106 protein-coding genes, 1 pseudogene and 1 riboswitch (1 of these 108 cut by a window edge) are annotated in these 112,429 nt (G+C 71.5%); of the genes and pseudogenes, 38 read left to right on the top strand and 69 right to left on the bottom strand.

Going from position 1 to position 112,429, the window contains the following annotated elements; all coding sequences use genetic code 11:
- The first annotated feature begins 137 nt into the window (after nt 1-137).
- A complete protein-coding gene (locus ACFYP0_RS01560; RefSeq protein WP_356976477.1) occupies nt 138-1,154 on the top strand; it encodes an SMP-30/gluconolactonase/LRE family protein in 1,017 nt (338 codons plus the stop codon).
- Between the two features lie 69 nt (nt 1,155-1,223).
- On the opposite strand, the gene ACFYP0_RS01555 is transcribed toward ACFYP0_RS01560, so the two are convergent.
- Entirely contained in the window at nt 1,224-2,492 is a 1,269-nt protein-coding gene (locus ACFYP0_RS01555; RefSeq protein ID WP_356976479.1) for a L,D-transpeptidase, read from the bottom strand.
- A gap of 689 nt (nt 2,493-3,181) precedes the next feature.
- Between ACFYP0_RS01555 and ACFYP0_RS01550 the strand changes: the two genes are divergently transcribed.
- Nucleotides 3,182-4,147: a sugar phosphate isomerase/epimerase family protein gene (locus ACFYP0_RS01550; protein WP_356976481.1), complete on the top strand. Its 966-nt coding sequence runs from the start codon at nt 3,182-3,184 to the stop codon at nt 4,145-4,147.
- Between the two features lie 23 nt (nt 4,148-4,170).
- Nucleotides 4,171-6,270 carry a PQQ-dependent sugar dehydrogenase gene (locus ACFYP0_RS01545; RefSeq protein WP_356976483.1) on the top strand — a complete coding sequence of 700 codons (2,100 nt, stop codon included), beginning with the start codon at nt 4,171-4,173 and terminating at the stop codon, nt 6,268-6,270.
- 118 nt (nt 6,271-6,388) lie between these two features.
- Here ACFYP0_RS01545 and ACFYP0_RS01540 read toward each other — a convergent pair whose 3' ends face one another.
- The 4 genes from ACFYP0_RS01540 to pdhA form a co-directional block, all read right to left on the bottom strand.
- Nucleotides 6,389-8,068 carry a right-handed parallel beta-helix repeat-containing protein gene (locus tag ACFYP0_RS01540; RefSeq protein ID WP_355496604.1) on the bottom strand — a complete coding sequence of 560 codons (1,680 nt, stop codon included), beginning with the start codon at nt 8,066-8,068 and terminating at the stop codon, nt 6,389-6,391.
- Between the two features lie 216 nt (nt 8,069-8,284).
- Entirely contained in the window at nt 8,285-9,628 is a 1,344-nt protein-coding gene (locus tag ACFYP0_RS01535; protein ID WP_386993927.1) for a dihydrolipoamide acetyltransferase family protein, read from the bottom strand.
- Nucleotides 9,625-10,629, bottom strand: coding sequence for an alpha-ketoacid dehydrogenase subunit beta (locus tag ACFYP0_RS01530; RefSeq protein ID WP_181539337.1), 1,005 nt, complete (start codon nt 10,627-10,629; stop codon nt 9,625-9,627). Before ACFYP0_RS01530 ends, ACFYP0_RS01535 begins: the two co-directional genes overlap by 4 nt.
- Nucleotides 10,626-11,792 carry a pyruvate dehydrogenase (acetyl-transferring) E1 component subunit alpha gene (pdhA, locus tag ACFYP0_RS01525; protein ID WP_386993925.1) on the bottom strand — a complete coding sequence of 389 codons (1,167 nt, stop codon included), beginning with the start codon at nt 11,790-11,792 and terminating at the stop codon, nt 10,626-10,628. Before pdhA ends, ACFYP0_RS01530 begins: the two co-directional genes overlap by 4 nt.
- 105 nt (nt 11,793-11,897) lie before the next feature.
- Between pdhA and ACFYP0_RS01520 the strand changes: the two genes are divergently transcribed.
- Nucleotides 11,898-12,404: an Lrp/AsnC family transcriptional regulator gene (locus ACFYP0_RS01520; protein WP_124854498.1), complete on the top strand. Its 507-nt coding sequence runs from the start codon at nt 11,898-11,900 to the stop codon at nt 12,402-12,404.
- 9 nt (nt 12,405-12,413) lie between these two features.
- Here ACFYP0_RS01520 and ACFYP0_RS01515 read toward each other — a convergent pair whose 3' ends face one another.
- Both ACFYP0_RS01515 and ACFYP0_RS01510 read right to left on the bottom strand, forming a co-directional pair.
- Nucleotides 12,414-13,385: a DNA polymerase domain-containing protein gene (locus tag ACFYP0_RS01515; RefSeq protein ID WP_356976485.1), complete on the bottom strand. Its 972-nt coding sequence runs from the start codon at nt 13,383-13,385 to the stop codon at nt 12,414-12,416.
- Between the two features lie 101 nt (nt 13,386-13,486).
- Entirely contained in the window at nt 13,487-13,813 is a 327-nt protein-coding gene (locus ACFYP0_RS01510; RefSeq protein WP_124854500.1) for a hypothetical protein, read from the bottom strand.
- Nucleotides 13,814-13,937: 124 nt separating this feature from the next.
- Between ACFYP0_RS01510 and ACFYP0_RS01505 the strand changes: the two genes are divergently transcribed.
- The 3 genes from ACFYP0_RS01505 (at nt 13,938) to ACFYP0_RS01495 (ending at nt 17,534) form a co-directional block, all read left to right on the top strand.
- Nucleotides 13,938-14,669, top strand: coding sequence for a histidine phosphatase family protein (locus tag ACFYP0_RS01505; protein WP_356976487.1), 732 nt, complete (start codon nt 13,938-13,940; stop codon nt 14,667-14,669).
- Nucleotides 14,653-15,522, top strand: coding sequence for an NAD(P)H-hydrate dehydratase (locus ACFYP0_RS01500; protein WP_356976489.1), 870 nt, complete (start codon nt 14,653-14,655; stop codon nt 15,520-15,522). The genes ACFYP0_RS01505 and ACFYP0_RS01500 overlap by 17 nt, the downstream gene beginning before the upstream one ends.
- A gap of 466 nt (nt 15,523-15,988) precedes the next feature.
- Nucleotides 15,989-16,078, top strand: a riboswitch (ZMP/ZTP riboswitch).
- 19 nt (nt 16,079-16,097) lie between these two features.
- A complete protein-coding gene (locus tag ACFYP0_RS01495; RefSeq protein WP_124858885.1) occupies nt 16,098-17,534 on the top strand; it encodes a glycine hydroxymethyltransferase in 1,437 nt (478 codons plus the stop codon).
- 142 nt (nt 17,535-17,676) lie between these two features.
- On the opposite strand, the gene ACFYP0_RS01490 is transcribed toward ACFYP0_RS01495, so the two are convergent.
- The 6 genes from ACFYP0_RS01490 to ACFYP0_RS01465 all read right to left on the bottom strand — a co-directional run bounded on the left by ACFYP0_RS01490 (nt 17,677) and on the right by ACFYP0_RS01465 (nt 23,999).
- The gene (locus ACFYP0_RS01490) at nt 17,677-17,937 is read right to left on the bottom strand and encodes a hypothetical protein (protein WP_091397680.1); all 261 of its coding nucleotides are present in this window, start codon (nt 17,935-17,937) and stop codon (nt 17,677-17,679) included.
- A 67-nt stretch (nt 17,938-18,004) separates the two neighbouring features.
- Nucleotides 18,005-19,339, bottom strand: a complete 1,335-nt coding sequence (locus ACFYP0_RS01485) for an aminotransferase-like domain-containing protein (protein WP_356976492.1) — start codon at nt 19,337-19,339, stop codon at nt 18,005-18,007.
- Between the two features lie 3 nt (nt 19,340-19,342).
- Entirely contained in the window at nt 19,343-20,446 is a 1,104-nt protein-coding gene (locus ACFYP0_RS01480) for an alpha-hydroxy acid oxidase (RefSeq protein ID WP_356976494.1), read from the bottom strand.
- A complete protein-coding gene (locus ACFYP0_RS01475) occupies nt 20,439-21,434 on the bottom strand; it encodes an alpha/beta hydrolase (protein ID WP_356976496.1) in 996 nt (331 codons plus the stop codon). The genes ACFYP0_RS01480 and ACFYP0_RS01475 overlap by 8 nt, the downstream gene beginning before the upstream one ends.
- A 7-nt stretch (nt 21,435-21,441) precedes the next feature.
- Nucleotides 21,442-22,653 (bottom strand): cytochrome P450, encoded by a 1,212-nt coding sequence (locus ACFYP0_RS01470; protein ID WP_356976498.1) that lies wholly within the window; start codon nt 22,651-22,653, stop codon nt 21,442-21,444.
- A 68-nt stretch (nt 22,654-22,721) separates the two neighbouring features.
- Nucleotides 22,722-23,999 carry an SGNH/GDSL hydrolase family protein gene (locus tag ACFYP0_RS01465; RefSeq protein ID WP_356976608.1) on the bottom strand — a complete coding sequence of 426 codons (1,278 nt, stop codon included), beginning with the start codon at nt 23,997-23,999 and terminating at the stop codon, nt 22,722-22,724.
- Between the two features lie 314 nt (nt 24,000-24,313).
- Here ACFYP0_RS01465 and ACFYP0_RS01460 point away from each other — a divergent pair, with 314 nt between their 5' ends.
- The gene (locus ACFYP0_RS01460) at nt 24,314-25,873 is read left to right on the top strand and encodes an AMP-binding protein (RefSeq protein ID WP_356976500.1); all 1,560 of its coding nucleotides are present in this window, start codon (nt 24,314-24,316) and stop codon (nt 25,871-25,873) included.
- Nucleotides 25,870-27,087 carry an MFS transporter gene (locus tag ACFYP0_RS01455; RefSeq protein WP_356976502.1) on the top strand — a complete coding sequence of 406 codons (1,218 nt, stop codon included), beginning with the start codon at nt 25,870-25,872 and terminating at the stop codon, nt 27,085-27,087. Before ACFYP0_RS01460 ends, ACFYP0_RS01455 begins: the two co-directional genes overlap by 4 nt.
- 49 nt (nt 27,088-27,136) lie before the next feature.
- Here ACFYP0_RS01455 and ACFYP0_RS01450 read toward each other — a convergent pair whose 3' ends face one another.
- Nucleotides 27,137-27,712: a hypothetical protein gene (locus ACFYP0_RS01450; RefSeq protein WP_356976504.1), complete on the bottom strand. Its 576-nt coding sequence runs from the start codon at nt 27,710-27,712 to the stop codon at nt 27,137-27,139.
- A 211-nt stretch (nt 27,713-27,923) separates the two neighbouring features.
- On the opposite strand from ACFYP0_RS01450, the gene ACFYP0_RS01445 reads away from it, so the two are divergent.
- Nucleotides 27,924-28,607, top strand: coding sequence for an SGNH/GDSL hydrolase family protein (locus ACFYP0_RS01445; protein WP_356976506.1), 684 nt, complete (start codon nt 27,924-27,926; stop codon nt 28,605-28,607).
- An 80-nt stretch (nt 28,608-28,687) separates the two neighbouring features.
- Here the strand turns inward: ACFYP0_RS01445 and ACFYP0_RS01440 are convergent, their stop codons facing one another.
- From ACFYP0_RS01440 to ACFYP0_RS01385, 12 genes are all read right to left on the bottom strand, one after another.
- Nucleotides 28,688-30,046, bottom strand: coding sequence for a hypothetical protein (locus ACFYP0_RS01440; RefSeq protein WP_356976508.1), 1,359 nt, complete (start codon nt 30,044-30,046; stop codon nt 28,688-28,690).
- Complete coding sequence (locus ACFYP0_RS01435; protein WP_356976510.1) at nt 30,043-31,011, bottom strand: alpha-ketoacid dehydrogenase subunit beta; 969 nt, start codon at nt 31,009-31,011, stop codon at nt 30,043-30,045. Before ACFYP0_RS01435 ends, ACFYP0_RS01440 begins: the two co-directional genes overlap by 4 nt.
- A 1-nt stretch (nt 31,012) precedes the next feature.
- On the bottom strand, nt 31,013-31,987 hold the full coding sequence (locus ACFYP0_RS01430; RefSeq protein ID WP_124858875.1) for a thiamine pyrophosphate-dependent dehydrogenase E1 component subunit alpha: 975 nt from the start codon (nt 31,985-31,987) through the stop codon (nt 31,013-31,015).
- Entirely contained in the window at nt 31,984-32,775 is a 792-nt protein-coding gene (locus ACFYP0_RS01425) for a DUF3050 domain-containing protein (RefSeq protein ID WP_124858874.1), read from the bottom strand. The genes ACFYP0_RS01430 and ACFYP0_RS01425 overlap by 4 nt, the downstream gene beginning before the upstream one ends.
- 1 nt (nt 32,776) lies before the next feature.
- Nucleotides 32,777-33,706 carry a phytanoyl-CoA dioxygenase family protein gene (locus ACFYP0_RS01420; RefSeq protein WP_356976513.1) on the bottom strand — a complete coding sequence of 310 codons (930 nt, stop codon included), beginning with the start codon at nt 33,704-33,706 and terminating at the stop codon, nt 32,777-32,779.
- Nucleotides 33,703-34,794, bottom strand: coding sequence for a 4-hydroxyphenylpyruvate dioxygenase (gene hppD, locus ACFYP0_RS01415; protein WP_124858872.1), 1,092 nt, complete (start codon nt 34,792-34,794; stop codon nt 33,703-33,705). The genes ACFYP0_RS01420 and hppD overlap by 4 nt, the downstream gene beginning before the upstream one ends.
- 75 nt (nt 34,795-34,869) lie before the next feature.
- Complete coding sequence (locus ACFYP0_RS01410; RefSeq protein ID WP_356976515.1) at nt 34,870-36,108, bottom strand: beta-ketoacyl-[acyl-carrier-protein] synthase family protein; 1,239 nt, start codon at nt 36,106-36,108, stop codon at nt 34,870-34,872.
- Entirely contained in the window at nt 36,105-37,721 is a 1,617-nt protein-coding gene (locus ACFYP0_RS01405; protein ID WP_124858870.1) for a class I adenylate-forming enzyme family protein, read from the bottom strand. The genes ACFYP0_RS01410 and ACFYP0_RS01405 overlap by 4 nt, the downstream gene beginning before the upstream one ends.
- On the bottom strand, nt 37,718-38,275 hold the full coding sequence (locus tag ACFYP0_RS01400; protein ID WP_386994831.1) for a beta-ketoacyl synthase chain length factor: 558 nt from the start codon (nt 38,273-38,275) through the stop codon (nt 37,718-37,720). Before ACFYP0_RS01400 ends, ACFYP0_RS01405 begins: the two co-directional genes overlap by 4 nt.
- Nucleotides 38,276-38,304: 29 nt before the next feature.
- Entirely contained in the window at nt 38,305-39,411 is a 1,107-nt protein-coding gene (locus ACFYP0_RS01395) for a beta-ketoacyl-[acyl-carrier-protein] synthase family protein (protein WP_124858868.1), read from the bottom strand.
- On the bottom strand, nt 39,404-39,649 hold the full coding sequence (locus ACFYP0_RS01390; RefSeq protein ID WP_112587240.1) for an acyl carrier protein: 246 nt from the start codon (nt 39,647-39,649) through the stop codon (nt 39,404-39,406). Before ACFYP0_RS01390 ends, ACFYP0_RS01395 begins: the two co-directional genes overlap by 8 nt.
- Entirely contained in the window at nt 39,649-39,915 is a 267-nt protein-coding gene (locus ACFYP0_RS01385; RefSeq protein WP_091397621.1) for an acyl carrier protein, read from the bottom strand. Before ACFYP0_RS01385 ends, ACFYP0_RS01390 begins: the two co-directional genes overlap by 1 nt.
- 15 nt (nt 39,916-39,930) lie before the next feature.
- Here ACFYP0_RS01385 and ACFYP0_RS01380 point away from each other — a divergent pair, with 15 nt between their 5' ends.
- Nucleotides 39,931-40,617, top strand: a complete 687-nt coding sequence (locus ACFYP0_RS01380; RefSeq protein WP_244219076.1) for a 4'-phosphopantetheinyl transferase family protein — start codon at nt 39,931-39,933, stop codon at nt 40,615-40,617.
- On the opposite strand, the gene ACFYP0_RS01375 is transcribed toward ACFYP0_RS01380, so the two are convergent.
- From ACFYP0_RS01375 to ACFYP0_RS01325, 11 genes are all read right to left on the bottom strand, one after another.
- Nucleotides 40,545-41,894 (bottom strand): class I adenylate-forming enzyme family protein, encoded by a 1,350-nt coding sequence (locus ACFYP0_RS01375; RefSeq protein WP_356976519.1) that lies wholly within the window; start codon nt 41,892-41,894, stop codon nt 40,545-40,547. The genes ACFYP0_RS01380 and ACFYP0_RS01375 overlap by 73 nt on opposite strands.
- Nucleotides 41,895-42,307: 413 nt before the next feature.
- A complete protein-coding gene (locus tag ACFYP0_RS01370) occupies nt 42,308-43,135 on the bottom strand; it encodes a M55 family metallopeptidase (RefSeq protein WP_124858866.1) in 828 nt (275 codons plus the stop codon).
- 153 nt (nt 43,136-43,288) lie between these two features.
- On the bottom strand, nt 43,289-43,606 hold the full coding sequence (locus ACFYP0_RS01365; RefSeq protein WP_124858865.1) for an antibiotic biosynthesis monooxygenase family protein: 318 nt from the start codon (nt 43,604-43,606) through the stop codon (nt 43,289-43,291).
- Complete coding sequence (locus ACFYP0_RS01360; protein ID WP_124858864.1) at nt 43,603-44,859, bottom strand: beta-ketoacyl synthase N-terminal-like domain-containing protein; 1,257 nt, start codon at nt 44,857-44,859, stop codon at nt 43,603-43,605. Before ACFYP0_RS01360 ends, ACFYP0_RS01365 begins: the two co-directional genes overlap by 4 nt.
- Nucleotides 44,860-44,935: 76 nt before the next feature.
- Entirely contained in the window at nt 44,936-46,210 is a 1,275-nt protein-coding gene (locus tag ACFYP0_RS01355) for a beta-ketoacyl-[acyl-carrier-protein] synthase family protein (RefSeq protein WP_124858863.1), read from the bottom strand.
- Nucleotides 46,207-46,611 carry a cupin domain-containing protein gene (locus ACFYP0_RS01350; protein ID WP_112587250.1) on the bottom strand — a complete coding sequence of 135 codons (405 nt, stop codon included), beginning with the start codon at nt 46,609-46,611 and terminating at the stop codon, nt 46,207-46,209. Before ACFYP0_RS01350 ends, ACFYP0_RS01355 begins: the two co-directional genes overlap by 4 nt.
- Entirely contained in the window at nt 46,604-47,359 is a 756-nt protein-coding gene (locus ACFYP0_RS01345) for an SRPBCC family protein (protein WP_356976523.1), read from the bottom strand. Before ACFYP0_RS01345 ends, ACFYP0_RS01350 begins: the two co-directional genes overlap by 8 nt.
- Nucleotides 47,356-48,786 (bottom strand): acetyl-CoA carboxylase biotin carboxylase subunit, encoded by a 1,431-nt coding sequence (locus ACFYP0_RS01340; RefSeq protein WP_356976525.1) that lies wholly within the window; start codon nt 48,784-48,786, stop codon nt 47,356-47,358. Before ACFYP0_RS01340 ends, ACFYP0_RS01345 begins: the two co-directional genes overlap by 4 nt.
- Nucleotides 48,787-48,805: 19 nt before the next feature.
- Nucleotides 48,806-49,336: an acetyl-CoA carboxylase biotin carboxyl carrier protein gene (locus tag ACFYP0_RS01335; protein WP_356976527.1), complete on the bottom strand. Its 531-nt coding sequence runs from the start codon at nt 49,334-49,336 to the stop codon at nt 48,806-48,808.
- Nucleotides 49,333-51,081, bottom strand: coding sequence for an acetyl-CoA carboxylase carboxyltransferase subunit alpha (locus ACFYP0_RS01330; protein WP_355496335.1), 1,749 nt, complete (start codon nt 51,079-51,081; stop codon nt 49,333-49,335). Before ACFYP0_RS01330 ends, ACFYP0_RS01335 begins: the two co-directional genes overlap by 4 nt.
- The gene (locus ACFYP0_RS01325) at nt 51,078-51,416 is read right to left on the bottom strand and encodes a TcmI family type II polyketide cyclase (RefSeq protein WP_091408771.1); all 339 of its coding nucleotides are present in this window, start codon (nt 51,414-51,416) and stop codon (nt 51,078-51,080) included. The genes ACFYP0_RS01330 and ACFYP0_RS01325 overlap by 4 nt, the downstream gene beginning before the upstream one ends.
- A gap of 424 nt (nt 51,417-51,840) precedes the next feature.
- Between ACFYP0_RS01325 and ACFYP0_RS01320 the strand changes: the two genes are divergently transcribed.
- The 4 genes and pseudogenes from ACFYP0_RS01320 to ACFYP0_RS01305 all read left to right on the top strand — a co-directional run bounded on the left by ACFYP0_RS01320 (nt 51,841) and on the right by ACFYP0_RS01305 (nt 55,972).
- The gene (locus tag ACFYP0_RS01320; RefSeq protein ID WP_124858858.1) at nt 51,841-52,638 is read left to right on the top strand and encodes an AfsR/SARP family transcriptional regulator; all 798 of its coding nucleotides are present in this window, start codon (nt 51,841-51,843) and stop codon (nt 52,636-52,638) included.
- A 130-nt stretch (nt 52,639-52,768) separates the two neighbouring features.
- A pseudogene (locus ACFYP0_RS01315) lies at nt 52,769-53,101 on the top strand (TcmI family type II polyketide cyclase); the annotation flags it as partial.
- Between the two features lie 109 nt (nt 53,102-53,210).
- Nucleotides 53,211-54,560: an FAD-dependent oxidoreductase gene (locus ACFYP0_RS01310; protein WP_356976530.1), complete on the top strand. Its 1,350-nt coding sequence runs from the start codon at nt 53,211-53,213 to the stop codon at nt 54,558-54,560.
- A gap of 308 nt (nt 54,561-54,868) precedes the next feature.
- A complete protein-coding gene (locus tag ACFYP0_RS01305; protein ID WP_386993909.1) occupies nt 54,869-55,972 on the top strand; it encodes a hypothetical protein in 1,104 nt (367 codons plus the stop codon).
- Nucleotides 55,973-56,337: 365 nt separating this feature from the next.
- Here the strand turns inward: ACFYP0_RS01305 and ACFYP0_RS01300 are convergent, their stop codons facing one another.
- Nucleotides 56,338-57,054: an isocitrate lyase/PEP mutase family protein gene (locus ACFYP0_RS01300; RefSeq protein ID WP_356976532.1), complete on the bottom strand. Its 717-nt coding sequence runs from the start codon at nt 57,052-57,054 to the stop codon at nt 56,338-56,340.
- A 37-nt stretch (nt 57,055-57,091) separates the two neighbouring features.
- On the bottom strand, nt 57,092-57,232 hold the full coding sequence (locus ACFYP0_RS01295) for a hypothetical protein (protein ID WP_208741255.1): 141 nt from the start codon (nt 57,230-57,232) through the stop codon (nt 57,092-57,094).
- Between the two features lie 77 nt (nt 57,233-57,309).
- On the opposite strand from ACFYP0_RS01295, the gene ACFYP0_RS01290 reads away from it, so the two are divergent.
- Nucleotides 57,310-57,900, top strand: a complete 591-nt coding sequence (locus ACFYP0_RS01290) for a TetR/AcrR family transcriptional regulator (RefSeq protein ID WP_124858854.1) — start codon at nt 57,310-57,312, stop codon at nt 57,898-57,900.
- Between the two features lie 22 nt (nt 57,901-57,922).
- Here ACFYP0_RS01290 and ACFYP0_RS01285 read toward each other — a convergent pair whose 3' ends face one another.
- Complete coding sequence (locus ACFYP0_RS01285) at nt 57,923-58,225, bottom strand: GNAT family N-acetyltransferase (RefSeq protein WP_124858853.1); 303 nt, start codon at nt 58,223-58,225, stop codon at nt 57,923-57,925.
- Between the two features lie 132 nt (nt 58,226-58,357).
- On the opposite strand from ACFYP0_RS01285, the gene ACFYP0_RS01280 reads away from it, so the two are divergent.
- The 3 genes from ACFYP0_RS01280 to ACFYP0_RS01270 all read left to right on the top strand — a co-directional run bounded on the left by ACFYP0_RS01280 (nt 58,358) and on the right by ACFYP0_RS01270 (nt 62,517).
- The gene (locus ACFYP0_RS01280) at nt 58,358-59,053 is read left to right on the top strand and encodes a DUF1223 domain-containing protein (RefSeq protein WP_124858852.1); all 696 of its coding nucleotides are present in this window, start codon (nt 58,358-58,360) and stop codon (nt 59,051-59,053) included.
- A gap of 40 nt (nt 59,054-59,093) precedes the next feature.
- Nucleotides 59,094-59,492, top strand: coding sequence for an MmcQ/YjbR family DNA-binding protein (locus ACFYP0_RS01275; protein WP_208741253.1), 399 nt, complete (start codon nt 59,094-59,096; stop codon nt 59,490-59,492).
- 157 nt (nt 59,493-59,649) lie between these two features.
- A complete protein-coding gene (locus tag ACFYP0_RS01270; protein WP_386993905.1) occupies nt 59,650-62,517 on the top strand; it encodes a glycosyl hydrolase in 2,868 nt (955 codons plus the stop codon).
- A gap of 94 nt (nt 62,518-62,611) precedes the next feature.
- Here ACFYP0_RS01270 and ACFYP0_RS01265 read toward each other — a convergent pair whose 3' ends face one another.
- Nucleotides 62,612-63,997 carry an endo-1,4-beta-xylanase gene (locus ACFYP0_RS01265; RefSeq protein WP_386993903.1) on the bottom strand — a complete coding sequence of 462 codons (1,386 nt, stop codon included), beginning with the start codon at nt 63,995-63,997 and terminating at the stop codon, nt 62,612-62,614.
- 340 nt (nt 63,998-64,337) lie between these two features.
- On the bottom strand, nt 64,338-66,185 hold the full coding sequence (locus tag ACFYP0_RS01260; protein ID WP_386993900.1) for a family 43 glycosylhydrolase: 1,848 nt from the start codon (nt 66,183-66,185) through the stop codon (nt 64,338-64,340).
- A gap of 622 nt (nt 66,186-66,807) precedes the next feature.
- Between ACFYP0_RS01260 and ACFYP0_RS01255 the strand changes: the two genes are divergently transcribed.
- From ACFYP0_RS01255 to ACFYP0_RS01245, 3 genes are all read left to right on the top strand, one after another.
- Nucleotides 66,808-69,141 carry a beta-L-arabinofuranosidase domain-containing protein gene (locus tag ACFYP0_RS01255; protein ID WP_386993899.1) on the top strand — a complete coding sequence of 778 codons (2,334 nt, stop codon included), beginning with the start codon at nt 66,808-66,810 and terminating at the stop codon, nt 69,139-69,141.
- A 160-nt stretch (nt 69,142-69,301) separates the two neighbouring features.
- A complete protein-coding gene (locus ACFYP0_RS01250; RefSeq protein WP_386993897.1) occupies nt 69,302-70,240 on the top strand; it encodes an SMP-30/gluconolactonase/LRE family protein in 939 nt (312 codons plus the stop codon).
- Nucleotides 70,241-70,369: 129 nt separating this feature from the next.
- Complete coding sequence (locus ACFYP0_RS01245; protein WP_386993895.1) at nt 70,370-71,242, top strand: endonuclease/exonuclease/phosphatase family protein; 873 nt, start codon at nt 70,370-70,372, stop codon at nt 71,240-71,242.
- A 42-nt stretch (nt 71,243-71,284) separates the two neighbouring features.
- On the opposite strand, the gene ACFYP0_RS01240 is transcribed toward ACFYP0_RS01245, so the two are convergent.
- Together ACFYP0_RS01240 and ACFYP0_RS01235 are read right to left on the bottom strand one after the other, a co-directional pair.
- Nucleotides 71,285-72,169, bottom strand: a complete 885-nt coding sequence (locus tag ACFYP0_RS01240; RefSeq protein ID WP_386993893.1) for an MHYT domain-containing protein — start codon at nt 72,167-72,169, stop codon at nt 71,285-71,287.
- A gap of 165 nt (nt 72,170-72,334) precedes the next feature.
- Nucleotides 72,335-75,136, bottom strand: coding sequence for a DEAD/DEAH box helicase (locus ACFYP0_RS01235; RefSeq protein ID WP_355583861.1), 2,802 nt, complete (start codon nt 75,134-75,136; stop codon nt 72,335-72,337).
- Nucleotides 75,137-75,222: 86 nt separating this feature from the next.
- Here ACFYP0_RS01235 and ACFYP0_RS01230 point away from each other — a divergent pair, with 86 nt between their 5' ends.
- Nucleotides 75,223-75,984: an HAD family hydrolase gene (locus ACFYP0_RS01230; RefSeq protein WP_386993891.1), complete on the top strand. Its 762-nt coding sequence runs from the start codon at nt 75,223-75,225 to the stop codon at nt 75,982-75,984.
- Nucleotides 75,985-76,097: 113 nt separating this feature from the next.
- Complete coding sequence (locus ACFYP0_RS01225) at nt 76,098-76,997, top strand: EamA family transporter (protein ID WP_386994829.1); 900 nt, start codon at nt 76,098-76,100, stop codon at nt 76,995-76,997.
- On the opposite strand, the gene ACFYP0_RS01220 is transcribed toward ACFYP0_RS01225, so the two are convergent.
- The 6 genes from ACFYP0_RS01220 to ACFYP0_RS01195 all read right to left on the bottom strand — a co-directional run bounded on the left by ACFYP0_RS01220 (nt 76,960) and on the right by ACFYP0_RS01195 (nt 81,770).
- Nucleotides 76,960-77,883 (bottom strand): diacylglycerol kinase family protein, encoded by a 924-nt coding sequence (locus ACFYP0_RS01220; RefSeq protein WP_386993889.1) that lies wholly within the window; start codon nt 77,881-77,883, stop codon nt 76,960-76,962. The genes ACFYP0_RS01225 and ACFYP0_RS01220 overlap by 38 nt on opposite strands.
- Before the next feature lie 137 nt (nt 77,884-78,020).
- The gene (gene tatC / locus ACFYP0_RS01215) at nt 78,021-78,971 is read right to left on the bottom strand and encodes a twin-arginine translocase subunit TatC (protein WP_386993887.1); all 951 of its coding nucleotides are present in this window, start codon (nt 78,969-78,971) and stop codon (nt 78,021-78,023) included.
- An 18-nt stretch (nt 78,972-78,989) separates the two neighbouring features.
- Nucleotides 78,990-79,304, bottom strand: a complete 315-nt coding sequence (gene tatA, locus ACFYP0_RS01210; RefSeq protein ID WP_124855346.1) for a Sec-independent protein translocase subunit TatA — start codon at nt 79,302-79,304, stop codon at nt 78,990-78,992.
- A 159-nt stretch (nt 79,305-79,463) separates the two neighbouring features.
- On the bottom strand, nt 79,464-79,709 hold the full coding sequence (locus ACFYP0_RS01205) for a hypothetical protein (RefSeq protein ID WP_124855343.1): 246 nt from the start codon (nt 79,707-79,709) through the stop codon (nt 79,464-79,466).
- A 10-nt stretch (nt 79,710-79,719) separates the two neighbouring features.
- On the bottom strand, nt 79,720-80,775 hold the full coding sequence (locus ACFYP0_RS01200) for a helix-turn-helix transcriptional regulator (protein WP_386993883.1): 1,056 nt from the start codon (nt 80,773-80,775) through the stop codon (nt 79,720-79,722).
- Nucleotides 80,772-81,770 (bottom strand): helix-turn-helix transcriptional regulator, encoded by a 999-nt coding sequence (locus ACFYP0_RS01195; RefSeq protein ID WP_386993881.1) that lies wholly within the window; start codon nt 81,768-81,770, stop codon nt 80,772-80,774. The genes ACFYP0_RS01200 and ACFYP0_RS01195 overlap by 4 nt, the downstream gene beginning before the upstream one ends.
- A gap of 117 nt (nt 81,771-81,887) precedes the next feature.
- Here ACFYP0_RS01195 and ACFYP0_RS01190 point away from each other — a divergent pair, with 117 nt between their 5' ends.
- Complete coding sequence (locus tag ACFYP0_RS01190) at nt 81,888-82,892, top strand: cation diffusion facilitator family transporter (protein ID WP_386993879.1); 1,005 nt, start codon at nt 81,888-81,890, stop codon at nt 82,890-82,892.
- A gap of 49 nt (nt 82,893-82,941) precedes the next feature.
- Nucleotides 82,942-84,027, top strand: a complete 1,086-nt coding sequence (locus tag ACFYP0_RS01185; RefSeq protein WP_355583846.1) for a DUF3866 family protein — start codon at nt 82,942-82,944, stop codon at nt 84,025-84,027.
- A gap of 43 nt (nt 84,028-84,070) precedes the next feature.
- Here ACFYP0_RS01185 and ACFYP0_RS01180 read toward each other — a convergent pair whose 3' ends face one another.
- From ACFYP0_RS01180 to rfbA, 4 genes are all read right to left on the bottom strand, one after another.
- On the bottom strand, nt 84,071-84,274 hold the full coding sequence (locus tag ACFYP0_RS01180) for a hypothetical protein (RefSeq protein ID WP_355496392.1): 204 nt from the start codon (nt 84,272-84,274) through the stop codon (nt 84,071-84,073).
- A 79-nt stretch (nt 84,275-84,353) separates the two neighbouring features.
- Nucleotides 84,354-85,712 carry a Pup--protein ligase gene (pafA, locus tag ACFYP0_RS01175; RefSeq protein ID WP_088989658.1) on the bottom strand — a complete coding sequence of 453 codons (1,359 nt, stop codon included), beginning with the start codon at nt 85,710-85,712 and terminating at the stop codon, nt 84,354-84,356.
- Between the two features lie 68 nt (nt 85,713-85,780).
- Nucleotides 85,781-86,404: a dTDP-4-dehydrorhamnose 3,5-epimerase gene (rfbC, locus tag ACFYP0_RS01170; RefSeq protein WP_091408691.1), complete on the bottom strand. Its 624-nt coding sequence runs from the start codon at nt 86,402-86,404 to the stop codon at nt 85,781-85,783.
- Complete coding sequence (rfbA, locus tag ACFYP0_RS01165) at nt 86,401-87,291, bottom strand: glucose-1-phosphate thymidylyltransferase RfbA (RefSeq protein WP_124855325.1); 891 nt, start codon at nt 87,289-87,291, stop codon at nt 86,401-86,403. The genes rfbC and rfbA overlap by 4 nt, the downstream gene beginning before the upstream one ends.
- A gap of 85 nt (nt 87,292-87,376) precedes the next feature.
- Between rfbA and rfbB the strand changes: the two genes are divergently transcribed.
- From rfbB to ACFYP0_RS01135, 6 genes are read left to right on the top strand one after another with little or no spacing between them, the layout of a single operon-like run.
- Nucleotides 87,377-88,378, top strand: coding sequence for a dTDP-glucose 4,6-dehydratase (rfbB, locus tag ACFYP0_RS01160; RefSeq protein ID WP_386993874.1), 1,002 nt, complete (start codon nt 87,377-87,379; stop codon nt 88,376-88,378).
- Nucleotides 88,375-89,262, top strand: a complete 888-nt coding sequence (gene rfbD, locus ACFYP0_RS01155) for a dTDP-4-dehydrorhamnose reductase (RefSeq protein ID WP_386993872.1) — start codon at nt 88,375-88,377, stop codon at nt 89,260-89,262. Before rfbB ends, rfbD begins: the two co-directional genes overlap by 4 nt.
- A complete protein-coding gene (locus ACFYP0_RS01150) occupies nt 89,259-89,630 on the top strand; it encodes a DUF2304 domain-containing protein (RefSeq protein ID WP_112673548.1) in 372 nt (123 codons plus the stop codon). Before rfbD ends, ACFYP0_RS01150 begins: the two co-directional genes overlap by 4 nt.
- Nucleotides 89,623-90,324, top strand: a complete 702-nt coding sequence (locus ACFYP0_RS01145) for a glycosyltransferase family 2 protein (RefSeq protein ID WP_124855316.1) — start codon at nt 89,623-89,625, stop codon at nt 90,322-90,324. Before ACFYP0_RS01150 ends, ACFYP0_RS01145 begins: the two co-directional genes overlap by 8 nt.
- The gene (locus ACFYP0_RS01140) at nt 90,321-91,634 is read left to right on the top strand and encodes a lipopolysaccharide biosynthesis protein (protein WP_244218878.1); all 1,314 of its coding nucleotides are present in this window, start codon (nt 90,321-90,323) and stop codon (nt 91,632-91,634) included. Before ACFYP0_RS01145 ends, ACFYP0_RS01140 begins: the two co-directional genes overlap by 4 nt.
- A complete protein-coding gene (locus ACFYP0_RS01135) occupies nt 91,631-92,659 on the top strand; it encodes a glycosyltransferase family 2 protein (protein ID WP_124855313.1) in 1,029 nt (342 codons plus the stop codon). Before ACFYP0_RS01140 ends, ACFYP0_RS01135 begins: the two co-directional genes overlap by 4 nt.
- 63 nt (nt 92,660-92,722) lie before the next feature.
- Here ACFYP0_RS01135 and prcA read toward each other — a convergent pair whose 3' ends face one another.
- The 11 genes from prcA to ACFYP0_RS01080 form a co-directional block, all read right to left on the bottom strand.
- The gene (prcA, locus tag ACFYP0_RS01130) at nt 92,723-93,544 is read right to left on the bottom strand and encodes a proteasome subunit alpha (RefSeq protein WP_091408661.1); all 822 of its coding nucleotides are present in this window, start codon (nt 93,542-93,544) and stop codon (nt 92,723-92,725) included.
- A 64-nt stretch (nt 93,545-93,608) separates the two neighbouring features.
- The gene (gene prcB, locus ACFYP0_RS01125; RefSeq protein WP_208741002.1) at nt 93,609-94,448 is read right to left on the bottom strand and encodes a proteasome subunit beta; all 840 of its coding nucleotides are present in this window, start codon (nt 94,446-94,448) and stop codon (nt 93,609-93,611) included.
- Nucleotides 94,367-94,657, bottom strand: coding sequence for an endonuclease VII domain-containing protein (locus ACFYP0_RS01120; RefSeq protein ID WP_355162122.1), 291 nt, complete (start codon nt 94,655-94,657; stop codon nt 94,367-94,369). Before ACFYP0_RS01120 ends, prcB begins: the two co-directional genes overlap by 82 nt.
- A 414-nt stretch (nt 94,658-95,071) precedes the next feature.
- Nucleotides 95,072-95,287: a ubiquitin-like protein Pup gene (locus ACFYP0_RS01115; protein ID WP_088948111.1), complete on the bottom strand. Its 216-nt coding sequence runs from the start codon at nt 95,285-95,287 to the stop codon at nt 95,072-95,074.
- A gap of 108 nt (nt 95,288-95,395) precedes the next feature.
- The gene (locus ACFYP0_RS01110; RefSeq protein WP_386993867.1) at nt 95,396-96,646 is read right to left on the bottom strand and encodes an acyltransferase family protein; all 1,251 of its coding nucleotides are present in this window, start codon (nt 96,644-96,646) and stop codon (nt 95,396-95,398) included.
- 77 nt (nt 96,647-96,723) lie between these two features.
- A complete protein-coding gene (gene dop / locus ACFYP0_RS01105) occupies nt 96,724-98,241 on the bottom strand; it encodes a depupylase/deamidase Dop (protein ID WP_091408647.1) in 1,518 nt (505 codons plus the stop codon).
- Nucleotides 98,242-98,382: 141 nt separating this feature from the next.
- Nucleotides 98,383-99,948, bottom strand: a complete 1,566-nt coding sequence (locus tag ACFYP0_RS01100) for a DUF2142 domain-containing protein (RefSeq protein WP_356976580.1) — start codon at nt 99,946-99,948, stop codon at nt 98,383-98,385.
- Nucleotides 99,949-100,005: 57 nt separating this feature from the next.
- Nucleotides 100,006-100,938, bottom strand: a complete 933-nt coding sequence (locus tag ACFYP0_RS01095; RefSeq protein ID WP_124855302.1) for a glycosyltransferase family 2 protein — start codon at nt 100,936-100,938, stop codon at nt 100,006-100,008.
- Between the two features lie 2 nt (nt 100,939-100,940).
- A complete protein-coding gene (locus ACFYP0_RS01090; protein WP_124855299.1) occupies nt 100,941-101,888 on the bottom strand; it encodes a Gfo/Idh/MocA family protein in 948 nt (315 codons plus the stop codon).
- Nucleotides 101,881-102,981 carry a DegT/DnrJ/EryC1/StrS family aminotransferase gene (locus ACFYP0_RS01085; RefSeq protein ID WP_124855296.1) on the bottom strand — a complete coding sequence of 367 codons (1,101 nt, stop codon included), beginning with the start codon at nt 102,979-102,981 and terminating at the stop codon, nt 101,881-101,883. Before ACFYP0_RS01085 ends, ACFYP0_RS01090 begins: the two co-directional genes overlap by 8 nt.
- Before the next feature lie 22 nt (nt 102,982-103,003).
- Nucleotides 103,004-103,537: an acyltransferase gene (locus ACFYP0_RS01080; RefSeq protein WP_124855293.1), complete on the bottom strand. Its 534-nt coding sequence runs from the start codon at nt 103,535-103,537 to the stop codon at nt 103,004-103,006.
- Between the two features lie 160 nt (nt 103,538-103,697).
- Between ACFYP0_RS01080 and ACFYP0_RS01075 the strand changes: the two genes are divergently transcribed.
- On the top strand, nt 103,698-104,060 hold the full coding sequence (locus tag ACFYP0_RS01075; RefSeq protein WP_158629567.1) for a GtrA family protein: 363 nt from the start codon (nt 103,698-103,700) through the stop codon (nt 104,058-104,060).
- Between the two features lie 83 nt (nt 104,061-104,143).
- On the opposite strand, the gene arc is transcribed toward ACFYP0_RS01075, so the two are convergent.
- Entirely contained in the window at nt 104,144-105,928 is a 1,785-nt protein-coding gene (arc, locus tag ACFYP0_RS01070; protein WP_124855286.1) for a proteasome ATPase, read from the bottom strand.
- 178 nt (nt 105,929-106,106) lie between these two features.
- On the opposite strand from arc, the gene ACFYP0_RS01065 reads away from it, so the two are divergent.
- Nucleotides 106,107-106,400 (top strand): ferredoxin, encoded by a 294-nt coding sequence (locus tag ACFYP0_RS01065; RefSeq protein ID WP_091408893.1) that lies wholly within the window; start codon nt 106,107-106,109, stop codon nt 106,398-106,400.
- A 50-nt stretch (nt 106,401-106,450) separates the two neighbouring features.
- On the opposite strand, the gene ACFYP0_RS01060 is transcribed toward ACFYP0_RS01065, so the two are convergent.
- From ACFYP0_RS01060 to ACFYP0_RS01050, 3 genes are read right to left on the bottom strand one after another with little or no spacing between them, the layout of a single operon-like run.
- Nucleotides 106,451-107,023, bottom strand: a complete 573-nt coding sequence (locus ACFYP0_RS01060; protein ID WP_091408625.1) for a hypothetical protein — start codon at nt 107,021-107,023, stop codon at nt 106,451-106,453.
- A gap of 46 nt (nt 107,024-107,069) precedes the next feature.
- Nucleotides 107,070-108,071 carry a tRNA (adenine-N1)-methyltransferase gene (locus tag ACFYP0_RS01055; protein WP_373861552.1) on the bottom strand — a complete coding sequence of 334 codons (1,002 nt, stop codon included), beginning with the start codon at nt 108,069-108,071 and terminating at the stop codon, nt 107,070-107,072.
- A complete protein-coding gene (locus ACFYP0_RS01050) occupies nt 108,068-109,159 on the bottom strand; it encodes a site-2 protease family protein (RefSeq protein ID WP_386994826.1) in 1,092 nt (363 codons plus the stop codon). The genes ACFYP0_RS01055 and ACFYP0_RS01050 overlap by 4 nt, the downstream gene beginning before the upstream one ends.
- 140 nt (nt 109,160-109,299) lie before the next feature.
- Here ACFYP0_RS01050 and ACFYP0_RS01045 point away from each other — a divergent pair, with 140 nt between their 5' ends.
- From ACFYP0_RS01045 to ACFYP0_RS01030, 4 genes are all read left to right on the top strand, one after another.
- A complete protein-coding gene (locus ACFYP0_RS01045; RefSeq protein ID WP_124855280.1) occupies nt 109,300-110,214 on the top strand; it encodes a RecB family exonuclease in 915 nt (304 codons plus the stop codon).
- 208 nt (nt 110,215-110,422) lie between these two features.
- On the top strand, nt 110,423-111,109 hold the full coding sequence (locus tag ACFYP0_RS01040; RefSeq protein WP_124855277.1) for a response regulator: 687 nt from the start codon (nt 110,423-110,425) through the stop codon (nt 111,107-111,109).
- A gap of 355 nt (nt 111,110-111,464) precedes the next feature.
- Nucleotides 111,465-112,232 carry an ABC transporter ATP-binding protein gene (locus tag ACFYP0_RS01035; protein ID WP_124855274.1) on the top strand — a complete coding sequence of 256 codons (768 nt, stop codon included), beginning with the start codon at nt 111,465-111,467 and terminating at the stop codon, nt 112,230-112,232.
- Nucleotides 112,232-112,429: the start of an ABC transporter permease gene (locus ACFYP0_RS01030; RefSeq protein WP_386993859.1), read on the top strand. Its footprint extends 2,358 nt past the window's final position; the window shows 198 of its 2,556 coding nt (coding positions 1-198); it begins with the start codon at nt 112,232-112,234; the stop codon falls past the right edge of the window. Before ACFYP0_RS01035 ends, ACFYP0_RS01030 begins: the two co-directional genes overlap by 1 nt.

Here is a 112,429-nt window from a genome sequence, read left to right as displayed (position 1 = left end):
GAGTGATTCCGGGTACGCCCAGGGGCATACCCCGAGGCGCCCCACCTCCCTCTCGGGGTGGAGTCAGGGGTCCACCCGGCACGCCGCGCGGGCTCGGAACGCGGGGGTCTGCCGGCATTCGGGTGGAGAATAGGTCGATGCTGATCCCCCGGCCCCGGCCGCCCCGGCTGATCCGCCCCGTCCGCGAGCCGGCGACCAGCCCTCCGCCGCTGGCCGGGCCATGGGCACCCACCGACCACCGGCTCGACGAGGCCGAGTTGCTACCCCTCCCCACGGGTGCCGTCGGCCCCGAGGACGTGCTGGTCGACCGCTCCGGGCGGGTGATCAGTGGCGACGAGGACGGCCGGCTCTGGTGGTGGCCGGTCGACGCGCTGGCCGGCACCCCACCCCAACTGCTGGCCGAGACCGGGGGCCGTCCGCTCGGCATCGAGCTGGACCCGTCCGGCGAGGCCCTGGTGGTCTGCGACGCGTACCGCGGATTGCTGCGGGTCACCCCCGACGGCGCGGTACGCGAACTGACCGGAACGGCACCCCCGGTCCACCTGGCCAACAACGCGACGGTGGGCCGTGACGGCACCATCTACTTCACCGACAGCTCCGACCGGTTTCCGGTCTCGCACTGGAAGCAGGACCTGCTGGAGCACCGTCCCAACGGTCGGGTGCTGGCTCACCATCCGGGCAGCGGCCGCACCGAGGTGGTGACCGACGGGCTGTACTTCCCCAACGGAATCGCGCTGACCCCGGACGAGTCGGCGCTGATGCTGGTGGAGACCAGCACCCACCGCCTGCTCCGGGTCGAGCTCAGCGGCGGGGTGCGGGTCCTCGCCGACCTGCCCGCGTACCCGGACAATCTCGCCTCGGTGGGCGACGGGACGTACTGGATCGCGCTGCCCAGCCCCCGGGTGCCGATCGCCGAACGGCTGCTGCCCCATCCGCGGCTGCGCCAGATCGCCGCCCTGCTGCCCGACGCGATGCAGCCGCAGCCACGCCGCTACGGGCTGGTCGCGCTGGTCGACGACGCGGGAACGGTCCGCCGGACGCTGCACGGTCCGAACGGGCACTACTCGATGATCACCGGGGTACGCCAGCACGGCAACCACCTCTGGCTGGGCAGCCTCACCGGGTCCGGGATAGCCCGCGTACCCCTGGGGTGACGGCCACGTGCGGCGACAGGGCCGGTCGCCGTGGTGGCGGGCCGACCCTGTCCTGCCGTCAGTGGCGTCTCAGCGGCCGCTGACCGAGGGCGCCGGTGCGGGCGATCCGCCGGCCACCGCGCCCGGGTGTGCCGGGGCGACCGGTGCGGGCTTGAGCCCGGGCGGCACCGGCAGGGCGCTGCCCCGGGCGAACTCGTCCCAGCTCACGTTCCACGCGGTCCAGCCGTTGCCCGGCTGTAGCTCCACCTCGGTGCCCTTGACGGTGACCAGGTCACCAACCTGCGTCACCCCCATCAACCAGTCGGCTGCGGTGGCGGAGACGTTCGCGCAACCGTGCGAGACGTTGGTGTTCCCCTGGTCCCCCTCCGACCAGGGGGCGGAGTGGATGAACTCGCCGCCCCAGGTGTAGCGCTGGGCGTCGTCGACGTCGACCACGTAGCCGCCGTCCGGCTCACCCCGGGTGTCGAAGGTGACCCGTTCGTGCTTCTCCATGATCACCATCTTGCCGCTGGAACTCGGCGTGCTCGGCTTACCCAGGCTGACCGGGATCCGGCGGACCTGCTTGCCGTCGCGCAGCACGGTCATCTGCTTGGTGGCGTTGTCGATCTCCAGCGAGACCTGCCGTCCGATCTTGGAGGTCGCGGTCCGCTCGGCGTCGCCGACCAGCTTCTTTCCGATCGGCAGGCCCTCCAGACCGGCCCGGACACTGATGGTGGTCCCCGGCTTCCAGAAATCGGGGGCGCGGTAATAGACCTGACTCCCGTCCTCAAGCCACGACCAGGTGCCCGGTTGGGGTGGATTGGTCTTTACGAACAACCGCCGCTGAACATCCGCCCTGGCCTCTTTCGGAATTCCTGGGTCGAACGCCACCGTTACCGGCATCGCCGTGCCGTACGTCCGATTGCCGTTGAAATAGAGTGTGCTGGTGATCTGCGGCTTGGTCGATTTGGCCATGGTCGTGAAGGTGGTGGTGCGGGTGGTGGTGGCACCGGAGTCACCGGTCGCGGTCACCTCGGCGGTGTAGGTCCGTCGTGGTTGCAGCGGGGCGCTCGGCACCCAGCCGGAGCCGTCCTCGCGCGGCTCGGCGTTGACCTGCTTGCCCTTGTCGTCGGTGAGGCGTACGCCGGTGACCCGCCCGCCCTTGACCACGGCGCCCACCTCGGCACTGACCGGGACGTCCCGGGCCTTGTCCCCCGGCGTCACAGCGAGTTCCGGTGGGGCGGCGTGCTTCTTGGCCGAGCCGGTCGCCGATCCCCGGTCGGCGGTGCACGCACCCAGGACGAGTGGTGCGGCTGCGATGGTTACCGCCAACAGCGTCAATCGCCGCCTAGACGTCATGTTTCAGTCCCCCCGTTTCGACTTCCCTCCGCCATATTCTTGCCCGCTTGCGGGGTCCATTCGCGGCATTCGGAAATAATCGCCGGCGCATTTATCGACGCATTTTCCGACAATGCTCCGCTTGGCCGGAACAGTGGTCCAACGGACCCGTGTCATGCGTTTTGCTCCGCTTGAGCGACGCGACGTCGACTGTCCGAATGGAAGGGTGGCGGCATCTGGGGGTGCCCCCGCTTCATGATCGACTCGGCCTCAAGGGAGTCGCGGCATCCCGGTCGCCCTGATACCGCGACTTCCAGGAGCCCGAGTGGATCAGGCGCCGTGGCGAACCGGGCCGGGCGGCTCACACGGCGTGGAGGTGCGGGAAGTAGAAGGTCAGGTCCGGTGTCGCACCTCGTGGGCAGACTTTTGTCAGCTGAAGCGAAACTTCCGGCGAACGCGACAAAGCTTTGCCTTCGTCCGGAGGCAAGAGTAAGGTCTCGATCTAGATAGAGGGTTGCCCATTCGTCGATCAACTTGCCGCCACCTCTGCCGGGTCGCCGCGTTCCGCTCCCGATGGGTCCGGGCCGCACCCGCGCCGTCCCTCACCGTCCAGCCGGAGCCCGCCTCCGGCCAGTTCGGCGCGCCCGGCGGACGGCAGTCAGGTCGACCGCCGCCGACGGCGTACCAGCCGTCAGGAAGGGACCACCACCATGGATCAACAACTCAACCGACCGGGGCCGACGCCGGCGTCCGAGCCGGTCAGCCGGCGTGGAGTGCTGCGCGCCGCGACCGTCTCCGCGGCCGCTGTCGGTGCCGCCGGTCTGCTCGGCGGCCCGGCCGTCGCCGCGCCCGCCGCTTCCACCGGGCAGGCCCAGGGCCGCCGCCGGGTGCCGGTGGACCGGATCAGCATCCAGCTCTACACGCTGCGTGATCAGCTCGCCGCCGACCTCCCCGGCACCCTGGACGCGCTGCGCCGCATCGGCTACCGGCGAGTGGAGCACGCCGGTTTCGTCGGACGCACCGCCGCACAGTTCCGGGCCGCGCTCGACGAGGCCGGGCTGCGTTCCACCTCCGGGCACGTCGGCATCCCGCAGCCGTTCGACGCCGCCATGTGGGAGCAGGCTCTCGCCGACGCCAACGTGGTGGGCTGTAAGAAGATCGTTCACCCGTACTTCGGTCGGGACGCGAGCGGTCAGCCGATCCGGGACCCCGCCGTCTACCGGGCCCTGGCCCGGGACCTGAACCGCGCGGGTCGGCTCGCCGAACGCGCGGGGCTGGACTTCGGCTACCACAACCACCAGCTCGAGTTCGTGCCGCTGACCGGCGGCTCGACCGGGTTCGACATCCTCAGCTCGCAGACCGATTCCCGGCTGGTCCACTTCGAGCTCGACCTCTACTGGACCTGGCGGGGCGCTCACGACCCGGTCGACGTGATCCGGGCCAACCGCGGTCGGATCCGACAGGTGCACGTCAAGGACCTCGACGTCGAGGGTGGTTTCGCGGACCTCGGCGACGGTGTCATCGATTTCGGCCGCATCTTCGCCCACGAGCGGGAGGCCGGCATCGAGGAGTACATCGTGGAGCGTGACGACGCGGGTACCGCGCCGCGCTCCCCCGCCGACGCCCTGGACACCGCTCGCGTCGGCTTCGACTATCTCGCTTCACTTCGGTACTGAAACAACCCCGGGGGACTCACCTGATGAACAGGACCGCATTCGCGTCCGCCCTGCTGCTGGTGACGGCCGGTCTGGCCGTACCACCGTCGGCAGCGTCCGCAGCGCCGGCCGCGCCGCCGGACAGCAGCTTCCAGAAAGTGACACTGAACGACTTCCCGGGCGAGCCGATGAGCCTCGCCGTCCTGCCCGACCTGCGGGTGCTGCACACCTCCCGCACCGGTGAGGTCCGCATCCACGACCCGCGTACCGGGCTGAACACCCTCGCCGCCGACATTCCGGTGTACGAGCACGACGAGGAGGGGTTGCAGGGCGTCGCCATCGACCCGAACTTCGCCCAGAACAAGTGGGTGTACCTGTACTACTCGCCGCCGATGGACACTCCGGTGGACGACCCGGCGACTCCCGGCGTCAACGAGGGGGACGCGCCGGAGACCGGCACCGAGGCGGACTGGCAGCGGTTCAAGGGCGCGCTGCGGCTGTCCCGGTTCAAGCTGGACGGGATGAGGCTGAACCTCGCCAGCGAGCAGCAGATCATCGACGTGCCCACCGACCGGGGCATCTGCTGCCACGTCGGCGGCCAGATCGACTTCGACAGCAAGGGCAACCTGTACCTGTCGACCGGTGACGACACCAACCCGTTCGCCTCGGACGGCTACATCCCGATCGACGAGCGGGCCGACCGCAACCCGGCGTACGACGCCCAGCGCACCTCGGCCAACACCAACGACCTGCGCGGCAAGCTGCTGCGCATCAAGGTGAAGGCCGGCGGTGGTTACACGGTGCCGGCCGGCAACCTGTTCAAGCCCGGCACGGCGCAGACCCGCCCGGAGATCTACGCGATGGGGCTGCGCAACGCGTTCCGGTTCGCCGTCGACCGGCGTACCGACGACGTGTACCTGGGTGACTACTCCCCGGACGCCTCCAACCCGAACCCGGAGCGCGGGCCGGCCGGGCACGGTCGGTGGATGCGCATCGACAAGCCGGCGAACTACGGCTGGCCGTACTGTGTGACGCCGACGATCGCCTACCGCGACTACGACTTCGCCACCGGCGAGTCCGGCGCCAAGTTCAACTGCAAGCGCCCGGTCAACGACTCGCCGCACAACACCGGCAAGCGGCAGCTGCCGCCGGTCGAGCAGCCGGAGGTCTGGTACCCCTCGGCCGCGTCGGGTGAGTTCCCGCAGCTGGGCAGCGGCGGGATCGGCCCGATGGGTGGCCCGGCGTACGAGTACGACGGGACCAGCACGTCGCGTACCCGCTGGCCGGCCTACTACGACGGGGTGCCGCTGTTCTACGAGTGGACCCGGGACTACATCAAGGAGTTCCGCCTCGACGAGGACGGCGACGTCAACGACATCCGCCCGGTGGTGCCGTCGCTGGTGGTGGACAACCCGATGGACATGGAGTTCGGCCCGGACGGCGCGCTCTACGTCCTGGAGTACGGCGACGGTTACTTCGCCGAGAACCCGGACGCGCAGCTGTCCCGGATCGACTTCGTGCGGGGCAACCGGACGCCGATCCCGAAGATCAGTGGCACCCCGACCGTCGGGCAGGCCCCGCTGACCGTCGCGTTCTCCAGCGCCGGCACGACCGACCCGGACGGTGACAAGCTCAGCTACGCGTGGGACTTCAACGCGGACGGCTCGGTGGACAGCACCGCTCCGAACGCGAGCTGGACGTTCCCGGAGAACGGTTCGTACACGCCGACGCTGAAGGTCACCGACCGCACCGGACGGTCCGCTTCGGCAACCCTGCCGCTGGTGGTCGGGCCGACCGCGCCGATCATCGAGTTCGTCGCCCCGGAGGCCGGGCAGCCGTTCCAGTTCGGGCAGACGGTCGCGTACGAGGTGAAGGTCACCGACGACCTGCCGGTGGACTGCTCCCGGGTGAAGGTCACCTACGTGCTCGGGCACGATGAGCACGGGCACCCGCTCTCCACCTCGACGGGCTGTTCCGGGACCATTCCCACCTTCCTGGACGGTGGGCACAGCGGCGCGGACAACCTGACCGCCGTGTTCGTCGCGGAGTACACCGACGCCCCGACCGACCCGGGCGTACCCCCGCAGTCCGCTTCGGCGACGGTGGTGCTGGACCCGACCCCGGTGGCGGGTCTGGCCGGCTGATCAGTTCAACCACGACAGTGGCGGCGGCCGGATCACTCCGGCCGCCGCCGCACGTCGTTCAGCTCCACGTTCTCGCCGGCACCATCGCCGGGGCGTCCCGACGACGGCCAGTGGCCGGTCAACTCCAGTCGCTGTCCACGTGGTTGTCCCGCCACCGTCCGCCCACCGGCGGGGTGTCCAGTCGCATCCCCTCGTCGGCATTGCCGGCCAGGTCGTTGTCCTCGACCCGGCAGTCCACGCAACTGCCCCGTTCGGTGATCCACAGCCCGTGCGTCTGGGTCGGGTTCTCGTGGTTGTCCCAGAGCCGGTTACCCCGGATGGTGGCCGAGTCGAACGGCGCGTCGATGGTGATGCCGGCCCGCAGCTTCGGTGCGGCGTCCAGTTCGTATCCGCATCCCGGCGGTGGCACGTCCCCACTCCACGCGCTGAACGCGTCCGGGCGGACCGGGGCGAGGGTGAGTTCGTCGCCGGTGTTGGAGGCCACCGTGGCCACGGCCTTCCCGACCCGCAGGACCTTGCCCCGGTGCCCGTCGTGCGGCCAGTTGGCCGACCGGTCCACCAGGCACCGCTCGCTGTAGTGGACGGCGTCGCCGGTACCGCCGGTGCCCTCGCCGTACTGCCGTCCGTTGTTGCGGATCCGGTTGTTGAGCAGCACCGCGTCGGTCATCTGGTGGTCGATGCGGATCGCGTCGAGGCCGTTGCCCCAGAACTCGTTGCTCTCGATCACCACGTCCCGGATCGAGCCCCGGTAGCCGCGCCTGAGGTCGTGCGAGTGGTAACCGTGCCGGCCGTTGCCGCTGATCCGGTTGCCCCGGACGGTGTACGGGCCAGGGCTGTTGCCGATGCTGACCCCGTCGCGCAGGTTGCCGTCGATGACGCAGTCGGTGAGCAGCCCACCCCGGCCGGCCACGGACGAGGTGCCCTGCGACGACACGTCGAAGCCGGCCTCCAGGTTGCCGGTCATCGTGCAGGCCGAGACGATCAGACCGTCGGCACCCCAGTCGGAGATGCCGAACCGGTTGCCCTGACTGTGGCAGCCGACGATGCGGTAACCGCGGGGCGGTTCCCAGTAGTCCTTCTGCAGCTCCAGGAAGATCCCGTTGGTGCCGTTGGCCAGGGCGGTGCAGTTGGCGATGGTCAGCCGCTCCACCGCTCCCCAGCCGCCGATGCCGATCCCGATGCCGGCGCCGCCCATCTGCTCGCCGTTGTCCAGGCGGCCACAGCCGACCACCACCACGCCGTCGATCAGGGAGTCCTGGAGGAAGTCGCAGCCCAGCCCGGTGGCCGCGGTGTGGTGGATGTAGAGGTTGCGGAAGACGCCCCGCACCACGTACTGGAGGCCGAGGCCCTTGGCCAGGTAGTTGTACTCGGCCATGGCGACGCCGGAGCCGTCGATCTGAAAGTCGGAGAAGGTGCAGTCGGCGATGTGCCGGTCCCGGTCGGCGCCGTGCTGCACCGTGGTCCAGAAGGCCAACGGGGTGGGGTCGGCCCGGTTTCCCTCGTTGCTGAGCATGAACCGGGTCGCCGCCGGGCCGGCCCCGATCAGTGACACACCGCTGCGCCACACCGTGCCCGCGTCCCGGATCGAGTAGATGCCCGGCGGGCAGTAGATGACCCGGGCCCGTCCGTCCGAGGCGTACCCGGCGCCGAGGCGGTCCACGAGGGCGGCCAACGCCGGCTGGTCGTTGGTCGCGCCGTCACCGGTCAGCCCGTACTCCAGCGCGTCGCAGTACAGCGGCGCGCCGGCCGAGGCGGGCCGTCGTACCCGGACTGAGTTCAGTAGCAGCTCGTTCGCCACGGCCACGGGCGGGCTCCCTTCAACGCGTTCGGTGCGCTCCGGCGGGGCCGACTTCCCGGTGAGGCCGCCGGGAAACCCCGGCCCGATGACACCGCCGGGAAACCCTGGCCCGATGACACCGCCGGGAAACCCCGGCCCGATGACACCGCCGGGAAGCCCCGGACGTGCGCCGGCCCCGGCGCCGCACGGGCAGCGCCGGGGCCGAGGGGGTACGCGTCAGACGGCGGCGATCAGCAGCGCCGGGCGCTCCACGCAGTCGGCGACGTGCCGCAGGAAGCCGCCGGCCACCCCACCGTCGCAGACCCGGTGGTCGAAGGTGAGGCTGAGCTGGGTCACCTTGCGGACGGCGAGCTGCCCGTCGACCACCCACGGCTTGTCCACGATCCGCCCCACCCCGAGCAGTGCCGCCTCGGGGTGGTTGATGATCGGCGTGGAACCGTCGACGCCGAACACCCCGTAGTTGTTCAGCGTGAAGGTGCCACCGGTCAGCCGGGCCGGGGGCAGGCTGCCGGCCCGCGCGGCGGCGGTGGTCGCCGCCAGTTCGGCGGCCAGCTCGGCGGTGGTGAGCCGCTGGGCGTCGCGCAGCACCGGCACCAGGAGCCCCCGGTCGGTCTGCGCGGCGATGCCGAGGTGCACCCCGGCGGACTGGACGATGCGCTGCGCCTCGGTGTCGACCCGGGCGTTGAGCTGCGGGAACCGGCGCAGCCCGCTGAGGCAGATCCGGGCCAGCAGGGCCAGGATGCTCACCGGCGCGTCGGGCGTCGCGGCGTTGATCGCGGCGCGGGTCTCCAGCAGCCCGGTGGCGTCCACGTCGACCCAGATGGTCACCTCCGGGATCTCCCGCCGGCTGCGGGAGAGCTTGTCGGCGATCACCTTGCGGACGCCGGTCAGCGGGACGATCACGTCACCGTCACCGACCGGGGCCGATCCGACCTGCGGGTCCGGCACGGCGGCGAGCCGGGCGGCGGGCGCGGTCAGCGCGGCCTCCACGTCGGCGCGGCGGATCACGCCCCCGGGTCCGGTGCCCCGCACCGTGTCGAGGTCGACGCCGTGCTCGCGGGCGAGCCGCCGCACGATCGGCGAGATGACCAGGGCGGCGGTCGGCGGTGCCGGGTCGCTGGACGCGGCACCGGCACCCGTGCCGGTCGGGCCGGCGTCGGCCGGTTCGGGGGCCACTGCCAGGCGGGGCCGGCGCCGACGGCGGGTGGCGGTGCCGTGGCCGGTGCCGTACCCGATCAGCACGTTGCCGGAGCCGGCGCGCTCCTCCTCGCGGTAGGTGGCGTGCCCGGCGGGCTCGTCGCCCCCGTCCAGCGGCGCGATGGTGATCAACGGCTGGCCGACCGGGCGTACCTCACCGGCCGCGCCGTGCAGGGTGACCACCCGCCCGGCGTACGGGCAGGGCACGTCGACGACGGCCTTGGCGGTCTCCACCTCGACCACGCTCTGGTCGACGGTGACCACGTCACCCACGGCGACCCGCCACTCGACGATCTCGGCCTCGCTCAGCCCCTCACCCAGGTCGGGCAGGAGGAAGACCTGCGTGCGTTCGACGGTGGTCATGCCGCCGCCCAACGCGCGTCCGGCTGGTCGTCCCACTGGAGGCGGGCCACCGCGTCGAGCACCCGGTCCACGCCGGGCAGGTGGGTGTGCTCCAGCATCGGCGCCGGGTACGGGATGTCCAGTCCGGCGACCCGCAGCACCGGGGCGTGCAGCGCGTGGAAGCAGCGCTCCTGCACCCGGGCGGCGATCTCCGCGCCGACGCCCGCGAACCCGGGCGCCTCCTGGATCACCACGCACCGGCCGGTACGCCGAACCGAGGCGGTGATGGTCTCGTCGTCGAACGGCACGATGGTGCGCACGTCGACGACCTCCAGGTCCCACCCCTCCTCCCGGGCGGCCTCGGCGGCCTCCAACGCGACCGGCACCGCCGGCCCGTACGCCACCAGCGTGGCGTCGCGTCCGGGCCGGCGCACGACGGCCCGACCGAACGGCTCGTTGCGGGTCGGCAGAGACGCCTCGGCGCTGGCGAAGTAGAGCTTCTTGGGCTCCATGAAGACCACCGGGTCGGGGTCCTCGATCGCCTCGCGCAGCAGCGAGTACGCGTCGTCGACGGTCGCCGGGGTGACCACCTTCAGTCCGGGGGTGTGCGCGTAGTACGCCTCGGACGAGTCGCAGTGGTGCTCGACTCCGCCGATCCCGCCCGCGTACGGCACGCGGATGACGATCGGCACGCTCAGCGCGCCCCGGGTGCGGTTGCGCAGCTTCGCCACGTGCGAGGCGATCTGCTCGAACGCCGGGTACGCGAACGCGTCGAACTGCATCTCGACCACCGGGCGCAGGCCGGACATGGCCATGCCTACGGCGAAGCCGACGATGCCGGCCTCGGCGAGGGGGGTGTCGAAGCAGCGGTTCTCGCCGAAGCGGGCCTGGAGGCCGTCGGTGATCCGGAAGACGCCGCCGAGCGCGCCGACGTCCTCACCGAACACGACGACCCGGTCGTCGGCGGCGAGCGCGTCGGCGAGCGCCGTGTTGAGCGCCTTCGCCATGGTGGTGGCCATCAGGCGTCACCCTCCTCGGCGTGGGCGGCGGCCAGCTCGGCGCGGACCTGCTCACGCTGTTCGATCAGTTGCGGGGTGGGCTCGGCGTAGACGTGGTCGAAGAGGCTCAGGGGGTCGACCGTGGGCTGCTCGTTCATCCGGGTCCGCAGCTCTGCCGCGTACGCCTCGGCCTGCTCGGCGATCTCGGCGATCGCCGCGTCGTCGAGCACGCCGCGGGCGCGCAGGTAGGTCTCCAACCGGGCGACCGGGTCCCGGTCGCGCCAGGCGTCGACCTCGGCGCCGTCGCGGTAGCGAGTGGCGTCGTCGGCGTTGGTGTGCGGCTCCATCCGGTAGGTGTGCGCCTCGACCAGGAAGGGCCCCTTGCCGGCCCGGGCGTGGGCGACCGCGCGGGTGAGCACGGCGAGCACCGCGACCGGGTCGTTGCCGTCGACCTGCTCGCTGGGTACGCCGTAGCCGACGCCCTTGTAGGCCAGCGACGGCGCGGCGGTCTGCCGCGACAGCGGGACGCTGATCGCGTACTTGTTGTTCTGGACGAAGTAGACCACCGGCGCCTTGAACACGGCGGCGAAGTTGATCCCCTCGTGGAAGTCGCCCTCGCTGGTGGCGCCGTCGCCGATGAAGGCCAGCGCCACGGTGTCGCGACCCTGGTACGCCTCGCCGTGCGCCAGCCCGGCGGCGTGCACGCACTGGGTGGCGAGGGGGGTGCACTGCGGTGCGGTGCGTACCTCGGTCGGGTCGTAGCCGCAGTGCCAGTCGCCACGCAGCAGGGTGAGCACCTCGACCGGGTCGATGCCTCGGGCAACCAGCGCCATCGACTCGCGGTACGTGGGGAAGACCCAGTCGGTGTCGCGGACCGCGAGGACCGCGCCGACCTGGCACGCCTCCTGGCCCCGCGAGGACGGGTAGACGGCGAGCCGGCCCTGCTTGGTCAGGGCGGTCGCCTGGGTGTCGAAGCGGCGGCCGAGCACCATCCGGCGGTACAGCTCGCGTAGCACCTCGGCGGGTGGTTCGGGGTAGTCGGAGCGGGCGGGCAGCGGCGTGCCGTTCTCGGCGAGCAGGCGGACCGGCTCGGCGTCTGGCAGCAACGAGCGCGCCGGGTCGGGCGGGGTGACCGTTCGACGGGTGCGCGGGGATGCCCTGCGGACCGCCTGGGGAGTGGTCGTCACGGCGGAACCTCCTGGGACGTGTGGTGAGCCTATGCTTCCGCTTGTGGATGATTGACTCAAGATCGACACAGAAGGCGGGACGGTTGGCATGCGGAGGACCCATCAGTGAGCCAGGAGACCGCCGACGAAGCGAGCCGGGGCGCGGGATCGGGACGATCGGCCCGAGCCCTGGACGAGGTCGACCGGCGGATCCTCGACGAGCTGGTCCGCGACGGTCGGACGTCGGTGCGCACCCTCGCCGAACGGATCCACATCTCCCGCACCAACGCGTACGCGCGGGTGGAGCGGTTGCTGCGCGACGGGGTGATCACCGGGTTCCGGGCCCAGGTGGCGCCCGAGGCGGCCGGGCTGGGCACCTCGGCGTACATCGCCCTGACCATCGAGCAGAACACCTGGCGGGAGGTGTCGGCCGAGCTGGCCCGGGTGCGCTACATCGAGCACGCCGCGCTGCTCGGCGGTGACCACGACGTGCTCGCGCTGGTGCGCGCCCCGGACAACGCCGCGCTGCGCGACGTGGTGCTGGGCCGGGTGCAGAGCATTCCCGGGGTGCTGTCCACCCGCACCTGGCTGGTCTTCGAGGAGTTCGACGGGCTTGGCAGCCCCTGGGCGTGACCGCCGGGCTCAGCGCTCCGGCGGGGCCTCCAGCCCGTCGCGGTCGGCCAGCTCCAGCAGTGGTTCCAGCGAGTGCCGGTCACCGTCCAGGCCGGCGTGCGGGTCGCCGCGCTCGGCGAACCGGGCCGGCATGCTGAGCACGTCGAAGTCCTCCGGACGGACCTGGTCCAGCTCCGACCAGTCCAGCGGCGCGGAGACCAGCGCGGCCGGCGTCGGCCGGATCGAGTACGCCGAGGTCACCGTGTGGTCGCGGGCCATCTGGTTGTAGTCGACGAAGACCGGGCGATCCCGTTGCTCGCGCCACCAGGTGGTGGTGACCACGTTCGGCAGGCGGCGCTGCATCTCCCGGCCCAGCGCGAGCACCGCCCGACGGCAGTCACCGAAGCTCCACCGCGGCTCGATCGACAGGTAGACGTGCAGCCCCCGACCGCCAGTGGTCTTCGGGTAGCCGGTCATGCCCAGCTCGGCGAGGAACGCCCGCACCTCGTGCGCCACCGGCACCACCTGCTCGAAGCCCACGCCGGGCATCGGGTCCAGGTCGATGCGCAGCTGGTCGGGGCGTTCCACGTCGGCGGCGGTGACCGGCCACGGGTGGAACCGCAGGGTGCCCAGGTTGGCAGCCCAGATGACGACGGCCAGCTCACTCGGCGCGACCTCGTCGGCGGTACGGCCACTGGGGAAGGTGATGTGCGCGGTCCGCACCCACTCGGGCGCGCCGGCCGGCAGCCGCTTCTGGTAGAACGCGTCGCCCCGGTTGGTCTGCCGGGTGGCGATCGTCGCGCCCTCGAAGACACCGCGCGGCCAGCGTTCCAGCATGGTCGGCCGGTCCCGCAGCGCCCGCAGGATGCCGTCACCCACCGCCAGGAAGTAGCGGACCACGTCCAGCTTGGTCAGCCCACGCTCGGGAAAGTACGGCTTGTCGGGGCTGGAGACGCGGACCAACCGCTCCCCCACCTGGATCTCCTCCGCCACCGTGGCCACGCCCTGAGGGTACGACGCACAAGCGCGCCGTACGGCCACCGAGCGGACACTGGCGCGGCGCCGACGGAGCTGGCCTTCGACGGCAGCGATGACGCGCTCGGTCAGGTGAGCAGCAGCACGCCGACCACGACCAGTGGCAGCCCGACGAAAAGGAAGATGCCGACCCCGGTGAGCACGCGCCCACCGCCGGCCGTCTCCCGCTCCGGAGCGGCACCGAAGATTGCGCGCGGGCCGAGCATCCCGATTCGACTCAGCGTCAGGTCGCCCGTCATGCCGATGAGCCCGCCCACCACAACCAACCCGATGCCCAGCCGACCGGCGTAGTCACCGCCACCGACCGCCACCCAGATCATTGCCGCGACTGCGACCAGCGCCCCGACCACCACGAACAACAGCACCGCTTCCCGCAGACCTCGCAAGACAGTCATTGTCGACCCCCCGTCGGCTGTCCGGCGCACATTGTTTCGCATCACCAGATCGCGGCGCTGCCCTGAAACCGACAGCGACGACCGGACACGGTTACCGTCGGCGGCGCCCGGGTAGGGGGGCCGCATGGCGGAACTGGCAACCCTCTGGATCGTTCGGCACGGCGAGAGCACCGCGAACGTCGCGGCGACGCACGCCGAGGCGTCGGGCGCGGAACTGATCGACCTCACCCACCGCGACGCCGACGTGCCGCTCTCCGCGACCGGCGAGGAGCAGGCTCGGGCGACCGGCCGCTGGCTGGCCGAGCTGCCGGACGCGAAGCGCCCGGACGTGGCCGTGGTCTCGCCGTACCTGCGCGCGGTGCAGACCTCGCGGCTGGCGCTGGACGGCACCGACATTCCCGTCCACCGCGACGAGCGGCTGCGCGACCGGGAGCTGGGCATCCTCGACGGGCTGACCGGGCACGGGGTGCGCCGGCGGTACCCGGACGAGGCCGACCGCCGGGAGCGGTTGGGCAAGTTCTACTACCGGCCGCCGGGTGGGGAGTCCTGGACGGACGTGGCGTTGCGGCTGCGGACGCTGCTGGGCGACCTGCGCCGCGACCACGAGGCTTGCCGGGTGCTGCTCTTCGGCCACGACGCGCTGGTCTTCCTGCTTCGCTATCTGGTGGAGGGATTGACCGAGGACGAGCTGATGGCGCTCACCCGGCAGGACGTCATCGCCAACTGTTCGATCACCGAGTGGTCGGCGGACGGCGAAGACCGTCTGGCCCTCACCGCCTTCAACGATGTCGCGCACCTGCGTCAGCAGGGCGCCCAGCCGACCAGGGAGGACGAGATCCATGCCGAGCCGGTCTGAGGTGAAGGTGATCACCCCGACGTTGCTGCGGGACTGGGCGCTGCCGGTGCCGGTCGGTGGAAAGGAGAGCCGGGGCACCGTGCTGGTGGTCGGCGGTTCGCGCTTCACGCCGGGCGCGGTGCTGCTCGCCGGGGTGGCGGCGTTGCGCGCCGGTGCCGGAGTGCTTCAGCTCGCCGCCGCCGAGTCCACCGCGGCGGCGCTGAGCATCCAGGTGCCCGAGGCGCTGGTGATCGGTCTGCCGGAGACCGCCGACGGCGCGGTGGCCGCCGACCGGGACGGCCAGCTCGGCGACCTGGTCACGCGGGCCGACGTGGTGGCGGTCGGCCCCGGCCTGAAGGCGATCGACGAAACCAACCGCCTGCTGAGCCTGGTCCTGGAGGCGGCCCGACCGGACACCTCGCTGGTGCTCGACGCGTACGCCCTCGGTGCGCTCAGCCACGCACCGGACCTGCTGGTCGGGTCGGGTCGGCCCGTGGTGCTCACCCCCAACGTCACCGAGGCCGGGCACCTGCTCGGGCGGGAGCAGGGCGACGACCTGGACGCCGAGGCGGCCGAGTTGGCCGCGCGGTACGAGGCGGTCGTGTCGCTGTACGGACACGTCGCCGCCCCGGACGGGCGGGGTTGGCGGGAGGAGAGCGGCGACGCCGGGCTGGGCACCTCCGGCAGCGGGGATGTGCTCGCCGGGTTGCTGGCGGGGCTGCTGTCGCGGGGTGCCGACCCTGCGCAGGCGGCCTGCTGGGGCTCGTTCGCGCACTCGGTGAGCGGCCAGCGGCTGATTCCCCGCTACGGCCGGATCGGCTTTCTGGCTCGGGAGTTGCTCGACGAGATCCCCCGCACCCTGGCGATGGTCTGAGGCGGTTTCACCTGTTTCCGCATTCGGCGTCGGGGTACCGGAACCTCACCAGCCGAGACTTTTCAACCCGCCCCGCCCCGCCCCGCCCCACCCCGCCCCACCCCGCCCCGCGATCTTGCACTTTCTGTTGCTGATTAGCGACGTCTCGTGCGGTTTTGTCGCGACAGAAAGTGCAAGATCGCGGGAGGAGGGGTGGCGGGGGGCCAGGGGGTTAGCAGCCTGGTTCGGCTATCCGGCGGTGCTGCTCGGACTTGAGCCGGTCCGGAATGATCTTGCCGGCCGCGGTCTGCACCTTGTTGATCGGTAGGTGTGGTGATGTTCTCGACTCCTTCTGTGCGAACCCTGGCCGCACCCGTGACGGCGCGGTGGTCACCTACCGTGTGCCCCGCGACGCATCGCCCAATCACGTCGGCGGGGTCGCCTCCCGGAGGGCGGCCCGAACGGCCGGTTCCGGCCCGGTAGGATCCTCCCGGGCCGTTACTGGCGCGTGGGGATGGAGAACCATCGGGGAGCGGCCTCGTCACGTGGACGTTTGCCGAGCGCCTGGGCCTTCCCGCACGTCTGTTGGAGGTCACATGTCCCGCAACGCCGAGTCCACCGCATTCCGGAGTGCCCTTGAGGTGATCCGGGCTGTCGAGCCGCGGGTCGCCGACGCCATCGGCGCCGAGCTGACCGACCAGCGGGAGTCGCTCAAGCTGATCGCCAGTGAGAACTACGCCTCCCCGGCGACCCTGCTGGCCATGGGCAACTGGTTCAGTGACAAGTACGCCGAGGGCACCGTCGGCCGTCGCTTCTACGCCGGCTGCCAGAACGTCGACACCGTCGAGGCGCTCGCCGCCGAGCACGCCCGGGAGCTGTTCGGCGCCGCGCACGCGTACGCGCAGCCGCACTCGGGCATCGACGCCAACCTGGTCGCCTTCTGGGCGGTGCTGGCCGACCGGGTGGAGTCCCCCGCCCTGAAGAAGGCCCAGGTCCGCCAGGTCAACGACCTCACCGAGGCCGACTGGTTCGCGCTGCGCCGCGAGCTGGGCAACCAGCGGATGCTCGGCATGTCGCTGGACGCCGGCGGCCACCTCACCCACGGTTTCCGGCCGAACATCTCCGGCAAGATGTTCGACCAGCGCAGCTACGGCACCGACCCGGCGACCGGCCTGATCGACTACGACCGGGTGGCCGAGGCCGCCCGCGAGTTCAAGCCGCTGATCCTGGTGGGCGGCTACTCGGCGTACCCCCGGAAGGTGAACTTCCGGATCCTGCGCGAGATCGCCGACTCGGTCGGCGCGACCTTCATGGTCGACATGGCGCACTTCGCGGGCCTGGTGGCCGGCAAGGTGTTCACCGGCGACTTCGACCCGGTGCCGCACGCGCACATCGTCACGACCACCACGCACAAGTCGCTGCGCGGCCCGCGCGGCGGCATGGTGCTCTGCCAGCCGGAGCTGGCCGACCAGGTGGACCGGGGCTGCCCGATGGTGCTCGGCGGGCCGCTGCCGCACGTGATGGCCGCCAAGGCGGTCGCGCTCGCCGAGGCCCGCCGGCCCGACTTCGCCGACTACGCCCAGCGGATCGTGGACAACTCGCAGGCCCTCGCCGAAGGGCTGTTGCGTCGGGGCGCGAAGCTCGTCACCGGTGGCACCGACAACCACCTGGTGCTGATCGACGTGTCCGGCTACGGGCTCACCGGCCGGCAGGCCGAGCAGGCCCTCCTCGACTCGGGCATCGTGACCAACCGCAACTCGGTCCCGCAGGACCCGAACGGCGCCTGGTACACCTCCGGCATCCGGATCGGCACCCCGGCGCTCACCACGCGGGGCCTGGGCACCGCCGAGATGGACCAGACCGCCGAGCTGATCCACACCGTGCTGACCCAGACCACCGCCGGTGCCAACGCCGACGGCACCCCGTCGAAGGCGAAGTACACGCTGGACGCCGGCCTGGCCGACAAGATCGCCCGCCAGGCCACCGACCTGCTGGCCACGTACCCGCTCTACCCCGGCATCGACCTGAGCTGAGCGGCGCCGCCACTGACGGCAACGTCGCCCGTGGCACTTGCTCCAACCAGCGATGTACCTCTGAGTCATAGTTATGCCCCAGAGGTACATCGCTCACTGAGATGAGTGCCGCGGCGGCGGGGCCGTCGCAGGCCGGTGCCCCTCAGGCCATCGGGCGCTTCAGGTGGTAGCGATGGACTTCGGTGCTGCCCTGGACGTTGTTGACGTCCTCGGCGGCGGAGACCAACTCCCACCCCTCCCGGCCGGCGCGGTTGAGGTGCGCGATGGCGGTGTCGCCGTAGGCGGTGATGTCCTTGCGTGACCCGTCCGGCGCGTACCAGACGAACGAGACGTGAAAATTGCGGCCCTGTCCCTGATAGCGACGGACGAGCAGGGCGTACTCCCAGGCAACCATGCGGCTTATTATGACCGTCCAACCAGGACGGCGGTACGCGGGTCATCGCGCATTGCCATCCGATGAACGCGGTGTGTCAACCCGCCCGGCGAGTCACCTCGTCGGTGATCAGCGCCGCGAGGCGATCCAGCCCGACGTCGATCTGCTCCGGTGTGACCGCGCTGACCGACAACCGCAACGCGCGCACCGGCGCGGTGTCGTCGTAGAAGTGCGCCATCGGCGTCCACAGCACCCCGTAGTCGCGCCCCGAGCGGTCCAGCAGCGCGTCATCGACCGGGAACGGCACGGTCACCACCACGAAGAACCCACCAGCCGGCACCGTCCAACGCACCGCGGGCCGGTCCGGCTGGTCCGGCAGAGCCGGGAAGCGCCGGGCGAGGCCGGCCACCAGGTGGCGCAGATTCCGGGTGTACGCGGACCGCTCCCGGGTGTTCGCGGCCACCAGGCTGCATCCGTGCTCCAGCAGCCGGCCCCCGATCACCGCCTGCGCGATGGGCGACGTGTTCACAGTGACCATGCTCTTGATCATGGCGAGTTGGTCGGCGAGCGGGCCGACCCGACCGCCCGGGCCGGCGACCCGCTGGTCGGCGACGACGTACCCGACCCGCGCGCCGGGGAGCACGGTCTTGGCGAACGAGCCGAGGTAGACGACCCGCCGGCCGGTGTCCAACGCCTTCAGGGTGGGCGGGCGCGGCCCGTCGTCGCTGTGGAACAGACCGTACGGGTTGTCCTCCAGCAGCAGCAGGTCCTCGTGCACGGCCAGGTCCAGCAACCGTTGCCGGTGTGCGGTGTCGATGCTGAGACCGGAGGGGTTGGCGAAATCCGGCATCAGGTAGCAGGCGCGCGGCCGCAGCCCCGCCGCCCGGGCCCGCTGCACCTGGGCTGCCAGGTCGGTGAGGTCGACCCCGGCCGACCCACCGGCGACCGGCCACACCGGCAGGTCCACCAGCCGGGCCGCCCCGGTCAGCCCGACGTAGGTCGGGGCGACCGCGAGCAGCACGTCCGCCGGCCCGGCCCGCAACGCCCGCAGCACCAGGAACATGGCCTCCTGGCAGCCGACGGTCACCACCACGTCCTCCGGGTCGACGGTGATCCCCTCGTCGACCGCGAGGTTTCGGGCGATCAGGTGGTGCACGATGCCCTTGGTCCGGCCGTACTGGAGCAGCAGCCGCCGGGCCTGCTCAGGTCGGTGCCCCAGGTCGTCGACGAGGTGCCGGTGGAAGGTGTCCAGGTGGCGGTGCACCGCCGCGAGGTCGAAGAACTCCTCGTACGGCCGGCCGGCCGCGAGGGACACCGCCGCCGGATAGCGCTCGGACACCTCGTTGAGGAAGTTCATCGAGGTCAGCGCCGGATCGCCCAGCGCGGGGTGCAGATCGGCGACGGTCAGGTCGACCGGTTCGGCGGCGCTCACCCCTCACCCCACCCCGAGGGTGCGCAGCTCGCCGGCCGCCACCACGTCGGCGCAGCCGGCCAGGGTGAGCGCGTCGGTCAACTCGGCGACGAGCAGCCCCAACGCGTCGCGGGCGGCCGGTTCGCCACCGGCGGCCAGCGCCCAGAGCAGCGGCCGGCCGACCAGCACCCCGGCCGCACCCAACGCCAGCGCCCGCAGCACGTCGGTGCCGCACCGGATGCCGCTGTCCAGCAGCACCTGGCAGTCGCCCCCGACCGCGTCGACGACCTCCGGCAGCATGGTGACGCTCGCCGGTGAGCCGTCCAGTTGCCGCCCGCCGTGGTTGGAGACGACCACCGCGTCCGCGCCGACCCGTACCGCCTCGGTCGCGTCGCGCGGGTCCAACAGCCCTTTGACCACCAGCGGTAGGTCGACCTGCTCGCGCAGCCACGCCAGGTCCGCCCAGCGCAGCGCCGGCGCGAACGACGCGGCGGTGTGCGCGGCGATCGCGGACACCCCGGGGGCACCGGAGTGCGCCAGCGCGTCACGACCGTCGGGAAGGTTCGCGGCGACCACCTCGGCCGGCAGCCGGAACGCGTTGCGCAGGTCCCGGGGACGTCGGCCGAGCACCGGGACGTCCACTGTGACCACCAGCGCGCGGCAGCCGGCCGCGACGACCCGGTCCAGCAGGTCGCGGACGAGCGCCCGGTCGCGCAGCCAGTAGAGCTGGAACCAGACGTCCGCGCCCGCCCCGGTGACCTGTTCGATGGGGGTGCTGCCCAGCGTGCTGGCCAGGTACGGGATTCCGGCCGCGCCGGCCGCCGCCGCCAGACCCAGCTCTCCGTCCGGGTGCACCAACCGCTGGTACGCCATCGGCGCCACCCCGACCGGCATGGCGTACCGGCGGCCGAGCAGGTGGGTGCCGAGGTCGACGGTGTCCACTCCGCGCAGCACCCGGGGCAGCACCGCGACCCGGTCCAGTGCGCGACGGTTCGCGGCGAGGGTCACCTCGGAGGCACTGCCGCCGGCCAGGTAGTCCCACACGTCCGGCGGCAGCACGGCCCGGGCCAGCTCGGCGTAGTCGGTGAGCGACACGGCCGGCAGGTCGGCCGACACCCGCTCACCCATCGCCCGACCCCGGGCCCGTCGCGGCATCCGGCTCGGCCGACTCGTCCACCCCGCCCGGCCCGGCCGGCAGCCCGAAGCGGTCGCGGAGGAAGGCCGCAGCGCTTTCCTGCGCGCGCCGACCGTCGGTGAAGGTGCCAGGCATGGCGAAGAACCCGTGGATCATGCCCGGGTAGTGCTCCACCCGGGTGGACACACCAGCGTCGCGCAGCCGCTCGGCGTACCGCTGCCCCTCGGCGCACAGAGGATCCAGGTCGGCGGTGATCACCAGCGCCGGCGGCAACCCGGACAGGTCGTCGGCGAGCAGCGGCGAGGCCAGCGGATCCTTCGCGTGCGCCGGGTCGGCCAGGTAGTGCGTCCGGTACCAGGCGACCGAACGGCGGTTGAACAGCGCCGGGTCGTCGTCCCCGGCCGGTTCGCCGCTCTGGTCGGTGTTCGGGTAGACCAGCAGCTGCGCGGCGAGCGGCGGCCCGTCCGTACGGCTGAGCAGGGTGACCGCGGCGGCGAGGTTCCCGCCGGCGCTGTCCCCACCGACCGCCAGCCGGGTCGGGTCGACGCCCAGCTCGTCGGCGTGCCGGGCGATCCACGAGGTGGCGGCGTGGCAGTCGTGCACCGCCGCCGGGAAGGGGTGCTCCGGGGCGAGGCGGTAGCCGACGGTGATCACCTGACAGGGCACGGCGTTGGCCAGCCGCCGGCAGATGCCGTCGGCGGTGTCGATGCTGCCGAGCGTCCAGCCGCCGCCGAAGAAGTACAGCAGGGTGGGCAGCGGACCCGGCCCGGCCGGTCGGTACACCCGCAGCGGCAGTTCCCCGGCGGGGCCGGGGAGCCGCTCGTCGCGTACCTCGGTCACCGGCTCGACCGCGCCGCTGCCGGCGCGGATCGCGGCCAGATCCGCGGCGCGCGCCTCGGAGAGGGTCTGTGCGTACAGCGGCGGGGTGCCGGCCGCGGCACGAGCCGCCCGGTACGCGGCCACCTCCGGGTGCACTGCCATGTCGCTCCTATCCACCGGTGCTGACGAGCAGCTTGTCGATCCCGCGCAGGAACAGGCTGCCGCTGTACGTCGGTGCCTCGGTGACCGTCAGCGCGGGGAACCTGGCGAACAGCCGGGGCAGCGCGAGGCGACCCTCCAACCGCGACACCGCCGCACCGAGGCAGAAGTGCAGACCCACCCCGAAGGCCAGCGACGGCGGGCCGGGACGGGTCGGGTCGAAGGTGTCCGGGGCCGGGAAGCGGTCCGGATCGCGGTTGGCCGCCCCGATCATGATCAGCACGTTGTCGTCGGTGGCGACCGGCACGCCGTGCAGCACGGTGTCGGCCGGCGCGGCGCGGGCCAGGAAGTGCACCGGGCTCGCCATCCGCAGCACCTCGTCGACGCAGCCCTGCGCCAGCGTGGCGTCGGTGGGCAGCGCCGCGACCGTCTGCGGGTGGGCCAGCAGCAACGGCAGCCCGTTGCTGAACATGTAGACGGTGGTGACGAAGCTGGCGTTGAACAGCACGATCAGGTTGCTGACCAACTCCTCCTCGGTCAGCTCCACCTCCCCGGAGTCGAGCGCCTCGACCAACGCGCTGAGCAGGTCGTCTCCGGGCACCCGGCGGCGGTGCCCGAGCAGCTCCCGGTAGAAGGCCCGCAACTCCCGCGCGGCGGTGTTGGCCGCGGCCAGCCGCTGCGGGGTCTTCCCCGCCACGTCCAGGAACTCGTCGATCCACTCCACCCGCTGGCGGTACCACGGCAACTCGGCGGCCGGGATGCCGATGAACTCGGCCATCACCAGGGCCGGGATCGGGTACGCGAAGTCGGCCACGAAGTCGACAACGCCCTCCCCGGCGTCCGCCATCCGGTCCAGCAGCTCGTCGACCACCCGCAGAATCACCGGTTCCAGCGCGCCGAGGCGGCGCGGCGTGAAGGTGCGGGAGAAGACGTGCCGCATCCGGGTGTGATCGGGCGGGTTGACGAACATCATCGAGGTCTGGAAGGTCCGCAGGATGTCCTGCTCCTCCCAGCCCGGCGGCGGCTGTTTCGTCCACTCCGGATCGCGCAGCAACCCGTCGACGAGGTCGTAGCCGACCGCGACGGCGGCCACCGTCCGGTGCTCGGCGCGCGCCGGCACCGCGCTGATCGGGCCGAGCCGGTGCAGGTCCGCGTACCACGGGTACGGGTCCTGTCTGCCCTCCTCGCTGTACAGGCCGGTGAGTATCTCGTCCACGTCCACGGCCAACTCCTCCCCCAGGATGTCGGTGACCGGGGGCGGCGGGGATCACCCGCCGCCCCCGGCCCATGTCACAGGTCGAGCAGCCGCAGCGGCACGGCGTCTGCCAGTGCCTGGTTGCCGGCGTCGTTCGGGTGGATGTGGTCCCCCGAGTCGTACGCGGGCAGCAGCTGGCTGGGACGTGCCGGGTCGCGCAGCACCCGGTCGAAGTCGAGCAGCCCGTCGAACTCCCGACTGCCGCGCAGGTACGCGTTCACGGCCTGGCGGGTGGCCTCCTTCTGCGGCGTCCACACGCCCGGCGCGCCGTGCCCCTCGTACGGGGTCAGCGTGGCCACCAGGCTGGTCAGCCCGCGCTGCTGGAGCTGCTGGTTGATCTGCCGCAGCGTGCCGATGATCGCCTCGGGTGAGTCGTTCGACATCCAGATGTCGTTGATGCCCAGGTGGGTGACGACGGTACGCACCCCGGTCTGCGGGAACACGTCCTCGTTGAGCCGGGCCGCCGCGTTCGGGCCGAGCTGGTAGTAGCCCGGGTAGTTGCCGTCGCCCGGCTCGGTGCCCTCGTGGTTGAGCCGGTTGCCGGCCAGGCTCAGGTTGAGCACGCCCGGGGTGCGCTTGTCCGGCCGGTCGGCGAGCAGCCGGTCGGAGAGCAGGTCCGGCCAGCGTCGGTTGGCGTTGACGGTGCTGCCGTTGCCGTCACCGATGGAGTCGCTGAGCACGACCAGCGCGCCGGGGCTGCCCTTGCGCTGCACGTCGACTCCGGAGAGGAAGAACCAGCAGCAGGTCGGACGGGTGGTGAACCCGGTGCCCTCGGCCGCCCCGGTCAGGTCCCCGGCGCCAATGAAGTTGGCCTGCTGGGACTGCCCGTGGAACGTGGTCGGGCCGGTCGGCGTCGGGAAGTGCAGGCTGACCACCAGGTCGCTGTCGTCAGCGACCGGGAAGGTCAACGGGTCGCTGAGCAGTTCGGCGCCCCGGTTCATGGTCGCCGTGGTGGCACCGGTGAAGGTCAGCGGACGTACCGAGACCGCGTCGATGTCGGAGAGGTCGTCGGGCGTCGCGGTGTTCGGTCGGGCGACGGTGGCGCGACCGACAGTGACCGCCTGCTCGCCGTAGAGGTTGCTCAGGCGGACCCGCAGCGCCGGGCCGCCCACGGAGACGTGCACGATCATCCGGACGCTCTGGTTGTTGAGGCCGGTGTTGGTCAACCCGACCGAGTTGCCCCGGGTGACCGCGGTGGCCCAACTGCCCGCCCACTCGGCGCGGTCGGCTCGGCTGGCGGCGGTGCCGGACGGACCGGCGCTGGCGACGACGGCGGGTGCGCCGGCGATCAACAGCGCGGCCGCAGCGGCGATGACAGGCCATCTCTTCGGGGTTGCCGTTGCCATGGAACCTCCATCGTGTGGCAGCCCAGGGCCGTCCGCTGACGGCGCCCGCCTGGACGATGGTCCAGAAACCTAGCCGCCGCCGCTGACGGGCGTCAATCAACCTGATCGACGCGATCAAATGTCCGGCGGGCCGCTCGGACCGCCCGTCGGCACGGTTCCGACCAGCCGTTTCCCGCCTAGGCTTCCAGGCGGCGGCGGTGCGGTCGCCCAAGCGCGCCACCGTCGCGTCGTCACCGGGAGCTGCCCGGGGACCGCCGCTTTTCTCAGATGGGGGCTGCCGGATGACTGACGGACCCGGGCACACCACGACCTACGTGCACAGGGTGTTGGACCTCTTCGCCGAATACGGCGACCGGGAGGCGCTTGTCGGCGCCGATCGCCGACTCACCTACACCGAGGCCGCCGCGCGGGTCCGGGCGATGGCCGCGACGTTGACCCGGCACGGCGTACGACCCGGGTCGGCGGTGCTGGTGACAGTCGCGAACGCGGTGGAGGGTCCACTGCTACAGCTCGCCCTGCATCTGCTCGGCTGCCGGACGATGTGGGTCGCCCCGGTGACCGCGCGCCGGGAGGTCGACGAGTTCATCCGGTTGGCCCGCCCGGACGCCGTGGTCTACGACGCCCGGGACCGGGCCAGCCTGGGCCCGGAGCTGGCCGCCGCGCTGCCCGGCACACCGGTCTGCTGTCTGGGCGCGGGCGGTGCCGGCCCCGACCTCACCGCCGACACCGACGCGGCGGAGCTGCCGGCGTCCGTACCGGCGCCCGAGTCGTTCCTGCAGACCAGCGGCACCACCGGCAGCCCGAAGCTGGTACACCACCGGGAGAGCTTCTACGCCCAGATCCTCGCCCTGGCCGCCGACTTCCGCGCCGCCGGGTTCCCGTTGCTGCGGCACCTGTCGCACTCTCCGATGTGGCTGGCCAGCGGGCAGATCACCACACTGTTCAACCTGTTCACCGGCGGGGTGCTGTTCCTGCGCGACGACTGGGACCCGGTGGCCTTCGTGGACACCGTGCAACGGGAGCGGATCAACTCGACCTTCGTCACCCCGCCGATGCTCTACGAGGTGCTGGACCACCCGGCGCTGGTCGGCGCGGACTTCTCCGCCATGTTCATGTTCAACGTGGGCGCCGGACCCGCCGCGCCCACCCGGCTGCGCCAGGCCATCGCGCGGTTCGGTCCGGTACTGCGCATCGTGTACGGCCTCAGCGAGGCGGTCGTGATCACCGCGCTGCCCGGGCTGACCGACGATCCAAAGCACCCGGAGCGGTTGCGCTCCTGCGGGCGGCCCTACGGTGACGTCCGCATCGAGATCCGTGACGACGACGGCGCGGTGCTGCCGACCGGCCGCGACGGCGAGGTGTGGGTACGGACCCGACTGAGCTTCGCCGGCTACCACGGTCAGCCCGAGCTGACCGCGCAGACACTCGTCGACGGGTGGGTGCGGACCCGCGACATCGGCCACCTCGACGACGACGGCTACCTCTACCTCGTCGACCGGGCACACGACATGATCGTCACGCATCGCCGGAACTGGGCGATCTTCTGCCGCCCCATCGAGGACGTGCTGGTCGGGCACCCCCAGGTACGGGCCGCCGCCGTGATCGGCGTGCCGGACCAGACGGTCGGCGAGGTGCCGCACGCGTACGTGGCGCTCGGGCCGGGCGCGACGGTCACCGGGGCGGAGCTGATCGACCTGGTGACCGCCGAACTCAACGAGATGTGGGCGCCGGCCGCTGTGGAGTTCCTCGACCGGCTGCCGGTGAACCGGTCGATGAAGGTGGACAAGCGGGCGCTGCGCGCGCGGTACGCGGCCCGTCGGGCGGCGGCGGTCGGGGCGTGACCCCCCGCCGGCAACTGGTCGTCCTGGTCAGCGCGGACCTGATCTCCAACCTCGGCACCCGCATCTCGGTGGTGACCATTCCGTGGCTGGTGCTGGTCACCACCGGCAGCCCCACCAAGATGGGTCTGGTCGCGTTCGCCGAGACCCTGCCGTACCTGCTGTCCAGCGCGTTGGGCACGCCGTGGGCGGACCGGATCGGCCTGCGCCGTACCTCGATCCTCTGCGACGCGGGCAGCGCGGTGGTGATGGTCGTCGTGGCGCTGACCCCGTGGTTGGGCTTCGTCCCGCTGGTGGCGCTCGTCGCGGTGGCCGGCGCGCTGCGCGGCATCGGGGACCGGGTGAAGCACGTGATGTTCCGCCCGGCCGCGGAGGCCGCCGGAGTGCCGCTGATCCGGCTGACCTCCGCGTACGACGGGCTCAGCCGGGTGGTGACATTGTTCGGCGCCGCAGTGGGCGGCCTGCTGATCGCCGTCTTCGGGGTGACCGAGGCGATCCTCATCGACGCGGCCAGCTTCGGGGTCTGCGCGCTGCTCATCGGCGTCCTGGTCCGCCCGCCGGCCGTCCCGACGCAACCCACCCGGCCGGAAAGTTACCTGCGCGCCCTGCGGGGCGGCTTCAGTTACCTGGGCCGGGACCGGCCGCTGCTCGGCATGCTCGCCGTCATCTCGGCGCTGAACATGGTGGCCAACGCCAGCGTGGCCGTCTACATCCCGGTCTGGGTCGCCCGGGAGCTGCCCGGCCCGAGCGGTCTCGGCCTGGTGTTGGCGGCGTTCTCGGCCGGCGCCCTGCTGGGCAACCTGGTGTTCACCGCGCTCGGGCCCCGGCTGCCCCGGCGGCTGACGTTCCTGGTCGGCGCTCTGGTCGCCGGCACGCCCCGGCTGGTGGCGCTGGCGATCAGCGACGAACTGCCGGTGGTGCTCGTGGTGACGTTCCTGTCCGGAATCGGCATCGCGGCGGTCAACCCGCTGCTCGGGGTGGCGCTCTACGAGCGGGTGCCGCCGGAGTTGCAGACCCGGGTGATCGGCATCGCCGGTTCGTTGGCGTTCGTCGGGTTGCCGGTCGGCGCGCTGCTCGGCGGCTGGTCGGTGGACGCTCTGGGATTCACCCCGGCCCTGCTGACCATGGCGGCGGCGTGCCTGGTGGTCACCGCGTACCCGCTGGTGGCCCGTTCGTCCGAGGCGCAGACGCGGTCCACCCCTGCCGGCACGCGCTGACGCGGCTCGCCGCCACCCACAGCACCGAACAGGGCCGACCGACCGCTGGTCAGCGCCCGGCCGGGGCCGGGCTGGCATGTTCGGTACGGCAGCGTGGGCAGCGCAGTCGCGCCCCCGCGGCCGTTCGGGGCACCCGTAGCCGCTGACCGCAGCCGCAGGTCACGACCAGGGCCGACGCCCGTAGGTATTCGTCCCGCTCCCGGCGTGGCCACCGGCCGTGGCAGCGGGCGCACCACTTCGGCGGGTAGCTGTGGTAGTGGGCCAGGCCGAACGCGCCCGCGACCATCAGCGCGGCGGGGACCAACAGGCCGAGCGGCGCGAACAGCGCGGTCGGCACTCCCCCGACGCCGTCGGAGACCAGCACGGCGACCACCGTGAGCACGACCACCGGCACACCGAGCACTGTGAACCCGAAACCCCAGGCGAAGGCCAGCAGGGACGGCAGGAACATCCACATGCCGCCCGGCGCCCAGCGGCGGACCCCGTACCCGCCGCAGCGCGGGCAGTTCGGCGAGGCGCGGTGCGGCACCGACCGCAGCGCCTTCGGCGCCAGCCACTGAACCAGAAGCTTGAGGATCTCCTCGACCAGTTTCGTCGCGAGGGCCTGCAGGAACGAACCGAGCATCGTCACTCCCCTCGCCGATGGATTCTGCCGTCGGCCCACCACCCATCGTGGGCGGCGGGTGCCAACAGCCCACGCCAGCGCGCCGACGCCGCGTCGTCCAGGACGCCAATCCGACAGCGCCCGAGCGTTGGTCGTCTGTGTCTACCTGGCCGAGGTCAGCCTGACCGGCTGAGCCTGGCCCGGCAGCCCGGCGGTCGGCTAGCGTGCCGGCATGCCATCGACGCTCACCGAATCGACGGACCCGTACTGTCTGCGCCCCGGGGAGGCCACCGAACTGCTGCACGGGCACCCGTGGCGGCGGTTCGTGGCGCTCGGCGACAGCGTCGTGGAGGGCATGTGTGAGCCGACACCGGGCTACCCGGACGTGCAGTGGGTCGACCGGGTCGCCGCCGAGCTGACCGCCGTACGCCCCGAGTTGGCGTACCGGAATCTGGGTCGACGCGGGCTGCGCGCGCACCAGGTGCGGGCCACCCAGCTCGCCCCGGCGCTGGCCTTCGCACCGGACCTGGCGCTGGTCGTCTGCGGCGGCAACGACGCCTTCCACCCGGCGTACGACGCGGAGGCGGTGGACGCCGAGCTGACCGCGGTGATCACCGCGCTGCGCGACGGGGGCGCCGATGTGATCACAGTGGGCATGTTCGACGTCTCGCACAGCCCGGCGGTGCCCGAGCACCTCCGGCCCGGCCTGGGCGAACGAATGCGCCGCCTGTCGGCCCACACGGCAAACCTGGCCGAACGACTGAACACGATCCACGTGCACCTGACCGACCATCCCCTGACGGCCGACCCCACGCTCTACAGCACCGACGGCCGCCATGGCAGCGCCCGCAGCGACGCCGTAGCAACAGCCCAAACCCTCCGCACCCTCTCCCGCCGGCTCCCCCCACCCCGGTGATCATGAGGTTGGCGGGGCCAGGAGCGGCCCAGAGCCCGGTCAACCTCATGATCAACCGGGGAGAGGCCCGGAGGGCGGGGTCAGCCGTGCAGGAGGATTCCGGTCAGGAGGACGCCGTGGGCCAGGTTGAGGATTCCGTCGCAGCCGGGGTAGCCGACCCTCGCCAGAGCGCCGGAGGCTTGGCGGCCGAACAGGTACGGGGCCAGGGAGTACGGCACGTCGGCGGTGACCGTCTCACCCGTCTCGATCTGGACGAAGTCCATCGACACCCGGTCGGTCGGCAGGAACTCCTGGAGGATGGCGCCACCCTGGTCGACGGCGGCGCGCACACCGTCGGCCCAGTCCGCCGCGCTCAACTCCGGGCCGAGCAGGACACCGTGCCCGGCCGAACCGTCGGCCGGCTTCGCCACCAGGGTGGCCTGCTCGGCGATGGCCCGGTCGAGCACCGCGGCGGTCAACGGCACCGTGTACGGCACGTGCCGGCGGATCAGCGCCTGGTCGTCGGCGGGCAGCCCGTCCACGTCCTCCCACAGCCAGCCGAACGTGGTCTTGTTGCCGAGCAGCCAGGCCGCCGCCGACACGAACATCGGTAGGGTGCCGGCGGCGAGGGCCACGGCCACCGCGTCCAGACCGGCGGTGGGGGTGACCCGGTTGGGCACGAACAACCGGAACAACGCGTCGACCGGTGCGCCGTCGACGACCAGGCGGTCGTCGGCGTCCACCGTGGCGGTGGCGACCGAGGCGATGACCAGGTCGATGCCGAAGTCCCGGGCCCGTACGGCGAGGGGGTCGAGGATCCGGATGAACGTCTGCGGGTCGTCGAGGCCGGGGTAGTCGGCGTCGAAGTCCATCAGCAGCGCCACCCGGGCGCCCTCGGGCAGCCGCAACTCCTCGCGGATCGCCACGAAGCGCTGGTCCAGCAGCGACGGCGCGGCCCGCACCGGCAGGTCGTCGAGGATGCCGTGCTCCCGGTAGAGGCCCGCGTACCGCTGGATGACGGTGTCGGCGTCGAACCCGCCACCGAGGCTGCTGTCGATGTTGTACTCGACGAACTTCGGCACCCCGGCGGAGAAGATCACATCCGGGCGGTACGCGGCCAGCAGCGCCTCGGTCAGCGGCTCGGCCTCGTTCAGCAGCCGGGTCTCCCCCGCCGCTACGCCGAGCAGCCGGCGCAGCTCACCGGCGGTGCCGGCCCGGCGACGGCAGGCGTCGAGGATGAGCTGAGCGAGTCGGTCGCAGACCTCGTTGAGTTCCCGCCAGGCGTCGACGGTGAGCACCGGGGGGCGGGCCAACCGCCACTGCTTGTTGTAGGTGGCCCGGCCGTGGAAGACCTGCTCCCAGGCCGCCGCCCCACTGGCCACCATGGCCCGACGGGCCGGCTCCGGCAGGTCGGTCCAGGCCCGGTCGGCCGCCGGCCACGGATAGTTCGGGTCGATCATGATCCGTCCTTCATGGTCAGGTGGATGGCGGTGGCGAGCTGGTCCCGGCCGGGCTGGACGGCCCGGTCCAGTGCGGGGGCGAACGGCAGCACCGCCCCGTCCGGGCGGGTGACCCGGCGCGGCGGGGCGAGCAGCCGGACCCGCTCCACCACGCTCGCGATGATCTCGGCGGCCATCCCGCAGGCACGGTTGCCGTCGTCGAGCACCACGAGGCGTCCGGTGCGGGCCACCGACTCGGTGAGACCGTCGATGTCGAACGGGTACAGGGTGCGCGGGTCGAACACCTCCACCGAGACCTGGTCGGCCAACTCCTCGGCGACGGCGATCGCGTCGTGCACCAGGTGCCCGATCGCGACCACCGTCACGTCGTCGCCGAAGCGGTGGATCCGGCCCCGGCCCAGCGGCACCGGCGCCAGCTCGTCGACGTCGTCGCGTACGTCCATCGCACCGGCCGGCGCGAACACCACCACCGGGTCGTCGTGGCGGATCGCGGTGACCAGCAGCCCGTACGCGTCGGCCGGGGTGGCCGGCACGACGGTGACCACGCCGACGTGGGCGAAGAGGCTGTACGGGTGGTCGGAGTGCTGCCCGGCCCACCCGGTACGCGAGCCGGACCCGGGGACCAGGTAGGTGACGGGGACACGGCACTGCCCGCCGGTCATCAGCGGGAACTTGTGCGCGTGGTTGACGATCTGCTCGAAGACCAGGAACAGCAGCGACGGGATCTGGAACTCGATCACCGGTCGCAGCCCGGCCAGCGCCGCCCCGGTGGCGAAGCTGGTGAACGCCTGCTCGGACAGGGGGGTGTCGCGGACCCGTTCGGTGCCGAATCGCTTGGCCAGCCCGGTGGTCACCAGCGACGCCCCGACCTGGACGTCCTCGCCGAGCAGGAACACCGCCTCGTCGCGGGCCAACTCGTCACCGATGGCCCGGGTGAGCGCCCGGCGGTACGACAGTCGGGGCACCTCAGCCACCTCCGGTGCGAACGGTCAGGCCGCTGGCGTACAGGTAGGTCAACGCGTCGGCCGGGTCGGGTTCCGGGCTGCTCAGGGCGAACCGCACCGCCGCGTCGAGGGTCGCCTCGACCTCGGCGTCCACGGCGGCGCGGTCGGTGTTTGTGAGGCGTTCGCCCTGGATACGCACCGGGTCGCGGGCCCGACCCCGGGTCACCTCGTCGGGTGGCCGGTAGTCGTCGAGGCGTACCGCGTGTTCGAAGGTGTGGTGGACGTCGAAGCGGTAGGTCCGGGCCTCGATCAGCTCGGGGCCGCCGCCGGCGCGCATCCGGTCGACGGCGGCGCACGCGGCGACGCGTACCGTCTCGGGGTCCTGGCCGTCGACTCCGACGGCCGGGATGCCGAACGCGGCGGCCCGACCGGCGATGCTGCCGGCCACCGCGCCGGCGACCGGCATGGTGGTGGCGTAGCCGTTGTTCTCGCAGACGAACAGCACCGGCACCCGCCAGAGCGCGGCCAGGTTGAACGCCTCCAGCAGCATCCCCTCGTTGACCGCGCCGTCGCCGAAGAAGCTCACACCGACGGTGTCGCGGCCCCGGCGGCGGTGGGCCCAGACCGCGCCCGTGATGATCGCCCCGGAGGCGCCGACGATCGCGTTGGCGCCGAGTACGCCGATGCTCAGGTCGGCGGCGTGCATCGAACCGCCCCGGCCGGCGTTGAGGCCGGTGACCCGGCCGCACAGCTCGGCGAGCATCCGGGCCGGGTCGGCTCCGCGCGCCAGGACGTGCCCGTGGCCGCGGTGGGTGCCGGCGAGCACGTCGTCGGCGTCCAGCGCGGCGCAGACGCCGGCGGCGATCCCCTCCTGACCGAGGTACGGGTGGATGCCGCCGACGATCTGCCCGCCGTGGACCAGCTCCACCGCCCGTTCCTCGAACCGGCGGATCAGCCGGACCGTGCGGTAGAGCCGGACCGGGTCGGCGTCGGTCACGCGGGCCCCTTGATGGCGGCCAGGATGTCGTCCCAGAGCCGGGCCCGGGCGGCGAGGGCGGTGTTGACCGTGTCGGCGCACTCCTGCCACTTGCCGTCGTCGTCGCCGCACAGGTCGGCGAGCATCTGCATGGCCATCGGGGTGTGCTGTTCGCCGTCGACCTCGATGTGCCGGTGCAGGTAGTCGACGAAGGTGTGCAGCCGGTTGCTGTGCTCGTTGACCGAGACGACCTGGGTGAACATGTCCGGGATCAGGTCCTCCCGGCCGAAGGCGAAGGCCGCCGCCTGGCAGTGCACCGGGGTGGACTCGATGATCTGCCAGGTGGTCGCGGCGAACCTCGCCGACGCGGCCGGCACCCCGGCCTCGGCGAGCGCCTCGGTGACCGGTCGGCCGGCGCGCAGCAGGTCGACCAGCGCGTTCACCGCCGTGGTGTCCGCGCCGGCCTCGGCCATGCCCTGCACGTACAGCTCGAAGTGGCTGATGTAGCCGCCGCCCAGCTCGTCGCTCTCCTCGACCATGACGATGTCGTTGATGAGGCGGCGGCTGCCGGTCGGGCCGGTCGGGATCCACGGCACGGTGACGCAGGTCAGTTGCCGTTGCAGCGACTTCAGCAGGGACATGAAGTCCCAGACGGCGAAGACGTGGTACTGCATGAAGGTGACCAGCGCCTCGTGGGTGTCGAGGTTGGCGTAGAGCGGGTGCTTGACCACGGCGTCGCGCCGGTCGGTCACCGCCTGCTCCAACCGCTCGATGCCCGGGTGCGTCTTACCCCAGTCGTACCGTGACATGTCAGCCTCCCTGCTGGGCGCGGTGGCGCCAGATGACCGGGCAGTAGTCGGGGTCCGCGTAGTCCGGCCGCCCGTCGTGGGTGCGGCGGACCAGCACGTCGTGGTTGTACGCGGCGAGCGTGCCGTCGGAGAGCGGATACTCCCGCCAGGCGTTGTCGCCGTCCTGCAGGTGCAGCGAGATCGCCTGTCGGGGGCGACCGCTGACGTTGGGGCCGCTGCCGTGGTAGGTGCGGCAGTGGTGGAAGCTCACGTGTCCCTTGGGGATCACCATCGGGATCTTGCGGATCTCCGCGCCGTTGTACGCGGCGTTCTCGGCGAGCATCTCCTCCAACTGGCCGCGGTCCCGGTCGGCGAAGTGCCGCACGACCGTGTCGTCGGCGCCGACCTCCTTCCACCGGTGCGAACCGTCGACCATCGTGATGGTGCCCATCTCCTCCCCGCAGTCGTGGAAGGGGATGAACGCGGTGAGCATCTTCTCCGACGACGAGGACGCCCAGTAGTGCTTGTCGAAGTGCCAGGGCACGATGTTGCTGGGCTCGCCGGAGATCGGCGGCTTGTAGATCAGCGTGGACTGGAAGACCCGGATCTCGTCGGCCTGGGCGAGCCGGGCGGCGACCGCGCCGAGCAGCGGCTTGCGCAGGATCGCGCCGAGCCCGTCGTGCTCGTGGTGGACGTAGTCGTTGTGCCGCTGCACGGGACCCTTGGAGGGCTCCCAGTAGGCCAGCTTCGGTGGGCGTACCGGCAGCCGCCGGCTCCGTTCCCCGTCGTAGTAGCGCTGCGTGGCGGCGGCGAGGGCGTCCACCTCGTCGTCGGTGAACACCTTTCCCGACAGGTACCAGCCGTGCTCGGCGTAGTGCCGCACGTCGTCGTCGGACGGCAGCAGCGCCTGTTCCTCGGCGGTCAGCGCGGGTTCGAACTCGGTAGCGGTCATGCCCCCACCCCCTGTGGTGTGGCCGCCACGGCGGCCAGTTCCCGTTCCTTGGCCTCGTAGAGCGCCTTGATGTTGCCGCTGCCGAAGCCCCGCGCGCCGCGTCGCTCGATCAGCTCCAGGAAGAGCGTGCGACGCACGTGCATCGACTCGGCGAAGATCTGCAGGAGCTGGCCGTCGTGGTCGGAGTCGACGAGCACACCCAGCTCGCGCAGCCGGTGCAGCGGGGCGTCGATCCGACCGACCCGCGCCTCCAGGGCGTCGTAGTAGCTTGCGGGGGTGCCGGCGAAGCGCACCCCGCGCCGGCCCAGCGCCTCCACCGCGCCGACGATGTCGTCGGTGCGCAGCCCCAGGTGCTGCACTCCCCCGCCGGCGTGCTGGTCGAGGAACGCGTCGATCTGCCCGGGCCGTCGGGTGCGGTCCGGTTCGAGCAGCACCACTGTGACCCGCCCGGACCGACTCTGCACCACCTTGGAGTTCATTGCCTGCCCGTCGACCTCGATGTGCTCCTCGAAGATCTGCGCGAAGTCGAACAGCTCCTCGAAGTGCCGGACCGTCTCGTCGAGCTGGCCGGGCGGCACGCAGACCGCCAGGTGGTCGATCTCGGCGAGCACCGGCGGGTGGCCGTCCGTCGCGGACGTCGCCGCGGTGATGGCTCCGGGCAGGAAGTCGCCCCCCTCGCCCCGGCGCTGCACCAGCCGGTGCCGCACGTCGGCGAAGCCGTCCACCTCGGCGATCACCACCTCGGCGTCCGCGCCGGTGCGGGTGGTCGGCGGCGTCACCCCGGTCGCGCCCCGACCCACCAGCTCGGCGTACGCGGCCGACACGTCGTCGACCTCGACGGCGACGACCCCGATGCCGTCACCGTGGCGTTGCACGTACCGCGACGCCGGATGCTCGGCGCTCAACCCGGAGGTGAGCAGCAACCGGATGTCGCCGTGGCAGAGCAGCAGCGAGCGCTGCCCCGCCAACCCGGTCTCCGGACCACCCTGGCCACAGATCTCGAAGCCGACGGCGGTGCTGAAGTAGAAGGCCGCCTGTCGGGCGTCCCCCACATAGAGTTCGATGTGGTCGATACCACGGATGTCCATGTCCCCTGAAACCCTTCCCACCCGATTCCCCCTGTGTTGCCGTCCGGGCACACCCCGCCCGGGATGCCGCCTCGATCACCCCCTCGGCTCGGCGACGCGGGCCAGCAGCAGGCTCACGTTCTGGCCGCCGAACCCGAACGAGTTGGTGACCGCGTACTCCAGGTCGGCCTTGCGGGGCGTGCCACGGATGTGGTCCGCCGGGCAGGCCGGATCCGGATCGTCGAGGTGGTACGTCGGCGGCAGCAGGCCCCGACCGAGCGCCAACGCGGTGGCCGCCGTCTCCAGCACCCCGGAGGCACCGAGCAGGTGACCGGTGAGCGCCTTGGTGGAGCTGACCGGCACACCACCGACGCCGAAGACGTCGGCCAGGGCGGTGGTCTCCGCGATGTCCCCGAGCTTCGTGCCGGTGCCGTGCGCGTTGACGTAACCGACCGCCGCCGCCGGCACACCGGCGCTGCGCAGCGCCCGGCGGATGCACGCCGCCGCGCCGGCGCCGTCCGGGCGGGGGGCGGTCGGGTGGTACGCGTCCGTCGTCGCCCCGTGGCCGGCCACCTCGGCGTACCCGGCGACGCCGCGCGCCGCGGCGTGCTCGGCGCGTTCGAGCACCAGCAGCGCGGCACCCTCGGAGAGGACGAACCCGCTGCGGGAGGTGTCGAACGGCCGACTCGCCCGGCCCGGGTCGGTGCCGGCGCGCGCCAAGGCCCGCGCGTTGCCGAAGGTGTCGGCGAAGGTCGGGAAGAGCGGTGCCTCGCTGGCCCCGCAGAGCACCACGTCGACCTCTCCGGTCGCGATGAGCCGCACCCCGTCGGCGACCGCCTGGGCGCCGGAGGCGCAGGCGGTGCCGACCGACGAGCTGTAGCCGCGGATGCCGTGCGCGATGGCGATCCGCGCCGCCGGCATGTTCGGCAGGATCCCGGTGAGCAGGTACGGGCTGACCGCCGCCCGGCCCCGGGCCGCCCGGGCCAGCACCTGCGACTCCAGGGTGGCCATCCCGCCGACCCCACCGACGATCACACCGATCCGTTCGGGGTCGACGTCGCGGCCCACCTCGATGCCGGCGTCGGTGAGAGCGTCGGCGGCGGCGAGCAGGGCGAGGACGACGATCCGGTCCAGCACCCGGGTCTCCGGCCCGGACGCCACTGTCCGCGGCTCGATGTCGGGCAGCAGGCCGGCGACGTCCAGTGACTCCCTGACCGGGTGCCCCTCGGGCGGGCGGGTCAGCCCGGACCGGCCGGTGGTCAGCGCGTCGAAGGTCTCCTCGACACCCCGCCCGACCGGGGTGAACAGACCCATCCCCGTGATCAACGCGGTCACGAGCTGGCCTCGGTGAGGTAGCGCTCGCGCAGGACCACCTTGCGGACCTTGCCGGTCACGGTGACCGGGATGTCGGCGGAGCGCACCGGCACGACCCGGCGCAGCGTGGCGCCGACGTCCGGGCCGAGGGCGTCGCGGACCCGCTCGGTGCGGTCCTCGGCCTCGTCGGCACCGGCGGCCAACTCCAGCAGCACGTCGGTGACGACCGCGCCGGCCTCGGCGACGATCACCACCGTGCAGTCGGTGACGTCCGGACAGGCGGCGAGGATGCGCTCCTCGGACAGCGCGGTGTAGAAGCGCCGCCCGTCACCGGCGTCGACCGAGTCCACCGCCCGGTCCAGGTGGTAGTAGCGGCCGTTGGTGTCGGCGCGGACCAGGTCACCGGTGAGGTACCAGCCGCGCTGGCGGAAGCGGTAGGTGGTGACCGAGTCGTTCCAGTAGCCCCGGAACAGCGACGGCGAGTCGATGCCCAGGAATCCCACCTCGCCGACCGGCACCGGCTCGCCGTCGGCGTCGAGCACCGCGACCCTGGCGAACTGGTACGGGCGGCCGATGCAGCGGCCGTACCGGTCGGTGTCGGCACGGTGGGTGATGTGGAACATCGAGTGCCCCATCTCGCTGGAGCCCAACCCGTCGATGAAGACCGAACCGGGCACCTTTGCCACCCCGTCACGGGTGATGGTGTCGCGCCAACCGACCGCGACGAGGCGACGGATGTGCGGCTCGTGCGAGGCGTCGCCGGTGTTGAACCACAGCCGCACCGAGTCCAGGTCGTACCCGGACAGGTCGAAGCGGGCCAACTCGGCCCAGGTGACCGAGAAACCGAACACCCCGTCGGGGCGCCAGCGTTGGATGGCGTCCAGCACCCGCTCGCCGCCCTGCTCAGAGAGCAGGAACATCTGCGCGCGGTTGCCCAGCGCCTGGTTGACCATCAGCACCGTGGCGGTGTGCGGTGCGGGCAGCGCGTTGAGGATCCGGGTGGTGCCCTGCGCCTGCGGCATGGTGAGCAGGTGCCGGGTGGCCGCGAAGAGGCTGGCGTGCGAGTGCAGCACCGCCTTGGGCACCCCGGTCGTCCCGGAGGTGTGGGTGATCACGATCGGGTCGTCCGGGTGGTGCCGGTAGTGTGCCGGGGCCGTGGCCGGGTCACCCGTGCCGGCCTGTGCGGGGGTGCCGAGCAGGGGTACGCCCAGGTCGTGCCCGGCCAGCAGCGCGGTGTGCGCGTCGTCGGCCAGCACACCGACGCCCCGTAGGCGACGGATGTACTCGGCGGCGATCTCCGGGCGGAGTTTGCCGTTCATCAGCGCCGGGATCGCCCCGAGCCGGGCCAGCGCCAGGAAGCTGAGCACCATGTCGGCGGCGGTGGAGGCCCAGACGGCGACCGGGTCGCGGGGGCGTACCCCTTGTCCGTGCAGCCAGGCGGCGCGGGCGGCGACCCGCTCGTCGAGCCGCCCCAGCGTCAGCGGCGTCTCGGCGGGGTGCCCGTCGACGGCGGTGTCGAAGGTCAGGCCGGGCCCGTCCGGATCGGCGCCGTGCGCCAGCACCCGGGCCAGGACGTTGCCCGCACCCAGTTCGGTGTCGGCGGCCAGTGCGCCGCGCAGTCCCCGTTTCCTCATGGTCGTGCTCCTCCCCCCAGCAGCACCGCGACCGCCTCGGTCGGCTTGTCGGGTGCCTGTTCGATCAGGATCAGCAACACCTCGTCGGCGTCGCCGTCGTCGCGCAGCAGGTCGGCCTCGGCGACACCGTCGGTGTACGGGTCGCCGGTCGGGCTGAGGCAGACCACCGGGCCGCGCAGGTTCCAGCGGGCCGCGAGGTGCCCGGCGACGCTGTTGGGCACGGACTGGAAGAAGAACAGTGGGCCGATCCGCCCGCCGGCCTCGACGGTGGCCCGTACGTGCCGGGCGCTGGCGAGATCACCGCTGGCGCTGACCAGCACGATTCCCGTCCGCACCCCGGCGGGCACTCCCGCCGACCCGTACCCTCGTCGCAGACACCGTTCCGCGACGGCCACCACCACCGGCGCGAAGTCCGAGTGCACAAACCCCGGCACCCCCGCCGCCGCGCCGCCACCGTCTCCACCCTCGGGCCAGACAGCCCGAGCCCTGTGCCCCGGCGATCTTGCGGTTTCGGTCGTCGGTTCAGGTGGTTGGTCGGATTCGTCGGGGCAGATAGTGCAAGATCGCGGGGAGTTGGGGGCGGTCATCCGACGCCGACCAGGAGTGCGGTGTTGGCGCCGCCGAAGGCGGCGTTGAGTGTCAGGGCGTGGGTGGCTTCCGTCCTGTGCGGACGGTCTCTGACGACGTTCAGGAGGCAGGAGTCGTCGGGGCCCAGCCAGCCGGCGTTGACCGGCAGTTCGCCGTGGCGCAGCGCGAGCGCGGTGACCACCAGTTCGAGCAACCCGGACGCCTCCAACGCGTGCCCGTGCACCGACTTCGTGGAGCTGACCGGGACCCGGTCGGCATGCTCGCCGAGGGCCCGGCGCAGGGCGGCCGCCTCGGCGGCGTCGCTCTGCGCGGTACCGGTGGCGTTGGCGTTGACGTAGCCGACGGACTCCGGTGGCAGCCCGGCCCGGCGCAGCGCGCCGCCGACCGCGCGGGCCAGCCCGGTGCCGCCGGGCTCCGGCTGGCAGGGATGGAACGCGTCACCGGCCCGCCCCCAACCCAGCACTGTGGCCACCGGCTCGACACCCCGCCGTCGGCCGGTGCTCGATTCCAGCACCACCGCGGCCACGCCGTCACCCAGCAGCAACCCCCGGCGGCCGGCGCTGAACGGGCGGACCGCCCCGTCGACAGCGAGGGCACGACCGGCGTCGAAGAGCGCGAACTGGTCCGCCTCAACCAGGTAGCCGGCCGCGACCACCACCCGCTCGACATCGCCCCGGGTGATCCGGGCGGCGGCGTCGGCCACCGCCGTGCTCGCCGACACGCAGGCGCTGGTGTAGACCCGGGTGTGACCCGACAGTCCACAGCGGGCCGCGAGCTGACCGGCGAGCACGGCTGGCGCCGGGCCCGAGGCCGGGGGGCCGCCGTGCACGGCGAGCAGCAGTGCGCATCCGGTGCGCTGCGCGCGGTCCAGGCCGGCCGCCCGGCAGGCCGCGTCGATCGCGACGGCCAACTCGTCGGTGAGCGTGGCGATCTCGGGCAGGGTGGCCGCCACGGTGACCCGGCGGGCTGCGGTGTCGAATCGGCCCACCGGTCCGAATGCCGGCACCCCGGCCAGCACACGGGTGAGCTGCGCGTCGGCGCCCCGCCCCAGGGCGCTGACCGCGTACACACCGGTGAGCTGGGCGACGCGCGCCTCAACCATCTGCGGAGGCGGTCAGCGACGCCCGGAACACCACCAGGGCGTCGTCGACGGTGCGGATGCCGGCCAGTTCGTCGTCGGTGAGGTCGAGCCGACGTTCGTAGCGCTGTTCGACGAGGTGCACCAGCCAGGCAAGCTCCATCGAGCCGATCCGGTCGGACACCTCGGCAGCCGGTTTCGCGGTGAGTTCGGCGAGCATGGTCATCAGGTCAGCTCGCCCCAGATCGGGCTGACCGCTCATCAGCCTTTGTCGCTCGTCGCCTCGGTGACGCGATTGGCGACCATGGTGGTGAACTCGCCGACCGTCATGAGGGCCAGCTGCTCGGACTCGTCGTCGGCGAACGTCACGCCGTACCGATCCTCGACCCGCACGGACAGGTCGGCCAGCGCGAGCGACTCCAGGTCGACGCCGGAGGGGCCGAGCGTGGTGTCGTCGTCGAGCCCCTCGACGTCGTAGTTCATGTCGGCGAGCTGCTCGACGACGAAGGCGCGGACCTCGGCTCTCATGGATACCCTCTCTGCGTGGCTCAGCTGACGGTGTCCGGTCGGGACACCGCCTACGTGTGGGTCGGCCGGGACACCGGCGGTCAGCCGGATCCGGCCGCTGTGCTGGTGCGGCGGGCGGGTGCTCTGCTGCTCGGTCGCCCGGAGACCGAGCTGGTGCTGACGCACGACCGCGAGGGACGGCCGGTCGTCCGGGTCGACGACGTGACCGGGTCGGTCGAGGTGGCGGTCAGCGTCAGCCGCACCGCCGGGCTGGTGGCGGTCGCCGCCCGTCGGGCCGGCGCGGTCGGGGTGGACGTGGAGCGGATCCGCCCGCTGCCGGCGCTCGCGCTGGCCCGCCGCTGGTTCCCGCCCGCCGAGCTGGCCTGGTTGGGCGATCGGCCCGAGGCCGGCCGGACGGTGGACTTTCTGCGGCTGTGGACCGCCAAGGAGGCGGTCGGCAAGGCGCTCGGGCGGGGGTTGCGCGACGGCGGGCTGCACCGGTCGATGCCGCCGCCGGGGCTGCCGTTGCGGCCGGTGCCCGGCGACGAACTCCTGCGGGTCGGTCACCCGCGACTGGGCGGGGGCCTCGTCCTGGCGGTCGCCGTGCGGGCGAGCGCGCCGGTCGACGTCGAGGTGGTGCAGCGGCCCGGTCACGGGGTGACCGCCGAGCGCAGCGCGTCGGTCGAGCGGACCAGCTTGCCGGTGGTGGTACGGGGCAACTGATCGAGCAGGTGCAGCGCCCGGGGCCGTTTGTAGCCGGCCAACCGCTCGGCGAGGAGCTTGTCCAGCGTCTCCTCCGACAGCGCGCCGTCGGGTTGGACGTACGCGGTGATGCCGTCGTCCCAGACCACCACGGCGGCGGCAACCCCGGTCAGCTCGGCGACAGTGGCCTCCACCTCGGTCAGGTCGACCTTCATCCCGCCGACGGAGACCTGTGAGTCGAGTCGACCGCGCACCGTGACCAGGCCGGTGTCCTCATCGACGGTGCCGGCGTCGCGGGTGTGCAACCAGCCGTCGGACCAGCGGGTCGGGTCGCTCAGGCCGACGTACGGCGACGCCGGGCAGGACACCCACAGCTCACCGCCGGACTCGCGGACCTCGATCCCGGGCGCGGGGGCGATCGACGGTCGGTGCGACCCGTACAGGTCGGTGCCGATCACCCCGACCTCGGTCATCCCGTACATGTTGCCCAGGGGCACCCCGTACCGGTCGGTGAACGCCCGGGCGACGGCGGGCGGCACCAACTCGCCCCCTGTGGTCATCCGCCGCAGCTGCGGCAGCGGACCGGTCGGGCGGGTGGAGGCGAGCAGTCCGATGTGGAACGGCACACCGAGCACCGTGGCCGGTGTGGTGCCGGCGCTGATCGCGGCCAGCACGGCGTCGCCGCTGAGCCGCTCCGGCGGCACCAGCTCGACCCCGGCGTGCAGCCCGTAGAGCAGGCCGCCGACCAGGCCGAGCACGTGCACCATCGAGGGCAGCAGGATGATCCGCTCGCCGGGCAGCGCCACCCCGTCGATCCGGGTGTAGCGGTGCACCTCGGCGACCAGGTCGGCAGCGGTGCGGCCGATTATCTTGGACGGGCCGGTGGAGCCGGAGCTGAGCTGGATCACGGCATGGCCGCTGACCGCCGGGCTGTCGGCGTACCGGGTGACGCCCTCGGTGACGTCGACGAAGATCTTCAGCGCGCCGCCACCGGTCCGCACCGGAGCAACCACCACCTGCGGGGTCAACCGGGCCAGCGCCCGGTCCACTTCGTGGTCGGTGAGCCGGTGGTCGAGCAGGATCGCCTGCCCTCCGGCGCGCCAGGTGGCGAGCAGGTTCACCACGTACGCCAGCGACGGTGGCAACCGCAGCGCGGCAGCGCCACCGGGGCGCAGTCCGGCGGCGGTCAACCGGTCCTGCGCGTCGGTCACCAGCCGGTGCAGGCTGGCCCGGTCGACGGGCTCGGGCAGACGGAGACAAACGTCGGTCGGGTGGCCGGCGAAAAGGACTTCGTCCACCCAGCCGGGGTCGGTCGCCGTAGGATCTTCTGCCGTCACTACCGTTCACCGCCCAGCATGAAAGAGGGCGAATCCGCCCATCACGTACGCTTGTCGGGGTGCTGCGGGGAACCATACGACGCCCACCAAGCCATTGCTAGATGCGAATGGATGGATCAAAAGCAGCGACGAGCCTGATTGCCGACAGCCCGTTCGGCGGGCAGGATTGGGCGGGCGACTTGGCAGATTGTCACCGAGGCATGACCCCTCGCACAACCGTCGCGCGGTGTCAGCCGGACGGCCGATGGCGGCGCGGTCGCCGGCCGCGCGAGACGGCTCTCGGGCGCCAGGGCCTGTTTCACAAGGGCGGTCGAGCCGAGGCGGTGTCCGGGCGGCGATCCGGCGCAGGCCGGCCAGTTCTTATGAAACAGGCCTCAGCTCGGTTTGATGCTGGCGAGCTGGACGAGCAGCTGAACCAGCCGATACGCCTCGGCGACATCGGCGGCGTGAAAGGCGACCGTCCGGCCGCCACCGACGCGGGTAACACCCGGGACAAGAACCGCGAGGTCGACCATGTACGGCCCGTACAGGTCTACCTCGACGTCAACCGGCCCGGCCACCTTCGCCGGTGGGATCGAGGCGCGCCGGGCAACCGCGTCGGCGGCGGCGTGGCGCAGCCGCTCCCGCGCCTCCTGCGGATGCAGGGCCACCGCCGCGGCCTGACCCAGGGTCTGCTTGACGGCGACGGTGACCGCCGAGGGCACCAGCGCGCTGAACTCGGCGCAGGCGGTGTCGTCTCCGCTGAGCAGGACGACGGGCGCATCGAGGTGCCCTGCCATGGCGACGTTGAGGCCGATCTCGCCCAGCGACCGCCCGGCCACCCGTACGTCGAGGATGGCGTCGCTCATCGTGTGGGCCAGCACGGCGGGCCCGGCACCCGCCCGAGCGTGACAGCCGACGAGCAGGACGGCATCCGTGTGCTCGTCCAGCCCGGCGAGCATGCCCAGCGGGCGGGGTTTGCCCCGCACCAGGTGAGCACGCCGGTCGAGGTCCTCCGGCGGGATGTTCCGGAACGTCCCATGCGCGTCGGCGACCCACACAACCGACTCGGGTTCGGCGTCGAGGACCCCGGCGATCACCGCGTTCGCCTCGGCCGTCATCAACGCCCGGCCGCGCTCGTAGTCGTACCGATCCGGATTCGTCTCGGCGGGATGAACGATCCCCGAGACGCCCTCCATGTCGACGGAGATCAGTACCTTCATGCCCCAGGACCCTACGCGGCACAGCCGCGCCCTCGGCCCGTCCCCACTACGCCGATCTTGCAGTTTCGGTCGTCGAGACGCGTGACATGCCCCCTATGTCGCGACACCAAGTGCAAGATCGCGGGAAGAGGGCCGACGGGAGCGCGGGGAGCCTCAGGCCAGGGCTGGGGTCTGGGCGTGGATGTGGAAGCGCAGCGAACGGGCGTCGGTGAAGCACTCCCGCATCGGGCGTACGAGATCCCGGTGCTCCGGGCTGCGTTCCCACTCTTCGAAGTCGGCCAGGCTCGCCCACTCACTGGTGATCAACCACTGCTCCGGGTCGGTCGACGACCGGCACACCTGGTCGACCAGGTGCCCCGGCACACCTCCGGCGACCAGGTGCCGCACCTGTTCGTACGCGGCGAGGAACTGCTCGGTGCGGGGCACCGGCACCCGTACCAGAAAGACCACCCGGGCCCGTTTGTCGCTCATGACGCCTCTCCCCTCATCGGCGCGGCCCCACGCAGGACCAGCGCGCTGTTGAACCCGTCGAAGCCCCGCGCGCAGATCAGGGCGAGTCGGCTTCGCGGTTGCCGGTGCTCCCGCAGGAAGTCCAGCTCACAGCCCTCGGCCACCTCGTCCGGTCCCGCCGACGCGGGCAACGTGTCGTGGGCGAAGGCGAGCAGCGCGGTGGCCACGTCCAACGCCGAGCCGCCCTGGTACGCCCGACCTGTCAGCGGTTTCTGGGTGGTCACCGGGGGCGGCCGGTCGGCGAACACGGCGCGCAGCGCCTCGGCCTCGCTGCGGTCGTAACGGGGCACACCGAGCGCGTCGGGCAGCACCACGTCGATTCCGGCCGCGGCGACACCCGCCCGGTCCAGGGCCAGGCGCATCGCCCGCGCGTACTGGGCCGGGTCGCCGGTGCTCTCCGCCGTGGTGTGCGCGGCGTCGTGGGTGGAGCCCCAGCCGCTCACCTCGCCGTAGACCCGGGCGCCCCGGGCCAGGGCGTGCCCCAACTCCTCCACCACGAACACGGCTCCGCCCTCGGCCGGCAGGTAGCCGCTGGCCGTGGCGTCGAACGGCCGGTACGCCCGCTCCGGGTCGGCGACGTCACTGAGCAGTCCCGAGCGCAGCTGGCAGGCGAGCGCGTACGGGCTCAACGGGCACTCGGTGGCTCCGGCGATCACGACCGGGGTGCCGCGGCGCACCGCGCGGGCGGCGTGCGCCAGGCTGTCCAGCCCGCCGGCCGACTCCGCGACCAGCACCCCGCTCGGGCCCTTGAACTGGTGGTGAATGGAGAGCTGCCCGACGCTGGCCGCGTAGAACCAGGCGATCGACTGGTAGGCCCCGACCGTCCGGGACGTGCCGCCCCACAGCCGTTGCAGTTCCCGCTGACCGAACAGGTTGCCCCCGGACGAGCTGGCCAGGGTCACCGCGTAGCCGTACGGGTCGGGGGCCCGGTCGGGCAGGCCGGCGTCGGCCAGCGCCAGCCGGGTGGCGGCGAAGCCGAGGTGCGTCCACCGGTCGGTCTGCACCAACTGTCGACTGTCGGCGTAGGAGTCGGCGGTGAAGCCGGGCACCTCCCCGCCGAAGCGGGTCGGATAGCCGGCCGGGTCGAACAACGTGATCGGGCCGGTCCGGCGGGTGCCGGCGAGGACCGTTCGCCAGTGCGCGTCCGCGCCGATGCCGCTCGGTGCGACCACCCCGATGCCGGTCACCACGGCGCGTGCAACCCCGGCGCTCACGCCAGCACTCCGCTTCGCTCCGCGCCGGCGCGAGACGCCACGCTGCTGTGCCTGATGGTTCGCTCGCTACGCTCGCTCACGCCGCCACCGCGCCGAGCATCCGACGGAACACCATCGCCGACTGGAAGCCGCCGAACCCGCTGCCCACCGAGAGGGCGACGTCCACCGGGACCTCCCGCGCCTCGTTGGGTACGTAGTCCAGGTCGCACTCCGGGTCCCGGGTACTCCAGTTCGCCGTCGGCGGCACCACACCGAACTCGATGGCGAGGGCGCACGCGGCCATCTCGATCGACCCGATCGCGCCGAGCGAGTGCCCGACCATCGACTTGATCGAGCTGATCGGTATCCGGTACGCGGCCTGGCCCAGCGCCCGCTTGAACGCGGCCGTCTCGTGTCGGTCGTTCTGCCGGGTGCCCGACCCGTGCGCGCTGATGTAGGAGACCTGCTCGGGCAGGATCCGGCCCTGTCGGAGCGCGTCGGTGACGGCAAGGCCCATCTCCAGCCCGTCGGGCCGCAGCCCGGTCATGTGAAAGCCGTTGCTGCGGCTGGCGTAGCCGGCCACCTCGCAGTAGATGTGCGCTCCCCGCCGCCGGGCGTGCCCGGCCTCCTCCAGCACGAGCACCGCCCCGCCCTCGGCCAGCACGAACCCGTGCCGGTCGGCGTCGAACGGGCGGGAGGCGTGTGCCGGGTCGTCGTTGTCCGGGCTGGTCGCCTTGATCGCGTCGAACGAGGCGACAGTGACCGGCGAGATCGGCGAGTCGGACGCGCCGGCCAGCATCACGTCCGCCTCACCGTCCACGATCATCTGGTGGGCGTACCCGATGGCGTCGATGCCGGAGGTGCAGCCGGTGGACACCACCTGCGCCGGGCCGTGCAACCCGTGCCGGCAGGCCACGTCCGCCGCGAGGCTGCTGGGCACCAGCGCCTGATAGAGGTACGGGCCACCGCGCGCCCCGTCCACCAGCCAACGTCGGCCGTGCTCGCTCACGGTGACGTACTCCTGCTCCAACGCCATCGTGCCGCCCACCGCCGTGCCCAGCACCACCCCGGCCCGGTCCCGTTCCCCGTCGGTGAGCACCAACTGGGCGTCGGCCACCGCCTCGGCGGAGCAGGCCAGGGCGAACTGCACGTACCGGTCGGCCCGGCGTCGCTCGGCCTCGCTGAGCCCCGCCGCGACCGGGTCGAAGTCGCACTCCGCCGCGATCTGCGACCGGAACGCCGACGGGTCGAAGAAACTGATCCGCCGGGTGGCGGTGCGCCCTTCGGTGATGGTCTTCCAGAAGCGGTCCCGGCTGGCGCCGCCCGGGGCGACCACCCCGATCCCGGTCACCACCGTGCGGCGCCCGGTCATGACCCGCCCCGTTGTTCGACCAACTCGGTGTCGACGTGGCCCAGTTCGGGCCGGGGGGCGAGCGGGCCCAGATGGAAGACCACCTCGGCCGGTTCGACGCCGGTGTTGCGCAGCCGGTGCCGCACGTTCACCGGTACGAACAGCCCCTCACCGGCGGCCAGCAGCGTCGGCTGGTCGTCCAGGTCGACGGTGATCGCGCCCCGCACCAGGTACAGGAACTCCTCGCTGTACGGGTGGTAGTGCTCGGCGATCCGCTCCCCCGGCTCGAGCGTGGCCACCCCGAGAAAACCCGAGGTGCTGCCGACGGTGCGGGGGCCGAGCAGCACCCGAAGCTCACCGCCGCGCCGGCGGTCGGCGGGTACGTCCCGGGCGGCGATCGGGCGGGTGCTCAGGTCACTCATCGTCGGCTCCCGTCGGTGCGCCGCTGGTGGTCGGGCTGCCCTGGTCGGCGCGCTGCCAGGCGATCCGCTCCAACCGGTCCTTGATCACCGCGAGTTGGATCACGCTGTTGGTGTTGATCCGCTCGGTCATCGCGGCGTTGTCGACCGGCGCGGTCGGCTTCATCGCGAAGTCCTGCGTCCAGGTCATCCGGGTGCCGCCGGCCTCGTCGGTGTAGCGCCAGTGGATGCGCATGTACTCGAACGGCCCGGTCTCCACCCGGTGTGCCCGGACCTGCCTGCTCACCGGGTCGGCGGTGCGCTCGCTGACCCAGCTCCAGGACACCCCGTTCTCGTCGGGGTACATGGTGAGGCGGAACCGCACCGTGTGCCCCTCGCGGTGCAGGATCTCCACCACGGCGTACTCGGTGAACAGCTCGGTCCAGTTCGCCACGTCGTTGGTGACCTCCCAGACCAGCCCCAGCGGCGCGTCGATGACCACGCTGTTCTCGGTGTGCCCGGGCGGGTCGGCGCGGCGGGCGACCAGGTCGGCCACCGCCGGGATGCTCAACTGTCCGGCCTGCTCGGGGATGGCCACCTGCCAGCGGTCGGCGACGACCGCCGACAGTTCCAGCAGGGCGAGCGAGTCCATGCCCAGCTCCTCCAGCGACGCGGCGGGCGCCCGGGCCGCGGCGTCGGCGTCCAGCCCGCAGTGCGCCACCAGGATGTCGGTGATCTCGGCGGTCATCGGGCGACCATGGGTGACGGTCATCGGGTCCTCCTGTGGGTTGCGTCGGGATCTGCGGCGGGCGCGGTGCGCGGTGCGGGAGTGACCGTCAGCCCCGGCACGGGCGCGGCGAGCAGACGGTCGACCAGGCCGGTGGTGTAGCGGCCCTTGCGGAATGCGGCGTCGTCGAGCACCCGCCGGACGAACGGGATGGTGGTGTGCACCCCCGGACCGGCGATGTCGAACTCGTCCAGGGCACGTTCCAGCCGGTTGAGGGCCAACTCCCGGTCGGGCGCCCAAACGATCACCTTGGCGAGCAGAGAGTCGTACCAGGGGCCGACCAGGTAGCCGGCGCTGGCGTGGGTGTCCACGCGGGTGAACGGGCCGCCGGGTGGGGTGAACCGCTCCAACCGGCCGGGGGTGGGGGCGAAGCCGCGCCCGGGGTCCTCGGTGTTGACCCGACACTCCACCGCGACGCCGTGCAGGCGGATCTCCTGCTGCCGCCACCGCAGCGGTACGCCGGCGGCGATGTGCAGTTGCTCGTGCACCAGGTCGATCCCGGTGACCATCTCGGTGACCGGATGCTCCACCTGGATCCGGCAGTTGATCTCCAGGAAGTGGAACTTCTCCTCGGCGTCGACCAGGAACTCCAACGTGCCGGCACCAACGAAGCCGACTTCGAGCGCGCCCCGCAGCGCGGTCTCGGCGATGGTGTCGAGAACGGCGGCGGGCAGCGCCGGCGCGGGTGCCTCCTCGACCAGTTTCTGGTGCCGGCGCTGCACCGAGCAGTCCCGGGTGCCCAGGTGAACCCCGTTGCCGTGGGCGTCGCAGAGCACCTGCACCTCGACGTGCCGTGCCTCGGTGAGGTAACGCTCGACGTACACCCGGTCGTCGCCGAAGGCGGCCTGCGCGGCGGCCCGGGTCCGGGTGTACGCCCGACGCAGCTCGCCCGGGCTGCGCACCACGGTCATCCCCCGGCCCCCGCCCCCGGCGGCGGCCTTCACGATCACCGGGTAGCCGACGGCGTCGGCCACCTCGGCCGCCGCGGCGGCGGTCGGCACCGGCGCGACACTGCCCGGCGACAGCGGCAGGCCGGCGCGGCTCATCAGCGCGCGGGCCGAGGACTTGTCGGCCAGCGCGGCCATCACCGCCGGTGGCGGGCCGATGAACGTCAGCCCGTTGTCAGCGCAGATCTCGGCGAAGTCGGCGTCCTCGGAGAGGAAGCCGTAACCGGGGTGCACGGCCTGCGCCCCCACCTGCCGGGCCGCCTCCACGATGGCGGCGGCGTTGAGGTAGCTGCGCCGACTCGACGCCGGTCCGATCCGGACGGCCTGGTCGGCGAGGCGGACCGCCGCCGAGTCGGCGTCGGCGGCGGAGTAGACCACCGCCGTTCGCACGCCGAGCTCCTTGCAGGCGCGCAGCACCCGCAGCGCGATCTCGCCCCGGTTGGCGATCAGCACGGTCTCGAACATGGTCAACCACCCCGCGCCGTCATGCCGGGTCCAGTTCGACGAGCGGCTGGTCGTACTCGACCGGCTGGCCGTCCTCGACGAGGATCGCGGCCACTCGGCCGGCCCGGTCGGCGATCACCTCGTTCATCAGCTTCATCGCCTCGACGATGGCCACCGGCTGACCGGGGCGGACCAGGTCTCCCACCGCGACGAACGGCCGCGCGCCGGGCTCCGGCGCCCGGTAGAACGTGCCGACGATCGGTGCCCGCACCGCGGCGCGCCCAGGCACCGGCGGCCGGAGCAGCGCGGGTGCGGCGCCGGGCGCCGACACGACCGCCGGTGCCGCCTCGGCCCGGGGCAGGGGTACGTCCGGTCGGGTCGCGTCTTCGGGGTGCCACTCGACCTCCAGCACCGCCGGCCCGCTGCGCAGCCGGATCCGGCGCACCGGCCCGGCCAGCTCGGCGATCAGGTGCTGCGCCTGCCGGCGCAGCCCGGCGAGGGCCTCCTCGCCGTCCACTCCGACGTCGTCGGACGCGTCAATGGTCGACAGCGCCCGGTCGCCGGCGGTCATCGCAGGCCCGCCCGGGCGCCGACGCGGTTCGCGCCGAACCGTCGGAAGCGTTGCCGACGCAGGCGGACCAGGATGGCCGGCGGCACGTCCAGCAGTGGCAGAAGGTTGGCCAGCAGGGCGGCGCGCAACCGGTGGGCAGTCTCCGCCGGGTCGTCGTGCGCGGCACTCGACGGCTCCGACACGACCTCGTCGACCACCCCGAGCCGGCGCAGGTCGGGTGCGGTCAGTCGCAACGCGCGGGCGGCCTGCGGCGCCGCGGACCGGTCCGGCCAGAGGATCGCCGCACACCCCTCGGGGCTGATCACCGAGTAGACGGCGTTCTCCAGCATCAGCACCCGGTCGGCCACCGCCAGCGCCAGCGCGCCGCCGCTGCCGCCCTCACCGGTGATCACCGCGAGCACGGGGGTGGGCAGCACGGTGAGGGTGAGGATGTTCTCGGCGATGGCCGCCGCCTGGCCCTGCTCCTCGGCGCTCACCCCGGGGTCGGCTCCGGGCGTGTCCACCAGGGTGACCACGGGCAGGCCGAGGCGGGCCGCGAGGCGCATGAGCCGCAGCGCCTTGCGGTGCCCGGACGGGCTGGCCATGCCGAAGTTGCGGGCGACCAACTCGGCGGTGGTGTGCCCCTTCTGGTGGCCGATGACCATCACGTGCCGGCCGGCCAACCGCGCCACCCCACCCACGATGGCCGGGCAGTCCGCGCCGAGCCGGTCGCCGTGCAGCTCCACGAACCCGTCGAAGACGGAGTCCAGGTAGTCCAGTGTGGTGGGCCGCCCGGGGTGCCGCGCCATCCGGACGGTGTCCCACGCGTCGCGTACCGCCGGGGTGCCGGCGTCTCCCTCGGCCACCGGGCCCGTCGGCCGCGCCAGGACCGCGCCGTCGTCGGCGACGCGCTCGCGGTGCGACGCCGGCTCCTGACGGGGTACGGGCGAACGCGCCGGACGGCCGGCGCGGGTCGCGGCGAGCAGTGCCATCAGCCGTGCGCGCAGCGACCGGCGCTGCACCACCATGTCGACCTGCCCGTGTCGGAGCAGGAAGTCGGCGGTCTGGAAGCCCTCCGGCAGGGCCCTCCCGGTGATCTGGCGGATGACCCGAGGGCCGGCGAAGCCCATCCGCGCGCCGCTCTCGGCGAGCACCAGGTCGGTGTTGGTGGCGAACGAGGCGGCCACCCCGCCGTAGGTCGGGTCGGTGAGGACGCTCACGGTGAGCAGCCCTGCCTCGCGCAACGCGGCGATGGCCTGACTGACGGTCGCCATCTGCATCAACGACAGCGCGCCCTCCTGCATCCGCGCCCCGCCGGAGGCGGTGATCAGGACGAGCGGGGTGCGGTCGTCCAGCGCCCGTTCGGCCGCCCGGGTGATCAGCTCGCCCACCGCGCAGCCCAGGCTGCCGCCGAGGAAGCGGAAGTCCATCACCGCCAGGGCCACCGGGTGCCCACCGATGGTGGCCGTGGCGCAGACGACCCCCTCGGCAAGGCCCGTGCTGGCCCGCGCGCCGGTGAGCCGGTGCGGGTACGGCAGCACGTCGACGAAGTCGAGCGGGTCCGCCTCCGGCGGTCGGTCGGGCAGCAGGCACAGCGAACCCGGGTCGACCAGTTGGCGCAGACGTTCCGGCGCGCCGAGTCGGGCATGTTCGCCGCACTCCGGGCAGACGTCGAGGTTGCGGCGCAGCCGTTTGCGGTAGAGCAGACTGGCGCAGCCGGCGCAGCGGGACCAGAGCTGCTCTTCGCGCGGCGCGGTGGCCGTCACGACCGCCGCCCGGTGTCAGGCGCGTCGAACCGGTAGAAGCACCGCGCCATGGCGTCACGCGGCGAGCGCCAGGTCGACAGGTACGGCGACACGTAGGGGCGCAGGCGGTCACTGACCCGGATGAACTCGGGATGGTCACGAGCGGCCTCCACCGCGCCCTCCGCCGGCTGCGCGGTCTCGAGCAGGTGCACATAGAGGTCGTGCAGTCGGTACAGCGAGCGGTGCCGGACACCGACCAGGCGCGGCAGCTCCGTCGCGTCCGACTCGGCGAAGATCTCGGCGACCCGCTCCTCGGCGGTCGGATCCACCTTCGCGACGATCAGCGATCGGTCCATACTGGGCCTCCCCCCACAGCGTCCGGCCGGCGACGGGTGGCCCCCGGACGCGCTGGACGACTGCCGACACGATGCGCCGATCCTCGTCACGGCGGCGTCACCGCGCCGGATCGGTCAGCGACGGATGGTGGTGACGCTGCGTTGACGCAACCTGTGTATCAGCTATGCGCCGAGCGCGCTCCACGCCCTAATGTTTATGCAGTTCAGAACCGATCTCGGGTTGGCTGCCACCAATAGAAGGTCCACGCTGGCGTTGACGCAAAGTGACCGTGATTGATAATCTTCAGCGTGGCCAGTCCGGCGGCCTCGGCGGCGGGGCCACGCCCGGCCACGCCGCGATCGGCGGGGTCGACAGTGGCGTCGAGGGCAACCGATCCGGGACACAGCAGACAGTCGGGACGAGCGTTCCGCAGGGGGTGCCGCCGTGGCCGCTGATCCGTCCGTGCCGACCGCCGGAGACCCGCCCGAGGAGGGCGTCTCACTGCACCTGCTCGGAGGCTTCCGACTCCTCCGAGAGGCGGTGCCGGTCGTGGTGCCGCGCGGCCTGCAACGGGTGATCGCGCTGATCGGGCTCCGCCCCGGCGCCACCCGCAGCCAGCTCGCCGGGCTGCTCTGGCCCGACGCGTCGGAGGAACGGGCGCTGTCCTCCCTACGTACCGCCCTGTGGCGGCTGCGACAGGACCCTTGCTGCCCGATGACAGTGGCCAGCGACACCGTGCGCCTCGGCCCGGCGGTCCGGCTCGACGTGGACGACCTGGTCGGCACCGCGGCCCGGGTCCGGGACGGCGACGACCCGCGCACCGCGGCCGGGGCGCTGGCCGCCGGGCGGCACGACCTCCTACCCGGCTGGTACGACGACTGGGTGCTGCTGGACCGGGAACGCCTGCGCCAACTCCGCCTGCACATGCTGGAACAGGTGGCCGGGCACCACCTGGCCGCGGGGCGGCACGGCCAGGCCCTCGAAGCCGCGTTGGAGGCGATGGCCGCCGAGCCGTTACGGGAGACACCACACCGACTGGTGGTCCGCATCCACCTGGCCGAGGGCAACGCCTTCGAAGCCGTGCACGCCTTCTACGTCTACCGGGACCTGTTGCGCCGGGAGCTGCGGCTGGAGCCCAGCCCCGCCATGAGCGCCCTGCTCGACGACACCCTCGCCCCGATCCGACAGGCCAGCCGCGAGGCCATCACCGACCGCCCGTCACCCGCCGTTCGGCGTACGTGACGGCGGTGCCCGTCACCGCCCGGTCGGCGTACGTGACGGTGATGTGACAGTCGCTGCGGCACGGTGGGCGCACAGAGCACGTGGCACCGATCCCCGAGGGGTTGGGCAGGCCACCGGCGGAAGGGGTCCCATGAGTCGTCTACTGATCGTCAGCCGGATCATCCCGGGAGCGGAGGGGCGGGTCGCGCAGATCTTCGCCGAATCCGACGCCACCGAACTGCCCAGCCTGACCGGTGTCACGCACCGTTCCCTGTACTGCCTGCACGACCTGTGCGTACACCTGCTGGAGACCTCGGACGACGTCGACCCGGACGCGCTCGCGGCGGCCCGCAACCACCCGCTCTTCCGACAGGTCAACGAGCGGCTCTCCGCGCACACGTCGCCGTACCTGCCGACCTGGCGTTCCCCCCGGGACGCGATCGCCGGCTGCTTCTACCGGTGGGACGCGGCCGATGCGCCGGCAGCGCGCCCAACCAGCACCGACGTGCCCACCGCGCGCCCGGCCGGCACCGAGGCGCCCGGTCCGCGCCCGGCCGTTACCGAGGCGCCCGCCGCGCACCCGGCCGGCTGACATGTCCGCCGCGCCGCCGCACGTCCTGATCATCGGCGCGGGCACGGGCGGGCTGTGCCTGGCGCACGGCCTGCGCCGCGCCGGGATCAGCGTCGCCGTCTACGAACGGCACCGCGACCGCGCCGAAGGGCTGCTCGGCTACCGGGTCGGCATCGGCCCCACCGGTAGCCGGGCGCTGCGGGAGTGTCTGCCCCCGGAGCTGTTCGCCACCTTCCTGGCCACCTGTGCCCGGCCGCCGCACTACTTCAACGTCGTCACCCAGGGGCTCCGCCAGACCGCGTCGTTCGCGCTGCGGCCGAGCGCCGACCCGGTCCGCACCGAACACTCGGTGGCCCGGATGGTGCTGCGCCAGGTGCTGCTGACCGGCCTGGAGGACGTGGTGCACTTCGACAAGACCTTCACCCGGTACGAGCAGCGCGACGACGGCACGGTCACCGCGCACTTCGCCGACGGCACCAGCGCCACCGGCGACCTGCTGGTGGCGGCCGACGGCACCCATTCCGCCGTACGCCGCCAGTACCTGCCGCACGCCGTCACCCGCGACGCCGGGACGATCAACATCGCCACCCGGATCCCGCTGACCCCGCACACCCGCGGTCTCATTCCGGAGCGGGTCCAGCAGGGCATCTCGCTGATCTTCGGCGTCGGCGGCATGATGGGCGTGCTGCACGTCATGGAGTTCAAGTGGGACGCCGAACGCGCGATCAAGCCCGGCGTCAGCGAGCCCGACGCCGCCCTGCTCCGAGACTGGCCCGGCCTGGCCCACGACACCACCACCGACAACATCAATCTGATCATCTGGAGTGCGGTCAACCGGTTCCCGGCCGACATCATGGAACGCCGCGGTGAGGACCTGGTGCAGGTCGCCCTGGACCTCACCTCGAACTGGCACCCGCACCTACGGGAACTGCTCGCCCACGCGGACCCGGCCAGCGCCCTACCGATCAAAGTGTCCACGTCCGAGCCGGTGCCGCCCTGGAAGAGCAGCACCGTCACCATGCTCGGCGACGCCATCCACACCATGACGCCAGGTCGGGGCGTGGGCGCGAACACCGCGCTGCGCGACGCCCGCCTGCTCTGCGCACAGCTCAGCCGCGCCACCGCCGGCGACAAGACGCTGCTCCAGGCGGTCGCCGACTACGAGGCCGTGATGGCGCCGTACGGCTTCGCCCGGGTCGCCGAATCGCTGAACCGCAGCGGCACCAGCGGCGACGACCGGATGTACCGACCGGTGGTGGGTCGGCTCGCGCTGCTCGGCGCGCGCGGCTACTTCGGAGTGACCAGCCGGGTACCACGGCTCCGTCGCCGATTCGTCGACGACTTCCACACCTACGAGGGCGACCGGGACTGAACCCCGCATCGCCCGACCCGGGCTCGGCGTCCCACGCCGGGCCCGGGTCTCAGCGTGTCCGGAGCGCTCAGCCCGACCGGTACATGCCGGGCCCGGTCTCGTCTCGTCGGTTTCGGTGTGATCGGGCGACGCTGTGTTACCCGGCAGGCACCGGCTGAGGTGGCTGGCCCACCGGCAACGCTGACGGCCGATCCTGCCTGTCGTCGGCAATACGCGTGTGCGAAGCTGCGGCGAGTTTTTCTCGTGACTTTTCCAACGAGCTGAGAGGGAGGTTCGCCGTGGCGTGGTCTTTCGGACACTCGCTGATAGTGGTACTGGCACTGTTGCTGGGCCTGGCCGCCGGGTGGCTGCTGCGCGGCCGACGGGGCGTACAGGACAATTCGATTGTGGATGGTGACCCCGTCGCCGGTCTGGCCGTGATCACCACGCCCACGCCGGCTGCCACCACCGACGAGGCCCAGCCTGCGGCCGCCGTCGACCCGGCACCCACCGCGGTCGCCGACGAGCCGGTACCGGTCGACACGGTCAGCGCGCCAGCCGCGCTGACCGAACCGGACGGTCCCGCCCCGGTGCCCGTGCCGGCGGAGGCTCCGAGCACCGTCGACCCGGCGGACATGGCGCTGACCGAGGACCCGCCGCCCGTACCGGCCACCGAGCAGTCCGACGCCGCTGAGCTGCGGCAGGAGCCGGCGGTGGAATCGGCCCCCGAGCCGGTCACTGTCGACGAGCAGGCCGCCCCGGCGGCCGTGATCGCCCCCCGCCAGCCGGCGGACGATCTCCCGTCCGCCGACACCGCACCGCTCGACACGACGCCGGCCGACGACGCTTCGACCGACGTCGCGCCGGTCGCGGCCAACCCGGTCGAGACCACGCCCGTCAACAGCACGCCGATCGACTCGGCGCCGGCCGAGGCGGTGGCGGCCTCCGTTGACCCGGCCGACGACGTGGAGACCAAGGCCACGGCGGTCGACGCCACGCCGGCAGAGGCGGTGGCGACCCCGGGCCCGTCCGATGACGAGCCGGTGCAGGCCGATTCCGTGAACGCCGAGCCTGCGGTTGCCGCCGCGGCGGTGGCCGCGCCTCCGGTCCGCCCGACCGTCGCCGCGACCCCTCCGGTCCGTTCGGCCGCCGACACAACGGTCAGCAGCGTCGACGCCGACCCGACGGGCCCTGCCGACGACTTCCGCCGGATCCAGGGGATCGGGCCGAAGATGGCGGCCGCGTTGCAGGACGCTGGCGTGCGCACGTACGGCCAGCTCGGCGAGTTGGACGAGCCGGCGCTGCGCGACCTGATCCGGGCCGCCGGCCTGCGCGCCGCACCTGGGCTGGCCAGTTGGGCGCAGCAGGCACGCGTGCTCGCCGGCGCTGGCGACGAGATGGCCGCGGTGCTGCCGAACGGCAACCAGGCCTGACCGACCGCATTCGAGCCCCCGGCAGCCGTCCACCACGACGGCGCGCCGGGGGCTCGGCCGTAGCACTGAACGCGCGCGTTGAGGTGCGATGTCGCCGATCGCGGCGTCGGCGACGCGGTTCAGTTTCTTCGCGCCGACACCCGCTTTGACCAGCACCTCGAGCCCGCGATGCGTGCTGACGATCAGCCCGCCGAGCACCTCCCCGCAAGATCGTGCTCGATCCTGGATGCAGTGGCGTCGGGTGCGACGGATGCCACTACATCCACGATGGTGCGCGATCTTGCGGCGGAAGCCGGAAGCCGCTGCGCCCGACCTCCGGGCCGCCGCGCCGAAGCTGCGGTGGGGCGTGGGTGTGACGGGCAGGCTCAGGCGCGCAGCTCGGCCGCGAGGTCGCCGATCGACGCCATCGCGTACCGCTGCATTCCTGGACCGAAGGTGATGCGTGTGGCGCCCTGCCGGCCCAGCTCGGCCACGGACTCCCGGTCCGGTCCGGCGGCCATGTTGATCGGCCCGGAGATGCCCTCCCGTAGCTGCGGGAGCACCTGCGGCGGCGCCAGGATCGGGTAGACGCAGTCGGCGCCGGCAGCCACGTACAGGCGGGCGCGTTCCACCGCGTCGGCCGGGTCACCCGTTCCGACCAGGAAGGTGTCGACGCGGGCGTTGATGAAGAGAGCGTCGCCCGCCTCCGCGCGCACCTCGGCCAGCCAGTCGGCGTGCCGCCGGGGGTCCTTGAGGGTGGCGTCCCCCTCCGAGTCCTCCAGGTTGCAGCCAACGGCGCCGGCCTCCAACAGCCGTCCGACCAGCTCGCGGGGGGCCAGGCCGTAACCGCCCTCGACGTCGGCGGACACCGGAACGGACACGGCGCGGACGATGCGCGCGACCGCCGCGAACATCTCGTCCGGCGGGGTCGCGCCGTCCTCGTAACCGAGCGAGGCGGCGACACCCGCGCTCGGGGTCGCGAGCGCCGGGTAACCGGCGTCGGCCAGCACCCGGGCGCTGGCCGCGTCCCAGGGGCCCGGCAGAACGAGCGGGTCACCGGCGGCGCGGTCGTGGTGCAGGGCACGGAAGGTGGAGGCTGTCATCGTTGTGGTCTCCCGACGGGGCTGCGGAGGGCGGGGCTCAGGCGGTGTATCCGCCGTTGCAGTCAAGCACGGCGCCGGTGACGTACGAGGCTGCGGGGCTGGCCAGGACCCCGATGGCCGTGGCCGCGCCGAGACCGCGGGAGACGAAGGCGAGCTTGCCGGCGAGAGGCGGTGTCACGGGTTGGTCCCCCGGCGACCCGATCGTCCACCCTACGCTTGGTGGACCGCACGGTCAATAATTGCTACGCTGGTCACATGGCCAGGCCACGGCAGTTCGACGAGGAGCAGGTGATCCGCGCCGTCCGGGACCAGTTCTGGGACGCCGGCTACGCGGCGACCTCACTGGAGGACCTGGTGCGCGTCAGCGGGCTGGGCAAGGGCAGCCTCTACGGCGCCTTCGGCGACAAACACCGGCTGTTCCTGAAGGCGCTGCGGGAATACACCGACACCAGCGGCGGATATTTGCGCGAGATGCTCGCCTCCGCCCCCCGCGCCGTGGACGCGCTGCGCGCGTTCGTCATGGCGCCGGTGAACGACCCGGGTGGTGCCGCCGCCCGGCGCGGCTGCCTCATGGCCAACAGCACGTACGAGCTCGCCACCAGCGACCCCGACGTCCTCGCCGAGGCGCGGCGCACCTACGAGGCGACGACCGCCCTGGTCGCCGAGAGCGTCGGACGGGCCCAGGACGAGGGCGACCTGCCGCGCGACGTCAACCCGGTCGAGATGGCGCGCGCGCTGCTCGCCGCACAGCAGGGCCTGGTGTTCATGGGGCGCACGGGGCTGGACATCGACACCCTGACCGCCACCGCCCGCACTCTCGCCGTCAAGCTCCTACCGGACGCCTGACACCACCCGACCGGAAGCGCGGCTATTTGATCTTGCGGGTGGACCGGACCACGATGCTCTCGTACTCCGGGTGCTTGACCACCCAGTCGGCGATGAACGGGCAGATCGGCACGACGGTCCGGCCCTTGCTCCGCGCGTCGTCCAGCACGGCCCGCGCCAGCGTCGACCCGACGCCCTTGCCCTCGTACGCCGGATCGACCTCGGTGTGGGTGTAGGCGATGATCGAGCCGGTCAGCTGGTAGGTGACGAACCCGACGACCCCGCCCGCCTCGTCGCGCGCCTCGAAACGCTCCCGCGCCGGCGCGTCTGTCACGGTGAACTGCACCCGACCATCCAACCACCCGGCCCGGCGGCACTCGCTGCGAGGCCGGCAGGGGACGCGACCCCACGCGCATTGTCTCGGCCGAAACGGGAAACGAACCGCCGCCGGGCACACTGTGGGAGGAGACACGCCACCATGACGAACCCATCGACGGACGGCGGCTTCGCCGTCGTCGAGATGTTCACGTCCCAGGGCTGCAACAGCTGCCCTCCCGCGGAGGAGTTGCTGAGCGAGATCGAGCGCGACGCCCGGGACCGGGGCCAGAACGTCTTCGCCCTCGGGTTCCACGTCGACTACTGGGACGACCTGGGCTGGCCCGACCAGTTCGCGGACGCGGCCTACACCGCGCGTCAGGAGGCGTACGCCCGTGCGTTCGGTACCCGAGGTCTGTACACCCCGCAGATGGTCGTCAACGGCACCGTCGAGTTCGTCGGTTCCGATCGCCGCCGGGCGGCCGCCGCGATCATGTCCGCCGTGGCCTCGACCGCCGCCACACCACTGGCGCTCTCCATCGCCAACCTGGGCAATGACCGGGTGATGGTGGACTACCGGACCGAACGGCCGCCGGAGCGGGCGGTGTTGCAGATGGCGGTCGTGGAACGGAGCCTGACCAGCGAGATCGCCCGGGGGGAGAACGCCGGGCGGACGCTGCGGCAGGACAACGTCGTACGCGCCTTCCGGTCGGTGGGCCTGGACGCCGAGCGGGGGCAGGTGGAGCTGGCGACGCCACCTGGTCTCGATCCGCGGAGCGCCAGCGTGGTCGGCTATGTCCAGGAGAACGGCGAACGGGCGATCGTCGGCGCCACGGCCATCGCGCTGTCCACCGCGTAATCTCAGCTCATGCGGATGGCGCGGGGTGCGAGGGGGTTCGGTGGCTGACGCGGACGACGTACGCCGGGTGGCGCTGGCCCTGCCGCACACCGTGGAGAACCCCAGTGACGGCTTCGACTTCCGGGTGGCCGACAAGGGCTTCGTCTGGTCCTATCCGGAGCGGACACCGGGCAAGCCTCGGGTGATCCGGCTGGACGTCGCGGTGCTGTTCGTCGGCGACGAGGCCGAGAAGCAGGCTCTCCTGCTCGGGGAGCCCGAGGTCTTCTTCACCGCACCCGGTTACGACGGCCTGCCCCTGGTGTTGCTGCGTCTGGCGGCGGTCGACCTGGACCGGTTGACCGAGCTGGTGACCGACGCGTGGCGGATGCGCGTGCCGGACGCGCTGGTGAACGACGGTGCGGGCGCACCGCTGGACGACCGTGCGGGCGCCGGCAAATAGCGACATCAGCACGCAACGCGTTTGACACATTGACGGGGATCTCGGTGCTCGATTACCGTGGCCGAGAGAGCGCTCTCTCACCTGACCTTCCCCACAATTCAGACGCAAAGCGCTGGACCCGGCAAGGGCCGCACCCGGCGCGCGCGATGGAGGCACGATGAAACCTCCCGTCCCCCACCGCCGATGGGCCCTGGCCGCCGCCACCGCGCTGGCCCTGGTCGTCGGCGGCCTCGCCATCCCCGTCACCCGCGCGGCCGAGGCCGCACCCGTCGGTGCCGGCAGCTACACCACGACCCCGGTCGGTCCGCTCCCCAGCGGCTGCGGCGCGATGTCCAGCAACCCCCGGCAGTTCGCCACCGCCAACGCGCCCGCAGGGCCGATCCCCACCAACGACTGGTGGTCCTCGCTGTTGTGGAAGCGCACCGACTGCTCGTTCAGTGAGCCGCTGCACGCCCACCCGATCTCGTACGACACCTTCGGCGACGGGCTCGGCTTCTCCGCCAACTCCACGCCCGCCATCAGCGGCACCGCCACCGGTGTCGGTGAGTTCCACTACCCGTACGTGCAGGACATCCGGGTCGGTGTGGCCGGGCTCGCCGCACCCCTGGTGAAGGTCGACGGCTGGACGGACTGGACGGTCAGCCCGCACTGGAGCGACGGCACGCGCACCATGCGCGCGACCATCGGCCACGGTCTGCCCTTCGCGTACTTCCAGACCACCGGCGGGAACGCGCAGATCAGCACCGCCGGCAACCCCGACGTCTGGTCCAACAGCGGCGCCACCATCGGCTTCCGGGTCAACGGCCACGACTACGTCGGGTTCGCGCCCAGCGGCGCCAGCTGGACCGTGGCGTCCGGCCGGATCTCGTCCACCCTGGCCGGCCGCGGCTACTTCTCGGTCGCTCTCCTGCCGCCGACGTCGAGCACCGCCGAGCGCGCCAGCCTGGCCGCGACCTACGGCCAGTACGCGCACGCCCACGTGACCGGCACCCAGGTCTCGTACGCGTACAACCCGGCGACGAGCGGCCTGACCACCACGTACGCGTTCACCACGACCGCCCGGGAGGGCACCGCCACGCAGACCGTGGTCAGTCTCTACCCGCACCAGTGGAAGTCGCTGAGCGGTTCCACAGCGATCACGCCGACCTACCCGTCGGCGCGCGGCCGGATGAAGGTGCTCACCGGCGTCAACCAGTTCCGCACCGCCATGAAGTTCCAGGGCATCCTGCCGGAGCTGCCGGCCGTCGGCGACGGCAGCGGTGGTGACCTGTCGACGCTCACCGGGCACCTGGCCGCCACCCGCGCCAACCCGATGGACCAACGCGGCAACGACACCTACTGGACCGGCAAGGGGCTCGGCCGGGCCGCTCGGATCGCCGAGATCGCCGACCAGGTCAACGACACCACGACGCGTGACAGCGCGCTGAACGCGATCCGCAGCACGCTCACCGACTGGTTCACCGCGTCCAGCGGCAAGACCGACCGGGTCTTCTACTACGACAACAACTGGGGCACCCTGATCGGCTACCCGGCGTCGTACGGGTCCGACCAGGAGCTCAACGACCACCACTTCCACTACGGCTACTACATCGCCGCCGCCGCGACCCTGGCGAAGTTCGACCCGGCCTGGGCGGCCACCAGCCGCTACGGCGGCATGGTGGACCTGCTGATCCGCGACGCCAACAACTACCGCCGCGGCGACACCCAGTTTCCGTACCTGCGCGACTTCGACATCTACGCCGGGCACGACTGGGCGTCCGGGCACGGCTCCTTCGGCTCCGGCAACAACCAGGAGTCCTCGTCGGAGGGGATGAACTTCGCGAGCGCCCTCATCCAGTGGGGGCAGACGACGGGTAACACCGCCATCCGCGACGCCGGCGTCTTCCTCTACACCACCCAGGCCGCTGCCATCCAGGAGTACTGGTTCGACGTCAGCGACCAGAACTTCCCCGCCGCCTTCGGGCACTCGACGGTCGGCATGGTCTGGGGTGACGGCGGCGCGTACGCCACCTGGTTCAGCGCCGAGCCGGAGATGATCCAGGGCATCAATCTGCTGCCGGTCACCGGCGGTCACCTCTACCTGGGCAACAACCCGGCGTACGTGCGGACCAACTACGCCGAGCTCGTCCGCAACAACGGCGGACAACCGACGGTGTGGCAGGACATCCTCTGGCAGTTCCAGGCCCTCGGCGACCCCGACGCGGCGCTGGCGAACCTCCGCGCGAACCCGGGCTACACCCCGGAGGAGGGCGAGAGCCGGGCGCACACGTTCCACTGGATCCGTAACCTCGCCGCCCTCGGCAATGTCGACACGACGGTGACCGGCAACCACCCGCTGTCCGCGGTCTTCTCCCGCAACGGGGCCCGCACCTATGTGGCGTCGAACCCGACGGCGACGCCGATCACTGTGACGTTCTCCAACGGCACCACGCTCGCCGTGGGAGCCGGCAAGACGGCCACCACCGGGGCGTACACCTGGAGTGGTGGCAACGCGGCCGGTGGTGTCCCGCCGACGACGCCGACCGATCCCCCGCCGACGACCACCCCGCCGCCGACCCAGGGCAACCCGACGCGGTACCTGCTGCCCGGAGGTGGGTTGGGCGCCGCCGGCAGCGCGGCCACGACGACGGTCGCGGCGGCAAACGGAAACCACGACGGTACGCCCACCAACGCCCAGGTCTTCACGGCGACCGGCCTCAACCTCGCCTACGCCGGCGGGCAGACGGCGTTCGACCTGTTCGTGGACGCCGGGACGGCGGTCGGTAACGGCGTGCAGGTGCGGATCTCCTACGACCTCACCGGCAACGGCAGTTGGGAACGGGTGGAGACGCTGCGCTACTTCGCCACCGACCCGGTCACCGGCTACGAGCACTACACGCAGAACGCCGGCCTGTCCTCGGCCACCGGCACGTTGGGCGCGCTGAGCAACGGCACGGTCCGAGTGGAGGTCTGGTCGGCGATCGGCAACAACCCGACAACGGTGGGCATCGGCAACCAGTCGGTGCTGCGGCTTCCGTACTCCTGATCGACAGGTTCGAACGCGACACGACGTCGGCCGGTGTGGAGGACCAGGATCGGTCCCCCACACCGGCCGACGTCGTGCGGTCAGTCAGTCGTTCTCAGGAGGCGGTGCAGGTGGGCGTGATGCCGGCCCCACTGCCCGTGCCCTGGAAACCGAACTCGGTGACCTGGCCCGCGCCGAGGCGGCCGTTGTAGTCCACGTTGGCGAACCGCACCGTGCCGGTCGAGCCACTGGCCGTCGCGCTCCAGGTGTTGGTGACACTCGCACCACTGGCAAGGGTGACACCGACGTTCCACCCGCTCGTGCCGGCAGAACCGGCGGTCACCTTCACGGTGGCCACGAACCCGCCGTTCCACGAGTTCAGTGACACCGACGCCGAGCAACCACCCGTCCCCGGCGGCGGAGTGGTGGGCGGCGGGTCCGTCGGCGGGGGCGTCGTCGGCGGCGGGTCCGTGGGCGGCGGCGTGGTGGGGATGCCGGGGCCGGCGTTGAGGGCGTTCAGAACGTTGGTGTACGCGGCCTTCTTGTTGCCGTTGCAGTCGAACAGCAGCGCGTTGTCCGAGCCACGCCACGAGTCACAGTCCCGCACACCCCACACCGTGATGCCGGTGCAGCGCGAGACGTTCATGCAGGCGCGGGTGACGGCGCCGTAGATGTTGGCCTGGTTGCCGCCGGTCATCACGTCCAGCTCGGTGATCTGCACGTCCACACCGAGATCGGCGAACCGCTGCAGGTTGGCCTGGTAGTCACCGGCCAGCGAGGTGCCCAGGTGCGACTGGAAACCCACGCAGTCGATCGGCACGCCACGGGACTTGAAGTCCCGCACCATGTTGTAGATCCCCGTCGACTTCGCGTTGACCCCGTCGGTGTTGTAGTCGTTGTAACACAACTTCGCACCCGGATCCGCAGCCCGCGCCGCCCGGAACGCCGCCTCGATCCAGTCGTTACCGGTGCGCTGCAGGTTCGAGTCCCGCCGCCCACCCGAACCACCATCAGCGAACGCCTCGTTCACCACGTCCCAGGCATAGATCTTCCCGCGGAAGTGCGTCGCGACCTGCGTGACATGGTTGATCATCGCGCTGCGCAACGCGCTGCCCGACATCCCCTGCGCCCAACCCGGCTCCTGCTGGTGCCACAGCAACGCGTGACCGCGCACGCTCATGCCGTTGGCCTGCGCGTGACTGACCAGACGGTCACCACCGGTGTAACTGAACCGACCCTGCTGCGGCTCGGTGGCGTCCCACTTCATCTCGTTCTCGGCCACGACACTGTTGAACTCACGGTTCAGGATGGTCGTGTAGACGCTGGTGGAGAGCTTGTTCGTCGCGACGGCCGCGCCGAAGTAACGGCCCTTCTCGGCCGCCGACGCCCGGAGGGTCGTGCCGGCGCTGGCCGTGGAGGTCAGCGTCATCGTCATGCCTGCGGCGAGGGCGCCGGTAACGGCGATGGTCACCGCCGCTCGCAGGGCTCTTCTGTGATTCATGCGGATTCCTTCTCTGTGGTGGTGCAGCGATGGAGACGCACGCCCGAATCTGCTCCTGCGACATGGGAGACGTCAGCAACGGTCGCCGTCGCGGCAGCGGTGCGGGGAGTCCTGACCCGACGTCCGGCATGCCCTGGGCGGACGTCGGGGGTCGAGGTGCCACAGCAGTTTCGCCCGGTGAACCACAGGTGCGGCTGCCCTCAACCATCGACTGTGAGCGATAACATGCTGTTCGTCAAGTCGTAACCAACCGCCCCGGTAAACCTGTCGTTTCCTCGCAGTGGTGGGGAGCGTCGCCGTGCCGCCGGAGCCGCGAAGAGCACGGCCCCGGCGGCAACGGTCACTGGAACGAGGCGTCGTCGACCAGGAGGCTGTCGGTGCCCTCGGCCGTCTCGACGTAGAACGCGGCGCTGGTCAGGGTGCCGCTCCACGACACTGTCGTGGTGCCGGTGAGCAGGGTCCAGCCGTTGACGTTCACCCCCACCGCCGGGGTCAGCTGGAGGTAGTTCGTCGTGCCGTTCGCGGTCAGCGACAACGTCGCCTTCGCCGACGGGGTGCCGCTCTGTGCTCGTACCCAGACGTTCGTGGTGTAGCTCCTGCCGTTGGTGAGCTTGGCGGTCACGTCCTGACTGGGGCCGTTCCAGGCACCGGTCCGGCCGGTGATCGACAGCGATCCGCTGCCGCCGTGCGCGACGGTGGTGTTCCTGGCGAGGGTGCCGCTGCCGTGCACACCCCAGCCCGTCGTGCCGTTCTCCACGTCGCCGTTGGTGAGCAGGTTGGTGACGCTGCCGCCGGTGCCGCTGAACTGCCACCAGTTGATGTTGAACAGGTTGCCGCTGCCGCCGGCGAAGCGCAGGTAGAGATCATGGGTGCCGGTCGCCCCGCTGACCGCGCAGGTGGTGGTGCTCCAGGTCTGCCAGCCGCCGGTGCCGCCCACTGTGCAGGTGCCCACTGTCGGGCCGTTGGCGCTGTCGAGGCGTACCTCGATCCGGCCGCCGCTGGTGGCCGACGCGACCCGGGCGCTGAACGATGTCGCACCCGCGCCGAAGGCGACGCCCTTGACCTTGACGTAGTCGCCGTTCTCGATCCAACCGACGTTCATCCCGCCCTCGCTGGACGCCTCGGTCTCGATCCCCGAGCCCCAGGCGATCGTCTCCGCCTCCTGACGCACGTACGGGTTCAGCGTGCCCACCTGGGGGGCACCGGTGTTCGTCATCGTGATCGTCGGGAACAGGCCGTTGCTGGTGTAACTGAACTTCTCCACCGCGACCGAACGGGTGTAACCACCGCCACCGGGCAACGCCCCGTTGTGATAGAAGAAATACGAACCGCCCTGGAAATCGATCACACCCGCGTGATTGGTGAAGCTGGCGCCCTGCCGCGGCATGATCGTTCCCCGATATGTCCACGGCCCCGTCGGCCCGGTCGCCGTGGAGTACGCGATGAACTCGGAGCAGCACTCCGCCGCAAACACGTTGTAATACAAACCGTTGCGCTTGAACACCCACGGGCCCTCCTCATACAGGGTCGGCCGACTCGCATTACCGTTACGGGTACCGAACCCCGCCGTCGTGAGTGGAATGCGCGTCGCGCTGCCGGAGAACGAAATCATGTCCGGGTTCAACTTCACGTACCACAGACCCGGGTTACCCCAGTACAGGTACGCCTGTCCGTCATCGTCGATGAACGCGTGCGGGTCGATTTCGTTGTTGCCGACCAGTGGTCGACCGAGCGCGTCGCGGAACGGCCCGGTCGGGCTGTCGGCCACCCCGACGCCGATGACCATCTGTCCGTTGGAGCGCTGACGCACCGGCACATACCAGTAGAACTTTCCGTTACGCGGAACGACCTGCCCGGCCCACGCGTTGGCGTCCGCCCACGCGAACGTCGCCAGATTCATCGGCGAGCCGTGATCGGTCCAGTTCACCATGTCGGCGGATGAGTACACCCGCCACTCACGCATGGTGAAATAGGTGGACCCGTCCTCGTCATGTCCGGTGTAGAGGTAGACCCGGCCGTTGTGCACCATCGGCGCGGGGTCGGCGGTGTAGATGTTCTGGACGATGGGGTTGTCGGCCTTGGCCGTACCCGGGATCAGTGCGAGGACACAGGCCATGCCTGCCAGCCAGGCGATGGCGCGCCTGGCCCGGCGGGTGGCCCGAGTTGTGGTTCGATCCTTCACTTTCACGATTACTCCCACAGAGAGTGCGCGTGCGGATGTCTGACTGGGCGAGCCGCCACTGTCCCGCGGCCGCTCGAACGGGCTTTGCCGTTCAGGCAGCGGGCAGCACGATCGCCGACCGTGTTAGCGCTAACAGCTAAAAGCGAATGCCCCTCCCCCTTCTGACGTGGATTTTTGTGAGGCGCGGGATGACCGTCGTAACCACATCGCAGCATTGAGGTATCGACGTTGACATCGAAGATTTACGATGCACGGTACTGAGCGACCGGACGGGCGTCAACGGACGGGAAGCCCGCCGTCGACTGTCACGCACGGTAACGCTCCGATGAGCGTGAGCCCCGCGGACGTCCGTCTCGGACACAGCCGCCACTGGACCCGGTGGCCTCGGGCCAGGTCGTCGCGCGGATGGGTCGGCGAGGTGCCCCGGGGGTTGCGGGCATGTTAACGACGAACTATGTTAGCGATCACATCGATGTGCCGCGATAAGCGCAGGGGTGGGCACCCGGCGTCCACGGCGCCCCACGTCCCACCCACCCCACCCCACCGCACCCGGCGTCGGCCCTTTGCCGCCGACGACCCACCGCCATCGATGGCGGGCCCGACGTACCCGGCCACCTGGAGGTTCCCCATGCCACCCCTGCCCCTCAGCCGCCGCCACCTGCTTCAGGCCGCCGGAGCCACCGTGGTGGTCTCCGCGAGCGGGGTCGCCGTCTCCCCCGGGAGCGCGTCCGCGGCCGTCGTGCCCCCGGCCCGGTCCGACATCGGCGTCTCGGCGTACGCGTTCGACCCGGGTCAGGTACGACTCAGCTCCGGCCGTTGGATGGACAACCAGACCCGGACGCTCAACTACCTGCGGTTCGTCGACGTCGACCGGATGCTCTACAACTTCCGCGCCAACCACCGGCTGTCCACGAACGGCGTCGCCACCAACGGGGGCTGGGACGCGCCGAACTTCCCGTTCCGGACCCACATGCAGGGCCACTTCCTGAGCGCGTGGGCGTACGCGTACGCGGTGCTGGGTGACACGACCTGCCGGGACAAGGCCAACTACATGGTCGCCGAGTTGGCCAAGTGCCAGGCCAACAACTCCGCCGCCGGGTTCGGCGCGGGTTACCTCTCCGGCTTCCCGGAGTCCGACTTCACCGCGCTCGAGGCACGGACGCTTTCCAACGGCAACGTGCCCTACTACTGCATCCACAAGACCCTCGCCGGTCTGCTCGACGTCTGGCGTTACATCGGCAACACCCAGGCCCGTACGGTGCTGCTGTCCCTCGCCGGCTGGGTCGACACCCGGACCAGCCGGCTGAGCTCCAGCCAGATGCAGTCGATGCTGGGCACCGAATTCGGGGGCATGAACGACGTGCTCGCCGACATCTACCAGCAGACCGGCGACAGCCGTTGGCTCGCCACCGCGCAGCGGTTCGACCACAACTCCGTGTTCAACCCCCTGGCCTCCGGCCAGGACCAGCTCAACGGGCTGCACGCCAACACGCAGGTGCCCAAGTGGATCGGCGCCGCCCGGGAGTACAAGGCCACCGGGACCACCCGCTACCGGGACATCGCCAGCAACGCGTGGCGAATCACCGTCGGCGCGCACACGTATGCCATCGGCGGCAACAGCCAGGCGGAGCACTTCCGGTCGCCCAACGCGATCGCCGGCTACCTCAGCAACGACACCTGCGAGCAGTGCAACACGTTCAACATGCTCAAGCTGACACGGGAGCTGTGGCTGCTCGACCCGAACCGGGCGGACTACTTCGACTTCTACGAGCGCGCGCTGATCAACCATCTGATCGGCGGGCAGAACCCGGCCGACAGCCACGGCCACATCACCTACTTCACCCCGCTGCGGCCGGGCGGACGTCGCGGTGTGGGCCCGGCGTGGGGTGGCGGCACCTGGAGCACCGACTACAACTCGTTCTGGTGCTGCCAGGGCACCGGCCTGGAGATCAACACGAGGTTGATGGACTCCATCTACTTCTACAACGGCACCACACTGAGCGTGAACCTGTTCACGCCGTCGGTGCTGAACTGGACGCAGCGCGGCATCACGGTCACCCAGACCACCAGCTTCCCGGTCAGTGACACCACCACGCTGACCCTGTCCGGCTCGATGAACGGGTCGTGGAGCATCCGGGTGCGGATCCCGTCCTGGACCAGCGGCGCGACGATCGCCGTCAACGGCACGGTGGAGAACGTCACCACCACACCGGGCAGCTACGCCACGGTCACGCGCACCTGGGCCACGGGCGACACCGTCACCGTGCGGCTGCCGATGCAGGTCGCCGTCAAGGCCGCCAACGACAACGCCAACGTCGGCGCGGTCACGTACGGCCCCGCGGTGCTGGCCGGCAACTACGGCAACACGGCCCTGAGCACCCTGCCCACCCTCACCGTCTCCTCGATCACCCGGACCAGCACCAGCTCGCTCGCGTTCACCGCCAGCGCCAACGGGTCCACGGTGAACCTCGCCCCCTTCTACGACGCCCACGGCTACAACTACACGGTCTACTGGAACACCAGCGGCAGCGGCGGCCCCACCGGCAGCTACCGCCTGGTCAACGTCGGCACCGGGCTGGTCCTCGGTATCCAGAACATGTCCACCGCCGACGGTGGTCTGGCCGTGCAGTGGGGCGACAGCGGCACCGCGGACCACAACTGGGTGGTCATCACCGACGGCAACGCGGTCCGGTTCCGCAACGTCAACAGCGGCAAGGTCCTGGGCGTGGAGAACATGTCCACCGCCGACAACGCCCGGGTCCTGCAGTGGGCCGACAACGGCACCGCCGATCACCGGTGGATCCTCGTGGACAACGGCGACGGCACTTACAAGATCCGCAACGTCAACAGCAACAAGCTGCTCGGGATCCTGAACGCGTCGACCGCCTGGGGAGCGCAGGCCGTGCAGGATCCGGACAACGGCAGCGCGGACAACCGGTGGAGGCTGGTCCGCAACGCCTGACCTCCGCCCCGCTCGACGGGCTCACCGGCGCGGTCACCCGAAGGCCGCGCCGGTGACGCCGAGCGGGCACCCGCCAGCGGTCGTACAGTGGGGACGTTCCTGGCCCCAGTGAACGTGGCGGACGTGTCGGCTCGTGCCGCTTCCGCCCGGAAGGAGCACAGTGAACCGCCCCCTCCGCACCACGCTCGGCGGCGCGTTGACCGCCGCCATGCTGGTCACCGTCGCCGTCGCACCGGCGCAGGCGCACCCCGCCGGGCGGCCGCCGGCCGTCCTCGCCCTACCCGACGGGTTCCAGCCCGAGGGCATTGCCACCGCCGGCCGGTACGCCTACCTCGGCTCGCGCGCTACCGGTGCCATCCAGCGCGTCGACCTGGTCACCGGCCGGGGCACGACGATCGGCGCGGCCACCGGCACGCCGTCGCTCGGCCTCAAGGTCGACCCACGTGGCCGGCTCTTCGTCTCCGGTGGCACGGCTGGCGACGCTCGCGTGCTCGACACCCGCACCGGCGAGGTGCTGGCCCGCTACCAGTTCGCCACCGCCCCGACGTTCGTCAACGACGTCGTGCTGACCCGCGATGCGGCGTACTTCACCGACTCGAACCGGCCGGTGCTCTACCGGCTGCCGCTCGGTCGCCGTGGGGCGCTGCCGCCCGCCGACGCCTTCACCACGATCACCCTGACCGGCGCGTACGAGCAGGTGGGCACCGGGGTGAACCTCAACGGCATCGCCCCCACACCGGACGGCCGGGCGCTGATCGTCGTCCAGTCCACCACCGGCACCCTGTACCGGGTCGACCCGGCGACCGGGGCGAGCACCGTCGTCGACGTGCCGGGCCACACCTTCACCAACGGCGATGGACTGTTACTGCTCGGCCGCACCCTCTACGTCGTGCAGAACCGCCTCAACCAGATCGCGGTGGTCCGGCTGAACCACGCCGGCACCGCCGGAGCGCTCACCGGCACCATCACCGATCCGAACTTCGACGTACCCACCACCGTGGCCAAGGCGCTGGGCCGGCTCTACCTGCCCAACGCCCGGTTCACCACACCGCCGACCCCCACCACGCCCTACACGGTCGTCGCGGTCCGCGCCCACTGAGCGACCCGAGGGGGTACGCGCCGCGCGTGCCCCCTCGGCCCACCGCTCGGGATCCGGATCGCCGATTCGGCCGCCAGTAGGATCACTGGCCCCGGCGACGACTGTCGCCTCGTGCACCCCGGAGTCCGTGTGGCCGCCCGCCCGTACCGGTTCCTGCGCCGGACCCTGGCCGTGGGCTGCCTACTCGCCGCCGCCGCACTCCCGGCCAACCGGCCGGCCGCATGGCCGGCCGGGCGCACCGACGCCGCGCAGCCCACGGTCCTACGGATGCTCCAGCTGAACCTCTGCAACAGTGGCCGGGCCGGCTGCTACACCGGCCGGGCGATGGCCAGAGCCGCCGAGGTGATCAGCACCGAGGCACCCGACCTGGTCACCCTCAACGAGATCTGCGCGGGCGACCTGTCCGCCCTGCACGGCGTCTTCCAAAGCGTCCACCCGGGGCGGAGGGTCGTGGCCGCGTTCCAAGCCGCCGGCGATCGCCCGAGCGGCGACGACACCCGATGTCGCGACGGCCAACGGTTCGGCATCGGGCTGCTGACCCACGTGCGGACGCCGGGGACCCCGAGCACCGTGTACGCCGGAACCCACCCGACGCAGGACCTCGCGGACCCCGAGGAACGGGCCTGGCTCTGCGTCGACGTCGACGGCGCCCTGCTCGCCTGCACCACGCACCTGTCGGCCACCGGCTACCGCGTCGCGCTCACCCAGTGCGATCACCTGCTCGACACCATCCTGCCGACGATCGGCCGCAACACCGGGTACGAGCCCACCGTGCTGGGTGGCGACCTCAACCTGCGCGCCGGCCACGACCCCGACGTGCGGTCCTGCACCCCGCCGGGCCATCAGCGGGTCGACGACGGCCGACTGCAACACGTCACGGCGACCACCGACATCACGCTCTGCTGTCGCAGCCTGGTGCCCATGCACGGGACGACCGATCACCCCGGGCTGCTGGTCACCCTCGCGATCGACCGCAGCCGACCCGGCCGGAGGCCGGCCTGATCCGCCTCCCCAGCGGGCGCGGATGGCGCGGGGCGCACGACGTCAGCGCGGCGGCGTGTCCCGGCGGGACGGGAACGGAGTACCGGGCTGGCCGAGGGTGGAGCGGGCGCGCAACCCGACCGGGTCGGGAGCGGCGGTGGGCGTCGAGGGCGCCGGTTCCGCGAGTCGCCGTCCGTCCAGGTACGCGGCGGCGGCCCGGTCGTCGTCGGTCGGAGCCGCGAGCAACGCGTAGAGCAGACCGACCACCCCGAAGAGCACCGCCAGCACGATCGGCACCAGCAGGGTGCTCACCCCGGCGCCGGTCACCTCACCGGCCTGCTCGTGGCGGTGCACCGACAGTGCACTCATGCCGGTGAAGTGCATCCCGTTGACGGCGATCCCCATGACCAGCGCGGAGGCGAAGATCGCCAACCCCCGCCGGACGGTCATCGCGAGCCACAGCGCGACGGTGGACGCCACCACGGCGATGACCACCGAGAGCACGACCCGGACGGTGTCGTAGCCGAGGCTGCCGTTGAGACGCATGGCGGCCATCCCGGTGTAGTGCATGGAGGCCACCCCGACGCCGGTGAAGATGCCGCCGGCGACCAGTCGTACCGGATTCAGGCGGCCGGTGCCCACGATGGCCAGGCCGATACCGACCGCCACCACGGCGATGGCCGTGCTGGCCGCGGTCAGCGGCACGTCGTAACGGATCCGGGTGTTCTCGACGGCGAAGCCCAGCATGGCCATGAAGTGCATCGCCCAGATGGCGGTGCCGCCCAGCGCCCAGGCCGACAGCAGACCCCACCACGCCCGCTGTCCGTTCGTCCGGGCGGTGCGGATGCGCCCGGCGCAGACCAGACCGAGGATCGAGCCGAGCACGGACAGCGCGTAGCTCAGCGCGGGCGTGATCCACCCGTACTCAAAGTGATTGATCTCCGCCACGGCGGCTTTCTCCCCATTCGTTACCCACGCGTCAACAAGACGCCTCGGCAATGATCAGTGGTGCTGTGATCAGGCGCAACAGTGCCCTCCGGGCTATCCGAGGGGTGCCGACGCGGTGACCGTCCGCTGCGTCGATTCAGCGACGATAATGACTGAGCGTGGTCGTCAGGCCGACGTGTGGTACGCGAGAACGCCTCGATTGACGGCCGCTATAGCCTGTCGAGCCGTCGACCGCAGCTCCGTTGTGGCACCGCCAGAGTCGGCAATCTGACCGAGCAGGTCGACGACCTGTCGGGCCCACCGGACGAAGTCACCGGCGGGCATCTCACCATCGATCTCGTGACCGCTGCCGAGCACCTTGGCCAGCGCCTCGCCCCGGGCCCACCGGTAGACGGGCCAGGCGAAACCGAGATCCGGCTCCCGGGTCGCCGTCAGCCCTCGCGCCGCCTCGTCGGCCTCGATCTCCCCCCACAGCTTCAGGGTCTCGTCCACCGCGTCGGCCACCGGCCCGCGCGGCAGCGACGCCCGCTCGTCGACATCGCGGCGCGCCTCGAACACCACCACGGACACCGCAGCGGCCAGCTCGGCCGGGGACAACCCGTTCCACACCCCCCGGCGCAGGCACTCGGCGACCAGCAGGTCCGCCTCGGTCCAGATCCGGCCCAGCATCCGACCGGCGTCGGTGACCGCGCCGTCGCGGGCGAGGTAGCCACGCTCGGTCAGCAGCGCCACGATCCGGTCGAACGTTCGAGCGAGGGACCCCGTACGACCACTGACACGCTCGCGCAGCTCCTCGGTGTCGCGCTCCAGCCGTCGACGCCGCTCCGCCCAGCGGGCGTGCTCCTCCCGCTCGGGGCAGGCGTGGCAGGGGTGGTGACGCAGCTCGGTCCGGAGCTGGGTGATCTGGTGGTCCTCGCCGGTCACCTGCCGGGAACGGCCGCCGCGTCGGCCACCGTGCCGATCCAGACCGGTGCCGCTGACCTCGGCGGCGAGATCCCGCCGGGCGCCCGGGGACCGGTGGTTGAAGTGCTTGGGCACCCGGATCCGGGCCAACACCTCGGCCGGAGTGGTGAAGTCGCCGGGGCTGACCCGCCCGGCCCAACGGTCCTGGGTGAGCACCAGCGGCCGGGGCTCACCGAACCCACCGGTCGCCGGGTCCAGCACCACGGCCAGCCCGGCCCGCCGGCCGGACGGCACCCGGATCACGTCGCCGACGCGCAGCCGCTCCAACGAGGCCACCGCCGCGGCCTTGCGCTGGGTCTGCCCCTGGCGGGCGATCGCCTTCTCCCGGTCGGCGATCGCCACCCGCAGCGCGAAGTACTCGTCGAAGTCGCCGTGGTGGCAGGCGGCCTCCGCGCCGTACGCGTCGATGGTCTCGGTGTTGCGCTGCACCTGCCGGGCCAGGCCGACCACCGACCGGTCGGCCTGGAACTGGGCGAACGAGGACTCCAGCAGGGCACGGGCCGGCTCCGCGCCGACAGTGCCGACCAGGTTCACCGCCATGTTGTACGACGGCCGGAAGCTGGAGCGCAGCGGATAGGTGCGGGTGGACGCGAGCCCGGCCACGTGCCGTGGGTCGGTCTCCGGGGACCACACCACGACGGCGTGCCCCTCCACGTCGATGCCTCGGCGGCCGGCGCGGCCGGTGAGCTGGGTGTACTCCCCCGGGGTCAGGTCGACGTGCGCCTCGCCGTTGTATTTGACCAGCCGTTCCAGCACCACGCAGCGGGCCGGCATGTTGATGCCCAACGCCAGCGTCTCGGTGGCGAAGACCGCCTTGACCAGGCCGCGGACGAACAGCTCCTCGACGATCTCCTTGAACACCGGCAGCATGCCGGCGTGGTGGGCGGCCAGGCCCCGCTCCAGGCCGTCCAGCCACTCCCAGTAGCCCAGGACCGACAGGTCCTCGCCGGGAATGGCGGTGACCCGCGACTCGACGACCCGGCGGATCTCGGCCCGCTCCTCCGCCGAGGTGAGCCGCAGCCCGGCGGCGAGACACTGCTGCACCGCGGCGGCGCAACCGGCCCGGCTGAAGATGAACAGGATCGCCGGTAGCAGACCCTCCCGGTCCAGTCGGTCCACGATGTCCGGGCGCAACGGGCCACGCCAGCGCGGGCCACGCCGACCGGCACCGGGCCCGGCGCTGCGCCCCTCACCCAACTCCAACCGCCGCACGGTCTCCCGGGTGTAGCGCAGCAGCTCCGGGTGCACGTCGTGCTTGCGGGCGGCGTCGGCGTCGTGGAACAGGTCGAACATCCGCTTGCCGACCAGCATGTGCTGCCACAACGGCACCGGCCGGTGCTCGCTGACCACCACGGCGGTCTCGCCGCGCACGGTGACCAGCCAGTCGGCGAACTCCTCGGCGTTGGAGACGGTCGCCGACAACGAGACCAGGGTGACGGAGGCGGGCAGGTGAATGATCACCTCTTCCCAGACCCCACCGCGGAACCGGTCGGCCAGGTAGTGCACCTCGTCCATCACCACGTACGCGAGGCCCTGGAGGGTGCTGGAGCCCGCGTAGAGCATGTTGCGCAGCACCTCGGTGGTCATCACCACCACCGGCGCGTCGCCGTTGATCGCGTTGTCGCCGGTCAGCAGGCCGACCTGCTCGGCGCCGTACCGGGCGACCAGGTCGTGGTACTTCTGGTTGGACAACGCCTTGATCGGCGTGGTGTAGAAGCACTTGCGCCGGGCCGGTGGGGTGGTCGCGTCGGCGGCGGGCACCGGGTCGTCGGGCCGCCCACGCAACGCCAGGTGGACGGCGAACTCCCCAACCACCGTCTTACCGGCGCCGGTGGGAGCGCAGACCAGCACACCGCTGCCCCGCTCCAGCGACTGACACGCCTCCCGCTGGAAGTCGTCGAGGTCGAACCCCAGATCGAGGGCGAACTCGTCCAGCGCCGGAAACTGTGCGGCTTCTGCGGCCTTGCGGCGCGCCGCTGCGTACCGCTCGGCGGGGCTCGACATGGCACCAAGATTAGTGCGTGCCGAGTCATGTCACCCCACAAGGCCGTCCGGAGGCACGCTCGGGGGCGGTCGGTAGGGTGCACGGCGTGCCGGACCATGCCGAACCGCCCCAGACCAGTCCGCCGGGCACCGCCGAGCGCCGGGCGTCCCGACGCCCTGTCAAGGCGGTGCTCTTCGACTTCCACGGCACCCTGGCCCAGGTGGAGGACCCCCAGCGGTGGGTGTTGGAGGCCGCGGCGGCGTGCGGCGTCACCCTGGACCGCGTCCGCGCCACCTCGCTGGCCGACCGACTGCTGACCGCCGGCCGTGCCGGCGGGCCACTGCCGGCACGGGTGCCGCCCCGACTCGCCGAACTGTGGGCCGACCGGGACCTCTACCAACACGCTCACCGGGGCGCGTACACCGGGCTGGCCGAGACCGTCGACGCCGGCATCGACGGCTTCGCCGACGCGCTCTACGAGCGGCTGCTGACCACCGAGGGCTGGCTGCCGTACGCCGACACCACCCCCACGCTGACCGCGCTGCGCGATGCCGGGGTGCCGGTGGCGGTGGTCAGCAACATCGGCTTCGACCTGCGGCCACACTTCGACGCCTGGGGGCTGACCGACCTGGTCGGCGCGTTCGTGCTCTCCTACGAGGTGGGGCGCTGCAAACCCGACCCGGCGATCTTCTGGCGTGCCTGCGGCATGCTGGGCGTCGACCCGGAGCAGACCCTGATGGTCGGTGACACCCCGGCGGACGCGGGCGCGGTGGCCGCCGGCTGCTCGGCGCTGGTGCTCCCGGCGGCCGAGCCGGGCCGGGAGAACGGGCTGGGCGCGGTGCTCGACCTCGCCCTACCCCCCGGTTGACCGACGATTCGCCGGTAGCACCACGTTGGCGCACACTTACCGCCGTGTCGGCACGGTGGACACCGCCGCAGGTTGGCCAGGGCGGACGGCCTACCGTCGTGCGCGTGACCGAGATCCTGCTGCCCACGACGGCACCGGCAGAAACGCCACCAGCCCGGGGCGGCGTCGTCGCGGTGGGGCTGGTGCTCGGCGGGGCCCTGTCGGTGCAGTTCGGCGCCGCCGTGGCCGCGTTGCTCTTCCCGCGTACCGGGGTGGCCGGCGCGGTGACCCTGCGGCTGACCATCGCGGCGGTGCTGCTGCTCGTCGTGTGCCGGCCCCGACTGCGCGGACACGACCGGTCGGCCTGGCTCGCGGCCGGCGCGTTCGGGCTGGCGCTGGCCGGCATGAACTCGCTGTTCTACCAGGCCATCGAACGCATCCCGCTGGGCCCGGCGGTGACGCTCGAGGTGCTCGGCCCCCTCGCGCTGTCGGTGTTCTCCGCCCGCCGACTGGCCAGCTGGGGCTGGGCGGGTCTCGCGCTGGCCGGGGTGGCACTGCTCGGGCAGGGCGGCTTCGACCGGCTGAACCCGGTCGGGGTGGCCTTCGCGTTCGGCGCGGGCGCCATGTGGGCCGCGTACATCGTGCTGAGCGCCCGGGTCGGCGGCCGCTTTCCCGGCGCGGACGGGCTGGCCCTGGCGCTGACCGTCGCCGCGCTGGTCACCCTGCCGCTGGGCATCGTCGACGGCGGCGCGGCGCTGCTCGACCCGCCGGTGCTTGCCCTCGGCGCAGCCCTCGCCGTGCTCGCCTCCGGGCTGCCCTACACCCTGGAGCTGATGGCGCTGCGGCGGATGCCCACCGCCACCTTCGCGGTGCTGATGAGCCTCGGCCCGGCCGTCGCCACCCTCGCCGGCTGGCTGGTGCTGCGGCAGGAGTTGACAGTGCTGGAGTGCACCGCCATCGTGCTGGTGATCGCCGCGAGCATCGGCGCGGTACGGGTCAACGCAGCAGCCGCACGGCGCCTGGAACCGCGCTGATCGTCACCGGCAGCTTCAGGGAGCGTTCCCCGTCGGCGTACGACGTGATGCCCTCGGCCGCCAACTCCACCGTGCGGGCCCGGAAGCTGCGCACCAACGGGTGGCTGACGTGGGTGCCCTGGTAGATGCGCGGCTTCACCCGGATCAGGGTCCGCCGGTCGACCCGACCCGCCACCACCACGTCGAGCAGCCCGTCGGTCGGGTCCGCGTCGGGGCAGATCCGCATCCCACCGCCGTACGTGGGGCAGTTGCCCACCGCCACGAGCACCGCGTCCAGGTCGTGGGGAACCCCGTCGAGGCGCAGCGTGTAGCGGCGCGGGCGCAGCCGGGCCAGCTCGACCAGGATCGCCAGGTCGTATCGGCGCGGGCCGCGGGGCCAGCGCATCCGGTTGGCCCGCTCGTTGACGATCGCGTCGAACCCGGCCGCGAGGACCGCCCCGTACCAGCGCTCGACGCCGCCGACCCCGACCATCCGGGCCAGGTCGACCGGTTGACTGCGGCCGTCGCGCACCGCCTCGGCGATCACCGCCGCCGCAGCGAGCGGGTCGGCCGGAAAGCCGGTGTCCAGGGCGAAGTCGTTGCCGGTGCCGGCCGGGATCGGGCCGAACGGCACGGCGGTCCCGGCGACCGCCTGCAACGCCCGGTGCACGGTGCCGTCCCCACCGACCGCCACCAACGCGCCGGCGCCCTCGGCGACGGCGCTCCGGCACGCCGCCTCCGCCTCGGCGGGGCTGGACGCCGGCAGCAACCGGATCGGCCGCCCGGCGGCCGCCAAGCCGTCCAGCAGCCGGGGCAGCAACGCGCGGTGCCGTCCACGACCGGCGGTCGGGTTGGCGAGCACGGCGACCGGGCCGGGCAGGTGATCGTCTGCGGTCACGGGCAGCACCGTACCGGGCGGACACCCGCCGTTCACCAGGGGCAGGTGCCGTCACCATCAGTTCCGCCGCCGACGCGCGAGGTGACGCGACGACGCCGCCCCCGGTAAACGGGGACGGCGTCGGTGGACCGGTCGGCGCGAGGCCGTCAGGTCATGTCGTCGTAGCGGCGTTCGATCGGCGCCGGTGGGGCGACCGGTTCGGGTACGCCGATCGGCGCTGTCGAGTCGACCCGCTGCCCGGCCACGACCGGGTCCGCGTCGAACTCCAACGGCGACACCTCGTCGTCGTCGATGCCGGCGTAGATCTCCTTGCCGCGCCCACGCCGCTTGTCGTTGAGGAAGGCGATGCCCACCGCACCGAAGTAGAGCGCGGAGAGGCAGATCGCCAGGGCCGTCATCCCGAACGGGTCCGGTGTCGGGGTGACCACGGCGGAGAACGCGAAGAACACGAAGATCGCCACGCGCCACCAGCTGAGCAACCGCTTCGCGCTGGCGATGCCCACGAAGTTGAGCATCAGCACGACGAGCGGGAACTCGAACGCCACCCCGAACAACAGGATCAGGTTGGTGACGAAGGAGATGTACTTGGTGATCTCCAGTGTCGTGCTGATCTCGCTGTCGGAGATGCTGAGCAGGAACTCCAGGCCCTTGGCCGTGACGAAGTACGCCAGCACCGCACCGGCCGCGAACAGTGGCGCGGCGAGGGCGGTGAAGAAGTACGCGTAACGCCGCTCGTGCCGGTGCAGGCCCGGCGCGATGAACGCCCAGAGCTGGTAGAGCCAGACCGGCGCGGCCACGATCAACCCGACCCAGAGCGCGACCTTCAGTTGGAGCAGGAACAGGTCGGCCGGCCCGAGCTGAACGAACTCGCACTTGCCGTTGACGACTCTGGCCTGCGAAAGGTCGCAGTAGGGCTGCTGGAGCAGGTGCAGCACCGGATCCGCCAGCCAGACACCGAGGCCGAACCCGATCAGGATCGCCACGGACGCGCGGAAGAGACGATTGCGCAGCTCACGGACGTGCTCGATGAGCGTCATCGAGCCGTCGGCGGCCCGTTCGAACGTGCTCGGGCCGCGTTTACGCAGTGCGAAGGCCACGGGAGTGGGGCCCTTCGGTCAGTTGTCGCGGACGCGGTGCACCGGGTCGACGACCGGCTGCTGCGGCGGCGCCTGCTGGTACGGGGCCTGCTGCGGCTGGCCAGCGTACGGCGCCTGCTGCCCGGCGTGCGGCGGCAGCGGCTGGTAGCCGGCCTGCGCGTCGGCCTTCTCGGCGAGGTCGCGGTCGTCGTCCTGCAGGCTCTTGGTCTCGGCCTTGATGATCCGCAGCGATCGACCCAGCGAACGGGCCGCGTCGGGGAGCCGCTTCGCACCGAAGAGCAGGATCAGCACAACCACGAGAACAGCGATGTGCCACGGCTTGAGGGCACCCATGAGAAGCTCCAGTCGCTCTGTGTCCGGGGGGTGGTACGCAGCCCATCGTACGTGCGGATCGGCTGCCCGCCACCCACCGGGTGGTGGTGGTCTGGGCAGGAGGGTGAAGTCTTGACCAACCCGCGATGATCCGTCAACCATCGCCAGGTGCGTACCCGATCAGCCGCGCTTGGCCTTGATCACCGCGAGTCGCTGGGATGTGGTGTCGAGCCGACGTTGGACTTCCTCGGCACGCCGTTGCAGCGCCTCGGCGGTGTCCCGCAGCGCCTCGGCCTCGGCGGCCCGCCGCTGCAACGCCACGGCGGCGCGGCGCAGTCGGGGCAGCCTGGCCAGCACCGGGCGCACGGCCAACGCGAGCACCACGAGGGGTAGCAGCACCACAGCGAGCACGATCCAGATCAGCACGGCGGTCAGCCTACTGGGTGCGGCCGGCCACCGCCGGGTCACCCGACGGCGCGCGCTCCGGATCGACCTCGGGCGGCCGGGGCACAGCCGTGGGCGCGGGCACGGCGTACGCGTCGAGCGCGGCGGCCGCCGTCGCCCGCACCTGCTCGGCCAACTCGACCGGGGCGACCACTGTCACCTCCGGGCCGAGGCCCAGCACGAACCGGCGGGCCCACCCCAGGTCGGTGACCCTCAGGGAGACGAGCCACTGGTCGCCGTCGCCGGCCTCCACCCGCTCGCACGGGTAGTACTCGGTGATCCACCGCTCGCCCCGGCCGATGCGCAGCGTGATCAACGGCAGGTCGGCCGAGGGGCGGAACACGCCCTCGGTGAGGTCGTGCGGTACGGCCTGCGGCGGCACCGTGGCCGGCTCGTCCAGCTCGGTGACCGCGTCGATCCGGTCGGCGCGGAACAGCCGGACGGCCTCCGCGCGCCGACACCACGCCTCCACGTACGCCCGACCGCCGACCATCAGCATCCGCAGCGGGTCGATGACGCGCTCGGTGGTCTCGTCCCGGGCGGCCGTGTAGTAGGTGATCCGCAGGGCCTTGCCGCCCTCCACGGCGGCGCGCAGCGCCTCGACCCGCGGGGTGTCCCCGGGCAACCGGACCGCCACCGGCGCGCCCACCAGGTCGCCCGCGTCCTCGATCTTGGCGAGGGCCCGTTCGACGGCCTCCCGGTTGGCCACCCCGGGCGTCTCGGCCAACATCCGCAGCGCCACCACCAGTGCCAGGGCCTCGTCGGGGGTCAGTCGCAACGGCCGGTCGATGCCGGCGTCATAGGTGATGGTCACCCGGTCACCGTCGAACGCCATGTCGATCAGGTCACCGGGGCCGTACCCGGGAAGCCCGCACACCCAGAGCAGCTCCAGGTCCTCCCGGAGCTGGCGCTCGGTGACGCCCAGGTCACCGGCCGCCTCGGCGATCTCGATGCCCGGCCGGGCCAGCAGGTAGGGCACCAGGTTGAGCAGTCGGGCCAGCCGGTCGGCGGACGCGCGGGAACCGCTGCGGGCGGCCGGGCGGGTCACCGGGCACCCCCGCCGACGGCCAGCTCGTCGTGGCGCACGGCGATCTCCTTGAGTCGTTGGATGACCGCCTCGCGGACCTCCGGTGGGTCGAGGACCCGCACGTCCGGGCCGTAGCCGACGAGATGCCCGGCCAGCCCGTCCGGGTCGGCGTACGGCAGGACCAACCGGTCGCCGTCCGGCCCGGCGGTCACCTCCACCGCCCAGCGGCGCAGCCCGGCGGCCCGCCCCGGCGCGGCCAGCACGGTGGCACGACCGGTGCGCTCCACCGGACCCGACCAACGGGCCACGTGGCTGATCAGGTCGACGTTGGCCGGCGGCTCGTACGCGCCGGGGGCGCCGGTCACCCGGACCGCGCCGACGACCCGGGACAGCCGGAAGCAGCGGGTCGCCTCCCGGTCCTGGTCGTGGCCGACCACATACCACCGGCCGCGCCAGCAGACCACGCCCCACGGTTGCAGCCGCCGCCGGCTGGGCGCGTCGCGGTCGGGCACCCGGTAGTCGAACCCCACCTCGCGGCGGTCCCGGGCGGCGGCGGTCAGCGGCGCGAACGCCGGGTCGACGGTGACCATCGGCTCCAGGCCGAGGGTCGCCTGCGGGTCCACGTCCACGCCGGCGGCACGCAGCTTGGCCAGCCCCGACGATGCGGCGGCCGCCAACCCGGCGTGCTGCCACAGCCGGGCGGCGATGCCGACCGCGGCGGCCTCGTCCGGTTCGAGGAGGATGTCGGGCAGCGCGTATTCGCGGTGGGCGATCCGGTAACCGGGCTCGGCGTCGAAGGCGCTCGCCGTGCCGGTCTCCAGTGGCACACCCAGCTCACGCAGCTCGGCCTTGTCCCGTTCGAACTTGCGCTGGAACGCCTCGTGGTCGCGCGCGTCCTCCGGATCGTGCTCATAACCGGGCACGGTCGCGGCGATCTGCGCGGCGGTCAGGAACCGTCGCGTGGACAGCAGGCAGATCACCAGGTTGACCAGGCGTTCGGTGCGGGTCCGCGACACGCGGTAGACGCTAGCAGCCGACCCGCCCACACCGTGCACCCACGCGGGCGTGCCGCACACTTGTTCGGATCGGGCCTCCCCCGGCGCGTCGCCGTCCGCGGTCATAGGGTGATCCCCATGTCGCAAGCGGACGCCAGGCCCGAGAGCGAGAGTGTGGGCACGGTCGTCGTCGCCGGCGCCGCCAACCTCGCCATCGCGGTCGCCAAGCTGATCGCCGGGCTGATCTCCGGATCAGCCGCGATGCTCTCCGAGGCGGCGCACTCGATCGCCGACACCACCACCGAGGTGCTGCTCTTCCAGGCGCTGCGCCGCGGTGCCCGCCCGGCCGACCAGCGACACCCCTTCGGGTACGGCAAGGAAAGCTACGTCTGGGCTTTCTTCGCCGCCATGTTCACGTTCGTCGCCGGCGCCGGTTTCGCCGTCACCCACGGCGTCACCACGATCCTGGTGCACGAGCACAGCGGCGACTACCTCATCTCGTACATCGTGCTCGGGGTGTCGTTCGTCATCGAGTCGATCTCACTGGCCCGGGCCGTGCGGCAGGTCCGCCGCGAGTCGCGACGTTGGCGGACCACGCCTCGGCGGTTCCTGCGGCTGACCGCCGACACCACCGTCAAGGCGGTCTTCCTGGAGGACAGCGCGGCGCTGATCGGTCTGGTGCTGGCCGGGCTCGGCGTCGGCCTGTCGCACGCCACCGGCGACGAGGTGTGGGACGGCGTCGCGTCGATCCTGATCGGGCTCCTGTTGCTGACGGTCGCCGGGATCCTCGCCAGCAACAACCTGTCACTGCTGGTCGGCCGGGCCGTTCCGGAGCGGCTGCGCCACGAGATCGAGCAGGATCTGGCCGGTCTGCCCGAGGTGGAGCGCATCGACACTCTGTTGACCATGCAGCTCGGCCCGCAGGACGTCCTGGTCGCCGCGAAGGTCGACTTCCGCGACGAGGCCACCGGCGCGCAGATCGAGGCCACCGCCGACGAGGCCGAGCGGCGGCTCACGAACCGATACCCGGAGATCAGGTTCGTCTTCCTCGACCCGACCCGTTCGATGCCGGGCGCCACCGGCACCGCCCGGCACACCCAGGCCGGGCCGAGCCCGGACGCCGGCGGCCCCGAGCCGACCTGACCCACACCCGGGCGCGGACCGCCACGCCCGCGCGGCTAGCGTGCCCGTCATGGTGCGATGGCGTACGGGGACGGTGGCGACGCTGCGACGGCAGTGGACCGGGGCGGTGGAGCTGGACGTCGACCTGCCCGACGGCACGCGGATGCGGGCGCTGGCCTACCCGGAGCTGGTCGGCACGCCCGAGCCCGGCGACCGGGTGCTGCTCAACGCCGGCGCGCTGCTGATGGGGTTGGGCACCGGCGGGTACGCCCTGGTGGTCGCCCTGCCGGACCGGCTGCCGCCGGACCCGCCGGACGTCGCCGACACCCGCGACGCCGGGCACCTGGTCAAGGCCCGTTACACGCCGTTGCAGCCGATCCTGCTCGGCGTCGACGAGGAGGCCTCTCCGCACCGCGACGTGCTGGCCGACGCGGACGATCTGGGCGGCCTGCCGGTGGTCACCGCCGACCTGCACTCGGCGCTCCCGGCGATCCTGGCCGGTATCCGGGCCGACGCCCCGCAGGCGCGGGTGGCGTACCTGCTCACCGACGGCGGGGCGCTGCCCGCCTGGTTCTCCCGGACCCTCGCCGGGCTGCGGGCCGAGCTGGCCGGGACGATCACCGTCGGGCAGGCGTTCGGTGGCGACCTGGAGGCCACCACCCTGCACGGCGGTCTGCTCGCCGCCCGGTACGTGCTGAACGCGGACGTGGCGATCGTGGCTCAGGGACCGGGCAACCTGGGCACCGGAACCCGGTGGGGCTTCTCCGGCGTCGCCGTCGGCGAGGCGGTCAACGCGGTCGCCACGCTGGGCGGAAAGCCGGTCGGCTCGTTGCGCATCTCCGACGCCGACCCCCGCCCCCGACACCGGGGCGTGTCACACCACAGCCTCACCGCGTACGGCCGAGTGGCGCTCGCCCCGGCGGAGCTGGTGGTGCCCGCCGACCTGGACCCGACACTCGCCGCCGAGGTGCACGCGGCGCTGTCGCCCCTGGCGGCCCGGCACCGGATCGTCCAGGTGCTCACCGACGGTCTGGACGCCGCGCTGCGAGCCAGCGCCGTGCCGCTGTCCACCATGGGCCGTGGCCTCGACGCCGACCGCGCGTACTTCCTGGCGGCAGCCGCCGCCGGCCGCCACGCGGTAACCCTCCTCCCCTGACCCCCAACCCCAGCCGTTCATGATCAACAAGGGGTGGGGCGGATCAGGCCAGGAAGATCAGGGCCAGCCAGCCACCCACGATGAGCACCAACGCCAGGGCCAGTACCCAGGTCGGCACCGTGTATTCGCCGCGCCGGTTGCGGTCGACCTCGGCGCGGATCTTCTCGCGCCGGCGTTCGATCCAGTTCTGCCGCTCGGTGCCGCGCTCGGGGCGCTCGGAGCGGCCGGAAGGTCCAGAAGTCGTCATGGCGCGCTCAGCTTAACCGCTCGGTGCGCCGGGCTGACCGGCCCCGTCGGCGCAGCGCACCGACGGGGCCGGCAACCGGTCACATGCTGGCGATCAGCCGCTCCACCCGCTCGTCGTACGCCCGGAACGGGTCCTTGCAGAGCACGGTGCGCTGCGCCTGGTCGTTGAGCTTCAGGTGCACCCAGTCGACGGTGAAGTCCCGGCGCTTCTCCTGGGCGTGCCGGATGAACTCGCCCCGCAGCCGGGCCCGGGTGGTCTGCGGCGGGGTCTCCTTGGCCTCGAAGATCTCCGGGTCGGTGGCCACCCGGTCGACCTCGCCGCGGCGCTCCAGGAGACCGTAGAGGCCCCGGCCACGGCGCACGTCGTGGTAGGCCAGATCCATCTGCGCCACCCGGGGGTGCGACAGCGGCAGGTCGTGCTTGCGCTGGTAGCGCTCGATCAGCCGCAGCTTGCTGACCCAGTCGATCTCCCGGGAGACCGGCTCCAGGTCGCCGGTCTCCACCGCGTTGAGCACCCGGCCCCACAGCTCGACGACCCGCTTGGCGGCCTGGTCGCCGCCGCGTCGCTCGACGAACTCGGTGGCCTTGGCCAGGTATTCCTGCTGGATGTCCAGGGCGCTGACCTCCTTGCCGTTGGCCAACCGCACCTTGCGCCGGCCGGTGATGTCGTGCGACACCTCCCGGATGGCCCGGATCGGGTTCTCCAGGGACAGGTCCCGCATCACCACCCCGGCCTCGATCATCCGCAGCACGATGTCGGCGGTGCCGACCTTGAGCAGTGTGGTGACCTCGTTCATGTTGGAGTCACCGACGATCACGTGCAGCCGCCGGTAGCGCTCGGCGTCAGCGTGCGGCTCGTCGCGGGTGTTGATGATCGGGCGGCTGCGGGTGGTCGCGGAGGAGACGCCCTCCCAGATGTGCTCGGCCCGCTGCGAGAGGCAGTAGACCGCACCGCGTGGGGTTTGCAGAACCTTGCCGGCCCCGCAGATCAACTGCCGGGTGACCAGGAACGGGATGAGCACGTCGGCGAGCCGGCCGAACTCGCCGTGCCTGGAGACCAGGTAGTTCTCGTGGCAGCCGTACGAGTTGCCGGCCGAATCGGTGTTGTTCTTGAACAGGTAGATCTCACCCGCGATGCCCTCGTCGTGCAGCCGCTTCTCCGCGTCGACGAGCAAGCCCTCCAGGATCCGCTCGCCGGCCCGGTCGTGGGCGACGAGATCGGTCACCGAGTCGCACTCCGGTGTCGCGTACTCCGGATGCGACCCGACGTCCAGGTAGAGCCGGGCCCCATTGCGCAGGAAGACATTGCTCGACCGGCCCCAGGACACCACGCGACGGAACAGATACCGCGCGACCTCGTCCGGGGACAGCCGCCGCTGCCCGCGATAGGTGCAGGTGACGCCGTACTCGGTCTCGAGGCCGAAGATTCGCCGCTCCATGGTGTGACATTAGCCGCCCGGAGGCCCGGTTCGTCACTGTCAGACCACAGGTCGTGCCCCGAGCGCGGTCACATACCGGTTGAGTGCGACATTCCGTCCGGGCCGAGGCTCGCCACGAACCGCCGGCAGCTGTCGTACTCCGGAAGCAGGCCCCGCTCGCGAGCCTGCGCCAAAGTCGGCGCCGCGTCGTCGCGCGCGGACAGCAGTGGAACGTCGGCGGGCCACTCGATGCCCAACTCCTCGTCCAGCGGGTGCACCGCGTGCTCGCCGGTCGGGTTGTAGGTGGCCGAGCAGAGATAGCTCAACGTCGCGTCGTCGGTCAACGCGCAGAACCCGTGCCCCAGCCCCTCGCTGAGGTAGACCGCCCGACGGTCGGTGTCGTCCAGCCGGACGCCCTCCCAACGACCGAAGGTCGGCGAGCCCACCCGCAGGTCCACGATCACGTCGAGGACCGCGCCCCGCACACAGGTGACGTACTTGGCCTGCCCGGGCGGCACGTCGGCGAAGTGGACGCCGCGCACCACGCCACGCGCGGAGACCGACAGGTTGGCCTGGGCCAGCCTCAGCGGATGCCCCACCACCTCGGCGAGCTTGTCGAAGCGGTACCACTCCATGAACATGCCGCGCGGGTCACCGTGCTGCTGGGGGATGATCTCCCAGGCGCCCTCGATGCTCAGCTCCCGGATCTTCACCAGGAACCCCCGTCGTCGCCGGCCTTGTCGCTGAGCAGACCGAGCAGGTAGTTGCCGTAACCGCTCTTGGTCAGCGGCTCGGCGAGCGCACGCAGCTGCGCGTCGTCGATCAGGCCAGCCCGCCAGGCGACCTCCTCGACGCAACCGATCTTGAGACCCTGCCGCTCCTCGACCACCCGGACGAACTCGGCGGCCTGCATCATCGAGGTGAACGTGCCGGTGTCCAGCCAGGCGGTGCCGCGATCCAGCACCGTGACCGCCAGCTCCCCGGTCTCCCGGTACGCCTCGTTGACCGCCGTGATCTCCAGCTCGCCGCGGGCGCTCGGGGTGAGCTTGCGGGCGATGTCCACCACCCGGTTGTCGTAGAAGTAGAGGCCGGGCACCGCGTAGCGGGACTTCGGGCGGGCCGGCTTCTCCTCGATCGAGAGCACCCGACCATCGGCGTCGAAGTCGACCACGCCGTACTCCTGCGGGTTGGCCACCTGGTAGGCGAAGACCCGCCCGCCGACCGGGTCGCCGTGGTCGGCGAGCTGCCGGCCCAGACCCACGCCGTGGAAGATGTTGTCGCCGAGGACCAGCGCCACCGACTCGGTGCCGATGAAGTCCGCGCCGAGGATGAACGCCTGCGCGATGCCCTCCGGGCGCTCCTGGCTGACGTACTCCAGCCGCAGCCCGAACTGGCTGCCGTCGCCGAGCAGCCGACGGAACTGGTCCTGGTCGTCCGGAGTCGTGATCACCAGGATCTCCCGGACCCCGGACATCACCAGGGTGGAGAGCGGGTAATAGATCATCGGCTTGTCGAACACCGGCATCAGCTGCTTCGAGACCGCCCGGGTGATCGGCCAGAGCCGGGACCCGGTGCCGCCGGCAAGTAGGATTCCGCGCACCGGGGAAGCCTAGCCGCACCCGGACAGGTTGTGCGCGGGTCGCATACCAGGAGCCGCGCCATCCGTCGCGTATACTTCCGGACCCGTGAGGATCCTCGTCACCGGCGGAGCCGGATTCATCGGGTCGGAGTACGTTCGCCTGCTGCTGGGCAAGCCCCTCGGCAGTGCCGACGGCGTGCCGCCGATCGAGCCGGCCGCCGTGACCGTGCTGGACAAGCTGACCTACTCGGGCAACCTGGCCAACCTCGAGCCCGTCCGCGACGACCCGCGACTGCGGTTCGTGCAGGGCGACATCTGCGACCCGGTCGTGGTCGACGAGGTGGTGGCCGAGCACGACGTGATCGTGCACTTCGCCGCCGAGTCACACGTCGACCGCTCGATCGCGGGCGCCGCGCCGTTCGTCACCACCAACGTGCTGGGCACCCAGACGCTGCTCGACGCGGCGCTGCGCCACGGCACCGGCCGGTTCGTGCACGTCTCCACCGACGAGGTCTACGGCTCGATCGACGAGGGCTCCTGGACCGAGACCTGGCCCCTCGCCCCCAACTCGCCGTACTCGGCGTCCAAGGCCGGCTCCGACCTGCTCGCGCTGTCGTACCACCGCACCCACGGCATGGACGTGGTCGTCACCCGCTGCTCCAACAACTACGGCCCGTACCAGTTCCCCGAGAAGGTCATCCCGCTGTTCGTCAGCAACCTGCTCGACGGCGGCACCGTCCCCCTCTACGGCGACGGCGGCAACGTCCGTGACTGGCTGCACGTGCACGACCACTGCCGCGGCATCGCCCTCGTCCAGCAGAAGGGCCGCGCCGGCGAGGTCTACAACATCGGCGGCGGCACCGAGTTGACCAACAAGGAACTCACCGGTCTGCTCCTGGACGCCTGCGGCGCCGGATGGGACCGGGTCGTCCCGGTCACCGACCGCAAGGGCCACGACCGCCGGTACTCCCTCGACATCACCAAGATCAGCGAAGAGCTCGGCTACCACCCCAGCATCACCCTGGACCAGGGCCTCGCCGACACCGTCCGCTGGTACCGGGACAACCGCAACTGGTGGGAACCCCTCAAGTCCGCACCGAGCGCATGACCCGACTCCTCGTCACCGGCGCGGGCGGGATGCTCGGCCGGGACCTGGTCACCGTGCTGGGTGCACGGCCCGACCTCAAGGTGACCGCCGCCACCCGCGCCGACCTGGACGTCACCGACCGCGCGGCGGTCCACGCCGCCGTCGCCGGGCACGACCTGGTGATCAACGCGGCCGCGTGGACCAACGTCGACGCCGCCGAGGCCGACGAGGCCGCGGCGACCGCCGTCAACGGCCACGCCGTGGCCAACCTGGCCGAGGCGTGCGCCACCGACGGAACCCGACTGATCCAGGTGTCCACCGACTACGTCCTCGCCGGCAACGCGGACACCCCGTACCCGGAGGACGCGCCCACCGCGCCGGTCAACGCCTACGGCCGCGGCAAGCTGGTCGGCGAACAGGCCGTCGCGCGGCTGCTACCCGACACCGGGTACGTCGTGCGCACCGCCTGGCTCTACGGCGCACACGGCCCGAACTTCGTGGCCACCATGCTCCGACTCGCCACCCAGCGCGAACACCTCGACGTGGTCGACGACCAACGCGGCCAACCCACCTGGTCGTACGCGCTCGCCGAGCGGCTCGTCGCGCTCGCCGACGCGGCGCTGGCCGGTCACGCGACGCCCGGCGTCTACCACGGCACCTGCGCCGGGCAGACGACCTGGTACGGGCTGGCCCGCGCCGCGTTCACGCTGGCCGGACTGGACCCGGACCGGATCCGACCCACCACCAGCGACCGGTATCCGCGTCCCGCCCCACGGCCTGCGTACAGTGTGCTAGGGCACAGCCGCTGGGCAGCCGTAGGTCTGCCCCCGCTTCCCGACTGGCACAGCGCCCTGGTTGACGCGTTCCACTCCCCCGCTCCACCCGCCCCGTGGAAGGTCGCATGAAGCTCACCCTCGTCACCGGCCTGACCGGTTTGCTGCTGCTCGGCACCATCGTCGAGCTGCTGCGCCGTCGTCAGCTGCGCGAGAAGTACGGCATGCTCTGGCTCGCCGTACTGGTCGTCGTGATTCCGCTGTCCCTGTTCCCCCGGCTGCTCGACAACGTCGCCGAACTCCTCGGCGTCGCCTCCGGTGTCAGCCTGGTTCTCTTCCTCGGCATCGTCTTCCTGTTGCTCGTGTGCGTGCACCTGAGCTGGGAGGTCAGCGCACTCGAGGAAGAAACCCGAACCCTGGCCGAAGACTTCGCTCTGCTCCGCGCGCAGATCGACGCGGACCGGGCGGCCCGTGACGAACTGGTGTCGACCGATGGTTAACGGCAAGCGCACACTGATCATCATTCCGGCCCTCAACGAGTCGGGTTCCATCGCCGACGTCGTCGGCGAGGTCCGCGGCGAGCTACCCGGCGTCGACGTGCTCGTCGTCGACGACGGCTCCACCGACCGCACGGCCGCCGTCGCCGTCGCCGCCGGCGCCCTGGTCGCCAAACTGCCGTACAACCTCGGCGTCGGTGGGGCCATGCGCCTCGGCTACCGCTACGCCCGCGACCACGACTACGACGTCGCCATCCAGATCGACGCCGACGGCCAACACGACCCCCGGTACGTGCCGAAGCTCGTCGACCTCCTCGACGACAACGACCTCGTCATCGGCGCCCGCTTCGCCGGTGAGGGCGACTACACGGTCCGCGGCCCCCGCCGCTGGGCCATGGTGATGCTCTCCGCAGTGCTGTCCCGGGTCGCCCACACCAAGCTCACCGACACCACCTCCGGCTTCCGGGCCGCCAACCGGCGGGTCATCGACATGTTCGCCACCTGGTACCCGGCCGAGTACCTCGGTGACACGGTGGAGACCCTGGTGCACACCGCCCGCCGCGGCTACCGCATCCGCCAGGTGCCGGTCGCCATGCGCAAGCGGATGGCCGGCACGCCCAGCCACTCCCCCGCCCGGGCGATGATCTACCTCGGCCGCGCGTTCGCCGTCCTCACGCTGGCGCTCATTCGCCGGTGATCCAACGCCTGCTACGCCTGATCCCGCCCGGCACCATCGCTGTTGGTGCCGGGCTGGGCCTTCTCGGCCTCGCCTCCTACGTCCACCTCGCGGTCGCCGGCCACAGCCTCAGCAAGGCCGACTACTCGTCGCTGTCGGTGCTCTGGTCGATCGTGTTCACCCTCGGCATCGGCGTGTTCATGCCGATCGAGCAGGAGGTCGCCCGGGTCGTCGCCGCCCGGCACAGCCAGGGGCTGCCCCCAGGGCCGGTGCTGGCCCGCGGCGTCACCGTCGCCGCGGTGCTGCTCGCCGTGCTGGTGTTGGCCGTCACCGTCGCCCGTCAGCCACTCGCCGACAAGCTCTTCGCCGGTGACGGAAACCTGGTCACCGTGCTGATCGGCGCGCTCGCCGCGATGGCGGTCGCCTACGCCACCCGCGGCGTCCTCTCCGGCCTGCAACTGTTCCCCTGGTACGGCACCCAACTCGGGATCGACGGCGGCCTGCGCATCATCATGGTCGCCCTGCTCGGCCTGGCCGGAGTGACCTCCCCCGTCTGGTACGGACTCGTGCTCGTCGCCGCCCCGCTGGTCAGCGTCCTGCTCACCCTGCCGCCGGTGCTACGCGCCATCGGCGGAGGTCCACCGGTCGCCTGGGCCACCCTGCTACGCGGCCTCGGCCTGCTCACCGCCTCCAGCCTGCTCTCCCAGGTCGTGGTGAACATCGGCGTGATCAACGTGCAGTTGCTCGCCCCCGCCGACGCGGCAGCCGCCGGCGCGCTGCTCTCCGCCCTCGTGCTGGTCCGCATCCCCCTGTTCGTCTTCGGCTCCCTCCAGGCGTCACTGCTGCCCGGCCTGGCCACCACCGCCACCACCGGCGACCAGGCCGGCTTCCACAGCCTGCTGCGCCGGGCGCTCGGCATCGTCACCGCGCTCGGCCTCACCGGGGCCCTCGGCGCCGTGCTGCTCGGCCCGTGGCTGGTCGGCGCGCTCTTCGACGCACCCGGCGTCCTCGGCCACGGCGACTTCGCCTGGTTGGCGGCTGCCACGCTCGCCTACCTGTGGGCGATGGTGCTCGGCCAGGCCCTGCTCGCCCTCGACCGGCACCGCGCCCAGGCCCTCGCCTGGAGCGTCGGCGTCGCCGCCCTGATCGCCGTGACGCTGATCCCGGCTCCGGTCACCCTACGAGTCGAGCTGGCGTACACCATCGGCTCGGTCGTCGTCGCCGCCACCATGGCGACACTGCTGCTGCGCGGCGGCGTCCGCCGACCCACCACCCCCACCCGGCGGCTCGCCGAGGCCGTCGCCCCTGCCGCATCCGGAGGCCTCCGATGACCCGCCCACAGGTGACCGCCGTCATGCTCGCCTACGGCGCCGAGCCGTACCTGGTCAACGCCGCCCGAGCCATCCTGGCCAGCACCGACGTCGACATCGAGCTGGTCGTCGTCGACAACGGTTGCACCGGCGACGGCATCGACATCGTCAAGGGCTTCCCCGAGGTTCGGGTGGTCCGACCCGAGCAGAACACCGGCTACTCCGGCGGCTGCCGGATCGGCGCCGCCGAGGCCACCGGAGACTGGCTCGCCTTCGTCAACTCCGACGCCATCGTCGCCCCCGACGCCCTCGCCAAGACGGTTGCGGTGGCCGCCGAACCGGGCGTCGGCGCCGCGATGGCCTCCATCCGGCTCGCCGACACTCCCGAGCTGATCAACACCTCCGGCAACCCACTGCACTTCACCGGGCTGTCCTGGGCCGGCGGCAACGGCGAGCCGGCCACCGCCCACGCCGTACGCACCAGGGTGCCGTCGCTCAGCGGCTGCTGCTTCGTGATCAGCCGGCAGCGTTGGCAGGAACTCGACGGCTTCGCCGCCGAATACTTCGCCTACCACGAGGACACCGAGCTGAGCCTGCGGCTCTGGCAACGCGGCCTGCGCCTGGAGTACGTACCCGATGCCGTCGTGCGCCACCACTACGAGTTCTCCCGCAACGACCTCAAGCTCTACCTGGTGGAACGCAACCGGCTGGTCACCCTGCTCACCGCGTACCAGACCCGGACGCTGGTTTTGCTCGCCCCGATGCTGCTGCTCACCGAAGCCGCCATGCTCGCCGCCGCTCTCGCCGGTGGCTGGACCCGGCAGAAGACCCGCGGCTGGGGTTGGCTGTGGCGCAACCGGTCCTGGGTCGGCGCCCGCCGCCGTCAACTCCAGGCCGAACGCACCGTGCCCGACGGGGTGATCGCCGAGCTGATGACCGCCCGGGTCGCCCCCTCGAACGTCGACTCGCCCCCCGGGATGGGCGTGTTCAACGCGGTCGCCGCCGGTTACTGGGCCCTCGCCCGGCCCCTGCTCCAGCGCCGCTGACCCCCGACACACAACAGCGCCGGGGCCCGCGGGTGCGGGCCCCGGCGCTGTCTCGTCACCTGATCAGCTGTCGGGTTGACCCGGCCGGTCCTCCAGGTCAGCGGACCCCGCGGAGCTGGTCGGCTTACCGGCCTCCCCGGTCGGCACGCTCGGGGTGTCCGGCCGGTCGCTGGTCGGCGGCGCCGACTCCCCATCCAACAGCGCGGTCAGCGCAGCCCCGGTGATCCGCCGGAACGTCCGGCCGACCCGCTGACGGTCCAGCACCGCCACCTCGAGCTGGTTCGCGGCGATCGTGCGGGCGGCCCCACCCTCACCGCCGACAGTGCTCAGTGCCTGCACCGCGACCTGGACCGCCTCACCGAGCGACATGTCCGGCCGGTGGTTGGACTTCAGCACGCCGGTGATGGCCTCAGCCTGACCACCCATCGCCATCCGTCCAGGCTCGTCGTTGACCGAACCGTCGTAGGTGAGCCGGTACAGTTCGTCGTCAGCGGCAGTGGCCCCGACCTCCGCCACGCAGATCTCCACCTCGAACGGCTTCGACTGCTCGGTGAAGATCGCGCCAAGGGTCTGCGCGAACGCGTTGGCCAAGGCCCGACCGGTGACGTCCCGGCGGTCGTAGCTGAGCCCGTTCAGGTCGGCCATCCGTACGCCGGCCCGCCGGAGGTTCTCGAACTCGTTGTAACGGCCGACCGCGGCGAAGCCGATCCGGTCGTAGATCTCACTGACCTTGTGCAGGGCGCTGGAGAGGTTCTCCGCGACGAAGAGCACCCCGCCGGAGTAGCTCAGGACCACGGCGCTACGCCCACGAGCGATGCCCTTACGGGCCAACTCGGAGCGGTCACGCATGATCTGTTCGGGCGAGGCGTAGAACTGCATGGCCACGGCGGCGGTTCTCCTAACGGCGCTGTGCTGACGACTGCTGGCTGGTGGGGGTGGTCGGGCGGAACTAACCGCCCGGGTTTTCCATCCGGCCGGCGACCACGCCCTCGGCGATCGTCGCCGTCTCGGCGTCGGTGAGCCGGTAGGTGCCCTCGGCAGTCGCGGTCATCACCACGGGGTAGATCCGCCGGGTCAGGTCGGGCCCGCCGGTCGCGGTGTCGTCATCGGCCGCGTCGTAGAGCGCCTCGACCGCCAGCCGCGTCGCGTCCTCGACGGTCAGCCCGACACGGTACCGCTTCTTCAACGCGGACTTGGCGAACAACGACCCGGACCCGATCGCGTCGTAGCCGGTCTCCTCGTACGGGCCACCGGTCACGTCGAAGCTGAAGATCCGACCGGCCCGCGCCGGGTCGGCGGCGGCCAGGTCGAACCCGGCGAAGAGCGGCACCACGGCCAACCCCTGCATGGCCGCCCCCAGATTGCCCCGAATCATCGAGGCCAACCGGTTGGCCTTACCGTCCAACGAGAGCATCGCGCCCTCGATCTTCTCGTAGTGCTCCAGCTCCACCTGGAACAGTCGCATCAGCTCGATGCCGATACCGGCGGTGCCCGCAATGCCGACCAACGAGTACGCGTCGGCGGGGTGCACCTTCTCGATGTCGCGCTGGGCGATCAGATTGCCCATGGTGGCCCGTCGGTCGCCCGCCAGCACCACACCCTCGGCGGCCGCGATGGCCACGATGGTGGTCGCGTGCGGCGCCAGGTCGGCGGCCATGCCCGGCGGCAGCGGTCGCCGACCGGGCAACATCTCGGGGGCCACCCGACTCAGAAACGTCGTGAAGGAGGACGTCCCCGCGTTGGTGAACACATCTGGTAGACGCCCGGATGGATCAAAGCCCGCTGCCACGTGGTTCCTCTCAGGTACGTGATCGCCCTGGCCAGCCTCATGGGACTGTCACGGAACTGGCCAAGACCACCGTTGCAGTTGAAGCAGAGTATCCCGCGCACCCATCCGGTGCGATGATCGTGGTCCAGATGTTGCGGGTCGGCACCGCCACAGATCGCGCAGACCCCGCCCTGCTCGGCCAGGAGCTCCTGAAACTCTTTCTCGCCCACGCCGTACCGGCGCCGCAGGTGGTACTCGCGCGTCCCACCGCGCAGGCGAAGCTTGCTCTCCTTGCCCTTCGCATTGTGGCAAGGTTTGCAGTATCGGCCGTAACCTCCACGCCCGGAGCGATTCCGTGGAAAGTCATCGAGGGACTTGGTGGCGCCGCAGTCGGGGCATCGTGGCCGGCAGGCACCAACGGCAGCTGGCGCACGTCCCTGCCCTGCCGCTCCTTCAGGCGCTTCGCGTAGCTCGCCTTCGATCGAAGGTTGAAGCAGGGCTTGCAGTAGCTGCCGCGACCGTCGGGGCGTCTGCTGTTAGCGCAAAATTGATCAAAGGGCAGCCACTCGCCGCAGTCTCGGCAGCGGCGGTGGCCATCCCGGTCATCTAGAGGACGAGGCATGTCCGTTTTGCCCAACTATGCCCTACTCGCCCCCTTTTTGCACATAGCCCCTCACAAATTCCTCTGCGTTTTCTTCGAGGACGGAGTCGATCTCGTCGAGGAGGTCGTCGACGTCCTCGGTGATCTCGGCGTGCCGCTCGGCCACCTCGGGATTGGCCTCGGTGGTGACGTCCTCGATCTCCTCGCCCTGACGGGACTTGCCGGACTGCGACTGGCCGCCGCTGTCATGAGTGGCCACTGCTGCCTCCTCCACGATCGTCTGGCATGAAATCTACCCCGCCCAGGCGACAGAAAGCCCTCACGTCCGCCGTGTTCGGGTCGGGGGCGTTTGATCGCGCCGGAGCGGTCAGCCCCGAGGAGCCGACGCGTCGGCCGTGGCTGGCACCGGCACCCGCTCCGGCTCGGGCTGCCGCTCCCCCGATGCCTCCGCCGGTGGTGCCCCGCGGCGGAAGCGAGGCGTCCAGTCCTTGAAGCGCAGAGCCTGCTTCTCCACCAGGTGCCAGGACAGGAACGCCAGCACGACGGTGAAGACCATGACCACCGCGAAGTAGCCGACGAAGCCCCAGGCCGCCGCCCCCAGCCAGGCCAGCATCTGCTGCACGACGAAGGAGTAGATGTAGATGCCGTACGAGTAGTCGTTCTTCTGCCCCACGACATGCAGCAGCCGCGGCAACCGGACCGCAAGGTAGAGGATGGCGTACTCGTAGGTGAGCAGCGCCGGGCCGAACAGGTGACCCTCCAGGGTCTGCCAGCCGGTCACCACGATGGCGAGCACGCCGAGGACGTCGCTGATGGGCAGCTTGTCGCTGTACAGGTCCGCCACGGCACCCACCAGGAACATGAACCCGAACCGCAGGAACCAGATCTTGCTGAGCGCGCCGAGCAGCGGCAGCGTGCCGATGCTGCCGCTGGTGAAGTACGTCGACCCGCCGAAGCGCAGCGCCTCGTACTGGTTCCAGAGCAGCAGACCGAAGACGAGAACAGCGGCCGCGAGCACCAGCCAGCGGGCACGGCGCAGCACCGCCACCACGGCCAGCGAAGCCACGATCAGGTAGCAGAAGATCTCGTAGCTGAGCGTCCAGAGTGAGCCGTCGAGGACGCTGCGACGCACCAGGTCGCCGTACGGCGTGTCCCGGAAGACGTCCATGATGCCCTGTTGGCGGTAGCCGCCCCACCAGTTGGCCTGCAGGAAGTTGACCACACCCGCCGGGTGCCGCCACAGCCCGTCCAGATCGCCGCGTTCGGCGTACCAGACGATCGGCGCCACCACGAAACCGATGAACAGCAGACACACCCAGAGGCCCGGCCAGATCCGCAGGGCCCGGTGCCACAGGTAGCGGGGAAGGCTGGCGCGCCGAGCGCTGCGAGTGATGAGGAAGCCGGAAATGCCGAAGAAGCCGGCCACCCCCAGGCCGGCCACGTCGACCACGTCGGTCAACGGTCGGGCATACCCGATCACCGCAGTGTGCGCAAGGACGACCGCTACGGCAAAACACAGCCGTAGGAAGCCGAAACTGTTGGCGCGCCCGGCGTAGGCATTCGACAGCGGAACAGCCGTCACCGCACGCCGGCCAACCTGCCGGGCAGAGGGGAGCATCGCATCACCGTGGGGGTCGAGGAATTGGGGACGGCCTAGCATGCCACAAGCCGATCCCCGGAGGAGGCACCCGGACGTCAGCCTCCGGTCAAGGTCTCCAGCAGGTCCTTGGCGCTGGCACAGCGGTCGAAAAGCGCCCCGACGTGCGCGCGGGTGCCCCGCTCCGGCTCCATCATCGGGACCCGGACCAGCGACTCACGGCCCACGTCGAAGATCACCGAATCCCAGCTCGCGGCGACCACCTCGGAGGCGTACTGGGCGAGGCAGCGACCGCGGAAGTAGGCCCGGGTGTCCTCCGGCGGCTCGGTCATCGCGCTGCGCGTCTCGTCGTCGGTGAGCAGTGTCTTCATCGCCCCCCGGCTGACCAGGCGGTGGTAGAGGCCCTTTTCCGGCCGGACGTCGGAATACTGAAGGTCGACAAGCTGGAGCTTGTGCGAGCCCCAACCGAGCTTCTCCCGCTCCCGGTAGCCCTCCAGCAGCCGCAGCTTGGCCACCCAGTCCAACTCGTCGGCGCAGAGCATCGGATCCCGGCCCAGCCGGTCCAGGACGCTCTCCCAGCGGTCGAGCACGTCGATGGTCTGCTCGTCGGCGTCGGTGCCGTACCGGTCGTCGACAAAGGACCGGACCCGCTCCAGGTAGGCCCACTGCAGGTCCAGAGCGGTGAGTTTGCGGCCGTCGCGCAGTCGCATCCGGTGCGTCAGGGAGGGGTCGTGGCTGACCGCGCGTAGCTCGCTGACCGGGTCGGCGATGCCGAGGTCGGCGCCGAGCGCCTTCTCCTCGATCATGGTGAGGATCAGGGCGGTGGTGCCGACCTTGAGGTAGGTGGAGATCTCGGAAAGGTTGGCGTCGCCGATGATGACGTGCAGCCGGCGGTATTTGTCGGCGTCGGCGTGCGGCTCGTCGCGGGTGTTGATGATCGGGCGCTTGAGGGTGGTCTCCAGGCCCACCTCGACCTCGAAGAAGTCGGCGCGTTGGGAGATCTGGAAGCCGCTCTGGCCGCCGTCCTGGCCGATGCCGACCCGGCCGGCGCCGCAGACGATCTGCCGGGTGACAAAGAACGGCGTCAGGTACGCCACGATGTCGGCGAACGGCGTCTGGCGGCGCATCAGGTAGTTTTCGTGGGCGCCGTAGCTGGCACCCTTGTTGTCGGTGTTGTTCTTGTAGAGGTGGATCGGCTGGGTGCCCGGGATGGTGGCGGCCCGGCGCGACGCCTCGGCCATCACCCGCTCGCCGGCCTTGTCCCAGCGCACGATGTCCCGGGGGGTGGTGACCTCCGGGGTGGAGTATTCGGGGTGGGCGTGGTCGACGTAGAGGCGTGCGCCGTTGGTGAGTATCACGTTGGCCAGGCCGAGGTCTTCGTCCGCGAGAGCCTCGGCGGGGTCGTACGCGGCACCGGAGTAGGTGAAGCCACGGGCGTCGCGCAGCGGCGACTCTTCCTCGTAGTCCCACCGGGCCCGGCCGCCCCGGTTGAGTTCCGGACGTGCTCCGTAGGCGTTCACCACCTGCGAGGAGGTGACCATCGGGTTGGCTCCGGCCTGCCCGGGCACGGAGATGCCGTACTCGACCTCGGTGCCCATGATTCGCCGTACGCTCATGCCGCGCCCCGCTTCAGCTCGCTGACGTACCGGTCCAGCCCACCGCCGGCCGGCGCGTTACCGCTCGATCGGCCCTGCACTCCAGACTAGTCGGAATCCCACAGCAACGCCCGCACCGGACGTGGTCGGCCGGTCGGCCGATCAGCGCAGGTCCGCCGCCGGTGTCTCCCCGGCGATCGCGGGCGTCGGCTCGTCGGGCTCGCTCAGTGGGCGCATCGACACCCGCCAGGCGAGGACGCCGAGCAGGGTCAGACCGAGCACGCTCGCCAGCAGGGGCGTGATCGAGCCGAGTGGCGGGTGCCAGTCGCCGGCGAACGGGTTGATGGTGCGGAAGGTCAGGTACTTGGGCAGCCCGTCCTGCCACCGCACCATCGTCAAGATCAGCGTGAAGAGTTGGATCGGCAGGAGCAGGATGACGCTGAGCCGGACCAGGGTGCGGCTGCGGGCCGCGTCGAGCCCGCGCTCCTCCCAGACGTACGCGGCGAACAGCATCACCCCGGCGAGCATCGGCAGCATGTAGCGGCCCTGGGTGACGAACCCGGTCTGCTTGACCAGGGCCACCTGCATCACGGACGGCACGACGGTGCCGGCGACGATCAGGACGAGCAGCCGCCCACGGTCGACCAACCGGCCGAAGACGAACGCCCCGATCAACAGCGTCGCGGCGACGAACTGCCAGGTCAGGTAGATCGGCGCGGGCATCCGGGTATCCAGCCATGACGTCACTCCGACCATCTGGTCGAGGTAGCTGCGCCACCGGTCGGCCTCGGCGAAGGCGGCCTGGCCGTAGGTGTACACGTGGCCGCCGTACTTGCCGAGGTCGGAGGACTTCATCACGACGCCCCAGCCGACGGCGGTGAGGGCCGCGACGGCGATGCCGCCGACCCACCACCACACGGCCTTCTCGCGCACCAGCCGGCCGACGTTGCTCTGCCGCCACGGGAAGGCGAAGGCGACGAACGCGGCGGCCAGCCAGAGCGGCCCGGTCTGCCGCAGCATCGCCAGCAGCAGGCCGCTGATGCCGGCCAGGATGAGGAGCCCGTGGTGCGGCTTCGGCCGGCGGTCCAGGAACAGGGGGATGGTCGCGGCGAAGAACGCCACGCCGGCGGCGATCTCCACGCCGTTGGGGTTGACGGCGCTGGCCATCTGGGCGGCCATCGGGGTGACCGCGACCAGCAGCCCGGCGATCATCAGACGACGCCGGGACCAGTTCACCGCCACGACGAATGCGCTGGCCAACAGCGCCGCGGCGATGCCAGCGCTGATGAACCGGGCGAGCAGCACCCCGGACCAGCCCGGCCAGATGTCGAGCGGCCAGCCCACCAGGGCGTAGTAGACGGGGTGGTAGCGACCGGCGCCGGTGCCGGCACGCACGGGGGTGTTGTCGCTGCCCGGTGGGACCGCGCAGGCGGCGGAGACGGTCGGCTTGAACTGCCAGCACTGCTCTCTGACCAGGCCGGCGGGCACGTCCTGAAAGGCTCCCGAGCCCTTCTTCGCGGCTGCCGGCGGCGGAGCGATCTCCCCCGCCGCCACACCGGCGGCGCGGATCATGTGCTCCCGCTCGTCCGGCGTGCCGTCGTAGGGGGCGGCGACCGACCAGGCCCCGATGGTCAGCAGGAAGCCGACGAACGCCAGGATCCAGATCCGGCGAGCGCCGGCGACGGCGCCGTCGCCGTCGCCGTCGCCGGCCGCAGGTTGTTCGGTCATCGCGGTTCTCTGCGCTGCCTTTCAGGGGGCACGGAACGGATCAGGGCGCGGTACCGGTCAGTCCGGCGTCGACTGGATGTCCAGGGTGAGCGCGGAGATCAGCATGTGGATTCCGGTCAGCAGCGGCCCGACGCAGAGCAGGACGCTACCGGTGGTGGCGGCCGGTGGGCCGAGGGTTTCCGCCAGCACCCAGATCCCCCAGCCGGAGCCAAACAGGATGAGGAACAGGCCGGTGAAGAACAGCAGCGCGACGGCGGAGAACGAGGCGAGCACGTGCTTGAGCAGCATCCGCCGCCAGAAGCCGCGGAACAGGAGGCTGGCGATGCGGGGGGCCACCCGGTGGATGCGCATCGTCGACACCTCCTCGCCGTAGCTGGCGGGGATCGGTACGTCCTTGGCTCGGGCGTTGGCGATGTTGAGCCAGATCAGGAGGTCGTTCTCGAACTCGTAGCCGCGTGCCACGGCGGCGACGTTGAGCCGCAGGAGGGCCGACCGGGACACCGCGGTGTAACCGTTCTGCGGGTCGAAGAGGTTCCAGTAGCCGCTGGCGACCTTGGTCGCGAACGACAGGGCGACGCTCCCCAGCATCCGTACGGCCGGCATGTCGGCGAACGACGTACGGGAGAAGAAGCGGTTCGCCTTGGTGAACTCGTAGCCGTCGTCGCAGATCGGGTCGAGCAGCGCCGGCAGGTAGGCCGGATCCATCTGGGCGTCACCGGCCATCACGACGTTGATGTCGGCGCCCAAAGCGAGGGCCCGCTCGTGCCCGTCCATGATCGAACCACCGACGCCGGTGTTCTTCTCGTGGTCGATGACGACGACCCGCGGGTCACCCACCGCGCGAGCCCGCTCGGAGGTGTCGTCGGTGGAGCAGTCGTTGATCACCACGATGAAGTCCACGAAGTCGGGCATCGTGGTGATCGTCTTGCCGATCAGCCGGCTCTCGTTGTAGGCCGGGACGACAGCGGCGACCTTCTGACCCTTGTACATGCTCAGCCGACCAGGGCGGTGTCGCGGATCTGGAGGCACACCTCGAGCGCGGCCAGGCCGTCCTCGCCGCTGACCACCGGCCGGCGACGGTTGACGACGCAGTCGGCGAAGTGCCGCAGCTCGTGCATCAGCGGCTCGCCGTGCTGGGAGAGGAAGGGGATCTCGACCCGCCCACTCTGCCGGTAGCGCACGCCGCCCTCGGAGAGGAACTCGGAGTGCTCGATCCGGTGCACCTCGACCTGCTGGCGCAGCAGGTCGGCGATGACGCAGTCGTTGCGCTGGGTGAGGGTGACGCGGCGGATCTTATTCTGGCTGACTCGGCTCGCCGTGATGTTGGCGATCAAGCCGTTCTCGAACATGAGCAGGGCGAAGGCCAGGTCCTGCTCAGCGGACCGGACGATCCGGGTCGCCGCGCGGTGGGCGACGATCTCCGAGCCGGCCACCGTCCGTGCCAGGTCCACGTCGTGGATCATCAGGTCCAGCAGGACGTCGGCGAGGGCACGGTTGGAGAACGGGCCGACCCGGGTGATCTCCAACGACAGCGGGTCGTCCACCAGTTGGAGGAGCTCCGTGACCGCCGGGTTGAAGCGCTCGACGTGACCGACCATCAACACGCGTTCGTGCTTCTCCGCGAGGTCGATGAGGTGCCGCGCGTCGGCGACGGAGGTCGCGATCGGCTTCTCGACGAGAAGGTCCCGGCCGCTGCGCAGGATGCGCGAGCCCAACTCGCCGTGCGTCTCGCTCGGGGTCGCCAGGATGACCGCGTCCACGCCGGCCAGCGCCTCGTCAATGTCGGTCGTGTAATCCGCGCCGATGGCCTTGGCCAGGGTGGCGGCCCGCTGGGGGTCGGGGTCGCAGACGGAGGTGACGGTGACGTCCGGCGTGGCGCGGGCCACTCGACCGTGGTTCGCGCCCATGATGCCCGCGCCGATGATCGCCAAATTAGGCATTGAACGCACCTCGTACGGCCTCGATCACCTGGTCGACGTCGTCGTCGGCGAGGTGTTGGTGAACAGGAAGGGAAAGTGCCTCTTCGGCGGCGCGAAGGGCACGAGGAGTCTCATCCGTGCCGATCTGGGGGTGACCCACGTAGCAGTCGTAGTGGTGCATGAGGCGGGGGTAGTACAGACCGTAGCCGATCTGCCGCTCATCAAGCCGCTTGCCGAGGTCGTCGCGGCTCAGTGGCGCGTCGGCGCCGATACGCACGGTGTACTGGTGCCAGACGTGGCTTCGTCCAGCCGGCACCGACGGGGTGGTCAGCCCGGGCAGGTCGGCGAGGCCGGCGGTCAGCCGCGCGGCGTTCGAGACCCGGCGAGCCGTGGTCTCGGCCAGCCGGCCGACCTGCGGCACGGCGATGGCCGCCTGCAGGTCGGTCAGTCGCCAGTTGTGGCCCGGCGCCTCGTACTGGTACCGCACCCGCATGCCCTGGTTGCGCAGCAGCCGGAGCCGGTCCGCGATGGCGTCGTCGGAGGTGGTGATCAGACCGCCTTCGCCGCACTGCAGGTTCTTCGTGGCGTACATGGAGAAGCAGCCGACCCCGAACGAGCCGACCGCCCGGTCACCAACGCGCGCGCCGTGCGCCTGGGCGGCGTCCTCGACGATCGCGAGCCCGGCGGTCTCGGCGATCGCGGTGAGGGCCGTCATGTCGGCGGGCAGGCCGTAGAGGTGCACCGGGAGGATGGCCTTGGTCCGTGCGTTGACCAGCGCCTGGACCGAGTCCGGGTCGATGGTGAAATCGTCACGGATGTCGGCGAAGCGGACCGTCGCTCCGGACTCGAGAATCGCGTTCAGGGTCGCCGCGAAGCTGAAGGGAGTGGTGATCACCTCGTCGCCGGGCTGCAGACCGAGCGCTTCGAGAGCGGCCACCAGGGCGACGGTGCCGTTGCTGACGGCCACGGCGTGGGGGACACCGCAGAGCTCCGCGAACGACCGCTCCAGTTCGGCGACCATCGGTCCCTGGGCCAGCCTGCCGGATCGCAGAACCGACAGGACCGCGGCCTCTTCCTCGGGGCCGATGACCACCGAAGTGATGGGAATAGACATGAGGGGTTGTCTCCTGTGAGGTTCAGCGGCCTTCGAGTCCGCCGGTGGGCAACTGCTCGTCGCCGCGGGCGACCACCTCGCCGTTGCGGTTGACCCAGCCGAGATGCCGGGCCGGGTTGCCGGCCACGAGTTGGTACGGCTGCACATCCCGCGTGACGACCGCGCCGGCGGCCACGAGGGCGAACTCCCCGATCTCGGTGCCGCAGACGATCGTGGCGTTGGCGCCGATCGAGGCGCCCGTGCGGACCAAGGTCGGCGTGACCTTCCAGTCCGGGTTCTGGGCGCGCGGGTTGAGGTCGTTGGTGAAGACCGCGCTCGGGCCGACGAACACCTCGTCCTCGAGCGTGACGCCGTGGTAGACCGAGACGTTGTTCTGCACCTTGACGCGGTCGCCGATGGTGACCCCGGCATCGACGAACACATTGCGGCCGAGCGTGCAGTCGGCGCCGATGCGGGCGGTCGACCGGACATGCGTCAGGTGCCAGATCCGAGTCCCGGCTCCGATCTCGGCCCCGGCTTCCACCTCGGCTGTCGGGTGGACGGAGACGCTCGGCATGTCGGTCACTTGCACACCTTCGGGGGGTCTCGGGGCGATCGCGGGACGGGGAGACGATAGCGTGCTCCACCGTGACGACACATGGCGGGTCCGCATCCAAGGTTCAGCGATGAAGGCGGCGGCCTCGGCGACGTTCGCAGGCTTGACGCGGCGCAGCGAGGTGCGGTTTCTCATCGTCGGAGGTCTCAGCGCGATCACCGACACCAGCGCGCTCTACCTGTTCCACGGTGTGCTGGGGGTGTGGCTGCCGTTCGCCACGGTCCTCGCCTTCGCCGTGGCGTTCGTGGTCAACTTCGGGCTCAACCGCGCATGGTCATTCGGCTCGACCGGCGACGTCGGCGGTCAGGCCTGGCGGTATCTGCTGCTGGTGATCGTCAACCTGGCTCTCACGGTCGCCCTCGTGCAGGGGTTGACCTGGGCCGGCCTTCCGTACCTGGTCGCGAAGGTGCTCACCACCGGGGGCCTGGCGGTGCTGAATCTCTTCGTCTCCCGCAAGTGGATCTTCACCGACGCTCCGAGCTGACCCGCAGAACAGCCCGCCGAACTCCGGCGGAACGTCAAACGGGGCGACGCGTCGAAACGCGTCGCCCCGATTGAACGTCGGCTCTACAGGTACTGACCGGTGTTGCTCGCGGTCTCGATGGACCGGCCGGCCTCGGCGCCCTTGCCGCCGGAGACGAGCGTGCGGATGTAGACGATCCGCTCACCCTTCTTGCCGGAGATGCGCGCCCAGTCGTCGGGGTTGGTGGTGTTGGGGAGGTCCTCGTTCTCGCGGAACTCGTCGACGCAGGCGTCGAGCAGGTGCTGCAGGCGCAGCCCCTTGCGACCCGAGGTGAGGAACTCCTTGATGGCCATCTTCTTGCTGCGGTCGACGATGTTCTGGATCATCGCGCCGGAGTTGAAGTCCTTGAAGTAGAGGACTTCCTTGTCACCGTTGGCGTAGGTGACCTCAAGGAATCGATTCTCTTCGGTTTCCGAGTACATCCGCAGCACCACGGCGTCGATCATCGCCGCGACAGTGGCCTGGGGGTCGGTGCCGTGTTCGGCCAGGTCGTCCGGGTGCAGGGGCAGCCCGGAGAGGATGTACTTGGAGAAGATGTCCTTGGCCGCCTCGGCGTCCGGTCGCTCGATCTTGATCTTCACATCGAGGCGACCGGGGCGCAGGATCGCCGGGTCGATCATGTCTTCCCGGTTGGAGGCGCCGATGACGATGACGTTCTCCAGCCCTTCCACGCCGTCGATCTCGCTGAGCAGCTGCGGAACGATGGTGTTCTCCACGTCGGAGGAGACACCGGAGCCGCGGGTCCGGAAGATCGAGTCCATCTCGTCGAAGAACACGATCACCGGCGTGCCCTCGCCGGCCTTCTCCCGGGCGCGCTGGAAGATCAGCCGGATGTGCCGCTCGGTCTCACCGACGTACTTGTTGAGCAGCTCCGGGCCCTTGATGTTGAGGAAGAAGCTGGTGTGCTTCTCCTTGCCCTGCCGCTCGGCGATCTTCTTGGCCAGCGAGTTGGCCACCGCCTTGGCGATGAGCGTCTTGCCACAGCCGGGTGGGCCGTAGAGCAGGATGCCCTTGGGTGGGCGGAGCTGGTGCTCACGGAACAGGTCCGCGTGCAGGAACGGCAACTCCACCGCGTCGCGGATCTGCTCGATCTGCGACTGGAGGCCACCGATGTCGCCGTAGCCGACGTCGGGCACCTCCTCCAGGACCAGCTCCTCGACCTCGCTCTTCGGGATCCGCTCGTACGCGTACGCCGAGCGGGGCTCGATCATGAGCGAGTCGCCGGCCCGGATCGCCGAGCCGATGAGCGTCTCGGCGAGGTGCACGATGCGCTCCTCGTCGGAGTGGGAGACCACCAGCGCCCGGTCACCCGGCCCGCCGTTCGGTCCCTCCAGGATCTCCTTGAGCATCACCACTTCGCCAACCCGCTCGTAACCGAACGCGTCGACGATGTTGAGCGCGTCGTTGAGCAGGACCTCCTGGCCGCGCCGCAGGTCACCCACGTCGAGCGAGGGCGACACCGCGACCCGCAGTTTGCGGCCACCGGTGAAGACGTCCACCGTGCCGTCCTCGTGCTTGGCCAGGAAGACTCCGTAACCGCTCGGCGGTTGCGCGAGCCGGTCGATCTCCTCCTTGAGCGTCACGATCTGCGTGCGAGCTTCCTTGAGGGTGCTCACCAGCCGGTCGTTGTTCTCTGTCAGCCGCGCCAACTGTGCCTGGGTGGCCGCCAGCCGCTCTTCGAGCTGCCGGACGTGTCGGGGGCTTTCGGTCAACTTGCGCCGCACCAGGGCGAGTTCCTCTTGCAGGAACGCGACCTGCGTGGAGAGATCGTGGGCTTCCTTCTCCCACCGTGCGGCGCGCGAGTCCGCGTCGTCGCTACGTGCTGCCACGTCCCACCTCCCCGGGGGGCTTGAACGTTCTGCCCTAACACTAGCCGCTATGAGGCCGATTCGGTCCCACGCAACACCCTCGTCACCGAACCTTGATCGCCAAGGGTGGCCTGACGGGCCGTTACCGGCGTTCAGGTACCGTCGGAGCGTGGCACGGGAGAACATGGGGGGTGCACAGGTGGCCGAGGTCGCGACCGACGAATTGCAGGTCTGGGTCGACCAGGACCTCTGCACGGGCGACGGGCTCTGCGTGCAGTACGCGCCGGAGGTGTTCGAGTTCGACATCGACGGTCTGGCCTACGTCAAGGGCGTCGACGGTGAGCTGCGGATGGCACCGGGCAGCCGGGTCGACGTCCCCGCGCACCTGCGACTCGAGGTGATCGACTCCGCGAAGGAGTGCCCGGGCGACTGCATCCACGTGGTGCGCGGCGACGGCGTCGAGGTCGCCGGCCCGGACGCCGAGGAAGACTGACCCACCGGCCGGGCCGTGAAGGCCCGGCCGGGTCCAGAACGGGGTACGCCTCAGAGCATCGGACGGCCGACCACCGAGGCGACCAACCGCGCGAACTCCTCCAACCGGGCGATCTGCCCGGCCCCGCCGTCGTCGAGGGTCTTGCCGAAGCGCAACGCGTCGTGCCGGGGCGTGCCGGCCATCTCCTCGCTCGGCGGCGCCTCGTCCAACGAGGTGAGCAGCAGGTAGACGTCGATGCTGTCGACCCGGATCTCGCCGCTCTCGGCACGGTTGAGCCGCCGCCGGCAGCCCACCTCGGTGACGGTGGAGACCGGCACCACCCGCAGCGACGAGGTCATCGAGCCCGGCGGGCCCTCCTCCGGCGGTACGTCCTCGCCGTGCCAGAGAATGAGCCGGCTGCCGTCGCAGACCACGACCTCCTGCCACACCCCGTTGACCTCGTTGACGAAGCGTTCCAGGGTGAAGCCGAGCACCGACGCGCCGCGCAGCACGCCGCCGAGCGCCTCCAGGGCGACGTCCGGGTCGCGCAGGTAGGCCCGCGCCGCCGACTCCAGGTCCTGATAGGGCGACCAGTCGGGAAAGACCGCGGGGAGGTCTCCACCGCCGTAGCCCGGTCGGCTCATGCCAGCGTCTCCCCCTGCTCGGCGCTGCCGACACCCAGCTCGATGGTCACGGCCTGTCCATCTCCCCCGCACCGTTGGACTGCGCGCCTGCGGCCTGCGCGGCGGCGGCCTGTCGGGCCGCCTCCGCCTCGCGCAGGTCCTGGCGGCGCTGCGCGTACGCCTCGGTGCCCTTGCTGGGCTTGCGCCGGCGCGGCGGCGCGGTGACCCCCGGGGCCAGCTTGCGCGCGGACACCAGGAAGGCGGTGTGCGCGATCATCCGGTGGTCCGGACGGACGGCGAGGCCCTCGGCGTGCCAGTCGCGCACCAGGGACTCCCAGGCCCGTGGCTCGGTCCAGCCGCCGCGCTCGCGCAGCGCCTCCACCAGCTCGGAGAGCTGCGGTGTGGTGGCGACGTAGCCGATGAACACCCCACCGGGCACCAGCGCCCGCTCGACCATGTCGAGGGTCTCCCAGGGGGTCAGCATGTCCAGGATGATCCGGTCGAAGCCGGTCTCCCGGCACTGCGCGACATCGCCGACGTGCAGGTTCCACGAGGGGTGCGGCCCGTTGAAGAACGCCTCGACGTTGCGCTTGGCGATCTGGGCGAAGTCGTCGCGCAGTTCGAACGAGTGCAGCTCGCCCTCGGTGCCGACGGCGCGCAGCAGGGAGCAGCTCAGCGCGCCGGAGCCGGCGCCGGCCTCGAGGACCTTCGCGCCGGGGAAGATGTCGCCCATCGCCACGATCTGCGCGGAGTCCTTGGGGTAGATCACCTGAGCGCCGCGCGGCATGGACAACACGTAGTCCGACAGGAGCGGCCGCAGGGCCAGGAACGCGGTGCCGCCGCCGGCGGTGGTCACCACGCTGCCGTCGGGGAGCCCGATCAGCGCGTCGTGCGCCAGGATGCCGCGGTGGGTGTGGAACTCCTTGCCGGGCTCCAGCGTCACGGTGTGCATCCGCCCCTTGGGGTCGGTCAGCTGGACCCGGTCGCCGGGCCGGAACGGCCCGCGGTGCACGGGTGTCAGCGCCGGGTTGGCGGGGTCGGCGGCGACGGTGGAGGGAGTTGCGGTCACGGTGTCATCTTCCGGTTGGGTTCGAGGAGCTGTGCCAGGTCCGCGATGTGCAGAATGCCGACGACATCTTCGCCTGACGTCACCACGTACTGTGCGCCCGGGTAGGTCTGTACGGCCTCCATCACCCGCTCGCCGTCCCAGCCGACCGACAACGTGGGAAGGGTGCCCAGCGACCGGGCGACGGCGTCGACCGCCAGCCACGGTCGGCGCTCGACCGGCACCGCGTCGGCGGCGGCCGGGTCGACCAGCGCCACCGGTCGACCGGTGGAGTCGGTGACCAGCAGCGCGGCGTCGGGCTGCCCACTCTCGGCGCGTCGGCGCTGGGCCTCGGCCAGTGGCGTGCCGGTGGCCACCGACCAGACCGGACGGGCGAGCCGGGCGAGGTCGATCAGCGGGAACCGGCGGCTGACCCGGGCGGCCCGGATCGACTGGCCGGCGCCACGCCAGAGGGTGACGGCGACCAGCAGCATCAGCGGCAGCGCCAGCGGCGCCAGCCGCCGCTCGACGGTGAGCACCAGGACCAGGGCCGCGGTGCCGACGGCGACGACCCGGCCGGCCCACCCGGCGACCTCGGTGCCGAGGTGGCGGTCGCGGGTCAGCCCCCACACGGCGGCGCGCAGCGCCCGGCCGCCGTCGAGCGGCAGCCCGGGCAGGCTGTTGAACAGCGCCACGATGACGTTGCTGACCGCGAGCTGGAAGGCGAGCTGGTGCGCCACGGTCCCCTCGGGCAGGGCGAGCGTGGCGGCGACCGCCAGGACGCCGAGCACCGCGGAGACCGCCGGGCCGGCCAGCGAGACCAGCAGGTCGACGCGGGGCGACGGGGCGTCCCGGTCCATCTCCGTGTAACCGCCGAGCAGCTCCAGGGTGATCCCGCGCACACCGATGCCGTACCGCCGGGCGGTGAGGGCGTGGCCCAGCTCGTGCAGCAGCACCGAGCCGAGCAGCGACACGACGAACCCGAACCCGATCAGGTAGCCGCTGAGCTGCGGCAGGTCCAGTTGTCGGCGGGCGAACTCGCCGTACAGCACCGCGATGAGCACCGCGAGCAGGACCATGGAGCCGTTGAGGTACAGCGGCACCCCGAACACCTTGCCGACGTTCAGGCCGAGGCGTCGGTCCGGTCGGCGCGGCGGCCTGGTTGTCTGCTCCATCGCCACGATGCTACGGACCGTCGCTGTGTGGGGCGGGCGGCGGGCGGTGTCACACCGGTGCCCTAACCTTTGCCGACATGACGGCGGAATCGGTCACCACCTCCCAGCCCTCCCCCGCGGCGCAGGCGCCGCCGACGGTGCGGGCCTCGCTGTCCCCGTCGCGGGCGGCGGATTTCAAGACCTGCCCGCTGCTCTACCGGTTCCGCAGCATCGACCGGCTGCCCGAGCGCACCACCATCGAGCAGGCCCGGGGCACGTTGGTGCACGCGGTGCTGGAGCGCCTGTTCGACCTGCCGGCCACCGGCCGCACGCCGGAGGCGGCCGGCGACCTGGTCGCCCCCCAGTGGGACCGGCTGGTCACCGAGCAACCCGAACTGGCCGGGATCTTCGACGGCGCGGAGCCGGCCGGGCCGGTGGAGTTCCTCCGCTCCGCCGCCGGGCTGTTGCAGGGTTACTTCGCGGTGGAGGATCCGACCCGGCTGGAGCCGGCCGAACGCGAGAGCCTGATCTCCGCGGTCGTCGACGAGGAGCTGCTGATCCGGGGCTACCTCGACCGGCTCGACGTCGCTCCGGACGGCGCGCTGCGGGTGGTCGACTACAAGACCGGCGGTGCCCCGCGGGAGGCGTTCGAGGCCCGGGCGCTGTTCCAGCTGAAGTTCTACGCCCTGGTGCTGTGGCGCACCCGGGGGGTGGTGCCCCGGGTGCTGCGGCTGCTCTACCTGCGTGACGCCGAGGTGTTGGACTACACCCCGGACGCCGACGAGCTGGTCCGCTTCGAGCGCACCGTGGTGGCGCTGTGGCGGGCAATCGAGCAGGCCACCGCCCGTCAGGATTTCCGGCCCCGGCCGAGCCGGCTCTGCGACTGGTGCAGCCACCAGGCGCTCTGTCCCAGCTTCGGCGGCACCCCACCGCCGTTCCCGGTCGCCGCGGCGAGCACCGACCCACTGCGTGACTCCCGGGCCACTCCGGTGGCGCCGGGTGCCGACGAGTGACGGCCTCCTGAGCGACGTCTACGCCCGGCGCGGCGATTCAGGCCGCCGGGACCGCCTGCCGCACGCCGACGCCGAAACCCGACCGCAGCGGTGCCGCCTCGGTCGGGACAGGGCGACCGGCAGGCCTCTACGGTGATCCGCGACGCACCGGCTCGGGTACGCGAGGATGACCGGTGCGCCCCACGACGTCGGCGGGACGGGAGAAAAGATGAGCCATCAGGCGCCCTCGGCACGGCCGGTGCGGATCCTGCTCGCCGACGACCAGCCGCTGCTACGGACCGGGTTCCGGATGGTCCTGGGCGCCGAGAGCGACCTGGACGTGGTGGCGGAGGCCGGTGACGGCGTGGAGGCGGTGGAGTTGTCCCGCCGGCTGCTGCCCGACGTCGTACTGATGGACATCCGGATGCCCCGGATGGACGGGGTGGCGGCGACCCGGGCCATCGTCGACGCCCGACTGCCGGTACGGGTGCTGGTGCTCACCACCTTCGACCTGGACGAGTACGTGGTGGGCGCGTTGCGGGCCGGCGCCAGCGGGTTCCTGGCCAAGGACGTGCCGGCCGAGGATCTGATCGCGGCGATCCGCACGGTCGCCGGCGGGGACGCGGTGGTGACACCTCGGATCCTGCGGCGACTGTTGGACCGCTTCGCCGACCTGCTGCCCGATCCGGCGGCGACGCCGTCGGCGGCGCTCAACGCGCTCACCGACCGGGAGCGCGAGGTGCTCGTGCAGGTCGCCCGAGGGCTGTCCAACGCCGAGATCGCGACGGTCCTGTCAGTGAGCGAAACCACCATCAAGACGCACGTCGGGCATGTGCTGACCAAGCTGCGGCTGCGCGACCGGGTGCAGGCGGTGGTGCTGGCGTACGAGTCGGGTCTGGTCCGCCCCCGGGCGTAGTTCCACCGGCCCGGGTACCTCACCCGGCGTACTCGAAGATCCCTCCGTGGGGGGACGGCTGTCGTTGCCGTCGTCACCTACCGTGACCGGACATGGCTCGGTTCGGTTGACCCTCCTGTGGCGTCAGGTGCAAGTGTCGGTGCGGCCGCCCGCCGCCGAGGGGAAAAGCGGTCGACCGGCCCTCGACTCAGGGGCAACCCTGATCCGACATGGGGGTGCACCCGCAGCGGGAAATCCGCGCCGGGTCCCCCCAGGGTCGGACGGGGCGGGCGTATGCAGCACCGATGATTGAACAGTCGCGCCGGACCATCGGGGGGCGGCGTGCATTTTCGGACAGACGGAAGAGGTAGATGACGTGACCGCGACGGTAGGCCAGCAGGCGCAGGCCGCGGCCCGGGCGAACGACGTGTGGAAGGTGTACGGCAGCGGCGAGGCTCAGGTCGTCGCGCTGCGGGGGGTCAGCGCGGAGTTCGAACGTGGCCGCTTCACCGCGATCATGGGCCCGTCGGGTTCCGGTAAGTCGACGTTGATGCATTGCCTGGCCGGCCTGGACTCGGTGACCCGGGGGACGGTGTCGATCGGTGAGACGACGGTCACGGGGCTGGGCGACGCGGGGCTGACGAAGCTGCGCCGCGACAAGGTGGGCTTCATCTTCCAGCAGTTCAACCTGCTGCCGACGCTGACGGCCAAGGAGAACATCCTGCTGCCGCTGTCGATCGCCGGGCGCAAGCCGGACCCGGCCTGGTACGACACGGTGATCGAGACGGTGGGTCTCAAGGACCGGCTGGACCACCGGCCGGCGCAGCTCTCCGGTGGGCAGCAGCAGCGGGTGGCGTGCGCGCGGGCGCTGGTCTCCCGCCCCGAGGTGATCTTCGCGGACGAGCCGACCGGCAACCTGGACTCGCGCTCCGGCGCGGAGGTGCTCAACTTCCTGCGTGACTCGGTCCGGGAGCACGGCCAGACCATCGTGATGGTCACCCACGACCCGACGGCCGCCGCGTACGCCGACCGGGTGGTCTTCCTCGCCGATGGTGAGATCGTCTCGGAGCTGATCGAGCCGACCGCCGAGACGGTGCTGGACACCATGAAAAAGCTGGACACTGCGGCCGAGGTGGGCAACTGATGTTCCGCGCGACGCTGAAGAGTCTGCTGGCCCGCAAGGTCCGGCTGATCCTGTCCGGCCTGGCGGTGGTGCTCGGGGTGATGTTCGTCTCCGGTGCGTTCGTGCTCACCGACACGCTGGGTCGTTCCTTCGACTCGGTGTTCGCCGACGGTTTCTCCGAGATCGACGTGAACGTCGCGGCGAAGCCGAAGGTGCAG

Source organism: Micromonospora arida, from assembly GCF_042873195.1.
GTDB classification, from domain to species: Bacteria; Actinomycetota; Actinomycetes; order Mycobacteriales; family Micromonosporaceae; genus Micromonospora; species Micromonospora arida.
This window is presented reverse-complemented; position numbering and strand designations above follow the sequence as displayed.

What these genes read in the sequence shown, in the direction of transcription:
- ACFYP0_RS01255 (WP_386993899.1), top strand. Translation starts at nt 66,808, where the DNA reads ATGCCACCCCTGCCCCTCAGCCGCCGCCACCTGCTTCAGGCCGCCGGA.
- ACFYP0_RS01350 (WP_112587250.1), bottom strand. Translation starts at nt 46,611, where the DNA reads ATGAGTGACCTGAGCACCCGCCCGATCGCCGCCCGGGACGTACCCGCC.
- ACFYP0_RS01190 (WP_386993879.1), top strand. Translation starts at nt 81,888, where the DNA reads ATGTCGCAAGCGGACGCCAGGCCCGAGAGCGAGAGTGTGGGCACGGTC.
- ACFYP0_RS01355 (WP_124858863.1), bottom strand. Translation starts at nt 46,210, where the DNA reads ATGACCGGGCGCCGCACGGTGGTGACCGGGATCGGGGTGGTCGCCCCG.
- ACFYP0_RS01510 (WP_124854500.1), bottom strand. Translation starts at nt 13,813, where the DNA reads ATGACTGTCTTGCGAGGTCTGCGGGAAGCGGTGCTGTTGTTCGTGGTG.
- ACFYP0_RS01340 (WP_356976525.1), bottom strand. Translation starts at nt 48,786, where the DNA reads ATGTTCGAGACCGTGCTGATCGCCAACCGGGGCGAGATCGCGCTGCGG.
- ACFYP0_RS01235 (WP_355583861.1), bottom strand. Translation starts at nt 75,136, where the DNA reads ATGTCGAGCCCCGCCGAGCGGTACGCAGCGGCGCGCCGCAAGGCCGCA.
- ACFYP0_RS01110 (WP_386993867.1), bottom strand. Translation starts at nt 96,646, where the DNA reads ATGCTCCCCTCTGCCCGGCAGGTTGGCCGGCGTGCGGTGACGGCTGTT.
- ACFYP0_RS01505 (WP_356976487.1), top strand. Translation starts at nt 13,938, where the DNA reads ATGGCGGAACTGGCAACCCTCTGGATCGTTCGGCACGGCGAGAGCACC.
- hppD (WP_124858872.1), bottom strand. Translation starts at nt 34,794, where the DNA reads ATGGACATCCGTGGTATCGACCACATCGAACTCTATGTGGGGGACGCC.
- ACFYP0_RS01450 (WP_356976504.1), bottom strand. Translation starts at nt 27,712, where the DNA reads ATGCTCGGTTCGTTCCTGCAGGCCCTCGCGACGAAACTGGTCGAGGAG.
- ACFYP0_RS01310 (WP_356976530.1), top strand. Translation starts at nt 53,211, where the DNA reads ATGTCCGCCGCGCCGCCGCACGTCCTGATCATCGGCGCGGGCACGGGC.
- ACFYP0_RS01405 (WP_124858870.1), bottom strand. Translation starts at nt 37,721, where the DNA reads ATGAGGAAACGGGGACTGCGCGGCGCACTGGCCGCCGACACCGAACTG.
- ACFYP0_RS01475 (WP_356976496.1), bottom strand. Translation starts at nt 21,434, where the DNA reads ATGGCAGTGCACCCGGAGGTGGCCGCGTACCGGGCGGCTCGTGCCGCG.
- ACFYP0_RS01550 (WP_356976481.1), top strand. Translation starts at nt 3,182, where the DNA reads ATGGATCAACAACTCAACCGACCGGGGCCGACGCCGGCGTCCGAGCCG.
- ACFYP0_RS01185 (WP_355583846.1), top strand. Translation starts at nt 82,942, where the DNA reads ATGGTGCGATGGCGTACGGGGACGGTGGCGACGCTGCGACGGCAGTGG.
- ACFYP0_RS01545 (WP_356976483.1), top strand. Translation starts at nt 4,171, where the DNA reads ATGAACAGGACCGCATTCGCGTCCGCCCTGCTGCTGGTGACGGCCGGT.
- pafA (WP_088989658.1), bottom strand. Translation starts at nt 85,712, where the DNA reads ATGGAGCGGCGAATCTTCGGCCTCGAGACCGAGTACGGCGTCACCTGC.
- ACFYP0_RS01145 (WP_124855316.1), top strand. Translation starts at nt 89,623, where the DNA reads ATGGTTAACGGCAAGCGCACACTGATCATCATTCCGGCCCTCAACGAG.
- ACFYP0_RS01290 (WP_124858854.1), top strand. Translation starts at nt 57,310, where the DNA reads ATGGCCAGGCCACGGCAGTTCGACGAGGAGCAGGTGATCCGCGCCGTC.
- dop (WP_091408647.1), bottom strand. Translation starts at nt 98,241, where the DNA reads ATGAGCGTACGGCGAATCATGGGCACCGAGGTCGAGTACGGCATCTCC.
- ACFYP0_RS01345 (WP_356976523.1), bottom strand. Translation starts at nt 47,359, where the DNA reads ATGACCGTCACCCATGGTCGCCCGATGACCGCCGAGATCACCGACATC.
- ACFYP0_RS01535 (WP_386993927.1), bottom strand. Translation starts at nt 9,628, where the DNA reads ATGACCACCGTCGAACGCACGCAGGTCTTCCTCCTGCCCGACCTGGGT.
- ACFYP0_RS01365 (WP_124858865.1), bottom strand. Translation starts at nt 43,606, where the DNA reads ATGAGCGACAAACGGGCCCGGGTGGTCTTTCTGGTACGGGTGCCGGTG.
- ACFYP0_RS01335 (WP_356976527.1), bottom strand. Translation starts at nt 49,336, where the DNA reads ATGACCGCCGGCGACCGGGCGCTGTCGACCATTGACGCGTCCGACGAC.
- ACFYP0_RS01500 (WP_356976489.1), top strand. Translation starts at nt 14,653, where the DNA reads ATGCCGAGCCGGTCTGAGGTGAAGGTGATCACCCCGACGTTGCTGCGG.
- ACFYP0_RS01040 (WP_124855277.1), top strand. Translation starts at nt 110,423, where the DNA reads ATGAGCCATCAGGCGCCCTCGGCACGGCCGGTGCGGATCCTGCTCGCC.
- ACFYP0_RS01135 (WP_124855313.1), top strand. Translation starts at nt 91,631, where the DNA reads ATGACCCGCCCACAGGTGACCGCCGTCATGCTCGCCTACGGCGCCGAG.
- ACFYP0_RS01090 (WP_124855299.1), bottom strand. Translation starts at nt 101,888, where the DNA reads ATGCCTAATTTGGCGATCATCGGCGCGGGCATCATGGGCGCGAACCAC.
- ACFYP0_RS01445 (WP_356976506.1), top strand. Translation starts at nt 27,924, where the DNA reads ATGCCATCGACGCTCACCGAATCGACGGACCCGTACTGTCTGCGCCCC.
- ACFYP0_RS01100 (WP_356976580.1), bottom strand. Translation starts at nt 99,948, where the DNA reads ATGACCGAACAACCTGCGGCCGGCGACGGCGACGGCGACGGCGCCGTC.
- ACFYP0_RS01085 (WP_124855296.1), bottom strand. Translation starts at nt 102,981, where the DNA reads ATGTCTATTCCCATCACTTCGGTGGTCATCGGCCCCGAGGAAGAGGCC.
- ACFYP0_RS01045 (WP_124855280.1), top strand. Translation starts at nt 109,300, where the DNA reads ATGACGGCGGAATCGGTCACCACCTCCCAGCCCTCCCCCGCGGCGCAG.
- ACFYP0_RS01385 (WP_091397621.1), bottom strand. Translation starts at nt 39,915, where the DNA reads ATGAGAGCCGAGGTCCGCGCCTTCGTCGTCGAGCAGCTCGCCGACATG.
- ACFYP0_RS01280 (WP_124858852.1), top strand. Translation starts at nt 58,358, where the DNA reads ATGACGAACCCATCGACGGACGGCGGCTTCGCCGTCGTCGAGATGTTC.
- ACFYP0_RS01395 (WP_124858868.1), bottom strand. Translation starts at nt 39,411, where the DNA reads ATGGTTGAGGCGCGCGTCGCCCAGCTCACCGGTGTGTACGCGGTCAGC.
- ACFYP0_RS01460 (WP_356976500.1), top strand. Translation starts at nt 24,314, where the DNA reads ATGACTGACGGACCCGGGCACACCACGACCTACGTGCACAGGGTGTTG.
- ACFYP0_RS01180 (WP_355496392.1), bottom strand. Translation starts at nt 84,274, where the DNA reads ATGACGACTTCTGGACCTTCCGGCCGCTCCGAGCGCCCCGAGCGCGGC.
- ACFYP0_RS01270 (WP_386993905.1), top strand. Translation starts at nt 59,650, where the DNA reads ATGAAACCTCCCGTCCCCCACCGCCGATGGGCCCTGGCCGCCGCCACC.
- ACFYP0_RS01425 (WP_124858874.1), bottom strand. Translation starts at nt 32,775, where the DNA reads ATGTCACGGTACGACTGGGGTAAGACGCACCCGGGCATCGAGCGGTTG.
- ACFYP0_RS01080 (WP_124855293.1), bottom strand. Translation starts at nt 103,537, where the DNA reads ATGCCGAGCGTCTCCGTCCACCCGACAGCCGAGGTGGAAGCCGGGGCC.
- ACFYP0_RS01560 (WP_356976477.1), top strand. Translation starts at nt 138, where the DNA reads ATGCTGATCCCCCGGCCCCGGCCGCCCCGGCTGATCCGCCCCGTCCGC.
- rfbD (WP_386993872.1), top strand. Translation starts at nt 88,375, where the DNA reads ATGACCCGACTCCTCGTCACCGGCGCGGGCGGGATGCTCGGCCGGGAC.
- tatA (WP_124855346.1), bottom strand. Translation starts at nt 79,304, where the DNA reads ATGGGTGCCCTCAAGCCGTGGCACATCGCTGTTCTCGTGGTTGTGCTG.
- ACFYP0_RS01300 (WP_356976532.1), bottom strand. Translation starts at nt 57,054, where the DNA reads ATGACAGCCTCCACCTTCCGTGCCCTGCACCACGACCGCGCCGCCGGT.
- ACFYP0_RS01555 (WP_356976479.1), bottom strand. Translation starts at nt 2,492, where the DNA reads ATGACGTCTAGGCGGCGATTGACGCTGTTGGCGGTAACCATCGCAGCC.
- ACFYP0_RS01265 (WP_386993903.1), bottom strand. Translation starts at nt 63,997, where the DNA reads ATGAATCACAGAAGAGCCCTGCGAGCGGCGGTGACCATCGCCGTTACC.
- ACFYP0_RS01095 (WP_124855302.1), bottom strand. Translation starts at nt 100,938, where the DNA reads ATGTACAAGGGTCAGAAGGTCGCCGCTGTCGTCCCGGCCTACAACGAG.
- ACFYP0_RS01325 (WP_091408771.1), bottom strand. Translation starts at nt 51,416, where the DNA reads ATGGACCGATCGCTGATCGTCGCGAAGGTGGATCCGACCGCCGAGGAG.
- ACFYP0_RS01370 (WP_124858866.1), bottom strand. Translation starts at nt 43,135, where the DNA reads ATGAAGGTACTGATCTCCGTCGACATGGAGGGCGTCTCGGGGATCGTT.
- ACFYP0_RS01440 (WP_356976508.1), bottom strand. Translation starts at nt 30,046, where the DNA reads ATGATCGACCCGAACTATCCGTGGCCGGCGGCCGACCGGGCCTGGACC.
- ACFYP0_RS01495 (WP_124858885.1), top strand. Translation starts at nt 16,098, where the DNA reads ATGTCCCGCAACGCCGAGTCCACCGCATTCCGGAGTGCCCTTGAGGTG.
- ACFYP0_RS01390 (WP_112587240.1), bottom strand. Translation starts at nt 39,649, where the DNA reads ATGAGCGGTCAGCCCGATCTGGGGCGAGCTGACCTGATGACCATGCTC.
- ACFYP0_RS01060 (WP_091408625.1), bottom strand. Translation starts at nt 107,023, where the DNA reads ATGAGCCGACCGGGCTACGGCGGTGGAGACCTCCCCGCGGTCTTTCCC.
- ACFYP0_RS01480 (WP_356976494.1), bottom strand. Translation starts at nt 20,446, where the DNA reads ATGGGTGAGCGGGTGTCGGCCGACCTGCCGGCCGTGTCGCTCACCGAC.
- ACFYP0_RS01420 (WP_356976513.1), bottom strand. Translation starts at nt 33,706, where the DNA reads ATGACCGCTACCGAGTTCGAACCCGCGCTGACCGCCGAGGAACAGGCG.
- ACFYP0_RS01150 (WP_112673548.1), top strand. Translation starts at nt 89,259, where the DNA reads ATGAAGCTCACCCTCGTCACCGGCCTGACCGGTTTGCTGCTGCTCGGC.